97 protein-coding genes, 3 tRNA genes, 1 other RNA gene and 1 pseudogene (1 of these 102 running past the window's edge) are annotated in these 115,343 nt (G+C 43.2%); 52 read left to right on the top strand and 50 right to left on the bottom strand.

Annotation, left to right across the window (positions count from 1 at the left end):
* Nucleotides 1–119 precede the first annotated feature (119 nt).
* The 3 genes from ACTQ9T_RS10445 to ACTQ9T_RS10435 all read left to right on the top strand — a co-directional run bounded on the left by ACTQ9T_RS10445 (nt 120) and on the right by ACTQ9T_RS10435 (nt 3,932).
* Nucleotides 120–1,226 carry an ornithine cyclodeaminase gene (locus tag ACTQ9T_RS10445; RefSeq protein ID WP_440465002.1) on the top strand — a complete coding sequence of 369 codons (1,107 nt, stop codon included), beginning with the start codon at nt 120–122 and terminating at the stop codon, nt 1,224–1,226.
* 247 nt (nt 1,227–1,473) lie between these two features.
* Nucleotides 1,474–2,433 carry an arginase gene (locus ACTQ9T_RS10440; RefSeq protein ID WP_194620237.1) on the top strand — a complete coding sequence of 320 codons (960 nt, stop codon included), beginning with the start codon at nt 1,474–1,476 and terminating at the stop codon, nt 2,431–2,433.
* 95 nt (nt 2,434–2,528) lie between these two features.
* Entirely contained in the window at nt 2,529–3,932 is a 1,404-nt protein-coding gene (locus ACTQ9T_RS10435) for a YjiH family protein (RefSeq protein ID WP_440465001.1), read from the top strand.
* A gap of 364 nt (nt 3,933–4,296) precedes the next feature.
* Here the strand turns inward: ACTQ9T_RS10435 and ACTQ9T_RS10430 are convergent, their stop codons facing one another.
* Nucleotides 4,297–5,214, bottom strand: a complete 918-nt coding sequence (locus ACTQ9T_RS10430) for a DMT family transporter (protein ID WP_440465000.1) — start codon at nt 5,212–5,214, stop codon at nt 4,297–4,299.
* A gap of 148 nt (nt 5,215–5,362) precedes the next feature.
* Between ACTQ9T_RS10430 and ACTQ9T_RS10425 the strand changes: the two genes are divergently transcribed.
* Nucleotides 5,363–5,818 (top strand): Lrp/AsnC family transcriptional regulator, encoded by a 456-nt coding sequence (locus tag ACTQ9T_RS10425; RefSeq protein WP_189584166.1) that lies wholly within the window; start codon nt 5,363–5,365, stop codon nt 5,816–5,818.
* Nucleotides 5,819–5,907: 89 nt separating this feature from the next.
* Here ACTQ9T_RS10425 and ACTQ9T_RS10420 read toward each other — a convergent pair whose 3' ends face one another.
* Entirely contained in the window at nt 5,908–6,123 is a 216-nt protein-coding gene (locus ACTQ9T_RS10420) for a hypothetical protein (protein ID WP_440464999.1), read from the bottom strand.
* Between ACTQ9T_RS10420 and ACTQ9T_RS10415 the strand changes: the two genes are divergently transcribed.
* Complete coding sequence (locus ACTQ9T_RS10415; protein WP_440464998.1) at nt 6,122–6,298, top strand: hypothetical protein; 177 nt, start codon at nt 6,122–6,124, stop codon at nt 6,296–6,298. The two genes, ACTQ9T_RS10420 and ACTQ9T_RS10415, sit on opposite strands and share 2 nt — an antisense overlap.
* Nucleotides 6,299–6,373: 75 nt before the next feature.
* Here ACTQ9T_RS10415 and ACTQ9T_RS10410 read toward each other — a convergent pair whose 3' ends face one another.
* The 3 genes and pseudogenes from ACTQ9T_RS10410 to ACTQ9T_RS10400 form a co-directional block, all read right to left on the bottom strand.
* Complete coding sequence (locus ACTQ9T_RS10410) at nt 6,374–7,153, bottom strand: transglutaminase-like domain-containing protein (RefSeq protein WP_440464997.1); 780 nt, start codon at nt 7,151–7,153, stop codon at nt 6,374–6,376.
* Between the two features lie 228 nt (nt 7,154–7,381).
* A pseudogene (locus tag ACTQ9T_RS10405) lies at nt 7,382–7,522 on the bottom strand (IS3 family transposase); the annotation flags it as partial.
* A gap of 221 nt (nt 7,523–7,743) precedes the next feature.
* Nucleotides 7,744–7,820 (bottom strand) — tRNA-Val (locus ACTQ9T_RS10400).
* A gap of 312 nt (nt 7,821–8,132) precedes the next feature.
* Here ACTQ9T_RS10400 and ACTQ9T_RS10395 point away from each other — a divergent pair.
* Nucleotides 8,133–9,110 carry a glutathione S-transferase family protein gene (locus ACTQ9T_RS10395; RefSeq protein WP_440464996.1) on the top strand — a complete coding sequence of 326 codons (978 nt, stop codon included), beginning with the start codon at nt 8,133–8,135 and terminating at the stop codon, nt 9,108–9,110.
* 127 nt (nt 9,111–9,237) lie between these two features.
* Here the strand turns inward: ACTQ9T_RS10395 and hemB are convergent, their stop codons facing one another.
* The 5 genes from hemB to ACTQ9T_RS10370 form a co-directional block, all read right to left on the bottom strand.
* Complete coding sequence (hemB, locus tag ACTQ9T_RS10390) at nt 9,238–10,245, bottom strand: porphobilinogen synthase (RefSeq protein ID WP_240215784.1); 1,008 nt, start codon at nt 10,243–10,245, stop codon at nt 9,238–9,240.
* A gap of 435 nt (nt 10,246–10,680) precedes the next feature.
* Nucleotides 10,681–12,495 carry an efflux transporter outer membrane subunit gene (locus ACTQ9T_RS10385; RefSeq protein ID WP_440464995.1) on the bottom strand — a complete coding sequence of 605 codons (1,815 nt, stop codon included), beginning with the start codon at nt 12,493–12,495 and terminating at the stop codon, nt 10,681–10,683.
* Entirely contained in the window at nt 12,495–15,725 is a 3,231-nt protein-coding gene (locus tag ACTQ9T_RS10380) for an efflux RND transporter permease subunit (protein WP_440464994.1), read from the bottom strand. Before ACTQ9T_RS10380 ends, ACTQ9T_RS10385 begins: the two co-directional genes overlap by 1 nt.
* A 35-nt stretch (nt 15,726–15,760) precedes the next feature.
* Nucleotides 15,761–17,164 (bottom strand): efflux RND transporter periplasmic adaptor subunit, encoded by a 1,404-nt coding sequence (locus ACTQ9T_RS10375; RefSeq protein WP_440464993.1) that lies wholly within the window; start codon nt 17,162–17,164, stop codon nt 15,761–15,763.
* 702 nt (nt 17,165–17,866) lie between these two features.
* Nucleotides 17,867–18,892 (bottom strand): polyprenyl synthetase family protein, encoded by a 1,026-nt coding sequence (locus ACTQ9T_RS10370; protein WP_440464992.1) that lies wholly within the window; start codon nt 18,890–18,892, stop codon nt 17,867–17,869.
* 568 nt (nt 18,893–19,460) lie between these two features.
* On the opposite strand from ACTQ9T_RS10370, the gene rplU reads away from it, so the two are divergent.
* The 3 genes from rplU to lolA all read left to right on the top strand — a co-directional run bounded on the left by rplU (nt 19,461) and on the right by lolA (nt 21,195).
* Entirely contained in the window at nt 19,461–19,772 is a 312-nt protein-coding gene (rplU, locus tag ACTQ9T_RS10365; RefSeq protein ID WP_010199185.1) for a 50S ribosomal protein L21, read from the top strand.
* A 91-nt stretch (nt 19,773–19,863) separates the two neighbouring features.
* Nucleotides 19,864–20,121, top strand: coding sequence for a 50S ribosomal protein L27 (gene rpmA / locus ACTQ9T_RS10360; protein WP_010199200.1), 258 nt, complete (start codon nt 19,864–19,866; stop codon nt 20,119–20,121).
* Between the two features lie 372 nt (nt 20,122–20,493).
* On the top strand, nt 20,494–21,195 hold the full coding sequence (gene lolA, locus ACTQ9T_RS10355; protein WP_440464991.1) for an outer membrane lipoprotein chaperone LolA: 702 nt from the start codon (nt 20,494–20,496) through the stop codon (nt 21,193–21,195).
* Nucleotides 21,196–21,370: 175 nt separating this feature from the next.
* On the opposite strand, the gene scpB is transcribed toward lolA, so the two are convergent.
* The 8 genes from scpB to mrdA all read right to left on the bottom strand — a co-directional run bounded on the left by scpB (nt 21,371) and on the right by mrdA (nt 29,216).
* Nucleotides 21,371–21,916, bottom strand: a complete 546-nt coding sequence (gene scpB / locus ACTQ9T_RS10350; RefSeq protein WP_240215788.1) for an SMC-Scp complex subunit ScpB — start codon at nt 21,914–21,916, stop codon at nt 21,371–21,373.
* A 25-nt stretch (nt 21,917–21,941) separates the two neighbouring features.
* Nucleotides 21,942–22,820 (bottom strand): segregation and condensation protein A, encoded by an 879-nt coding sequence (locus ACTQ9T_RS10345; RefSeq protein WP_440465073.1) that lies wholly within the window; start codon nt 22,818–22,820, stop codon nt 21,942–21,944.
* A gap of 104 nt (nt 22,821–22,924) precedes the next feature.
* On the bottom strand, nt 22,925–24,025 hold the full coding sequence (locus tag ACTQ9T_RS10340; RefSeq protein ID WP_440464990.1) for a tryptophan--tRNA ligase: 1,101 nt from the start codon (nt 24,023–24,025) through the stop codon (nt 22,925–22,927).
* A 121-nt stretch (nt 24,026–24,146) separates the two neighbouring features.
* Nucleotides 24,147–25,238: an LpxL/LpxP family acyltransferase gene (locus tag ACTQ9T_RS10335; RefSeq protein WP_440464989.1), complete on the bottom strand. Its 1,092-nt coding sequence runs from the start codon at nt 25,236–25,238 to the stop codon at nt 24,147–24,149.
* Nucleotides 25,239–25,476: 238 nt separating this feature from the next.
* Nucleotides 25,477–25,863 carry a 30S ribosomal protein S9 gene (gene rpsI / locus ACTQ9T_RS10330; protein ID WP_010199221.1) on the bottom strand — a complete coding sequence of 129 codons (387 nt, stop codon included), beginning with the start codon at nt 25,861–25,863 and terminating at the stop codon, nt 25,477–25,479.
* 10 nt (nt 25,864–25,873) lie between these two features.
* Nucleotides 25,874–26,302, bottom strand: a complete 429-nt coding sequence (gene rplM / locus ACTQ9T_RS10325; protein WP_010199223.1) for a 50S ribosomal protein L13 — start codon at nt 26,300–26,302, stop codon at nt 25,874–25,876.
* A 213-nt stretch (nt 26,303–26,515) separates the two neighbouring features.
* Nucleotides 26,516–27,208, bottom strand: coding sequence for a 16S rRNA (guanine(966)-N(2))-methyltransferase RsmD (gene rsmD, locus ACTQ9T_RS10320; RefSeq protein ID WP_440464988.1), 693 nt, complete (start codon nt 27,206–27,208; stop codon nt 26,516–26,518).
* Nucleotides 27,209–27,236: 28 nt separating this feature from the next.
* Nucleotides 27,237–29,216, bottom strand: a complete 1,980-nt coding sequence (gene mrdA, locus ACTQ9T_RS10315) for a penicillin-binding protein 2 (RefSeq protein WP_440464987.1) — start codon at nt 29,214–29,216, stop codon at nt 27,237–27,239.
* Nucleotides 29,217–29,693: 477 nt separating this feature from the next.
* On the opposite strand from mrdA, the gene ACTQ9T_RS10310 reads away from it, so the two are divergent.
* The 6 genes from ACTQ9T_RS10310 to adk all read left to right on the top strand — a co-directional run bounded on the left by ACTQ9T_RS10310 (nt 29,694) and on the right by adk (nt 36,822).
* Nucleotides 29,694–31,028 carry a membrane protein gene (locus ACTQ9T_RS10310; protein ID WP_010199226.1) on the top strand — a complete coding sequence of 445 codons (1,335 nt, stop codon included), beginning with the start codon at nt 29,694–29,696 and terminating at the stop codon, nt 31,026–31,028.
* Between the two features lie 343 nt (nt 31,029–31,371).
* Complete coding sequence (locus tag ACTQ9T_RS10305) at nt 31,372–33,402, top strand: heme lyase CcmF/NrfE family subunit (protein ID WP_010199227.1); 2,031 nt, start codon at nt 31,372–31,374, stop codon at nt 33,400–33,402.
* 1 nt (nt 33,403) lies between these two features.
* Complete coding sequence (locus tag ACTQ9T_RS10300; RefSeq protein ID WP_010199230.1) at nt 33,404–34,042, top strand: DsbE family thiol:disulfide interchange protein; 639 nt, start codon at nt 33,404–33,406, stop codon at nt 34,040–34,042.
* 113 nt (nt 34,043–34,155) lie between these two features.
* Nucleotides 34,156–34,659 carry a cytochrome c-type biogenesis protein gene (locus ACTQ9T_RS10295; protein ID WP_440464986.1) on the top strand — a complete coding sequence of 168 codons (504 nt, stop codon included), beginning with the start codon at nt 34,156–34,158 and terminating at the stop codon, nt 34,657–34,659.
* Nucleotides 34,656–35,936, top strand: coding sequence for a c-type cytochrome biogenesis protein CcmI (gene ccmI, locus ACTQ9T_RS10290; RefSeq protein ID WP_440464985.1), 1,281 nt, complete (start codon nt 34,656–34,658; stop codon nt 35,934–35,936). The genes ACTQ9T_RS10295 and ccmI overlap by 4 nt, the downstream gene beginning before the upstream one ends.
* A 217-nt stretch (nt 35,937–36,153) precedes the next feature.
* On the top strand, nt 36,154–36,822 hold the full coding sequence (gene adk, locus ACTQ9T_RS10285; RefSeq protein ID WP_189584221.1) for an adenylate kinase: 669 nt from the start codon (nt 36,154–36,156) through the stop codon (nt 36,820–36,822).
* A 201-nt stretch (nt 36,823–37,023) separates the two neighbouring features.
* On the opposite strand, the gene secB is transcribed toward adk, so the two are convergent.
* The 4 genes from secB to rsgA all read right to left on the bottom strand — a co-directional run bounded on the left by secB (nt 37,024) and on the right by rsgA (nt 39,957).
* Nucleotides 37,024–37,476, bottom strand: coding sequence for a protein-export chaperone SecB (gene secB / locus ACTQ9T_RS10280; RefSeq protein ID WP_010199239.1), 453 nt, complete (start codon nt 37,474–37,476; stop codon nt 37,024–37,026).
* A 214-nt stretch (nt 37,477–37,690) separates the two neighbouring features.
* Nucleotides 37,691–37,954, bottom strand: coding sequence for a glutaredoxin 3 (gene grxC, locus ACTQ9T_RS10275; RefSeq protein ID WP_010199242.1), 264 nt, complete (start codon nt 37,952–37,954; stop codon nt 37,691–37,693).
* Nucleotides 37,955–38,256: 302 nt separating this feature from the next.
* Nucleotides 38,257–38,712 carry a rhodanese-like domain-containing protein gene (locus ACTQ9T_RS10270; RefSeq protein WP_010199245.1) on the bottom strand — a complete coding sequence of 152 codons (456 nt, stop codon included), beginning with the start codon at nt 38,710–38,712 and terminating at the stop codon, nt 38,257–38,259.
* Between the two features lie 141 nt (nt 38,713–38,853).
* Nucleotides 38,854–39,957 (bottom strand): ribosome small subunit-dependent GTPase A, encoded by a 1,104-nt coding sequence (gene rsgA / locus ACTQ9T_RS10265; RefSeq protein ID WP_189584224.1) that lies wholly within the window; start codon nt 39,955–39,957, stop codon nt 38,854–38,856.
* Nucleotides 39,958–40,185: 228 nt separating this feature from the next.
* Here rsgA and orn point away from each other — a divergent pair, with 228 nt between their 5' ends.
* Nucleotides 40,186–40,773 (top strand): oligoribonuclease, encoded by a 588-nt coding sequence (gene orn, locus ACTQ9T_RS10260; RefSeq protein ID WP_037033272.1) that lies wholly within the window; start codon nt 40,186–40,188, stop codon nt 40,771–40,773.
* Nucleotides 40,774–40,888: 115 nt separating this feature from the next.
* Here orn and ACTQ9T_RS10255 read toward each other — a convergent pair whose 3' ends face one another.
* Complete coding sequence (locus ACTQ9T_RS10255; RefSeq protein WP_440464984.1) at nt 40,889–41,731, bottom strand: UDP-2,3-diacylglucosamine diphosphatase; 843 nt, start codon at nt 41,729–41,731, stop codon at nt 40,889–40,891.
* Nucleotides 41,732–41,846: 115 nt separating this feature from the next.
* Nucleotides 41,847–42,362, bottom strand: a complete 516-nt coding sequence (locus tag ACTQ9T_RS10250; RefSeq protein ID WP_440464983.1) for a peptidylprolyl isomerase — start codon at nt 42,360–42,362, stop codon at nt 41,847–41,849.
* 354 nt (nt 42,363–42,716) lie between these two features.
* On the opposite strand from ACTQ9T_RS10250, the gene ACTQ9T_RS10245 reads away from it, so the two are divergent.
* From ACTQ9T_RS10245 to ACTQ9T_RS10225, 5 genes are all read left to right on the top strand, one after another.
* Nucleotides 42,717–44,456, top strand: a complete 1,740-nt coding sequence (locus ACTQ9T_RS10245) for a glutamine--tRNA ligase/YqeY domain fusion protein (protein ID WP_440464982.1) — start codon at nt 42,717–42,719, stop codon at nt 44,454–44,456.
* Between the two features lie 183 nt (nt 44,457–44,639).
* The gene (locus tag ACTQ9T_RS10240; protein WP_440464981.1) at nt 44,640–45,191 is read left to right on the top strand and encodes a hypothetical protein; all 552 of its coding nucleotides are present in this window, start codon (nt 44,640–44,642) and stop codon (nt 45,189–45,191) included.
* Between the two features lie 260 nt (nt 45,192–45,451).
* Nucleotides 45,452–46,090, top strand: a complete 639-nt coding sequence (locus ACTQ9T_RS10235; RefSeq protein WP_010199256.1) for a peroxiredoxin — start codon at nt 45,452–45,454, stop codon at nt 46,088–46,090.
* A 230-nt stretch (nt 46,091–46,320) separates the two neighbouring features.
* The gene (locus tag ACTQ9T_RS10230) at nt 46,321–46,983 is read left to right on the top strand and encodes a glutathione S-transferase family protein (RefSeq protein WP_194620197.1); all 663 of its coding nucleotides are present in this window, start codon (nt 46,321–46,323) and stop codon (nt 46,981–46,983) included.
* A 370-nt stretch (nt 46,984–47,353) separates the two neighbouring features.
* Nucleotides 47,354–48,268 carry a DUF4377 domain-containing protein gene (locus ACTQ9T_RS10225; RefSeq protein ID WP_440464980.1) on the top strand — a complete coding sequence of 305 codons (915 nt, stop codon included), beginning with the start codon at nt 47,354–47,356 and terminating at the stop codon, nt 48,266–48,268.
* Nucleotides 48,269–48,345: 77 nt separating this feature from the next.
* On the opposite strand, the gene ruvC is transcribed toward ACTQ9T_RS10225, so the two are convergent.
* Complete coding sequence (gene ruvC / locus ACTQ9T_RS10220) at nt 48,346–48,930, bottom strand: crossover junction endodeoxyribonuclease RuvC (protein ID WP_010199263.1); 585 nt, start codon at nt 48,928–48,930, stop codon at nt 48,346–48,348.
* 259 nt (nt 48,931–49,189) lie between these two features.
* Between ruvC and ACTQ9T_RS10215 the strand changes: the two genes are divergently transcribed.
* Nucleotides 49,190–49,813, top strand: a complete 624-nt coding sequence (locus ACTQ9T_RS10215; RefSeq protein ID WP_201593050.1) for an FxsA family protein — start codon at nt 49,190–49,192, stop codon at nt 49,811–49,813.
* 140 nt (nt 49,814–49,953) lie between these two features.
* On the opposite strand, the gene ssrS is transcribed toward ACTQ9T_RS10215, so the two are convergent.
* Nucleotides 49,954–50,149: non-coding RNA, 6S RNA (ssrS, locus tag ACTQ9T_RS10210), on the bottom strand.
* Nucleotides 50,150–50,397: 248 nt separating this feature from the next.
* On the opposite strand from ssrS, the gene gpmI reads away from it, so the two are divergent.
* Together gpmI and ACTQ9T_RS10200 are read left to right on the top strand one after the other, a co-directional pair.
* Nucleotides 50,398–52,053, top strand: coding sequence for a 2,3-bisphosphoglycerate-independent phosphoglycerate mutase (gpmI, locus tag ACTQ9T_RS10205; RefSeq protein ID WP_440464979.1), 1,656 nt, complete (start codon nt 50,398–50,400; stop codon nt 52,051–52,053).
* 350 nt (nt 52,054–52,403) lie between these two features.
* Entirely contained in the window at nt 52,404–53,930 is a 1,527-nt protein-coding gene (locus ACTQ9T_RS10200) for a S41 family peptidase (RefSeq protein WP_440464978.1), read from the top strand.
* A gap of 97 nt (nt 53,931–54,027) precedes the next feature.
* On the opposite strand, the gene ACTQ9T_RS10195 is transcribed toward ACTQ9T_RS10200, so the two are convergent.
* The 3 genes from ACTQ9T_RS10195 to ACTQ9T_RS10185 all read right to left on the bottom strand — a co-directional run bounded on the left by ACTQ9T_RS10195 (nt 54,028) and on the right by ACTQ9T_RS10185 (nt 58,500).
* A complete protein-coding gene (locus ACTQ9T_RS10195; RefSeq protein ID WP_440464977.1) occupies nt 54,028–55,731 on the bottom strand; it encodes a sigma-54-dependent transcriptional regulator in 1,704 nt (567 codons plus the stop codon).
* A 288-nt stretch (nt 55,732–56,019) separates the two neighbouring features.
* Nucleotides 56,020–57,831 carry a sensor histidine kinase gene (locus ACTQ9T_RS10190; RefSeq protein WP_440464976.1) on the bottom strand — a complete coding sequence of 604 codons (1,812 nt, stop codon included), beginning with the start codon at nt 57,829–57,831 and terminating at the stop codon, nt 56,020–56,022.
* Nucleotides 57,832–57,864: 33 nt separating this feature from the next.
* On the bottom strand, nt 57,865–58,500 hold the full coding sequence (locus tag ACTQ9T_RS10185) for a response regulator (protein WP_010199282.1): 636 nt from the start codon (nt 58,498–58,500) through the stop codon (nt 57,865–57,867).
* A 401-nt stretch (nt 58,501–58,901) separates the two neighbouring features.
* Here ACTQ9T_RS10185 and ACTQ9T_RS10180 point away from each other — a divergent pair, with 401 nt between their 5' ends.
* Together ACTQ9T_RS10180 and ACTQ9T_RS10175 are read left to right on the top strand one after the other, a co-directional pair.
* The gene (locus ACTQ9T_RS10180) at nt 58,902–59,996 is read left to right on the top strand and encodes a serine hydrolase (protein WP_010199283.1); all 1,095 of its coding nucleotides are present in this window, start codon (nt 58,902–58,904) and stop codon (nt 59,994–59,996) included.
* Between the two features lie 112 nt (nt 59,997–60,108).
* Nucleotides 60,109–60,780 (top strand): thiamine phosphate synthase, encoded by a 672-nt coding sequence (locus ACTQ9T_RS10175; RefSeq protein ID WP_440464975.1) that lies wholly within the window; start codon nt 60,109–60,111, stop codon nt 60,778–60,780.
* Nucleotides 60,781–60,858: 78 nt separating this feature from the next.
* Here the strand turns inward: ACTQ9T_RS10175 and ACTQ9T_RS10170 are convergent, their stop codons facing one another.
* Nucleotides 60,859–61,188 carry a TraR/DksA family transcriptional regulator gene (locus tag ACTQ9T_RS10170; RefSeq protein WP_194620186.1) on the bottom strand — a complete coding sequence of 110 codons (330 nt, stop codon included), beginning with the start codon at nt 61,186–61,188 and terminating at the stop codon, nt 60,859–60,861.
* Nucleotides 61,189–61,591: 403 nt separating this feature from the next.
* On the opposite strand from ACTQ9T_RS10170, the gene ACTQ9T_RS10165 reads away from it, so the two are divergent.
* The 5 genes from ACTQ9T_RS10165 (at nt 61,592) to ruvB (ending at nt 66,750) form a co-directional block, all read left to right on the top strand.
* A complete protein-coding gene (locus ACTQ9T_RS10165; RefSeq protein WP_440464974.1) occupies nt 61,592–62,797 on the top strand; it encodes a phosphoglycerate kinase in 1,206 nt (401 codons plus the stop codon).
* Nucleotides 62,798–63,054: 257 nt separating this feature from the next.
* Complete coding sequence (locus tag ACTQ9T_RS10160; protein WP_240215807.1) at nt 63,055–63,441, top strand: hypothetical protein; 387 nt, start codon at nt 63,055–63,057, stop codon at nt 63,439–63,441.
* Nucleotides 63,442–63,848: 407 nt separating this feature from the next.
* Nucleotides 63,849–64,886: a class II fructose-bisphosphate aldolase gene (gene fba, locus ACTQ9T_RS10155; protein WP_210541427.1), complete on the top strand. Its 1,038-nt coding sequence runs from the start codon at nt 63,849–63,851 to the stop codon at nt 64,884–64,886.
* A gap of 84 nt (nt 64,887–64,970) precedes the next feature.
* On the top strand, nt 64,971–65,594 hold the full coding sequence (ruvA, locus tag ACTQ9T_RS10150; protein WP_210541426.1) for a Holliday junction branch migration protein RuvA: 624 nt from the start codon (nt 64,971–64,973) through the stop codon (nt 65,592–65,594).
* 175 nt (nt 65,595–65,769) lie between these two features.
* Nucleotides 65,770–66,750: a Holliday junction branch migration DNA helicase RuvB gene (ruvB, locus tag ACTQ9T_RS10145; protein ID WP_026037210.1), complete on the top strand. Its 981-nt coding sequence runs from the start codon at nt 65,770–65,772 to the stop codon at nt 66,748–66,750.
* A gap of 177 nt (nt 66,751–66,927) precedes the next feature.
* On the opposite strand, the gene ACTQ9T_RS10140 is transcribed toward ruvB, so the two are convergent.
* Nucleotides 66,928–68,589, bottom strand: coding sequence for an ABC1 kinase family protein (locus tag ACTQ9T_RS10140; RefSeq protein ID WP_189584272.1), 1,662 nt, complete (start codon nt 68,587–68,589; stop codon nt 66,928–66,930).
* A gap of 157 nt (nt 68,590–68,746) precedes the next feature.
* Here ACTQ9T_RS10140 and ACTQ9T_RS10135 point away from each other — a divergent pair, with 157 nt between their 5' ends.
* A complete protein-coding gene (locus tag ACTQ9T_RS10135) occupies nt 68,747–69,670 on the top strand; it encodes a WG repeat-containing protein (RefSeq protein WP_201616648.1) in 924 nt (307 codons plus the stop codon).
* Nucleotides 69,671–69,696: 26 nt separating this feature from the next.
* Here the strand turns inward: ACTQ9T_RS10135 and ACTQ9T_RS10130 are convergent, their stop codons facing one another.
* From ACTQ9T_RS10130 to ACTQ9T_RS10120, 3 genes are all read right to left on the bottom strand, one after another.
* Complete coding sequence (locus ACTQ9T_RS10130) at nt 69,697–70,392, bottom strand: ubiquinone biosynthesis accessory factor UbiJ (RefSeq protein ID WP_440464973.1); 696 nt, start codon at nt 70,390–70,392, stop codon at nt 69,697–69,699.
* A gap of 98 nt (nt 70,393–70,490) precedes the next feature.
* Nucleotides 70,491–71,345, bottom strand: coding sequence for a bifunctional demethylmenaquinone methyltransferase/2-methoxy-6-polyprenyl-1,4-benzoquinol methylase UbiE (gene ubiE, locus ACTQ9T_RS10125; RefSeq protein WP_413191366.1), 855 nt, complete (start codon nt 71,343–71,345; stop codon nt 70,491–70,493).
* A gap of 372 nt (nt 71,346–71,717) precedes the next feature.
* On the bottom strand, nt 71,718–72,431 hold the full coding sequence (locus ACTQ9T_RS10120; RefSeq protein WP_201593032.1) for an FFLEELY motif protein: 714 nt from the start codon (nt 72,429–72,431) through the stop codon (nt 71,718–71,720).
* Between the two features lie 248 nt (nt 72,432–72,679).
* On the opposite strand from ACTQ9T_RS10120, the gene ACTQ9T_RS10115 reads away from it, so the two are divergent.
* A complete protein-coding gene (locus ACTQ9T_RS10115) occupies nt 72,680–74,371 on the top strand; it encodes an ATPase (protein ID WP_440464972.1) in 1,692 nt (563 codons plus the stop codon).
* A gap of 601 nt (nt 74,372–74,972) precedes the next feature.
* Nucleotides 74,973–76,580 carry an inorganic phosphate transporter gene (locus ACTQ9T_RS10110; protein ID WP_189584287.1) on the top strand — a complete coding sequence of 536 codons (1,608 nt, stop codon included), beginning with the start codon at nt 74,973–74,975 and terminating at the stop codon, nt 76,578–76,580.
* A gap of 98 nt (nt 76,581–76,678) precedes the next feature.
* Here ACTQ9T_RS10110 and ACTQ9T_RS10105 read toward each other — a convergent pair whose 3' ends face one another.
* Nucleotides 76,679–78,313 carry an aminotransferase class I/II-fold pyridoxal phosphate-dependent enzyme gene (locus ACTQ9T_RS10105; protein WP_440464971.1) on the bottom strand — a complete coding sequence of 545 codons (1,635 nt, stop codon included), beginning with the start codon at nt 78,311–78,313 and terminating at the stop codon, nt 76,679–76,681.
* 437 nt (nt 78,314–78,750) lie between these two features.
* Here ACTQ9T_RS10105 and msrB point away from each other — a divergent pair, with 437 nt between their 5' ends.
* The 13 genes from msrB to ACTQ9T_RS10040 all read left to right on the top strand — a co-directional run bounded on the left by msrB (nt 78,751) and on the right by ACTQ9T_RS10040 (nt 91,681).
* Complete coding sequence (gene msrB / locus ACTQ9T_RS10100; RefSeq protein WP_010199314.1) at nt 78,751–79,176, top strand: peptide-methionine (R)-S-oxide reductase MsrB; 426 nt, start codon at nt 78,751–78,753, stop codon at nt 79,174–79,176.
* 146 nt (nt 79,177–79,322) lie between these two features.
* Nucleotides 79,323–79,808, top strand: coding sequence for a glutathione peroxidase (locus tag ACTQ9T_RS10095; RefSeq protein ID WP_240215813.1), 486 nt, complete (start codon nt 79,323–79,325; stop codon nt 79,806–79,808).
* Nucleotides 79,809–80,021: 213 nt separating this feature from the next.
* Nucleotides 80,022–80,097, top strand: a tRNA-Val gene (locus ACTQ9T_RS10090).
* A 53-nt stretch (nt 80,098–80,150) separates the two neighbouring features.
* A tRNA-Asp gene (locus tag ACTQ9T_RS10085) sits at nt 80,151–80,227 on the top strand.
* 1,168 nt (nt 80,228–81,395) lie between these two features.
* A complete protein-coding gene (locus tag ACTQ9T_RS10080) occupies nt 81,396–82,010 on the top strand; it encodes a YceI family protein (RefSeq protein WP_440464970.1) in 615 nt (204 codons plus the stop codon).
* Nucleotides 82,011–82,112: 102 nt separating this feature from the next.
* Nucleotides 82,113–83,510 carry a cytochrome c gene (locus ACTQ9T_RS10075; protein ID WP_440464969.1) on the top strand — a complete coding sequence of 466 codons (1,398 nt, stop codon included), beginning with the start codon at nt 82,113–82,115 and terminating at the stop codon, nt 83,508–83,510.
* Nucleotides 83,511–83,874: 364 nt separating this feature from the next.
* Nucleotides 83,875–85,491: a flavin monoamine oxidase family protein gene (locus ACTQ9T_RS10070; protein ID WP_440464968.1), complete on the top strand. Its 1,617-nt coding sequence runs from the start codon at nt 83,875–83,877 to the stop codon at nt 85,489–85,491.
* A gap of 77 nt (nt 85,492–85,568) precedes the next feature.
* Complete coding sequence (locus ACTQ9T_RS10065; RefSeq protein ID WP_440464967.1) at nt 85,569–86,270, top strand: c-type cytochrome; 702 nt, start codon at nt 85,569–85,571, stop codon at nt 86,268–86,270.
* Between the two features lie 143 nt (nt 86,271–86,413).
* Nucleotides 86,414–88,090, top strand: coding sequence for a phosphoethanolamine transferase (locus tag ACTQ9T_RS10060; protein WP_440464966.1), 1,677 nt, complete (start codon nt 86,414–86,416; stop codon nt 88,088–88,090).
* Nucleotides 88,091–88,161: 71 nt separating this feature from the next.
* Nucleotides 88,162–88,851, top strand: coding sequence for a response regulator transcription factor (locus tag ACTQ9T_RS10055; RefSeq protein WP_440464965.1), 690 nt, complete (start codon nt 88,162–88,164; stop codon nt 88,849–88,851).
* A gap of 130 nt (nt 88,852–88,981) precedes the next feature.
* A complete protein-coding gene (locus ACTQ9T_RS10050; protein WP_440464964.1) occupies nt 88,982–90,328 on the top strand; it encodes a sensor histidine kinase in 1,347 nt (448 codons plus the stop codon).
* A gap of 131 nt (nt 90,329–90,459) precedes the next feature.
* Complete coding sequence (locus ACTQ9T_RS10045; RefSeq protein WP_440464963.1) at nt 90,460–90,933, top strand: diacylglycerol kinase; 474 nt, start codon at nt 90,460–90,462, stop codon at nt 90,931–90,933.
* Between the two features lie 22 nt (nt 90,934–90,955).
* On the top strand, nt 90,956–91,681 hold the full coding sequence (locus tag ACTQ9T_RS10040; RefSeq protein WP_440464962.1) for a PAP2 family lipid A phosphatase: 726 nt from the start codon (nt 90,956–90,958) through the stop codon (nt 91,679–91,681).
* A gap of 21 nt (nt 91,682–91,702) precedes the next feature.
* On the opposite strand, the gene ACTQ9T_RS10035 is transcribed toward ACTQ9T_RS10040, so the two are convergent.
* The gene (locus ACTQ9T_RS10035) at nt 91,703–93,307 is read right to left on the bottom strand and encodes a phosphatase PAP2/dual specificity phosphatase family protein (RefSeq protein ID WP_440464961.1); all 1,605 of its coding nucleotides are present in this window, start codon (nt 93,305–93,307) and stop codon (nt 91,703–91,705) included.
* A 247-nt stretch (nt 93,308–93,554) separates the two neighbouring features.
* Here ACTQ9T_RS10035 and ACTQ9T_RS10030 point away from each other — a divergent pair, with 247 nt between their 5' ends.
* Entirely contained in the window at nt 93,555–94,187 is a 633-nt protein-coding gene (locus ACTQ9T_RS10030) for a DedA family protein (RefSeq protein WP_440464960.1), read from the top strand.
* A gap of 344 nt (nt 94,188–94,531) precedes the next feature.
* The gene (locus ACTQ9T_RS10025; protein ID WP_440464959.1) at nt 94,532–95,815 is read left to right on the top strand and encodes an adenylate/guanylate cyclase domain-containing protein; all 1,284 of its coding nucleotides are present in this window, start codon (nt 94,532–94,534) and stop codon (nt 95,813–95,815) included.
* A gap of 93 nt (nt 95,816–95,908) precedes the next feature.
* Here the strand turns inward: ACTQ9T_RS10025 and fdx are convergent, their stop codons facing one another.
* The 8 genes from fdx to ACTQ9T_RS09985 all read right to left on the bottom strand — a co-directional run bounded on the left by fdx (nt 95,909) and on the right by ACTQ9T_RS09985 (nt 103,354).
* Nucleotides 95,909–96,247 carry an ISC system 2Fe-2S type ferredoxin gene (fdx, locus tag ACTQ9T_RS10020; protein WP_010199366.1) on the bottom strand — a complete coding sequence of 113 codons (339 nt, stop codon included), beginning with the start codon at nt 96,245–96,247 and terminating at the stop codon, nt 95,909–95,911.
* Nucleotides 96,248–96,339: 92 nt separating this feature from the next.
* Nucleotides 96,340–98,220: a Fe-S protein assembly chaperone HscA gene (gene hscA / locus ACTQ9T_RS10015; protein WP_440464958.1), complete on the bottom strand. Its 1,881-nt coding sequence runs from the start codon at nt 98,218–98,220 to the stop codon at nt 96,340–96,342.
* A gap of 248 nt (nt 98,221–98,468) precedes the next feature.
* Nucleotides 98,469–99,050: a Fe-S protein assembly co-chaperone HscB gene (gene hscB, locus ACTQ9T_RS10010; RefSeq protein WP_440464957.1), complete on the bottom strand. Its 582-nt coding sequence runs from the start codon at nt 99,048–99,050 to the stop codon at nt 98,469–98,471.
* Between the two features lie 149 nt (nt 99,051–99,199).
* A complete protein-coding gene (gene iscA, locus ACTQ9T_RS10005) occupies nt 99,200–99,520 on the bottom strand; it encodes an iron-sulfur cluster assembly protein IscA (protein ID WP_025653020.1) in 321 nt (106 codons plus the stop codon).
* Nucleotides 99,521–99,915: 395 nt separating this feature from the next.
* Complete coding sequence (iscU, locus tag ACTQ9T_RS10000; protein ID WP_010199375.1) at nt 99,916–100,326, bottom strand: Fe-S cluster assembly scaffold IscU; 411 nt, start codon at nt 100,324–100,326, stop codon at nt 99,916–99,918.
* 169 nt (nt 100,327–100,495) lie between these two features.
* The gene (locus tag ACTQ9T_RS09995) at nt 100,496–101,722 is read right to left on the bottom strand and encodes an IscS subfamily cysteine desulfurase (RefSeq protein ID WP_010199377.1); all 1,227 of its coding nucleotides are present in this window, start codon (nt 101,720–101,722) and stop codon (nt 100,496–100,498) included.
* Nucleotides 101,719–102,228 carry an Rrf2 family transcriptional regulator gene (locus tag ACTQ9T_RS09990; protein WP_010199379.1) on the bottom strand — a complete coding sequence of 170 codons (510 nt, stop codon included), beginning with the start codon at nt 102,226–102,228 and terminating at the stop codon, nt 101,719–101,721. Before ACTQ9T_RS09990 ends, ACTQ9T_RS09995 begins: the two co-directional genes overlap by 4 nt.
* Nucleotides 102,229–102,709: 481 nt before the next feature.
* Nucleotides 102,710–103,354, bottom strand: coding sequence for a hypothetical protein (locus tag ACTQ9T_RS09985; RefSeq protein ID WP_440464956.1), 645 nt, complete (start codon nt 103,352–103,354; stop codon nt 102,710–102,712).
* 510 nt (nt 103,355–103,864) lie between these two features.
* Between ACTQ9T_RS09985 and ACTQ9T_RS09980 the strand changes: the two genes are divergently transcribed.
* Both ACTQ9T_RS09980 and ACTQ9T_RS09975 read left to right on the top strand, forming a co-directional pair.
* Nucleotides 103,865–104,137 carry an HU family DNA-binding protein gene (locus tag ACTQ9T_RS09980; protein ID WP_045445077.1) on the top strand — a complete coding sequence of 91 codons (273 nt, stop codon included), beginning with the start codon at nt 103,865–103,867 and terminating at the stop codon, nt 104,135–104,137.
* Nucleotides 104,138–104,544: 407 nt separating this feature from the next.
* Nucleotides 104,545–106,419, top strand: a complete 1,875-nt coding sequence (locus ACTQ9T_RS09975; RefSeq protein ID WP_440464955.1) for a SurA N-terminal domain-containing protein — start codon at nt 104,545–104,547, stop codon at nt 106,417–106,419.
* Nucleotides 106,420–106,635: 216 nt separating this feature from the next.
* Here the strand turns inward: ACTQ9T_RS09975 and purH are convergent, their stop codons facing one another.
* The 6 genes from purH to mrcB all read right to left on the bottom strand — a co-directional run bounded on the left by purH (nt 106,636) and on the right by mrcB (nt 114,755).
* Nucleotides 106,636–108,216 (bottom strand): bifunctional phosphoribosylaminoimidazolecarboxamide formyltransferase/IMP cyclohydrolase, encoded by a 1,581-nt coding sequence (gene purH / locus ACTQ9T_RS09970; protein ID WP_413190245.1) that lies wholly within the window; start codon nt 108,214–108,216, stop codon nt 106,636–106,638.
* Between the two features lie 152 nt (nt 108,217–108,368).
* Nucleotides 108,369–108,614, bottom strand: a complete 246-nt coding sequence (locus tag ACTQ9T_RS09965; RefSeq protein ID WP_189585244.1) for a helix-turn-helix domain-containing protein — start codon at nt 108,612–108,614, stop codon at nt 108,369–108,371.
* A 303-nt stretch (nt 108,615–108,917) separates the two neighbouring features.
* Nucleotides 108,918–110,066: a DUF3426 domain-containing protein gene (locus ACTQ9T_RS09960; RefSeq protein ID WP_440464954.1), complete on the bottom strand. Its 1,149-nt coding sequence runs from the start codon at nt 110,064–110,066 to the stop codon at nt 108,918–108,920.
* Between the two features lie 197 nt (nt 110,067–110,263).
* Nucleotides 110,264–111,190 (bottom strand): 50S ribosomal protein L11 methyltransferase, encoded by a 927-nt coding sequence (gene prmA / locus ACTQ9T_RS09955; RefSeq protein WP_352310904.1) that lies wholly within the window; start codon nt 111,188–111,190, stop codon nt 110,264–110,266.
* Between the two features lie 202 nt (nt 111,191–111,392).
* The gene (locus tag ACTQ9T_RS09950; RefSeq protein WP_440464953.1) at nt 111,393–112,244 is read right to left on the bottom strand and encodes a tetratricopeptide repeat protein; all 852 of its coding nucleotides are present in this window, start codon (nt 112,242–112,244) and stop codon (nt 111,393–111,395) included.
* Between the two features lie 33 nt (nt 112,245–112,277).
* A complete protein-coding gene (gene mrcB / locus ACTQ9T_RS09945; RefSeq protein ID WP_352310908.1) occupies nt 112,278–114,755 on the bottom strand; it encodes a penicillin-binding protein 1B in 2,478 nt (825 codons plus the stop codon).
* 404 nt (nt 114,756–115,159) lie between these two features.
* Here mrcB and ACTQ9T_RS09940 point away from each other — a divergent pair, with 404 nt between their 5' ends.
* Nucleotides 115,160–115,343 carry the beginning of a heavy metal translocating P-type ATPase gene (locus ACTQ9T_RS09940; RefSeq protein WP_440464952.1) on the top strand. 2,666 nt of this gene lie beyond the right edge of the window, so only the first 184 of its 2,850 coding nucleotides appear in the window; its start codon is at nt 115,160–115,162; the stop codon falls past the right edge of the window.

Raw genomic sequence — 115,343 nt, 5'->3', positions numbered from 1 at the left:
CAATATGTCAAAAATAGGCCCATATTTAATAACTTATTGACATTTTAACTGACAATTATAGTTGGTAGGATATTAATTGTCGGTTCAACAAACAATATTCATGAAAAGGAACAGCATTAATGTCTAAATTTATCGTATCACCCAAGGAAGGCGTGCCATTCGTTAGTGTACAAGCGATGGCTAAAATGATTCATGATTATGGTGTTGAGCAATGTATTACAGATCTAGTGGATGCTTTAGAAAAAGATTATCTTCGTTGGGATCAATTTGAAAAATCTTCTCGCTTTGCTTCGCATTCCAAAGACGGCGTCATCGAGTTGATGCCAGTAAGCGATGGAGAGATGTTTGCTTGCAAATATGTCAATGGTCATCCAATCAATACCAAACGAAACTTGCAGACCGTAGCAGCGATGGGTATCTTGTCTGACGTCGAAAATGGCTATCCTATTTTGCTGACAGAAATGTGTATCCTGACGGCATTACGTACGGCTGCCACATCAGCTATGTTGGCCAAACATTGTGCCCCAAAAGGCGTTACAAAACTGGCGTTAATAGGAAACGGCGCTCAGTCTGAATTTCAAGCATTGGGTATGAAAGCCATAATGGGTATCTCAGAAGTTCGTTTGTATGATGTTGATCCAGCGGCCTCGCAAAAAACGGCTGATAACCTTTCAGACTCAGGTTTGAAAGTGATTATTTGTCGCACGTTAGAGGAAGCTGTTTTGGGTGCAGAGATCATTACTACCTGTACGGCTGACAAAACCAATGCCACTATCTTACGAGACGATATAATCACAAAAGGTGTTTATATCAATGCGATAGGCGGTGATTGTCCTGGGAAGACAGAGCTGGATAGCAACATATTAATGCGAGCAGATCATGTGATTGTGGAGTTTGAGCCTCAGACACGCATTGAGGGAGAGATCCAAAATCTATCAAGCGATTTCCCTGTTACTGAATTTCATCGCATCCTCAAAGGTGAAGTGCAAGCTCGCACGTCAGCTGATGATCTAGTCGTGTTTGATGGTGTTGGTTTCGCATCCGAAGATTTTACGGCGCTGGTATTTTTACGCGACTTGATCAGAAAGCAGGGAGGGTATGAGATTTTAGATATGATACCTCAGCAAGCTGACCCTAAAAATCTATATTCGGTAGTGAAAGAGCATAGCAAAGATCATAGCTTAGTGACGAATGAAGCTGAATCGGTGGCTGCGGCTATGTCGTAAGTGATTAATACAATCGCTATTGATACAACAGTAATTAGTACAAAAAAATGATAAGCACTTCTCATTTTTTGTAGCATTTAAAACCTGCATCATTTTTAAAAGTTTATCTATATTTCGTAGGGCTCTTGGACAGTTATGGATATGTTTATTTTTTAAATCTATCTGCTAATTTTCAAGAGCTTTAATATATAAAAATGAATTTAATTTAAATGATGTGAAAATTATTTTATTTAATAGAGACAAAATCATGACTGATATGATGAAAAATATAAGAATAGTAGAAGTTTATTCAGATATTGCAGGATATAAAAAAGGCGCCTCTCTAGGCATTGATGCATTAAAAGCATCATCAAAAGAGCTTAATGCAGATTATTTTGAAAAATTGCAATTCGACAGTATTGAGGATGATAGTAATAGTGAAGGGGAATCACAATTTGCGCATGCAAAATATGCTGATGTGATTGAACCGATTATCTCTAAGTTAGCACATAAAATAAAAGATATAAGAAATGAGAATAAATTCCCCATTGTTTTAGCTGGAGATCATTCTAGCTGCGCAGGAACGATGCATGGCCTAAAAATGGCGCATCCTGATGCTGAAATTGGTGTGGTCTATATAGACGCACATGCTGACTTTCATTCACCCTATACCAGTGGATCAGGCAACATGCATGGTATGCCTTTGGCCATGGCGTGTGCCATTGACAATCTAGAATGTCAGCGCAATGAGCTTTCTGAAAAAGAAACAGAGTATTGGGAAAGATTGAAATTTATGGCATCAAGCGAACCCTCAATCAAGCCAGAAAATGTGGTCTTTTGTGCCGTCAGAGATTATCAAGAAGAAGAGATGGATTTAATTAGAAGACATAAGATCCCTTTATATAGCGTTGCTGAAATCACTCAAAAAGGTATCAGTTCTACAGTAGAGGAAATCTTTAAGAAACTAGAATACTGCGATCACATTTATGTCTCATTTGATGTTGATAGCGTTGACCCTTTGTATGTACCAGGAACCGGTACGCCTGCAATGAATGGCCTGTCATACGAACAAGCCATGCAACTTAACATAGAGTTAATCAAAAATAAGAAAGTATGCTGTTGGGAAATGGCAGAAATTAATCCTTTGTATAACAATTCAAAAGATGACTCAACCAGAATATTTAAAATTTTAGAAAAAGTGACACAGTCTCTTTTAAAGAATTACTAATATTAAATATTTAAAATAAGTTAAAGCATCTAGCCTAAATATATGTATTGCAAATATTTAGGTTAGTTAAAAAATGGACTGCGAGTAACAATAATATGGACATTATTAAAGCTAGTTCTTCAAGTCAAGATGTTAGCAGTATCAATATCAAACAATTTTTAAAATTCTTTATACCCTCTATAATAGGTTTGATGCTTTTCGTATTTCCAATTCCCTATGTAGATGGTAAGTTTGTATCATATGCAGAAGGATTTACCATTCCTATCTCTGTGTTAAAGGATTATATACAAGGTTACATGGGTGATATTTTACCATTGCTTGTTGTAATCTCAATTATGATTACACTGTGTTGTACGTTGTATACTAAAATCATGAAACCTTCATTGATTTTGAATAATGCATTTTTAAACAACTTACTGAATGTCACAACACCTTGGCTTATTATTAGAATGCTTGGTGCATTTTTTGTGGTCGTTACCTATTTCAAATTTGGGTTTGAGGCAATATATTCAGACAATATTGGCGGCTTAATATTATATGAGTTAATGCCAATACTTTTTATCGTCTTTTTCTTAGCTGGATTATTGCTACCGTTATTGCTCGATTTTGGCTTGTTAGAATTTTTTGGTGTTTTATTAAGTAAAGTGATGAGACCTTTATTTGGTTTGCCCGGTAGGTCCTCTGTAGATTGTCTAACATCATGGTTGGGTGATGGCACGATTGGCGTATTGCTAACTGATAAACAGTTGGAAGGCGGATTTTATACCAAAAAAGAAGCGGCCGTTATTGCTACCAGCTTTTCAGCAGTTTCGATTACATTCTGTTTGGTTGTCATCTCTCAGGTTAAGCTAGAAACTTACTTTCTCAATATGATTGGGGTCGTGGCTTTATGCGGGATCGTTTGTGCTTTAATAGTACCAAGATTACTGCCTTTATCTAGAATTGAAGATACGTATGTAGTAGAAAACAGTGATAGAGATCATGAAACCATCCCTGAAGGAAAAACATTATTTACCCATAGTTTACATAAAGCCGTTCACAAAGCAGAAAAAAGTCCAAGCTTTTATACTTTCTTAAAGGATGGGTTAAAAAATATTTTGGATATGTGGATCGGAATATTACCTGTCGTTATGGCAATCGGGACGATGGGCTTAATCGTTGCAGAAGAAACACCTGTATTTGATTATTTAGGTATGCCGTTTATCCCATTCTTAGAGTTATTGAATATACCTTTTGCAGCAGAAATGTCAAAAACGATCATGGTAGGTTTTGCCGATATGTTTTTACCTGCTATTATCGGTTCTTCAATAGAATCAGAGTTAACTCGATTTGTCATCGCTTGCTTATCAGTTTCTCAATTGATCTATATGTCGGAAGTAGGGGGATTGATTTTAGGAACAAAGATTCCAGTTAGTTTCTTACAGTTATTAGCGATTTTTCTATTAAGAACCATTATCTCATTACCGATTATTGCACTATGTGCTCATATGATTTTTTAATATGTCTCGTTCTAAAATAGATTGATGGTTTTCAATGAGCCAGATGCCTTACGCATCTGGCTTTTTTGTATTAAGCCGAGCATGAATAACTCTCATGTATAGTCAATCCTATATAAATCAGATACGGTGTCAGGCAGCTTAATTCTATTTATTAGGTGTCTTAAGTTTGGGAGGGTTACCTGGGCACTGTAGTACACATATTCGATGAAACTCCTCCCGTATACTTACTTTATACTAAGGCATGTTAGCAATTCGAATAATAGTAATCTAACTGGTATAGAGGTGGCTAAATTCTGCCAAACAGTGTTTGACGGTAGTTTATTTCTTTTTTATCTTCATCTTTAAAATGAGGACATGTCGTTATTTATTTCGCTCGATTAGACAAAATGACGCCAATTGTGCTTAACGCTATGCCGCATATCATTGCGATTGATAAGGCTTCATGAAGTACCAACGCTGCGAGTAATGCGGTTAATCCGGGAGAAAGCGAGCCAAGTAACAAAGAGCGAATCGAACCAAGTTTATTGACCGCATAAGAAAATCCAATGGTTGAAATGACACCAACACCAATGCCTTGTACTAAGATAAAAGGTAGGGCATCGTCAAAAGAAATCACCCCTAGATTTGTCTTCAAAATACCAGATAGTACCATCACCAATGTCACAAAGAATGACGTATAAGAAAGCACGATAGCAACAGCTATTGGACTCAATTTCGTATTTTTTAAGCCTAAAGTGTAACCCGCCCAAACCAGACTCGCTATCAGTAAAAAGGCTGCGCCATATAGAAGACTGTCAGGTATTGACCTTGCATTCCCGACAATCATAGTGGCTATGCCAAAGAGAATAAGAAGAAATGCCAAAAATTTACTCAGCGAGATCCGTTGACGATAAAAAATAAAGGACAAGAGTGCGGCAAAGAATACTGGTGTCCCTGTCAAAATAGTGCCAACGTAAGCTGCAGGAGCAGTGCTCGCGCCAAAAGTGGCTAGCAAGAGAAAAGGAACACCGCCAAGCATAATAAACGTGATGTCAGACCATCTAATATTTTTGATTTCCTTCAAACTGGACAATACCCATGGCGTCAATAAAAGTAGGGGCACGCTAAATCGAATTAACATGACATCAGCAATGCTTAACGACGACGCACCAACAGCCCGAACAGTCAATGCAAAGCCTGACCAGATAAATAACACAATAATCATAGCCACATAGCCTTTCATTAGCGGCGACATGATGAACAAGGGTTTTTTACGTGGTGAGGACTGAAATGCTGTATTCATATTGATTTCTTATGCTTATCTTTAAAAACCAATTATCAATCAAAAGCCACGCCTTTATCTCTGTTTATTGATTGCAATTTCACAGTTATTTGATGGATAATGCTAAATAACTGTGAAATTTTGGCTGAAAACGCTAGAGAGATAATTTATGGACAAAATTGATCGTCATATTTTGGAAGTGCTTCAAAAAGAAGGACGCTTATCAACGGCTGAATTAGCCGAGCGAATAGGGTTGTCACCCTCACCTTGTGCCAGACGCTTGAAACGTTTAGAAGATGAGTTTTATATAGAGGGCTATCAGGCGAACGTAAACAAAGCTAAAGTTGGTATTACGATGAGCTTTTTTGTAGAAGTTAGTCTGAGCAACCATCAAGAAGAATCAATTATAGCCTTTGAAAAAGCGTTATCTGAGATGGATGAGGTGATTAATGGACATGTTGTTTCGGGCTCTTACGATTACTTATTAGAGGTGGTAAGCCCAGATCTCAACGGTTATGAAGAATTTACTCGTAAGCTACATAAGCTTACTAGCGTTAAAGACATACATACCCACTTATCAGTTAGACAAGTGATCCATAAAACGACGTTGCCCACTTTTATGTGATTTTTTTTGAGTGCAATCCAGTTCGCTAAACTACAATGTCAATTGAGCTATTCTGAAGAAATTGTAGAAAATAACATGGGAGGTTTTAATCAGACAGCTCGATCATAATGACTCATGCTGTCGATTTTATAGTCATTAAGTTCATATCTAACACTAGCAGTTTGATACCTGTATAGTGCACCGAACATATACTGATAAATCATTGAACGAATATACCATTTTGAAAATGGGTTTAAAGATTGAATAGGGATCAGTCCTAAAAAGGCAGCAGCCTGAGACGCTTTAGTAAAGTTTTTATCGTGCATGAGAGACAACATCTGTCTTGAGACAATAACACCAACGCCGTTACTCGTTTGTAGCAGATCTTGGTCTCGCTTTATTCTTGGACACGCAACATGGCATGCTTACCTTGTCCTTGATCCGTTGAATGAAAACCTTGATCCGCAAGGTGAAGAACGTGAAGAGCGCGAAAACGATTGAGCAAGACCACTGCCGCCGCCTGTTATGGCAGCGGTCATTGTCTTAAACGCAGGCCGCCTGCCTAGGGTCAGGATTCTAAGCTTGTCTGGTCACGGATACCGATTGGTTGACCAATTCTATGGATCCGAACGAGGTTAAGAACGCGACGCTGGACGCGTCAGATCCAACACCGATGCGTGCCATCGTGTCGGCATCTGCCATGCCAGTCGGATCAATGAGGTGCCAGCTTCCCCCGAGATAGACTTCGGCCACGGCATGAAAGTCCTGTGGCGTCACATCAGGCGCATAAACACTCGCGAACCTAGCGGGTATCGACGACGCACGCGCTAGTGTCACGAGAACATGCGCAAAATCACGGCAGACGCCCTGACGTTGAACAAAGCTGTCGAGCGCGGTGGTTTGTGCGTGGCTCGATCCGGGCACATAGCTAAACGCCGACTCGATCCAATCACGCATCGCGGCAATCCGTGCGCCGCCAGCGAGATCGCCAAACTCGGCATCCACGAAGGCTTGGAACTCGTCTGACGGGCAATAGCGAGATGGCATCAAATGTTTGATCGTCTCTCCGGGCAAAAGGTGGAGTGGCGTTTGGGGCAGTGCCGATATGTCCAAGATAGGACGGTCAACGGCAATTTCTGCGATGTAAGTGCAGCTAAAATCCCCTTCGGCGCGGATCCAAATCCGCTCTCCTATGCCATCATCGGCGGCGACCCGTGAAAAATGCGCAACGTCTGATGTCCAAATCTCGGTCGAACGCACCCGCTGATCCACAAGATCGGCGGCTTCGATCTGAAGCAAAAGGTCCATCGGCGCGGAGAGTCGATAATGGAGTTTGACGTTAAGTTTCAGGATCATGTTCGAATTCCCTAAGGGTAGTGATCTGTCGGGCTATATCGGAGACTGTTTACTTAAGTCAATCAGCAATGCCTGACAGGGCTAAATTATCATAATACCGCTTTTCAAACTCAAAAGGTGAGACATAACCAATTGCACTATGCAGTCGGGCTTTATTAGACCTGAGAAACGTTAAAAATCGATTAACTATCGATTTAGCTTTGCAAGACGAGAGTGTGCTCGAAGTGCCACCCATTCAAGGGTTGCCAGTTCAACATCGTTCACCCCATGCCACTGCTCTTTTAGGTACTCAATCATCTCAGACTTATATAGCCTGTTGATGATTTCAGCCAAGGCATTATCGTATGAATCGCCTGTTGTGCCACTTGAGAGTGTTTTAAATAATTTAGGGTAGAGGTCGAAAGTGCTACTCTGAAAGATAGGCGAAATAGAGAGCAGGCACAATTTAGGCACACATGTTTTTTGATGACGTTTGCTGAAAGTGAGAGAAGAGGAAATTTGAATCGACGTATAGTTTCCTTTCCCCCTACAGTCCATATTTTACGGACAAAAAAAGGCCCCAGTCGTTAGACCGGGGCTTTCTAAATATTTGGTAGGCATAAGCAGACTCGAACTGCTGACCTCTACCATGTCAAGGTAGCGCTCTAACCAACTGAGCTATACGCCTATTTAGGTTGAGCATTTTAGCAAGTTTCACAGACTTTGCAAGTCTTTTTTATCATAATCTTGCCTTATTATTATTATATTTAGAATTGAAGTCTATATTAAGCACTACAAAATATTTTTTTGTGTATATTTACTAAATATATCATTTAATAAGTTTAGTTTTTATTGTTAATTATAAGGCTAATTCTAATAAATAAAAGCCTATAACTGGTATGATATCTCTCTAACTGAAGTGATAGTCATAATAGTAATGACTTAGATTCAGTCATGCCTAACAGCGCCAAATGAAAATTAGAAATAGTCGGAGAATAATATGGGCTTATTGGTAGACGGACAATGGCAAGACAAATGGTACGAGACAGAAGCCAACGGTGGACGTTTTGAGCGCGAAGACGCAGGCTTTAGAAACTGGGTGACCGTGGATGGCAGGGCAGGACCAACAGGTATTGAGGGCTTTAAAGCCGAACCTGACCGTTACCATCTATATGTGTCACTTGCGTGTCCTTGGGCGCATCGTGCTTTGATTTATCGTAAGCTCAAAGGTTTAGAAGACCTCATCCCAATATCCGTGGTTAATCCCTATATGGGTGAGCACGGTTGGACATTTGCAGATGGTGCAGGCGTCGTTGCTGACCCAGTTATCCATGCAGACTATGCGTATGAGCTTTATACCAAAGCAAAGCCAGATTATACAGGCCGTGTCACAGTGCCGATTTTATGGGATAAGAAGACCAATACGATTGTGAGTAATGAATCATCTGAAATCATTCGCATGTTTAATTCAGCTTTCGACGAAGTTGGTGCCTTAGCAGGTAATTTTTTGCCAGCAGATCTGTTGAGCGAAATCGATGATATCAATACCTTTGTTTATTCTACTATCAACAATGGCGTGTATAAAACTGGGTTTTCGACCACACAAGAAGCCTATGAAGAGGCCGTGATTGAGCTGTTTGCGGCACTAGATACACTTGAGGCGCGCTTGGCACACCAGCGTTATCTAACAGGCAGCACTATAACCGAAGCCGATTGGCGACTGTTTACCACCTTGGTGCGTTTTGATGCTGTTTATGTTGGGCATTTTAAATGTAATCTGCATCGCATTGTTGATTATCCAAATCTGTGGGGCTATCTGCGTGATTTATACCAAGTGCCAGGTATTGCAGAGACGGTGAATATGACTCACATCAAGCAGCATTACTACACCAGTCATGCCAATATCAATCCCACTCGTATCATACCTGTTGGTCCTGCTATTGATTTTATGACAGCGCATAATCGTGAGCAGTTATAAATATCGATACTTCGTAAGCACAATAAAAATCTTTTGCCTCAAATAGAGTTGCAGTATAAACAATCGCCCCAGCGACTATGAAGCAGCTGGGGCGATTTTTGCGATATAAAAAGCCATTTAATTGCTATTAAGCATTGTTTAATTGGCGGGCAGCTTCTAATGCAAAGTACGTCAAGATGCCATCAGCCCCAGCACGGCGGAAGCCAATCAAAGATTCTAAGATGACCGCATCACTCAACCAGCCGTTCTGGATAGCAGCCATATGCATAGCATATTCACCAGAGACCTGATAAGCAAAGGTTGGTACGCCAAAGGTATTTTTGACTTCACGAATCAAATCTAAGTATGGCTGACCAGGTTTTATCATGACCATATCAGCGCCTTCGTTAATGTCCATGGCGACTTCATGCAGTGCTTCAGCGCGATTGCCAAAGTCCATCTGATATTGTTTCTTGTGCCCACCTTTTAGATTGCCAGCACTGCCGACCGCATCACGGAATGGACCATAATATGCAGAGGCATACTTGGCTGAGTAGGCCATAATCGCGGTATTCACAAAACCTTCTGCTTCAAACGCATCACGCATGGCTTTGATACGACCATCCATCATGTCACTGGGAGAGATGATATCAGCACCTGCGCGGGCGTGTACTAACGCTTGCTTGACCAATACTTCAATGGTTGCATCGTTGATGACATAGCCACTGTCATCGAGCAGGCCGTCTTGACCGTGTGAAGTGTAAGGATCTAATGCCACATCGGTCATGACGACCATCTCTGGCACAGCGTCTTTGACCGCCTTTATCGTACGTGCAGTCAGGGCATTTTCATCATAGGCTGCTTTGCCATCAGGCGTTTTTAGTGAGTTATCAATGACAGGGAAAATGTCGATAGTGGTGACACCTTCTGCTAATAATTCCTTGGCATAATCAATCAGCAAATCAATTGACAGGCGTTCAACACCCGGCATACTAGCGATGGTTTCGCGCTGATTTTGTCCTTCTAAGACAAATACGGGGGCGATGAAATGCTTAGGATGTAGCTCTACTTCACGAATCATAGCCCGTACATTATCATTATAACGTAGGCGGCGCAGGCGAGTGGCAGGGTATTGGCGGTTAAAGGTATAGGTCATAATCATTCCTTACGATCGTTTTAATGGTTATCGCTTCATATCATTGGAGCATAGGTGCTGATATAGTCAGTTCAATATAAAAAAGACTATAGATTTAATATTTGAAAATGGGCGCTAATAAAATAGCCGTTAGCCTAGGGCGTGTCTTCAATTCACTCGATAGTCATCTGAATGGGCTAAAAATGGCTAAATCTTGCCAAACATCGTCAAATAGCTGGTTAATATCCCGATATTATCTGCACTATTTTTCTTGTTTGACGGCAATTTATCTCATTTTTATCACCATTTTTGAAATGAAGACACGCCTTAGTGATTCTACTATAACCAAAGACAGCTGATAAAAGCAAAAAGCCCTACCAAGTCGGCAGGGCTAATGGTACTTATCAACTGTCAATACAAGGATACTGTGATGTCACGATTTTAAGATCGAACCATTTAAGGCTCAACAATCTGCGTGACCGGCACTTGCTCAACACTATTTTCATTGAAACGCGTCTCTTCGGTAATCACACCCACTGCAGCATCTGTTTTACCATCGCTATTGACATCGACGATAGCAGTCGGCTCAAAGGTAGTGGTTTCTGAAGGCTGAGCTTGTTTGATTGCGATGGCTTCTTGTACAGATGCCACACGTGCTGAGCTCGCCGCATCAATCGCGTTAGCCGCTTTTACTTTGTTGCTATAGGCAGGTAAATTGACGACCTGAACCAAGTTGGTATATTGCGGCACAGGGATGACCGTTGGCACATCAAGGTTAGCACCGCCACCGAGCGCTTGGTACAATTCAATTTGGCTGACAAGTTTTTGTAGTTCTAAATCCAAAATTCCCTGCTGGGTTGAGAATAACGAACGCTGGGCATCGAGGACATCTAGATAGTTGGAGACACCCGCTTTAAAGCGTGCATCGGCAATTTGATAGGTTTGCTCAAAGTTATCTTGTAGGCGATACTGGGATTCTAACTGCTCACCCAAGGTGGCCCGCGTCGCTAGCACATCCGACACTTCGCGGAATGCGGTTTGGATAGAGCGCTCATAACTCGAAAGCGTCTGCTCACGCTCGATTTTGGCCACATTGTATTCAGCATCCAAACGTCCTGCATCAAAGATTGGGACACTAATACTTGGGCCAAAAGACCAGCCGACTGCACCGCTTTTGAACAGATCATCTAAGCTACCGCTACTGACACCAACACTACTTGCTAAGTTAATAGAAGGGAAGTAAGACGCACGTGCCACTTCGATATTGGCACCCGCAGCTTTTAGGTTGTATTCCGCTTGTAAGACATCAGGGCGATAGCGTAACAACTCACTTGGTAAGCCGGCATTAAAGAGTTGCTGGCTAGTAATATTGCTGACTGCCGGTGTTGGAATCAACTCGTTTGGAATAGAAGCGCCAATCAAATATTGCAAGGCATTACGTGAGGTCAAGATACTGCTTTGTGCCCGTAATACGGCAAGCCTAGCATTTTCTAAAGAAGCACTGGCTTGCAATGAAGGCAGTTTAGGATCAATGCCTGCCTCAAAACGTTTGCTCGCAATAAACAATGATCTGTCACGACTCTCAACAGTAGCTTCTGCCAGCTTAAGCTGTGCCAAGCTATAGCTTAAATTGGCATAGCTTTGGGCAATATTACTGATTAGACTAATTTGAGTCGAATCCTTCGCGGCTGTAGTCGCCAAAAAATTCTGCAACGCTTGATCTTTTAGGCTAGAAATCTTACCCCAAAAATCCAGCTCGTAGTTGGCCAATCCTAGGTTGACGTTATAACTACTGTTGGGGTTTTTGTCGGTTCTATTCTGTGCTTGGCGCGTGTAGCCGCCACTACCATTGATGGTTGGGAGGTCGTTAATATCGGTGATTTGATATTGCGCTCGTGCTTTTTCAATGGCTAAACGGGCACTTTCAAAGTCTTTATTGTTCTCAAGTCCTAAAGCAATCAGCCCTTTTAGACGCTCATCGCTGTAGAAGTTTTGCCAGCGTTGACCCGCAATACTTGGCTGTGACGCGTTACTAGCCGTTTCCTTGTCGAACGCCCCGTAGGCTTGTTCAATAGAGATATTGGGCTCAGCAAGTACAGGGCGAGTATCGGCTTTTGGAATGGTGTTACAAGCCGCCATACTCATCGCTAAAGCAGTCAAGCCGATTAAACGACCGCTGTTCTTGCGCATGCGTGATAGAACTGGGCGCGCAAGGGTAGCTGAGGCTACCACCGCTGTAGTATTGGTTGTACATGTTTTTTGAGCACTCATTATGTATTGTCTCCAAGGCTTGCAGGCTGATAACTCTCTGAGGGAGTTGGGTTCTGAGGAGCAGGCGTACCATTGTCGCCATCGCCTTTATCATTTGGCTTGTTGTTGTCATACTTGTGAGGGAACACACTGCGTATCCAAATGTAGAACATTGGGATAAAGAAGATGCCTAAGAGGGTCGCCGTTACAACACCGCCAACCACACTGGTACCAATGGCATTTTGACTGCCTGAACCTGGACCGCTCGCCAAGAATAATGGCACAACACCTAGACCAAAGGCAAGTGAGGTCATGATAATGGGGCGCAGACGTTGGCGTGCGGCTGTCATGACTGCCTCTTTTAGACTATAGCCTTCCTCTTGATGCTCTTTTGCAAACTCGATAATCAAGATGGCGTTTTTGGCCGATAGACCAACCACCGTCAATAGACCTACTTGCAGGTAAATATCGTTGGCGAAACCTCGCAACCACGTAAATATCACTGCCCCTAATACCCCAAGTGGAATGACTAGTAGGACAGAGAAGGGGATAGACCAGCTTTCATAGAGGGCTGCCAAACATAAGAACACGACTAAGATTGAAAGCGCGTAGAGCATCGGTGCTTGAGCGCCTGACTTTTGCTCTTCTAGTGACATACCTGTCCACTCGTAACCGATACCTTCAGGTAGCTTCTCAATCATGGCTTCCATCGAGCTCATGGCTTCACCAGTACTTAGACCGGGCGCAGCACTACCTTGGATGTTCATAGACGGTAAGCTGTTGTAGCGGGTCAGACGTGGTGAGCCTGATTGCCATTCACTGGTCGAAAAAGCATTAAATGAGATCATATCGCCCATTTCATTTCGCACATACCATTTACCAATATCATCAGGATTGGTACGGCTACTCGCTTCACCTTGAACAAAGACGCGTTTAATACGACCACGATCAATGAAGTCATTAACGTAGCTTGAGCCCCAAGCGGTTGAGATAACGCTATTGATATTACCTAGTGACAAGCCATAAGCGGCGGCTTGCTCTTGGTTGATATTCACCTTAAGCTGCGGTGAGTCTTCCTGACCGTTAGGACGTACACCAGCGACTTGATCGTTTTGCGCTGCCATGCCTAGCAGCATGTTTCGTGCTTCAAGTAGCCCATCATGACCAAGATTACCATTATCTTGGAGCATCAAATCAAAACCACTGGCGTTACCAAGTTCGGTAATGGCTGGCGGTACAATCGCAAAAACTTGCGCTTCATTTAATTGAGTAAAGAAGTAACCCATTGCTCGACCAGCAACAGCCTGAGCAGTGTTCTCATCACCCGAACGCGCTTCCCAATCTGACAGGCGAACGAATGCCAGTCCCATATTTTGCCCTTGACCTGCAAAGCTGAAGCCTGCAATGGTAAAGACGGAGGCAATGTTATCGGTTTCTTGAGTGTCGTAATAGTTTCTTACTTTATCGAGCACTTCTTGTGTTTCATCTAACGTCGAACCGGCAGGAAGCTGAACCAAAGTAAACATAATACCTTGATCTTCTTCTGGTAAAAATGAGCCGGGAATACGTAAGAATACCACCACCATGACGCCAATAATGGCCGCATAACCAATCAAATATAGCCATTTGAAGCGAAAGCTTTTACCGACAAAGCCTTCGTATGAACGACTAAGCTTAAAGAATGAGCGGTTAAACCAGCCAAAGAAGCCTTTTTGCTTTTCTTCGTTGCCTTTTTCATGGCTCTTGCCACGTTTTAATAAGGTCACGCATAGCGCAGGGGTGAAAACAAGGGCGACAATGGCTGATAGCACCATAGCAGTAATCAAAGTAATGGAGAACTGACGGTAAATTACGCCCGTTGAACCACCGAAGAAGGCCATCGGTACAAATACTGCTGATAGAATCAAAGCAATACCGATAACAATCTTACTAATCTCACCCATCGATTGAATGGTCGCGTCTTTAATAGAAATATGAGGATCTTCTTCTAAAATACGTTCAACGTTCTCTACCACAACGATCGCATCATCGACCAGTAGACCGATGGATAGTACCATCGCAAACATGGTCAGCACGTTGATACTAAAGCCCGCTACATAAAGCACTGCGAACGTGCCCAATAAAACGACAGGTACGGCAAGCGTCGGAATAATAGTTGCACGCCAGTTCTGTAAGAAAATGAACATGACGATAAATACCAACACAATCGCCTCAATGAGGGTCATGACGACTTGTTCGATAGACAAGCGTACGAATGGCGTGGTGTCATAAGGAACGACTGAGGCTAGACCAATTGGGAAGTTTTTTTCTAGCTCCGCCATACGTGCGCCAACGGCTTCACGAGTCTCAAGCGCGTTAGCACCACCTGCGAGTGAAATACCCAAAGCGGCAGCTTCTTGACCGTTATATAGCGATACTACACTATAGTCTGCACTACCGATTTCGACATCTGCCACATCGCCTAAGCGTACTTGGGCGCCTGAGGTATCTGTTTTTAACAGAATATTTTGGAATTCTTCAGGTGTTTGTAGATAGCTTTGCACTGTAACGGTGGCATTGATAACCTGTTGGTCGGTATCAGCAGGTGCTTGACCTAGCTGACCAGCAGATACTTGCGCGTTCTGCGCTCGTATTGCATTGACGACATCAGACGGTACCATGTTATAGCTGCGTAGGCGTGAAGGGTCAAGCCATACACGCATTGCATAGGTAGAACCGAAGACTTGAACTTCACCCACACCCTCTACACGACTGATCGAATCGACGACATTGGAGTTAATGTAATCAGCAATATCCGCTCGATCCATAGTGCCATCTTCAGAAATAAATGCTTGCACCATCAAAAAGCTGCTAGACGATTTATTGACGTTGACGCCCTGACGCTGAACAGACTCAGGCAAGGAGCTCATCGCCGCTTGCAGTTTGTTCTGTACTTGTACTTGTGCGGTATCAGAATCAGTACCATTCTCAAAGGTAAGCGTCACTGAGGCGCTACCATTTGACGAGCTCGATGACGACATATACATCAGACCATCAAGACCCTTCATACGTTGTTCAATGATCTGTACGACTGAGTTCTCGACAGTTTGTGCGTTAGCACCAGGATAGCTGGCACTGACTGAGATGGTCGGTGGTGCAATACGTGGATACTGTTCGATCGGTAGGTTAATGACCGATATCACCCCGATGAGCATGACTAAAATAGCCATCACCCATGCAAAAATAGGGCGATTAATAAAAAAACGTGACATAGTATATCCCTAAGTCTTCCTATCTTTGAATGGAATTAGTTAGCAGTGGTTTCTGTAGGTTTCTTAGCAGAAGTTCCGTTACCAGCTGGCTTATCCACCGTTTTTGCAGCTTGCTGAGGCGTTTTGGCGTTTGGCGTGCCTTGTCCTTTTGCAGATGGTGCTGGCTTGGTGCTTTCTAATGGCTTAGCGACTACCTCTTGATCAGGTTTGACTTTTGAGCCACCAATAATCACGACCTTATCACCTGCTTTTAGACCGTCAGTAACTACCCATTGTCCGTTATAAGTACCATTAATAGTGACTGGACGTACTTGGATTTTGTTGTTTTCATCGACGATATAGACTTGCGTCTCACTCTTAGGCGTACGTGACACTGCGCTTTGCGGCACTAGCGCGGCATTGGTAATGACGCTTTGGGTCAAGCGTGCAGTGACATACATACCCGGCAGCAAGATGTTATTGCTGTTCGGGAAGATGGCACGCAAGGTCACAGCGCCAGTTGACGCATCAACCTTTGCTTCAGACAACGCAAGCTTGCCACGTACAGGATAGACTGAGCCATCTTCTAGAACCAATTCAACCGAGTTCATACCGGGTTGAGCTTTGCCTTCAGATATTTGCTGGCGTAATTTGAGCAGCTCAGACGATGATTGACTGATATCTACATAGATAGGGTCTAGACGCGAAATCGTCACCAGTGGACTGGCTTGACTGGCGCTGACTAAAGTACCCGCAGTCACATTCGAGCGCTCTGTGCGCCCTGAGATCGGTGCCCGTACAATCGTGCGGTTAAGATCTAACGTGCTGGACTCCAATCCTGCTTGAGCCGTTTGGATACCTGCTTTCGCGCTTTCGATACCTGCTTGTGTCTGACCGACCGCCGCACGCGCACTTTCTAATGAAGCTTGTGCTGTACGGACTTCTGTCTGTGCTTGATCGTATTGTTGTTTAGAGATAGCGTCGATCTCTACAAGACCTTGTAGTCGCTGAAAATCATTGACCGCTTGGGCTAATGAAGCTTGGCGACTGCCCAATTCAGCTTTGGCATTGGCGTTATTGGCCAGTGCAGTCTGATAATTGGCTTGAGACTGAGCAACTGCTGCTTCGCCACTGGTGATAGAAGTGGCATAGTTATCAGTATTGATACGATAGAGAGGCTGGTCTTTTTTGACGTTACCGCCCTCACGGAACAGTACCTCGTCAATGACGCCATTAACTTGTGGACGAACGTCAGCGGTTTGATAGGCCGCAGTGCGTCCAGAGAATGTTTGTACTTGGGGTACAGTATCGAGAGTGACAGTCTGAACGTTGACAACCGCAGGCGGCATCTGCTGCTGTGCGGCATCTGCGCCAGCGGCGTCCTCGTTTTTGTCACAGCCAATCAGTACAGCTCCAGATAGTACAGATGCTATTACAAGCGCAAGAGTAGAGTGCTTCATCAATGTCCTCGGCAATAGGTATAAAATAAATAGTGACAGTATAAAAAATTTATAAGTAAATAAATCTTAACGTATGAAATTTTAAAGGTATTGAATTTTAAAGGTATTAAATATAGGGGCAGTCTTAACGCTAAGTACATGCCATATCTTGCTCAGATCACTTTCGATAACATCAGTTTTAATAGAACCAATTTTAATATCACGTAATGACTAGAATGCCCAGTTCTTACGTTTGTATGATGAATCATGAGGCAAGGTTTTTAGCATCATAGATGTAGGCAAGCCACAGAGTTGATTAGTAAATTTAATCAGTTATTATTTAATCAGTTATTATAAACTAATGGGGTTACCCCACAGTCAAGTACTTTAGGAGAGGGAAGGCGGCAAAAAGCGGCAATATTACGTTTTATGAATAAACGAGGTGCCGCTATAGTAAGCCTCACCTCAGTTAACCGCTAATAGGGCGACTTACAACCTACTATCAAAACATATTGTAAACTTTTGTTATATTTATAAACCACATAATTATTGAGGCTTTTAAACGATGAAAATTTGGGTTTGTAAACAAAAGAACGAATTTATCAACTACTAATTATGACCATAAAAATAGCGCTCAATAGTCTCTACTATGCATAGATCAGTATCACAATAGAAACGTGAATCGAGACTAACAACTATTAAAAAACGATGCTGCTACACTAGCTACACTAAACGTGCGCTAGCAAGCTCGGTCAGTTGATGTAAACCTTGACGATAGCGATTGTCTGGTAGCGTACTCAGTGCTTGTTGCGCCAATTTGGTTTCTTCCAAAGCACGCTGTTTGCAATAATCTAATGAGCCTGAGCGGCGCACCAAATCAATAAGCTGTTCAGCGTTAGGCGTTTTCCCAGTTTGTACGGCAATGCGGAGCTGCTCATAGCCTTCTGTATCGCTGTTTTTTAGCAACTCAAGCGCTTTGATCGTTGGTAAAGTAGGTTTGCCTTCAGCAAGGTCGTCGCCTAGGTTTTTGCCCATCACTTCACTATCGCCACTATAATCAAGCACATCATCGATAATCTGAAAGGCATTGCCAAAGTGTTGACCAAAATCACCCAACGCCGTCATATATTCTGTTTTATCTTGCAAGATAGCGGCACCTTGGGTCGCCATCATAAACAGACGTGAGGTTTTGCCATCGATAATGCGTAGGTAGTCTTCTTCTGTCGCGGCAGGGTTATGCTGATGCTGTAACTGCAACACTTCACCTTCAGCAATATCACAAGTACCATCCGAGAACACTTGCAACAATGGCAAGCTTTGAAAACCGACCAGTAGGTTGAAAGCTCGGGCAATGAGGTAATCACCGACCAATACTGCGGTGGCATTGTCCCATGTGGCATTCGCCGTTGGCTTACCGCGGCGCTGTCCTGACTCATCAATGACATCATCGTGAACGAGGGTAGCAGTATGCAGCATCTCAGTGATGGCAGCTAAATGCATGGCTTTTTCTGATGGATTGTCATTGAACATACGGGCACATAACAAGGTAATCAGTGGACGCATACGTTTGCCACCAGCATTGATTACATGCTGCGAGACGTTCATGACGAGCTGTACTTTTGAGTTGAGACTACCAAATACTTGCTTGTCCATCACCTCAAAATCATCAGCGACGATACTTTGAATATCAGCATAGCTAGGCATGGATTGAGTCATAGAAGAGGTATTAGTTGAAGAGGTAATAGTCATAATAAATAGTCATATTAATAAGAATAAAGAGAGTTTTTATAACCTTGACTTTATCTATCTATAGGTAAGGTATCGTTTTGCTTATAATAGCATAGCTGTACGTTTAAATTGTGGGTTAAAATATATAGCAGAAGTAGATCAAAAATGTTTTATACACGCTTTACTGCGCGGGTTAAGAAGAATAAAAACTGTAAAAACCTCTTATATTTTGAATATATGTTCCCTAGCTTATTTAAAATTCTTTAATCACATAAATGACTCATAAAAGGCTGTAAGTAACTGATTGCATAAGTTATAATAACCGCTGTTGGGCTTAATCGATCATTCGTCATTGCTGTTTTGTATGCTCATATTAGAATTGTTGTCTATGACGCTCTTATAATCAGCAGTAGATATAGCAGGATGAGTGATTGTCATTAGTGTAACCACCTTACAAAAACAAGAGGCGCGGCTTGCTTTTATGAGCAAAAAGCCGTAAAATCTTGCCTTTAATTTTTCCCTGTCGTGTTCGTCGTAAAAGCGTTGGTATAACATCAGCCACGGCACACGGGTTAAACGGAGTCATACAATGTACGCAGTAATCAAAACTGGTGGTAAACAGCACCGTGTAGTCGTCGATGAATTGCTTAAAGTTGAACTACTAAAAGCAGAAACTGGCGCTACAATCAAATTTGAAGACGTATTGATGATTGTTGACGGTGAAACTGTCAAAATCGGTCAGCCTATCGTTGAAGGTGCTAGCGTTGAAGTTGAAGTTGTTGAGCATGGTCGCGGCGAAAAAATTCGTATCGTCAAGCACAACCGTCGTAAGCATTATCACAAAGAGCAAGGTCACCGCCAATGGTATACCTTGTTAAAAATCAAAGCCATTAATGCCTAATTACCCATTTAGCAATTATTGCTAAACAGCGCACTAAATGCTTAAGAGTTGTCGCATTAGCGATAAGTCACATTAACAAGGAGATTTTCTCATGGCACATAAAAAAGCTGCCGGCTCGTCACGTAACGGTCGTGATTCAAACCCAAAAATGCTCGGCGTAAAAATCTTTGGCGGTCAAGCCATCGTCGCTGGTAACATCATCGTTCGTCAACGTGGTACAGAATTCCACGCAGGCGAAGGCGTTGGCATGGGTCGTGATCACACTTTATTTGCACTGAATGACGGTGTTGTAAAGTTTGCGACCAAAGGTAAATTCAACCGTCGTTATGTTATGGTTGAAAGTGCATAATTGCCCATCTGAATTATTTTATTCTCTGTGAATAAAATAATCTGATGACTAGAAAAGCCTCTATTACCGTATGGTAGTGGAGGCTTTTTTATATCCATACTTTATAGTAGGTTTGCGTTCGTGAGCCATCAAAGCCTTTAAAACCCTATCTAAAAACCTTGAATCCTGTGTAACAGAGTTGGTTACAAGCGTGTATGGCAGGCGTAGTAATGATTGCAAATCATGACTAGGCGCGTAATGAAAAAACTGGCACACTGTGCGCATTGCTTAATGACACTGGTTTTATCTGGTGAGTTAAACATTATCGAAAACAAAAAATTTAATAAGAACATTTATTTTTTAGCGATTACGCACTTTAAGAGAGAATTAATAATGACTTTACTAAACAAACAAAAGATTGAACAGACAACGACTCTAAAACAAAAAATAATGAGCGGTGCTTTAGCGGGCGTCTTAATGACTTCGCTTGGTGTTGCAGCTCCAATGATGGCACTGACTCAGTCTGCTACCGCTGCGCCTGCTGACAATCTAACAGCAGCCACGCGTTTGAATAAGCTGTTAACAAACACAAAAAGCATGACAGCCAACTTTAGCCAAACGACAAAAGGCGCTAGCAGCGGTACTTTTTCTGGCTCTATGAGTGTGCAGCGTCCAAACAATTTTCGCTGGGAGACAAAATCACCCTCACAGCAGCTGATCATTGCTAATGGTAGCTCTATGTGGGTCTATGATAAAGATTTAGAGCAAGCGACCAAACAAAACGTCGATAGCCAAGTGGGCAACACCCCAGCACTGTTATTGTCAGGTGATCCAAGCAAAATTGATCAAAGCTTTAAAATCACCCAGCCGTACGATAACAAAAACTATTATGTGCTGTATCCAAAGTCAGATAGTGCCAGTTTTAAAAGCTTATCAATGAGTTTTAGCGGTGGCAAACCAGTGATGATGGTATTAAATGATACCTTGGGTCAAACCACTTCTATCAAATTCAGCGGTATCAAGCTAAACCCAAGCATTAGCAGCAGTCAGTTCAAATTTACTCCACCAAAGGGTGTTGATATTATTAATCAGTAATCAGTAATCAGTAATCAGTAATCAGTAATCAGTAATCAGTAATCAGTAATCAGTAATCAGTAATTAGTACTGCTAATTGATGACAGAATCAAGCTGTATTGGTTTACACCAATCAGCTTCGAAAAAAAGGACAGGCCTCATGAGGTCTGTCCTTTTTTTCGAAGCGATATAAACATTAGGCCATGGTGTTGATGGCTGCCATATCTGGCATTGGTGGTAACTCATATAAATCACTCAGTCCAAATGCATCTAAGAATTGCGCAGTGGTATGTAGCAATGCTGGTCGACCCAAAGTCTCTTTATAGCCCTTCTCTTCAATCCAACCTTTATCAAACAATTGGCGCAATATATTGCTCGATAGTGTTACACCGCGCACGTGCTCGATATCACTGCGGGTCACTGGTTGTTTATAAGCAACCACACTTAAGGTCTCAAGTAGGGCTTGGCTTAGCCGCTCTTGACGTTGCGGGAACACGCGTTGGATTAAAAGGCTGTAGCTATCTGCGATTTGCAAGCGATAACCACTGGCAGTTTCATGTAAGCTAAGGACGCCCGTATCTAAGCGTTGTCTTAGTAGATCTAAAGCTTGTTTTAGCTCTTTACTAGACAACGACAGGTGCTTCTTTAAGGCATTGGCAGGGAGTGGTGCTTCAGATGCATGCAACAGCACTTCGATATGCTTGCTTATCTCTTCAAGATGTTGGCACTGAATATCTGTCATTAGGAAAGCTCTCTTTTGAAAATCATTAAGCCAACCACTGTAAGGTCAATGGTCCCATTTGCTCGTTTATAGCAGATTGATTCGTATCCATTGAGGTCTTATCACCGTCAGGAGCAGAATTTACCACAACACCAACTAGTTGCCGCTTCATCAGCTCGAGCACTGCGACAAAGCTGACCACTACACCTATTTTACCTTGCGCTTTGTCTAGTAGCTCATAAAAGGAGCGTGCGCCATCCGTGCTTAATTGCCTACTAATACTGGCAATGCGATCGGCAAGTGGAACGGTATCGACCTTGATGGAATGCATTTGATAGTCTGGCTGTAGCTGCATTTTGAACAAGCTATCAATCAATAAATTCGGTGAGTAGTTCGGCAGCTCGGCATTCATAATGTCTTGACTGGGCATACTGACCATCGCCAAGAACACATCACGCTCAAGACGTACCAGACTATCCAAGCGCTGACTGGCTACTTTAATTTGCGCATACTCTTCGAGGCGCTCAATCAGCTCAGCTTTTGGGTCGCGCTCATCGGTAGGCGTTTCGGGCTTTGGTAGTAACAGCTCGGTTTTAATCGCAATCAACGTTGATGCCATCAATAGATAATCACCAGCCAACTCAAAATGCTCGGTATCTAATTCGCTGATGTAAGCCAAGTATTGCTCAGTGATAGGCAGTATTGGCATTTGCGTCAGATCGACGTTGTTTTTTTTGACCAGATATAATAAAAAATCTAACGGTCCAGCAAACTGTTCTAACCAAATAGCAAATGCTTGCGGTGGCACGTAAAGATCTTCTGGTAAATGCTGTACTGGCGTTTGATAGATGCGTAACGACGTATCACGAATAGTTGAGCGGTCTGTAGCACTTGTAGCGTCATGACTCGTTAGAGATTCAGACATTTGATAAGCATCTATGGACAAGACAGCTTGCGATACAGCTGTTTGTCCATACTGTAGGTCAGTATCCACGTTTTATATCCGTATTGGTGACCATCATTAAATGACTATTTAAGTTTGGCAAGTGGACGAATACCAATGGCGCGGCGAGTCTTGTCTAACTGTTTACGGCTATGGCGACGGGCTTTTTCTGCACCCATTTGTAAGATTGCTTCCAACTCTTTCGGATTGGCCATTAGCTCTTGGTAACGCTCGCGAAATGGGGCAATCTCAGCATCTATTTTGTCAAATAATGCTTGCTTGGCATCGCCCCAGCCAATACCAGCAGCAAACTGTGCACGCATGTCGGCGATTTCTTGCGGCGTGGCAAAAGCTTTATAAATCTCAAAGATAGCAGAGTCGTCAGGATCTTTCGGCTCTTCAGGAAGCTGCGAGTTAGTGACGATTTTCATGATGGCTTTGTGCATTTGTTTTTCGGCACTGACTTGCGGATTGGACTCACCAAATAGCGGAATGGTATTGCCATAGCTTTTGCTCATTTTGCGCCCATCAAGACCAGTCAATAACGGGATATTGTCGTCAACGACCGCTGAGGGTAGGGTGAAAAGCGGTTTGTAGCGGTGGTTAAATGTACCGGCGATATCACGTGCCATCTCAATATGCTGAATTTGATCACGACCAACAGGCACATGGGTGGCGTTGAACATCAAGATATCTGCTGCCATCAGCACTGGATATCCAAACAGCCCCATATTAATACCTTGATCAGGATCAACGTCTTCTTTTTCCATATTGATATCGACCGCTGCTTTATAAGCATGAGCACGATTCATCAGACCTTTGGCACATGAACAATTTAAAATCCAAGCCAGCTCTGATATTTCTGGTACATCTGATTGACGATAAAAAGTCACACGCTCAGGGTCAAGACCGCAGGCAATCCAAGTCGCGGCAATGGCTTTGGTCGACTCATGGATGACGGCAGGGTCGTAACAGCCAATAATGCCATGATAATCTGCTAAAAAGAAAAATGCTTCATCATCACTGTTTTGAATAGACTGAATTGCTGGACGAATAGCACCAACGTAATTGCCTAAATGTAGCGTACCAGTTGGCTTGATACCAGTTAAAATGCGTTTGGCTTGCGTTGAGCTATTAGATATTTGGCTATCAGAGGTCTGATTATCAGAAGTACGGTTGTTACTCATGGGAAATCCATTATTTGGTTTATCAAATTATTATAAATTTATGGTTAGTTTTGCACAGTTAATGGCAAAAATATTAGCCTCAAAGTATAGCAAATTTTACTTATATTTTTGGGAATAAAGTCTACTTATAGATATTTGTGCGACCATTAGGCCCATGTTTAAAGCGCCGATGAAACCACATCCACTGGGTGGGATCGATACGAATGAGTCCTTCTAAGACTTCATTCACCTGAGTGGCGTCAGCAACCTCGTCATTACTTGGATAATTATGCAGCTCAGGCGTAATCGTCAGATGATAATGCGGGCGTTTGCCACTCGGCAAGTTATCTGGCGTTTGCCGATAGGTATGCAATGCCATGACAGCAGGCGGATGCGCCTTACTGCCCAATTTTGCCATGCGTCTTGAGGCAGTGATAGTGGCTGCAGGCACACCAAAGAACGGTGCCATGACACCTTGCTTAAGACCATAGTCTTGGTCAGGAGAATACCAAATGACATGCCCGGCTTTAATTGAACTCACCAAGCTACGCATGTCTCTGCTAGAGATTTGCTTACCAAATATGTTGGTACGACCATTGTAGATAAACCAGTCGAGTAGCGGGTTATTCTGTGTACGATACATACAATCTAAGGCAAAAAATTGCGCGCAAAACAATCCACCCAAATCAAGCATCGTATAATGTGCACCTAGTAAAATGACCGGACGATTTTCGTTTTGGGCATTAACTAAATGCTGTAGTCCTGAAATAGAAACGGTGCGAGTAAAGACATTCGGGCGGAACCAAGCACACAAGGTTTCAAATATACCAATACCTTGATTGACAAAGACCTGCTTTGCCATCAGCTCACGTTCAACTTCCGGCTTTTCTGGAAAGGCCAGTTTTAAATTAATGAGCGTATCACGTCGCCGCGAGCCTACAACTTTGTAAAACAAGATACCCACTTTACGCCCTAGCCAAAACTGCCAGCGTAGCGGTAGATAAATCATGGGCAACATCATCAAGAACAATAGCCAGATTGCCCAATATTTAGGCGATAAGAACTGCCATTGAAAGGGCTTTTTGTCTGCTCGTGCCGTACGTTTATGAGTTTGGGTAATCGTTGGCGTGCCGACAGGAATGGCGGGTGACTTATCCGACCGCTGCATACTCAGTGGTGGTATGCTATTTTTTGCTGGCGGTTTGCTGGGGTCGTATTGTTCGGGCGCTTTCATAATGTCCTTTTGTAGCACTGTTTATAACGTCGGAGCTAATGACAAAAAGTTATTATAATGATGGGGTAGTCGCTACTGGTTTGCAAGCTGGTTTTCGACACTTAATGAACAGCCATAAAAAAACCTCATAAACTGTGACCAGCTTATGAGGTTTTGCAAATCTATTCTTTTGCTTAATACTGTTAAATCGACTCTGAGAAAAAGGCGATAACCACAAAAAGCAAAGAAGTAGCTTTGATTAACGTTTCGAGAATTGTGGACGTTTACGTGCTTTACGTAGACCCAATTTCTTACGTTCAACTTGACGTGAATCACGAGTCACAAAACCAGCTGCTTTTAGAGCAGGTTTGTTGGCTTCGTCAAGCTCAATCAATGCACGCGTGATGCCGTGACGGATTGCGCCAGCTTGACCACTAATACCGCCGCCTTTTACAGTGATGTAAAGGTCATAAGCAGTAGGGGTGTCAAGTAATTCTAAAGGCTGACGAACAACCATGCGCGACGTTTCGCGACTGAAATACTCATCAAGTGGTTTGCCGTTAACAACAATGCTACCAGTACCTTTCGCTAAAAAGACACGAGCGGTAGAAGTTTTGCGGCGACCAGTTCCGTAATTGCGTTCCATAAGTATATCCTTAGATGTCTAGTGCTTTAGGTTGCTGTGCTTCATGTGGATGTTCAGTACCCGCATAAAGTTTCAGCTTCTTGATCATCGCATAGCCAAGAGGACCTTTTGGAAGCATACCCTTAACCGCTTTGTGTAGAACATCTTCAGGCTTATGTGCAAGCAATTTACTGAAGTTGGTTTCTTTGATACCACCTGGGTAGCCACTGTGACGATAGTACTTTTTATCTTGCGCTTTTTTACCCGTTACCGTGATTTTGTCAGCGTTGATGACAACAATAAAGTCACCAGTGTCAACGTGCGGCGTAAAAGATGGCTTATGCTTGCCACGTAAGCGAGTAGCGATTTGAGTGGCTAAGCGACCAAGGGTTTTGCCGTCAGCATCTACGACATACCAGTCATGGGTCACTTCAGCTGGTTTTGCACTAAGTGTTTTCATGATAAAACCTTAAAATTAGAATTCGTTGAGAGTTTAGCTGGGAAAACGGGGCTCTCAAAAAACAGACTGCACATTATAAGCAGTAGCGCCTACGCTTGCAAGCTGCATTGGGGTTTATTTTCGCCTTATATACATTAAACTGCAGCGTTGGCCAGTTTTTTAGCGGTTTTAAACATTTTTAAAATTTATTAACGGCTTTCATTAACCCGACAATTATGACGATGATAGGCGAAAAAGTCCAGCAACAACTTGTCCAACTTTGGTTTGTTTCAAGCATTCAAAGTTAATTGGTTGCTGAATAACAGATGGCTGAGTCATCATACTATTATTAATAGTCTCTTCTAACTGCTCCAATTGTGTCGCTAAGTCTCTGTCCGCTTCTAAATAAATAAGCGTCTCGGTGTTGATTAATGCTTGGGTAATAAGCGTCGCTAGAATAGGCTGCCATAAATCCTCAGCATAAGGCGGATCGATAAATACGACATCGAAAGGGCGCGGGACGATATGACTTTGCATCAATACTTGCTCTGCTGTGCCATTGATAATTTGATAGGTGTCAGCGTTGAGTCGCAACTGCTCAGCGCTTTGGCCTAGCATTTGACTTTGCCCACGATTCATCTCAATAAAGGTGCAGTGTGCTGCGCCACGAGACAGCGCTTCAAAGCCTAAGACGCCGCTACCTGCACAGCTATCAAGCACGTATGCACCATGGATGTCGGCAAGTAGCCAATTGAATAGTGTCTCCCGCAGGCGATCTGATGTTGGGCGCAGACCTTCAGCATCAATGAAACTGACGCTGCGACGTTTAAATTGCCCACCGATAATACGTACCTGACCGGCCGTCGATGATTTTTCCTGATGAGATGTTTTCCGTTTGGCATTACGCGATGCTGCTGTTTTTTTCATGGCCACTATTCTTTTTCTGTATTGGTTTTTATTCGGTCGCTGTCGTGGTTTCTGCTTGTGCGGCTGCTCGTTCTGCTAGTGCCTCTTCTTTATCACGCAGGGTGTCACGCATGATTTTTTCAAAGGCTTTTTGTCGTTTGATGACTTTTAGCTCATCAGCAGAGGGTGGCAGAATAGGATCGTTTTTGCGTTGTAATACCCAATAGTCAAACAGCGCGCGACCAATAGGTGCTGCCACGGCACTACCGCCGCCGCCGTTTTCGACCAACACGGCAAGGGCGATTTGTGGGTCTTCTACTGGCGCAAAACCATTGAACCACGCATGATCCCAGTGGCGTTTGTCTATCGCAGACTTATCATAACGTTTGCCTTGAGCGATGGATTTTACCTGTGCTGTACCAGTCTTGCCCGCGATACGATAGCGCGGGGTATAGATACCGCGTCCCGTGCCATCTTTAACCACACTTTCCATCGCATCATGCATACGCAGCCAATCAGAGGGTTTGCCGTTATAGTCAATTTTGCCATCGGGTTTGGTGATGACATTGACCGCTGCCGCACCATCGCTGCTTTTTAATAGATGCGGGGTGATATGATAGCCTTTGTTCGCAGTCATCGCTGTCGCATTAGCGATCTGTAGCGGCGTTGCCAAGAAATACCCTTGACCGATACTGACTGAGATGGTTTCACCAGGTAACCAGCCTTTATCGTAAGTGTCTTTTTTCCACTTAGGCGAAGGCATAATGCCTGACTTTTCATTGGGCAAGTCAATGCCTGTCTCTTCGCCAAAGCCAAAGCGTACCATCCAATCATGCAGACGCTGAATGCCCATCTCGTAGGCCAGTTTATAATAGTAGGTATCGACTGACATGACGATAGATTTCTTTAAATCTACCGAGCCATGACCTCCACGTTTCCAATCACGAAAACGATGCGAGTCACCAGGTAAGCTAAAATAACCGGGATCATAAATAGTCGTATTCCAATCTCGCAATCCATAGTGTAGCGCACCTAAACCTTCAAATGGTTTAATGGTAGAGGCAGGCGGGTACATGCCTTGTAGGGCGCGATTATAGAGGGGCTGATCAAGATCATCTTGTAGCGCCCCATAATCTTTAAAGGAAATGCCAGAAATAAAAGGGTTAGGGTCGTAACTTGGATTACTCACGAATGCGAGTACGTCACCGTTTTTTGGATCTATCGCTACAATGGCACCGCGGCGACCGTCAAGCTGCTGCTGAGCGATGGTTTGTAAACCATAGTCCAAGCTCAAGGTAATGTCATTCCCTGCAATCGGTGGCTTGGTGTCTAGTTGGCGGATGATGTTGCCGTGGGCGTCTGTTTCTACCGATTGGTAGCCCGGTTGCCCAAGTAAGATATCTTCATAAAAATCTTCGATGCCGATTTTGCCGATGAGATCCGTGCCCGCATAGCGATCTTTGTCAATGCGCTTGGTTTCTTTATCATTGATACGACCAACATAACCGATGACATGGGCAAACAGCTCGTCATAAGGATATGAGCGTGTCAGCTTACTCTGGATGGTTACGCCACGAAAGAAAGGTTTGCGCTCGCTAAATTGTGCCAGTTGCGCCTCGGTTAAGTCGATTTTGACGGTTACCGGATCGTTTTTGCTTTTGCTCAGACGTGCCAAAATATCCGTGATATCTTTATCAGTAAGCTCAAAAATAGGCGCGAGCAAATTTAAAGTGCGTTCTGGGTTTTCTACTTCATCAGGGCTTAGCATGGCAGTAAACACGGGCTGATTGTCTGCCAAAATCACACCATTACGATCATAAATATAACCACGGCTTGGCGGCGCAGATATTAGCTTAATGCGATTATTGTCTGCCTGTGTGGTGTATTTATCATGAGCATAAACTTGCAAATAACCATAGCGTATTAGCAAACCACTCAGACCCAAAAAGATTAACAGCCCAAAGATAATAATTCGGTGCGCAAAAATACGGTTGACCTGTTCGGTGTCGGAAGCTAGCGGTTTATTCATAGAAAATCAGTACTCAGGCGGTCAGAGAAGCATTGGAAATGGAATAAAAGGGCAGGGAAGTAAGCCAAAACGCGATGGATATAAAAGATAAGATAAAGGATTTCAATCACATACAGTATTATGAGTAAGCATTGGATTGCACGGGGTGGTATGCTAGGTTTCGCTGCAAATTAAGCACAAATTATAACAGAACAAACGCGAGGGCGCAGTACTCAGCCATTTATTTTGTTGTCATAATACGCCAGACAAGCGATAGACCATATTAATATTTTTTCTACCATCAGAATCACATAAAATATGTCACCTTTAGTCACAACTTGCTTCTGGTCTACATGTGCTAATAAACGGCAAGTATGCTAAAATCAGGCGATTTATTTTATAGTAGTTATTTGGGCGGAACGTCTTTTTAAGCGTTCTCAACTTGCTAAGCGTATTTCATTAGCAACGACAACCATCACGTCAGGGACACAGAAAGTCATGGACGCAACTTCATTGTGGCAGACGATAGCTGAGCACCCAGAGTTTTTTGCCATGCTGACCATTCCACCAGTGACGGCATTCGTCACTTGGATACATGTATGGATGGCGCTCAAAATGCTGTTTTATCCGGTCAAGTTTTGGGGTATTCGTATTCCGAACTTTCCATTTTTTGGTCTACCGGGTATCGGTTGGCAAGGTATCGTTCCGCGAAAAGCGGGCAAGATATCTGGGGTGATTGTAGATCAGACGCTCTCCAAATTGGGGTCGCTTAATGAGTTTTTTAAGGCGATGGAACCTGAGCAGATGGCAGTATTCATCACTGATACGGTGGATAAAAACCTTGAGCCACTGATTGATGAGATTATGCTGGATCACTCGCCAGCACTATGGGGCAATTTGCCTTATGCGTTAAAGCGTCGCGTCTATGCTCAAGCGCACAAAGAGCTGCCTAGTATCATGCAGTCGCTCGTGACGGATTTGACTTATCATGTCGAAGACTTGGTCGATATGCGTAAAATGATCGTTAATACGATGGAAAATGATCGACGCTTAATGGTCGATATGTTTTTGAAGGTAGGCCAAAAAGAGATTAACTTTATTTGGCATATCAGTGCGTTGATTGGACTGGTTTTCGGTATTATCCAAATGTTTATATTTTTGGTGGTGCCGCAGCATTGGACGGTGCCTTTCTTTGCCGCTATTTGGGGATTTCTCACCAACTGGATTGCCATTTGGATGGTGTTTAATCCAGTGCAGCCACACTTTATCCCTTATGTGAAGTTTTTTGCGCTGCAAAGTCGCTTCCCGTTTATTAGGCCGCAGCTGCCACATATTGGTCAGTACCGTTTTCAGGGTGGTTTCATGAAACGGCAAGAGGAAGTCTCTGAAGTTTTTGCTGAGATTGTGGTAAAGGATTTGGTCACGCTTGAGAACATCATGAATGAGATGATGTATGGGGATCGTGCTGTGCAAACGCGTGAACTTATGAAGTCGCACCTATATGAAGTGCTAGAATCTCCTGTCATTAGCACAACCTTGCGCGTAGGGCTTGGTCGCCGTGAATATGGACAGTTAAAAAACACTATCATTGACAAATCTATCGTTGCTACTATGGTGCCACTGCGAGATCCTGAGCTGAATGAAAGCCGAGCTAGTAAGATATTTGGGCTGTTTCGGGATCGTATTCGTGCGCTATCGCCAGATGAGTTTCAGAATTTATTACGTCCGGCGTTTCGTGAAGATGAGATGACACTTATCGTCTTGGGCGGATTGACTGGATTTTTGGCAGGTTGGTTGCATTTGGTATTGGTGTTTTTCCCAGCGATGCAGTAGTAGAGCAATGATTCAAAACTTTTAAAAGCTTTCTAAAATAATATAGTTAACAATATTAGGGCATGTTGAACATTCACAAAGCATTTATAAATAGTCACTTCTATTGCCAGTGCTATGGTTGAGTGCTCGACATGCCCTAGTTTAAGCCAGCTTCTTTGTATTAATAATTCGTATTAATACATCACGATAATAGTAGCGGGTTTTATGGGCTTCTATAGCCACTAAAACCTCAGTTTTCAACCGTAAACCATGATCAAATAAAGGATTATTTAGTGTTTGCCAGTGGCTAACCATGCCATCGGTGAACCTTTAATTGTATCCAAGGTAAACAAGGTTAGACCGTATGTTAATCACAGAATTGGGTTATTTTGCCTTGCTGATCGCTTTTATGTTGGCGATTTTGCAAGTAGTATTACCAACCATTGGCGTTATGCGTGATCACGTTGCTTGGCAGCGTCTGGCGCCAAGTTTGGCGTGGGCACAGTTTGCTGCAATGATTATCTCGTTTGGCGCTTTGATGGCAGGCTTTTATTATAATGATTTTAGCCTAGTCTATGTCAGTCAGCACTCTAATACTTTATTGCCTTGGTACTATAAGCTATCAGCGACATGGGGCGGGCATGAAGGGTCATTGTTGCTTTGGATGACCATCATGGCCACTTGGTGTGCCTTGGTCTCTTACTTTAGCCGCGGTCTGCCGCTATCTATGCGCGCGCGCGTACTGGTAATTTTGGCTGGCGTACAGATGATGATGCTGGCGATGCTGATTTTCACCTCGTCGCCGTTTGATCGTACCTTGCCGAATTTACCAGTTGATGGTGCCGATTTAAACCCGGTTCTACAAGATTTCGGTTTGATTATTCACCCACCCATGCTGTATATGGGTTATGTGGGTATGGTGGTGCCATTTGCGTTTTGTATGGCAGCACTGTGGGAAGGGCGCTTGGATGCCGTTTGGACACGTTGGTCGCGTCCATGGGCACTCGCTGCGTGGGGGTTTTTGACCATTGGTATCGCGCTGGGCTCGTGGTGGGCCTATTATGAGCTTGGCTGGGGTGGTTGGTGGTTCTGGGATCCAGTAGAGAACGCCTCACTGATGCCATGGCTTGCTGGTCTTGCTTTATTACATTCGCTAGCAGTAACAGAAAAGCGCGGTGTCTTTAAGGCTTGGACGATTATGCTGGCAATTTTTGCCTTTGCCCTCAGTCTGCTCGGTACTTTCTTAGTTCGCTCTGGGGTCATTACGTCGGTACATTCGTTCGCAGCCGATCCAACGCGTGGTCTGGTTATTTTGGTTATTTTGGGTGTGATCGTTGGCGGTGGTTTACTGATGTTTGCTATCCGCGGCTGGAGCTTGACGGTTGAGAGTCAGTACCAGCTCATCTCGCGTGAGTCATTCTTAGTCATCAATAACGTCATAATTTTGATTTCGACCTTGGTGGTGCTGCTTGGCACGCTATATCCTATCATTGCTGATGCCTTTAATTTAGGTCAAGTGTCCGTTGGTCCTCCTTACTTCAATGCGCTGTTTGTGCCTTTAACGTGGTTGTTGTTAATTGCAATGGGTATGGGCTCCAATATCCGCTGGAAAAAAGACAAGCGTCCATTACTAGGCGTTGGTATGGTCATTGCGGTTAGTAGTCTGGTGCTTGCGGCCATTATTACCTACTTTGTCCATCCCTCTTCTATGCTCAATATTGGCGTTACTTTGGCCGTTAGCTTTTGGGTATTGTTCTGGATGGTGGTCGACTTTAAAGACAAAACCAAAAATGCACCGAGCCTTTTAAAAGGCTTAAGTCAATTACGTTTGAGCTACTGGGGTCAGCAAACGGCACACATTGGCGTCTTAATAGCGGTTATCGGTATTGCCTTTACTAGTAGTCTGAGCATCGAGCGAGATGTGGCGCTGGGACCAAACGATAGCGTTCACGTGCAAGGCTATGACTTTACCGTAAAAGGCTTTAGCGAAGTCAAAGGCAGTAACTTTGATGCGACACAAGCTGAGGTATTAGTAAGCAAAGATGGTCAAGATGTGACCACCTTGTACCCTGAAAAGCGTAACTATATCATTAGTATGATGCCGATGACTGAAGCGGCGATTGATGCCAGCCTCATGCGTGATGTTTATGTGGCACTTGGCGAACCGATTGCTAAAGACAGCAACCAATGGGCGGTACGCATCTATGTGAAGCCGTTGATTCGTTGGATATGGCTTGGTGCTATTATTATGGCTCTAGGTGGGCTGCTAAGTATGTTAGATAAGCGCTATCGCATTAAAAAGCCTAAGACTGTCAGCCAAAATGTGATTAATGCTGCAGGTTTTGCAACAGTAGCAGATGTAGAAGTACCAGCAGCAAAGATGGGGGACAAATAGTATGACTAGGTCAAATAATACCTCTAATCAAAACGGCAACAAAACCATAAATAAAAAGCAGCTAAAGATATGGTTTGTCATTCCGCTCATCGTCTTTGCAGGCTTCGTGGTTATGCTCTACATGCGCTTAGGTCAGCCGACTGAGATCGTTACCAATACCGCGCTTGAGCGTCCAGTACCTGCTTTTGAGCTGCCATTGTTATCCGATACTAGCCGAATTATGACCAATGACAATCTGCCTGATCAACCGTTTTTGCTGAATATTTGGGGTTCTTGGTGTCCCACTTGTATTATCGAGCATCCTTTTTTAATGCAGTTAGAAGAGCGCGGTGTCAATTTGGTTGGCGTCAACTATAAAGATGAGATTGGTGATGCCCTCAGCTACCTCAACCGTGGTGGTGATCCATTCTCGATGTCTATTCAGGATTTATCGGGACAGTTTGCTCTAGACTTAGGTTTGACGGGTGCGCCTGAGACTTTCATCGTCGATGGTGAAGGGGTGATTCGTCAGCATATCATCGGTGAGATTAATGAGAGCAATTGGCAAAGTCGTATCACGCCTTGTCTCATGGTACTCAACGAAGCCAATAAGCGTAATGTCAGTCCTGACGCTACTCAGGTCAAGGAGGCGTGCAAATGATGACGATGTCTATAACGACTATGCTTATAAAACACATGAAGACTCTGAGCACGACATTCGCCAGCTTTATATCTGCCTGTTTGTTAAGTATAAGTCTTGCTATGAGCGTAAGTATGACCGCTTATGCCGCCATTGACGTTTACGACTTTGACTCTATACAACAAGAAGCCCAGTATCGTGGTCTCATCGAAGAGCTGCGCTGTCCCAAATGCCAAAATCAAAACCTTGCAGGTTCTGATGCGCCAATTGCTCAAGACCTAAAGCAAAAAACCTACGATATGGTCAAAGATGGTCGTAGTGATACCGAGATTCGCAGTTATATGCAGGAGCGCTATGGTGACTTTATTAGCTATAAGCCACCTGTCCGTCCTTCGACGTGGATACTATGGTTTTTCCCGCCGTTATTACTGGTGTTTTTAATTGTTGGTTGGTTTTGGCAGAGTAAGCGCCATCAGCGTATTGCCAGTGGTCAAAGTGGAGTGACGATGGACAGTAGCGCGGCTGCGTTGACGGCAGCAGAAAAAGCTGAACTTGATCGCCTGTTATCACGCGCCGATAGCAATAATAGCGTCAATAGAACGGATCATGACACCACCAGCCTCGAGGACAAAAAATGACCCTATTTTCTACCGTTGGCTTATTCATTGCTCTAAGCTTATTTATCGCTTTGATCCTTGGTGTTATCGCCATCATGCCGTGGTTAAGAGCCTCACGCGCACCAGATAAACCCGTGGACAATCAGCTACTCGATATCAATATCGCTGTCTTTCGGGCGCGCCTAGCAGAGCTAAAATCGGATAAGGATGCTGGCACGATTGATGATAGCCATTATCAAACCCAAAAGCTTGAGCTTGAACGTCAGCTTTTAGATGCACAGCGCGTTGTAGCACCGATGGTCGTACCAGGTATCAAAAGCCGATTGATTATTATAGTTTGGGTACCGGTCTTGGCGGTCATGGCATATCTGATGATTGGTGATCGCACGCCTGTTTTTGAATTGTGGGCTGCCGAGGATAAAGTTGGTCAAGTTGCTGATGATTTACTCACAGGTAAGATTGACCAGCCGCCAGCATGGGCCATTGAAGATGGGCAGCAGCTGATTAGCGCTATGCAAACCAATGTCTATCGCCACGCTGATGACTACAATCGCTGGATGCGCTTATCAGAGTTGTTCTTATCATTAGAGGCGACGGACTCGGCACTAGAAGCATTGTCGCGCGCCTATCGATTGTCGCCAGATAACGAAGAGATTGCGACGACGTACGCACAGATTAGCTTCTTTGCCAATAAAGGGCAGTTGGATGGTAATAGTCGTCGTGTTTTGGAGGCGGTTTTAGCCAAAAATCCACAGCATGAGGGTGCGCAAATGCTCATGGCAATGGGTGAGGCACGCAGTAGTAACTTTGATCAAGCACAAGGCTGGATTAAGCGTTTGCGCGCTAGTATTGCGGCCAAGCCTGGGGATCACACACAAGCACTGGCCAGTTTGGACGAGTTGAGTGCTAATGTGACGACTCAGCAGCAACAAGCCTCTGAAGGTATCGATGTCACAATAACGATCAACGCCAGTTTGTTACCGCTGGTCAAAGGCGATGATGTTTTGTTTGTAGCGATACGCGATGTCAAAGGTGGTCCGCCGTTTGCTGCTAAGCGTTTGCCAATTAGCGTGATTAAGCAAGGTGAGGTCAATATCAGTCTAAGCGATCTTGATGCCATGATGCCGACACGAACGCTAAAATCTGCCCGTGCAGACAAAATACAGTTGGCCGTCATTGCCCGCATTAGCCATAGCGGCAATGCCAGTGCAGAGTCAGGTGATTTATCGGGTAATCCTGTGGTGATTAGCGCTGAGCAAAATCAGGTCAACGTTGATATCAATCAACAGGTTCCTTGATATAATTCCCTCACACCATCAGTTTTTAATACCATTGCTGTTGCCCGTCGGAGTCACGCGCAATAGCATTATATGAACAGATAAGTCATGGCAACTTATCACAGTAATAATGAAAATACTTGAGCTTTGCAAAGCCACAAGGTAAGGTAGCTTTGCAATCAACCAATCCCTGATTTTTATTTGTCCCAAAATCCCATTTATTAAGGAGAGTCGTGTAATGATGCGTATTATTTTGCTAGGTCCACCAGGCGCCGGTAAAGGTACCCAAGCCCAGTTTATCTCTAAAGAATATGATATTCCGCAGATCTCAACGGGTGATATGCTGCGTGCAGCAATCAAAGAAGGTAGCGAGCTTGGCAAACAAGCCAAAGACATTATGAATGCTGGTGGTTTGGTTTCTGACGATCTCATCATCAACCTAGTGAAAGAACGTATCGCTAAGCCTGATTGCGCGAATGGTTGTATCTTGGATGGTTTTCCACGTACGATTCCTCAAGCCCAAGCACTTGCTGATGCAGACGTTGCGATTGATCATGTGATTGAAATCAGTGTGCCTGATGATGAAATCGTCAATCGCCTATCTGGTCGTCGCCAGCATCCAGGCTCAGGCCGTGTATATCATGTGGATCATAATCCACCGAAGCAAGAAGGCCTTGATGATGTGACTGGCGAAGCGCTTATCCAGCGTGAAGACGATGAAGAGTCTACCATTCGCGACCGTCTGTCTACTTATCATGAGCAAACATCAGCGCTCGTTGGTTTTTATCAAGATAAAGCCAAAGAAGGCGGCGATGTTGGTAATGCAGCGCCTAACTATGACAAGTTTGATGGTACCCAAGGCATCGATGAGGTTAAGCAACAAATCTTATCAGCCCTAAAAGGCTAGCTATCGATTGTAAATGATAGATGTAGTCAGTAAAAACCCTGTTCATTAGCAGGGTTTTTTTATGTCCAAAAATTGATAGTGATAAAACTGCCTTAAAATTATGGAACCAGCCCATAAAAAAAACCGCTCACTCATCATGAGTAAACGGCTTTTTTATCAAAATATATGACTTATAAAGTCAGTACACTTCTGATTTAAAACTTATGCGTTACCTTCAGCATCTACTTGCGCTTGTTGCTGGCTTTGCGCGTAAGCTTGATCAAAGTTAACAGGTGCTAGCAATAACTGCGGGAAGCTACCACGCGTCACGATGTCGCTGATGACTTCGCGAGCGTATGGGAATAGCACATTAGGGCAGTAAGCACCTAAAATTTGACCGATTTGATCTTCTGGAATATCTTTTAATAAGAAAATACCGGCTTGATGCACTTCAGCGATAAACGCCGCTTCATCTGCGTTTTTAGCCGTGACGCTTACCGTCAAAATCACTTGATAATGATCGTCGTCAAGTTTTTCAGCATTACTTGATAAGTTGATATCTAGCTCAGGGTTCCACTCTTTGGTGAATACGCCAGCGCCTGGTACTTCAAGTGACATGTCTTTGACATAAATGCGTTCTAGTGCCAATTGTGGTTGTGCTTGTTCTTCAGCCATGATAATTCCTCTAAAAGTTAATCAAATGAGTGGGCAAATAATAATTGTAATATAAATCGAGACTATGTTTCGAGGTTATTTCGAAGTTATTTAGACATTATCTCGATGTTTTTTACCAATTTTTTATTCTTACGGTTGTTGATTTTCGAATATCAAATCTTTACAAACGCAAAGATAGCACAGGTAAAGAATGACAGTCAGCAAAGTTAACAGATTAACCTGCTAATAGCTCGTCAAGTTTGCCCTGTTGGTTCATTTGATTGAGCTCATCAAAACCACCAACGAAAGTCTCACCGACGAAAATTTGTGGTACGGTGCGATAGTTATTGGTTTTTTGCATCAAAGCACGGCGCTCATCGCTGCTCATGTCATGCATACCGATTTCTTCATAGTCAACGCCTTTAGATTTTAGCAGTTGTTTGGCGTTTGAGCAGTAAGGGCAGATAGGAGTGGTGTAAACTTTAACAGATACAGTCATGGTAAATCCTTATTTATCAGTTTATGCGGCAACAGTTTTATTATAAACACTCATGTTATAAAAAATATTATAATCCGTCACCAACGAGTAAATTACAAATGTAATTGGTTATGCTCATTATAAAGTGGGGATGGGTAGCATAAATTCAAGCTGGCTAAGCCCAAAAGGTGTGACAGTAGCGTAAATGCCACACAAAAAAAGACACCCAATGAAGAAGTGTCTTTTTTCTAACTTTGCGCTGCTAGCAGTGAGAACGAGCGTGTAGCCTGAGCAAGCTACTTGATTAGGTAGGTTTACGCAAGCTACTTATGCAAGCTCGGTTTTGCCTTACCTTTATTTTTAGATTTGGCATCTTTTACACCGACCAACGGCATGCCAGCACTTTGCCAACCGCCAACACCGCCTTCTAAGCGGTAAACACTGTCTTTACCAATCATTTGGATGGCTGCGCCTGCTTGCACGCCCATATCGCAAATGATGATAACTGGATGCTCAATCGCACGAATCTCTTCGATACGGTCTTTGAGATCAGTAAAAGGTATGTTACGGCTGCCTTGGATATAACCGGTCTCAAACTTCTTTTTGGCTCGAATATCGATAAGCTGCGCGTTTTGCGAGTTCACCATCATCCCAAGGGTATTGGGTGATATTTTCTTACCGCTACGTTTGTTTTCGATGGCAAAGAACAGTACGGCAAGTACGGCTAATATGCCAAATAAAAACGGGTGGTTACCCACAAATTCTAGCGCACGATCCAAAACATACCTCCAAAAATGAGTGTTCTGTTAAGCTGAGAAGACAGCCTAACGATATTGAACAAGGCGCTATTATACCGATAAGGTCATCTATAGTAAACGTGCGATGCTCAACCTAATGTTTAACAGTTAATAAGGCAACGGTTAATAAGGTTTGGTGTCAGCTTCTTCTCTTAGCGTCACCAAATTTTCAACGCGGCGTTGCAGCACTTCACCGTCAGCAACGGCTTGCCATAACGCGCAGCCTTTGCTGTTGTGAGTGTGGCGACAATCACGGAATTGACAGTCACCTGACAGTGGTGCAAGCTCAACGAAGCCTGAGATGATATCATCCGGCGTCAAATGCCAAATACCATATTCGCGAATACCCGGCGTATCAACGATACCGCCTTGGGTTAAATCATCAGGGTTAAAGGGTAACAGACGGCTGGTGGTGGTGGTATGTTGACCAAGCTTTGAGTTCTCAGAGATGATATTGACGATCTGCCCAGAGTCTGGCAATAGCGCATTGATTAAACTGCTTTTACCAACACCCGATTGTCCGGCAAAAATAACCAGCTTTTTATCGATGTAGCGCTTGAGCTCATCCAGCCCTTCTTGCTCATCGCTATCTGCGACGTTTTCTGGGCAATCAACTGAGGTTAATACGCTCTCATAACCAAGGGCAGCATACTGTGCCAACAGCTCACTGGTATCGACGCCGTTTTCTGCTGCTAGTAAATCGGCTTTATTCAGCACCAATAGCGGCTTTACACCAGCATGATGGCAGACGACCAAATAGCGATCGATTAAGGTTGGTGCAGCAGCAGGCAACGGCGCAAACACAATGGCGAGAATATCGACATTAGCAGCAACGGGCTTGAGCTTATGATAGCGATCAGGCCGTGAGACGAGAGACGTGCGCGGCTTGACTGATTCGATACGTCCAAATCCCGTATTAGAATCGGCGCTCCAGCGTACTTGGTCACCAGCGGCCAGCATCGGCAAGTTGGTACGTACATGACAGCGCCAAATATCACCCAATTCAAGCGTTTGCCAAAACGGCTCAGGATCATCAGGGGCAACTTCTGGCTGCGCTGGGATGACCGCTGGCAAGCTGGTGACTTGTACTTCTAATTGTTTACCATAGTGCGCCATGACCACGCCATCCATCAAACTCTCATCGATGCTGTCTTGACTGATCAGCTGTTGTTTGTCGATGCGCCGAATCTGTTGTTTGGTCAGCTTGCGTTGCCGGATTAATGCCATGAGAGTGTGACCTATTAAAAAAATATTGCTAAGTGTAGCGTGAAAATTTGCTAACATACAGCCTAAAGCGCCTGTGCCAGACAGTGGTTTTGTAATGTTTAAGTTTTTTTGGATGTTATGAACCACCAAGCGCACAGCAATGCCATCTGCGCGTTGCCAGCTGGTGATGATTTACGTAAGTAATACTGCGCCAAAGTTGTTCCAAACTTTTTGACCATAGGACAAAATATGAGTACCGATGACCATCCCAATAAGATTAAAATCAGAAACCAAGGCAAAAAAGGGCTGGTATGGATTGACCTAGAAATGACCGGACTTGATACCATCAATGACGAGATTATCGAGATTGCTACCGTGGTGACGGACGAGGATCTCAATGTCCTTGCTGAAGGACCTGTATTCGCTATCAAAGTGTCTGACCGTATTTTAAACGGCATGGATGATTGGAATACCAAGCAGCATGGGCAGTCAGGGTTGGTGGATCGTGTGCGCCGTAGTACCGTGACATTGGCAGAAGCAGAAGCTGAGACGATTAAGTTCCTCAATAAATGGGTCGATAGCGGCAAGTCACCCATGTGTGGCAACTCCATCTGTCAAGATCGTCGCTTTATGGCGCGCCAAATGCCTGAGCTTGAGCGATTCTTTCACTATCGCAACCTTGATGTGTCATCAATCAAAGAGCTGTGTTTCCGCTGGCGTCCTGATATTCTCAGAAACTTTGAAAAAGGTGGCAGTCATTTAGCATTGGATGATATTCGCGATTCTATCCGTGAACTAAAGCATTATCGTCAGCATTTCTTTAAACTTATGCCTTAGTATAATGGTTAGCAGAATAGCGATTCGCAGAATGTGAAATGGTATAAAAAAGGGTCTGTTACTTATGCAACAGACCCTTTTTCTTTTAAATGAAAGGTACTTAATGAGGCGCACCCTACACTAAATAGCTAAACTCAACCAAGCTAAACTCAGCATTATTATGCTCTAAGTGTTCTTCAGATATAACCGCACCAATCACCGCCACAACTTTGGATTGGCGTTTTTCTTCATCGAGCAACCGCCAATCCCCAAGGACATAACGTATCTTGTCATTATCCCTTTGATGAATGGCAGGGCGATGAGTATGTCCATGTAATAGCGCATCATTGTTATTCACAGCCACAGCTACAGCTTTGTCATTAACATCCATAATATGCGCGGCTTTATTGGCATTGTTCTTTTGACTTTTTTTACGCATGTTATCGGCGATAGCCAGACGTTTTTTTAGCGGTTTGTTCAGCAAATACCATTGGGTCATAGGATTGCGCATTACTTTGCGAAAAAACTGATATTTTTTATCATCAGTACACAAGGCATCGCCGTGCTCTAAGCGGTAGTCTTGTTGACCAACTTTTAAGGCGTAAGGCTCAAAAATAAGCTCGCCACCAAATAAATTGCAAAAAGGCTGCCCCAATAAAAAATCACGGTTGCCATGCATGACCAAAATCTCGCAGCCAGCTACGCGTAGTTTTTTCAACTTAGTAATAAGTGGGGTAAGCCAATGACTTTGTCGCTCCTCTTCTGATAAGGACAAATACACATCATCACCTAGCCAAACTTCGAACCAATCGCCCAAAATGAATAGGCGCTTAAGCGCAGGCAAGGCAAGGCAATCATCTAGTAGCGCCAAAAAAGCCTGCACTAAGGCAGGCTCTTCAGGCGATAAATGCAAATCGCTAATCAATACTTGCCGCACCTCATGAGGGCGGGTGGTAATTAGATGGTTAAAACTTTGCATTTATCCTTATCCTCGTGACTTGTCATAAGCTTCTATCAATAATGCTTATATCTTGACTATCACTTAATAACCATTACTTATTAAATGTTACTGAGAAGCCATTTTTTAATAACTATTACTGAGTAATGATGGTCGCTGAGTTGATAACGACTGGCTCTTTTGGTACGTCAGCATGCATGCCGAAACGACCAGTAGGAACGCCGCGCATTTTTTCGATCACATCCATACCGCTTGTTACTTTACCAAATACAGTGTAGCCCCAGCCCTGCATGTTTTTGCCAGAGTGGTTTAGGAAGTCGTTGTCTTTTACGTTAACGAAAAACTGGCTGGTTGCTGAATGCGGATCTTGCGTACGCGCCATCGCAATCGTACCAGCATCATTTTTTAGACCATTGTCTGCTTCGTTTTCAACTGGAGCATTGGTTGGCTTTTCATTCATTTCAGCGTCCATTCCGCCGCCTTGAATCATAAAGCCATCAATAATGCGATGAAAAATCGTGCCGTCATATTGACCAGATTTTACATAGTTTAAAAAGTTTTCTACGGTTTTTGGCGCTTTTTCTTCATTGAGTTCGATAACGATCGCACCCATATTGGTTTCAAGCTCTACTACTGGTGGCATGTCTACCATAAGATATTCCTTTTTGATTGCAGCGCCTAAAATGACGCTGTTAAGTGGTGGATAAAAAGTTGGTGGTTAAAAGTTATGGCTAGTCTAACGGCTTTTTTATCCCGTGTCATGTATCTGGCTGTTAATGCGTTTGCAAAAGCTGATAGAATAACGCAACTTTCCATTTTTAATGATTTTTGAACGCTGATTTTAACAGCGCCAATTTTAACAATTGGGTTTATGATCATCCATTTTTAGTAGCTTAGTTTTAGTAAATTAGTTTTAATAGTCCGGTTTTAATAGTTTGGTTTAAGTTTTCATGAGGCGTGATGGCACGCTGCATGAATGGACAATTTGCGTTAGGAGCAATGCCCGATGAGTGAGCACTCAAGCAACAATGCACAAAAAGATGAACAAAAAAACGACTTTATTCGTAATATCATTCGTGACGATGTCAATGCGCAAAAATACCAGCAGATTGTGACCCGTTTTCCGCCTGAGCCAAATGGCTACTTGCATTTGGGTCACGTAAAGTCCATTTGTCTAAACTTTGGCGTCGCTAAAGAGTTTGGTGGTATCTGTCATTTGCGCTATGACGACACCAACCCAACGGCCGAAAAGCAAGATTACATCGATAATATCAAAAACGATGTGCAATGGTTGGGCTTTGATTGGGCAGGCGAGGCGCTGCATGCTTCTAGCTACTTCGACCAGCTATATGTCTGGGCGGTGCAATTGATCGAGCAGGGCGATGCATACGTTGACCTACAGACCCCTGAGCAAATCAAAGAAAATCGCGGCTCATTCAATGAGGCAGGCAAGCCATCACCGCAGCGTGATGCCAGCGTCGCAGACAATTCAGCATTGTTTGAAGACATGAAAAACGGCAAATATGCAGACGGCACTGCCGTATTACGTGCCAAAATTGACATGACTGATGCCAATATGAATATGCGCGACCCAATTATCTACCGTGTGATGCATCAAGAACATCATCAGACCGGTGATAAATGGTGCATCTATCCTATGTATGATTTTGCCCATCCGTTGTCAGATGCCTTAGAAGGCATTACTCATTCGTTATGTACCCTTGAGTTTGAAGACCATCGTCCGTTTTATGATTGGATTGTCAATAAAATCGGCTTTGAGCAACCGCCGCATCAGTATGAGTTCTCACGCCTCAATGTTGACCATACGTTGACCAGTAAGCGTAAGCTCAAGCAATTGGTCGATGAAGCTATCGTCGATGGCTGGGATGATCCGCGCATGCCAACCGTCGCTGGTATGCGTCGTCGCGGCTATACGCCTGAAGGCTTGCGTGATTTCTGTGATCGCGTTGGTGTCTCTAAAGCGGATGGTGTGACTGATATGCGTTTGCTAGAATTTAGTATTCGTCAGTCGTTAGACAATACGACAGCACGCGGTATGGCGGTGCTTAAGCCATTGAAAGTGACCATTACTAACTTCAGCGATGCGGTCAGTCAGTGGGAAATGCTAAAAGCGGACAGCGTCAATGCGCGCTTTGACGCTGAGGCACAAACCTTATGGTTGACGCAGCCAAACCATCCCAATATCGATATGGGCGAGCGTGAGATTCCGTTTACCGAAACCCTTTATATCGATAAAGGCGATTACGAGATTGAACCGCCAGCAGGCTATAAGCGTCTATCACCTGAAAAGCCAGAAATTCGTTTGCGTAATACTTATGTATTGGCCGTGACCGAGCATATTACCGATGATAGTGGCAACGTCGTGGAGCTAAAAGCGACGATTGATCCGACGACCTTGGGTCAAAATCCTGAAGGCCGCAAGGTTAAAGGCGTGATTCATTGGGTATCGGCGAGCCAAGGGATTCCAGCCACCGTGCGTCTATACGAGCCGCTATTCAGTGTCGAAGATCCGAGTAACGTCAGTGACGTCCATCAAGCATTGAACCCTAACTCATTGACCGAGCTGAATGCCGTGGTTGAGCCATCATTGGTCAATGCTGATGCTGGCACGCGCTTCCAGTTTGAGCGTGAAGGCTACTTTATCTCTGATAGCGAAGAGCACAGTAGTGACAAGCCTGTGTTTAATCAAATTGTCAGCTTGCGTGACAGTTATAAACCAGCTTAATCTGTGTCAGTCATATCCTTATCGATAGCATTTTAATCTAATAATCAACAATAGTAGTTTGCAATGTTGCCCATTTCTAGTACGCTAGGGATGGGTTTTTTTGTGAAAAATGATAAATCTACAGACAGTGCCTATTTGTGAATTATCAAACACGCCCTAAACTTAACCTTAAAAGAGGATGTTATGAGTTTATATTGCTATAAATGTACCAACCAAACCTTATCACCGACTAAGCTTGATGATACCCTGTCAGCTTTGGTTTGCGAAGCCTGCGAAGGGACTTACCTCGATTTACTAAGCTATCGTACTTGGCTTGAGAATCATCCTGCTGTCAATAATGCGAATGAGACCTTAGACTCTTTTAGTGCAGATGAATTAGACAACACAGATAATGCGCTCATCTGTCAACGTTGTCGCAAGTTTATGCTGAAATATCGCATTAACAATGAGCATAAAAACACCATTAACGTTTGCCACACTTGTGATGATGTTTGGTTAGACCGAGGTGAATGGTCATTACTCAAATATCTAAACATGCAGGATAAACTCACCGCGGTAATGAGTGAGCCGTGGCAACAGCAACTAAGAAATCAAGATCGCGATCAGTCTTTTAAAAAACTTTATCAGCAGAAATTAGGCACAGATTTTGATAAAGTTGAAAATTTTGCGACGTGGTTGAGTGATCATCCACAAAAAAGTGATATTCAGCACTATTTGTCACAACATAAACCTTAACAGGGCTATTATAGAACTGACCCAGACTCTACGTTCTCCGATAGTTTAGAGTAGAATAACCGCATTACAATCCGTCACAAGACATTGATAATCAGTTTGTTAAGATAAAGTAAGTTTTTCCTGACGTGTAGCCAGTCCTTTCTTATAGCGGCGCGCGTCAATGATAATAATAGAGCGCGTGATTTTCTTTATATGCTAATGCTTAAACATTGGCTTTTAGAGACCAGCGCTCATCACTAACAATAGCTAAGGAATTAAGCATGGCACATTTACGTTTAGGTGATAGCGCACCGAATTTTGACGCCACTACGACAGACGGCGACATCAACTTTTATGATTGGGCAGGGGATAGCTGGGTGGTTTTCTTTTCACATCCTGCAGACTATACGCCAGTATGTACAACTGAGCTTGGTCGTACCGCGGCATTAGGCGGCGAGTTTCAAAAGCGCAATGTGAAACCAATTGCTTTATCAGTTGATGGCTTAGAAGACCACAAAGGCTGGGTTGGCGATATTGAAGAGACTCAAGGAACTGCTGTCAACTTTCCAATCATTGCTGACTCTGAGCGCACCGTGGCCAATCTTTATGACATGATTCATCCCAATGCGGATAATACAGCGACGGTTAGAAGTGTCTTTATTATTGATCCTAACAAAAAAGTACGTTTGACCTTAACGTATCCAGCCAGCTGTGGTCGCAATTTCGACGAGATTATTCGCGTTATTGACGCTATGCAATTGTCGGACAAATATAACGTTGCCACTCCCGTCGACTGGAAAGACGGTGATGATGTCATCATTCCACCAAGCGTAAAAAATGAAGACATTGCAGCCAATTATCCTAAAGGTCATACAGAAATTAAGCCTTATTTGCGCACCACGCCAGCGCCTAACAAATAAAGTGCGCGTTTTTACAATTGCTTAAAAAATAAAAACCCTATAACTTACTGTTATGGGGTTTTTTACTATTCATATCACAAGCAGCGACAAGGTTTTGCTATGATAAAAAAACCAATAGTCACTGTACTAAGCGAGCAACAATAAACTTCTGTGCTTTGATAATATAACGATAATCATAAAAATTTACCGTTATCGTTCTTTTCGGAAATAACACTTAAAAGGAATTTGCCATGAAAAAACTATATATAACTCGTACTGCACCTAACCCTCGTAAAGCCCTTATTTTGCTTGCATCAAAAGGCATTGATGTCGATGATATGGATGACATCGACGTGATAGACATTGATTTTGCTGCTAACGAGCAGATGTCAGAGGCTTTCACTCAAATGAATCCGATGCAGACGGTACCTGTTTTAACGTTAGATGATGGTACGATGCTCAATGATTCGCAGGCGGTTTGTGAGTATCTTGATCGCGTTTATGGTGAGCGCTCAGTGATGGGTAACGATGTGGTACAGCGTGCCCAAGTCTGTTCTATGCGCCGCATCGCGGAGTTTGAAATACTGTACAACTTGATGCTGGCATTTCAGCACAGTCATCCATTAAAGGCACAACGTGTTGACCAAGTACCAGAATTTGTAGCCCCGTCCATTGCGCGTGCTGTCAAAGCCTTGGCATATTTCGAAACAAGCTTAGAAGGTCATGAGTATCTAGTCGGGGATCAACTGAGCTTTGCAGATATCGTGCTATATCTTGGTTTGGACTTTGGCAAAGCATTAAAAGTAGACCCCAAGGCTCATGGCGCGAATCTTGCGCGGTTTTATGAAAAAATGCATGAGCGTTTTAGTATTAAAAAACTGGCAAAAGCAGAACCTAAAGCGACCAATGAGTAGTGGATAGTAATTAAATCTGACTTTTTCCGTGCAATTAGAACCTGTTACATCGTCAATCGTGCTTTAGGTTTTAGTGGTTTGAAGTGCTAACTACCAACTGTGTAAATAGCTGTATTAAACACCCAAATAGGGATGGTTAACTAGAACTGTTAGCCATCCCTATTTTTTTGGAAACTCACTATGTTTATTTATTAAAAAATCATTAATAAAATGAAACGTTTCATTACATATGATAATAGGATCGAGGTTATAGTGGTTAAATTGTATCGGATTGCTGCTATTGGTTTTGTTTTATGAATAGCTATAAGAATCCTTATAAGTTAATACAGTCATAGCAGGCATCAGATAAGCTTAGTAAGAGAGGCGTAGTATGGTAGACATAAAAAGGCAACCAATCACAAAACTACTGTTATTATCCGGCGTATTGGCAGTCAGTCTGACACTAGGTGCTTGTCAAAAAAGTGCCCCATCTACGGAGAGCGAAGGGACAGATGCTACGGCAAGTGCAGAGATGAGGGCTACGCTAGCAAACACAGAAGCTGAGCCTGATGCTAATGAGACAGTGGCGGCATCTGAAGTAACTGAGCTCAGCGTCGAACAACAGATGATTGGCAATCTTGCGCGCCATCGTTGGACACTAATGACTGCCAAGGATGCGAGCAATCAACCATTAGCACCACTGATAAATATTAAGGATCAGGTGACGCTATTATTTAATCAAGGTCAAGATACCTTAAGTTATAGCGTTGGCTGCAATACGATGAGCGCTGCCTATGAATTACAAGCTCAAAGGTTAACGATAGCAGATAGTATGAGCACTAAGATGTCGTGTGGCAATCTTGATAGCGCAGAGAGTCTTTTAAATACGCTCATGCAAGGTAGTAGCGAGTTAACTGTCACTGAAGGTGAGACGCCACTATTGACGCAAGTGACTAATGATTCGATGACCTTGATTTGGACAGGTAGGCTCACTTCACAAGCCAAATATAATAGCAAAGGCGAGACCGTCTTTTGGGCAGTGAGTAGTGAAAAAATCGCTTGTGGCGATGCTGACTCTAGGATGTGTCTGCAAGTCAAGCCTGTCACTTATGATGATCAAGGCCTGAAAACCAGCGAAGGCAAGTGGGCAGCATTCAAGGGTGACATTGATGGCTATCAACACGACGGCATGCACGAAGAAGTATTACGCCTACAACGCTATCAGATCGACAATAACGAAAATGCAGAAGGCGAAGAATATGCTTATGTGTTAGATGCTGTGATTGAGAGTGCCGTCGCAGAGTAGATGGTTGAAACAAAAAACACGCGCCATTTGGTTGCGTGTTTTTTTTATGGTTGTTTGCTGTATTTTGGCTTCTTATCTTATCGTAAATTACCTAAATCTTCTTCCGTCAAACGCCAGCGACCTTTTTTCTTAGACGCACCGCGTCCACGCATGGCGCTATTTAGGAGCAACTTGTTCATTGAATGGCTTGAGTGCGCATGACAAATAGCGCAGGCAAGACCATCAGCAGCATCTTGTTGTGGCACGACATCTAAAGACAGTATCCGGCAGACCATTTCTTGTACTTGCTCTTTAGCTGCGGCACCATAACCGCACACAGCTTGCTTGATCTGGCGTGCGGTATATTCTGATACTTCCAAATCCAGTGCCACCATCGCGGCGATGGCTGCGCCTCGTGCTTGCCCAAGTTTCAGCGCAGAATCTGGGTTTTCTGCCATAAATACTTGCTCAATTGCGGTATAAATCGGCTCTTCTGCATATTTTAGATGATGCTGGGTGATACGCGTCAAGCCATTAAAGATGCGCTTTAGGCGTTCAGGCATCTCTTTGGTATCCGTACGAATGGTACCCGCATCAATATAGGTTAGCTTATCGCCCGTTTGTTGCACGATACCATAACCCGTCATACGTGAGCCTGGGTCAATCCCGATAATAATTGCCATAGTATTCCGTCTTACTTACATTTTGTTTTATATTCAATCTTATATAAATCGGATACGGTGTCAGACTCGCTTAGCCTACTACTCGTAGTACTTTTACTCATCTTCCTTGTATCCAAATTATATTGCCCCGACTATATGGCTTAAAAATACGCCTTAAGTTTGATAGTATAGCAATCAATCCCCATATACATCATATGTTAGCCATCTTAATTTGTATGGCGCTCAATTTATTGGTTTTTATTTTATAGGATGACACTTTATGGGTCAGATAGTTGGTATTGCCATCGTTTGGTTTATTATCGAGATGCTACTGTGGTATTTAATTGCCCAGTTTATGAGCGGTTGGTGGGTATTCATGTGGTTTATTATCGCCGCAGTTATCGGTATCACCCTTATTCGTAAAGGTATGGCAGCACTCAATCCGATGGCTCAGCAAATGAAAGCGGGCGGCATGATGAACCCAGCGATGCGCCCACAAGAGTCGACCATGCTTAAAAGTGTGGCCATGGCAGCGGCTGGTATTTTGCTACTTATTCCAGGTGTGCTTAGCGATTTGCTTGCACTGCTTGTGGTGTTACCGCCTGTGCAAAAGAAGCTTAAAGACTTTGCTAATAATTACGTCATGAACAACCAGCAAAAAATGATGGAGATGATGGCCAAACAGATGGGCGGCGGTCAAAACCCATTCGGCGGCGCAGGCGGTATGGGTGGACAAAATCCATTTGGTGGCGCTGGCGGTGGTATTAATGGCCAAAACCCGTTCGGTCAACAACAACAAAACCCATTTGGGGATGTGTTCAAGCAGCATACAACCGTTGACGGGACTGCTAAAAACATTCCTAAAGATGTCAAAAAGATTACCAAATCTGCTAATGATGAATAAAAATAGCGAAAAACTGACATAAAAAAAGCCCCTTACGTCATTGACGAGAGGGGCTTTTTGTTGGTTATTATGAATCTCTTATAAACTTATGGGTTATTAATAAACCTAGTGAATATAAATAGAGACATGACTAACCGAATATAACAACCGAAGTGCCGCCGTAAGATGGTGACCCATGAACCGTGAAGTTCAGGGCGGATGCGTCACTGCCTCTGCAGGTTTCCTGATACACCGCAAGCGGTGCAGGCATACACAATGAAGCAATAGGTACCACATCCTGGTAAAGCATTATCGGCTCAGGGAATAAACATCTACTAGCCAACACTTCAGAATAGATTTATCTTAACTAATGGCATAGCTGATTGCAAGCTCGGTTTACAGATTAATACGTCTTTTTAGAAAAGTGCAGCAATAATAGCAACCATTTCCATAAAATAAATAACAGAAAAAAAGGGTCGAAAGCATTGAAATAGCAGGATAAACGCGCAGTTTTTCAGCAATTTCAAGATGTATGCTAATATAGACAACTTTCGACATCCTAATATAGCAGTATAGGCGTTCATTCACTTGAGGAGCGGTAATCTATGACCAGTACCCAGCAACAATCTGAATCTATTGACGACAATCAGGCGCAGCTTGATAGCAAGCAAGATAGCGCACAGCATAAAAAAACACCGCATGTCTTAATGATATTGGACGGCTTTGGTCATCGTGAAGAAGACAAGGATAATGCCATTGCTGCGGCTAATATGCCGAATCTAGATAAGATCTATCAGAAATATCCGCATGGATTAATTTCTGCGTCGGGTGAGGATGTTGGTTTGCCAGATGGTCAGTTTGGTAATTCTGAAGTGGGCCATATGAACCTAGGTGCTGGTCGTGTGCTATATCAAGACTCAACCCGTATCTCAAGTGAGCTTGCCAATCGCGAGTTCTATAAAAACGAAGCCTTGGTCGATGCTGTCAAAGCGGCTAACGAAAAAGGGGGTAATGTTCATATTATGGGCTTGCTCTCTGATGGTGGCGTGCATTCGCATCAAGACCATATCGAAGGAATGTGTCATTCGGCATTGGTTCACGGTGCCAAAAACGTCTTTGTTCATTGTTTTTTAGATGGTCGTGATACGCCGCCTAAATCTGCTGATAAATACATCAATCGTTTGCGTGAATATTTGAATAAACTTAACGCCCATTATGAAGGTCGCGTACAGATTGCCAGTATTATCGGTCGCTATTATGCGATGGATCGTGACAATCGCTGGGATCGAGTACAGAAGGCCTATGAGCTTATTACGGAAGGTAAAGCCGATCGTCTATCTACCCGTGCTGATGGTGCTGTTCAAGCCGCCTACAAAGCCCGCGAAACTGATGAGTTTATCAATCCGACTACCGTGATTGAGAGCGGCGACACGCCCTATACCGTCGATGATAATGATGCACTTATCTTTATGAATTTCCGTGCCGACCGTGCTCGTGAGCTAGCGCAAGCGTTTGTGCTGCCAAATCATGAGTTTTCAGGTTTTGCCCGTCATAAACAGCCAAAACTGGCGGCGTTTGTTATGTTGACCAAGTATTCAGATATTTTAGCGGATAGCCCGAAGACCAGTATTGCTTATTACCCAACGTCTTTGACCAATACGCTGGGTGAATATTTGCAAGCGCAAGGTAAAACGCAACTGCGTATTGCCGAAACTGAAAAATACGCGCACGTGACGTTTTTCTTTAGTGGTGGCCGCGAAGCAGAGTATAAAGGTGAGACACGTATTCTTGTGCCGTCGCCAGATGTCGCCACTTATGACTTGCAGCCAGAAATGAGCGCTCCTGAAGTGACCGATAAGTTGGTGGCTGCTATTGAGTCGGGCAAGTATGATGTGCTAATCGTCAATTATGCCAACGGTGATATGGTAGGGCATACCGGTATCTTTGAAGCAGCCGTGCAAGCGGTAGAGGCTTTAGATGTCTGTGTTGGCCGCATTGAATCGGCAGTACGAGCAGCTGGCGGCGATATGCTCATTACCGCTGATCATGGCAATGTTGAGCAAATGCAAGACTACGAAAGCGGACAGGTACATACCCAACATACGACCGAGCATGTGCCTCTGATTTATATTGGTGAGCAAAAAGTACAAGTGCGTAGTGGCGGTAAGCTTAGCGATATCGCACCGACCATCTTGTCATTGATGAATATCACTGCGCCAGAAGAAATGACGGGTGAAAACCTATTGATTCCAGTATCGTGATTCAGTCATTCTGACACTTTCGCATGCTGGCTATGATAATGTCATAAGCACAGCTGAAGCAGTCAGCGAATGAAAGATAAAGGGAAGAGTATCTATGCTCCTTCCTTTTTTTAGGATAGGTTTTTAACTTATACCATTCACAAAAATTAGAGTAGCAAGGAAAACGAGTATAAGTGCTACGCATTGTAGACAAAACGAGTTTGACACAGCTAATCGTACTTGTTGGGTTTGGTATTACTTGCAATATTACCCTAGTCTTGGCTGTGATCTTGATGCTACTTTACAAGATATTATTCATCAATTGCCATATAATAACTTTGCATGTTTTCTTTTTATCTAGGTGAGTTTTTATGCATCCCATCTGTCTTATACGTTCGTCGGTGTCTAAACGACTAGAAAAACCATCAACGATGACCGCATTGATAACGTCGACCGTATTTAAACCCGTACTCATGGCCAGTCTCATAGGGTTGAATGTTGTTGGCATGCAAGCACAGGCTGCGACAAATAATGAAAGCAGCCCAACGGCCAGCCTACAGCTTATCAGTCTCGATGCTGATGAGATATCGGCAGAAAACGGTGCAGATAATTTGTCTGATATTGCCGATATGTTGGATGCTGCTGACGCGTCTGATGATGCGATAGACAGCGTTGCAGATGAAAGTGCTTTGACCGATGAGGCAGACGATATCAATACGGATATCCCTGCTGAAGTGGGCCAAGTGTCACTGAATGCTATCTCTCCTGAAACTCTAAAAACGTTTGTTGCGGTCATAGATTTGGTACGCCGTGAATATGTAGACACGGTCAATGACGAAGAGTTATTTAATAATGCGATGAGTGGCATGTTGACCAAGCTCGATAGCCACGCTGAATTTTTGGATGCTGAGGCCTACGAAAATCTACGCGCTTTTACCGAAGGGGATGTCGGCGATATTGGTATCAAGGTGGTCTATCGACCAAAAGCTGGCTATTGGGTCGTCACAGAGGTTCTTGATGACTCACCTGCGGATAAAAAAGGCATCGCAGTCGGCGATTATCTGCATCAAGTTGATGAATTCAAATTAGATGACGACAGACAAACTAATGATGTTGAACAGCTTTTAACCGGTATTGCGGGTACACAAGTGGATATTGTGACTTCTAAAGCGGGTCGCCGCAAACATACCACGACTTTACAGCGTAACAATAACCATCCGCAAGTCATTGAGACTCGGCTTGTTGATGGTATGGCGGTGATGAAATTGCCAGCTTTTCAAAACAACAGTCGTGAAAAGCTGCTGCAAGGTCTTATTAGCTTAGAAGCACCGATATCCGGTATTTTGTTAGACATGCGTGATAATCCAGGTGGTGTTTTAACCTCAGCGGTGAGTGTGGCTAGTTTGTTTATGGCGGACACTGATGTGGTACAAGTGAAAGGCCGGAAAGATGACTCTCGTGTTTTATCGACCCAAGGTGCTGCAATACTCAAGCCATTGCCCGTAGTGGTATTGCAAAACCGTTATTCTGCCTCAGCTGCAGAAGTATTAGCAAGCAGCTTGCAAGCGCAAAAACGCGCCACTATCGTCGGTGAGGTGAGCTATGGCAAAGGCTCGGTACAGTCGGTGATACCTGTGAATGACGAACAGGCCGTTAAGTTAACCGTTGCCAATTATGTGACGGCGGCTGGCAATAAGATAGATGGTATCGGGGTTGAGCCTGACGTGGCTCTACTGGGTAATGAGAATACATGGGAGCAGCAGGCGCTTGATTTACTCAGGGCAAAAGCGCTCGCTTCGGGTATTCGCTTTGTGAGAAATTCAGCTGTAGAGGATAATACGCTAGAAGATCAGACAGACGAAGATCAGACAGACGAAAAGCAGATAGACGAAAAGTAAATAGGTAATGATAGCGCTAAGCGTACTCTAATTGCCCAGCACCATTATTATGCTCAAAATTGATGATGTATTATGTTTAAATCTACAGACCTTAAAATCAATCGGCCTGATCTTCAGCAATATCGAGCTTTTTCATACGATAACGTAAAGAGCGAAACGTCGTTCCTAACAGTTCAGCGGCTTGGGTTTTGTTCCAGCCTGTTTGTTTAAGTGCAGTAATAATCAGGTTTTTTTCTTGCTCTTGCAGATAGTGTTCTAGACCTTTGGCAGGCAACAACTGGCTTTGAAAATCCTCTTTTGACCTTGTTTGCTCGTCATGAGTCGTATGACTGGTTGTTAATTCCTGCTCTATAGAAGAGATGGGGCTACGGTCTGGTTCACTGCTATCGGCCATCGACCGCTGAATCGTGGAAGGGTAGTGCTGCGTAATCGTACGATAAGGATGTAGATTGGTCTTTGCTTGCTCAGATTGCTTAACCGTCGAGGTTTGACCAATTTCCTCTTTGTTAATTACGGATGCGATTGCTGGCTGGTTGTCTTCTTTATAATTAGATGGGTTGGGAGTAGGCACTTTATGACTGGTTGCGTTGGTATTTTGACTTTGTTGAGTATTAATCTCTTGATGAGTATCAAGCTCTGCTAGACCCAGATGACTGACGTCAATGGTGTACGTTTCCGCCAATGTCACGGCGCGTTCGAGTAAGTTGCGTAGCTCACGAACATTACCAGCAAAATCGTGATGCTGCAAGCGCTCGCAAGCCGCTGCTGTCAATGAGGGCGGGGTGTCCAACTGCCACTCTTTTTCGATCAGTGCTAAAAAATGCTTTGCTAAGACAGGAATATCATCACGCCGCGCATTAAGCGTGGGCAGTTTTAGTTCAATCACGTTAATGCGGTAATACAAATCTTGCCGAAACAGTCCGCCTTGTACCAATTGGTTCAAGTCTTTGTGGGTCGCGGATAAGATACGGATATCGACAGGCAGCTCTTTGGTATCACCGATAGCACGCACGGTTTTTTCTTGAATGGCGCGTAGTAATTTGACTTGCATTGCCAAGGGCAAATCTGCCACTTCATCCAAAAATAAAGTCCCACCGTTGGCTTGTTGGAACAGACCTTGCTTATCAGCGACCGCTCCCGTAAAGCTGCCTTTTTTATGGCCAAAAAATTCCGACTCCATCAGCTCGGAAGGGATTGCTCCGCAGTTCACCGGTACAAAACTGCCATCTCGACGTGGGCTTAAATCATGAATCAGCTTGGCAACCACCTCTTTACCTGTTCCGGACGCACCCGATAAAAAAACTGGCGCTTGTGAGCGTGCCAATTTTAAAATGGTGTTTTTAAGGGGATGCATGACGGCAGAATCACCGATTAAACGGCTATCCAACATCTGCTGCTCAGGTGAACATTCAGGCGCGGCTTCTGCTTCGTTATTTTGGTGAATAACCTTTAGTGCATTTTCGACTAATTGGCGTAAGCGTGGCAACTCAAGCGGTTTATTAACGAAGTCAAAAGCACCCAGCTTTAACGCTTCGATAGCCAAATCCATACTACCATGGGCAGTAATCACGGCGATCGGTGTACTAGAGCTGTTGCTGATGTCTTTGACCAACTCTAGACCTGAGCCATCGGGTAATTTAAGATCTGTCAGACAAAAGTCATAGTCGTTTTGCTGCCAGTAGGCGCGTGCTTGCGATAATGTATAAGCCACATCGCTTTTGATGCCCATCTTGGTTAGGGTGATTTGCATCAAGCGGCACAAATCTACTTCATCATCAACGACTAGCGCGGTTACTGTCATACGTTATCTCATTGTGTTCAATGGCTGAAAATTTAAAAATAGGGTTCAATCTGTCTTATCTAGGGCGTGTCATCATTTAGATTGTGAGGCTTAAAATGAGGAAAATTGCAGCCAAACAAGGAAGAAATTGCCGTAAATATGAACATATTGACAAGATTTCTGACGATTTTTGGCAAAATTTAGCCATTTTAAGACCACTAAATGTATCCATGTGCTAATTGAGGACACGCCCTAGTAAGGGTGATAATCAACATGCTTTTATCAAACAACCCTTCTCTTTTATAGAAGCTACTGGTCTTCAGTAAGCCGTTTATCAGCATCGTGACCATCGGTGTCGATAGCAGGGGCAATCAAGCGAAAGCAAGTCTTTTGGTGTTCAGGAATATAGAGTAAACGGGCTTGATTGGCTTCACAGAACGCCTGCGATAAATACAATCCTAAACCCGTTCCAGCTTCGTCGGTGGTAAAGAATGGATTGAATAAATGCTGTAAATCATTGCTACTAACGCCCAATCCATCATCTAAAATATCAATTATAACATCGTTATCAGCACAGTAAATCTCAATTTCCACAAAAGCATGAGGGTGAGCGTAGCTACTATGACGCAGACCATTATTGATCAAATTAATTAATACTTGTTCCAATTGGTGCATGTCGAACGAGATGGTGGGATTGGTGTATATACGCAAAAAAATGTCATGGTCTCGAAAATAATTGTCCAAAAACAGTGGTAGCCAATCAGCCAATAGAATTGATTGCTGACGGGCTACCTGCTGGCGCGATAGTTTTAAGATATCTTCAATAATACGGTTTACGCGTTTGGTTTGCGAAAATATCATTTCATACAGTTCGTGATTGCCCGTCATATAAGTATTTGCAGGCTCTGTCATCGCTGTTGTATGGTCGGCAGTAGAACTGATAGTACTGTGCTCTGCTGCTTTGTTCCTCTCACTTTCTACGACATCCTCCATCAATAGTTGACTGGCCTGTGAGATAGCCGCAAGCGGATTTCTGATTTCATGGGCAATACTTGCGGTCAATTGCCCAAGCGATGCCAGTTTTAACTGTTGAGCGCTGGCTTGCTCACGGCGCAAATCTTCTAGCATGATCAGTTTGCTATTATCTTTTAAGGGGATAATTTGTACCCGCAGCTTACCAACGACAGAGGCATTTGCTACCGCAGGTAATTCATAAACAAAACTGCGTGACAGCCCTTCAGAGACGGACAAACAGGCATCAATAAGTTGCAGATGTTGTTCTTTGAGCTGCTGCTGAAAGTCGGCGAGAAGGGTAGCTTCGGGGTTGTTTTTCTCATATCTTAAATGACTGGATGTATCAAGCATGGACGCTAGCGGAGGGTGGGGAATACTGAGTAGCTGATGAGCCGCTAGGTTTGCTAACACAATATGCTGTCTGTCAATCACGATGACCCCATTGACCATTTGGGTGATGACTTCTTGATTGATCACGTTCAGTCGTTCGACTTCTTTGGCTTGATTTGCAGCGACTTGCTCGACTTGTACCAAGCGCTGGGAAATGGACCAGCTCAAAACCCCTACCGCCAAAAAGCTTGCTGACATCAGCAGGGCATCGCCTAAATTGGCTAAACTCATGCTATTGGCGATGGCATAAAAAAACTGCTGATAGATCACGAAAATAATAGCAAGCAAAGTGATGATAAGTGCTTGCGAGCCGTACAGTAGCATGAAACTGGCCGCGACGACGACCATATAAAGCATGGTGAGCTGTAAGTCAGGGGCACCATTGGTATAAAGCAAAAGGCTCAAGATAATGACGTCTAATGCCAATCCGAAAGCCAGCTGGCGCCGCAGATTCTTAGTCACCACATAAAACAAGCCAAGCAAAATTAAACTGATGATGACGTAGAAACTAAGCGCTGTTTGCTGCAATAAGCTTGGTAATAATGAGCCACTATCAGATTTGACGGTCACATATACCATCAACATAAAAAATACGCTGACGATAAATCGATAACTGCTATAGATCAGTCCCAACCGCCGTAACTGTGGTAGAGGCAGCGTCTCATCTTGCTGTAGGTAATTGGTGATGGCAGAGACGGCTCTGAGCGCAAGTTTCATAAATTGACCGTAATAAAAAAGGTATGAAGGGGGTTACGGTTGAATGAGACCATGACGGATAGCCAGATGAGTCAATTTCACGTCACTATCGACGCCGACTTTTTCATAAATGCGATAGCGATAAGTGTTGATGGTTTTGACACTTACGAACAATTGATCAGCAATTTGCTGCGGGCTTTGGCAGTTGACCACCATCATGGCTACTTGCTTTTCGCGGTCACTTAATAGGTCAAAAGGTGAGTTGGCGTTATCTGACAAGAGAACATCAGCCAACTGCTCAGCGACATCTTGGCTAAAGTAACGACCGCCTTGATAGATTTTTTTGACCGCTCGTATCATCTCATCAAGCGGTGTACCTTTAGTAATATAACCATTGACGCCCGCTTTGATCAGCATGGATGGATACGGTTGCGCCGACATGCTACTGACGGCCAAAATTTTAATACCCAGATCAAGCTGAATCAAGCGCTTGGTTGCTTCAAGCCCACCGATATTGGGCATATTAACGTCCAGTAAAATCACATCAGGGCGCAGCTGTTTGGCCAGTTTAATCGCCATGTCGCCGCTGTCAGCTTCACCGATGACTTCGATATCAGCACTGTCTGCCAACATACGGCTGATACCCATCCGCACCAAATCATGATCATCTACTACCAATACTCGAATCATAGTTGTACTCTTTGCTGTCTATCAAAATGAAGGTTGCATTGTGAACGTTAAACTATCTGAACCAATCTGTATATCTATTAACCACAACAATGATTTTTATTATTTTATAATAGGATGATATCGCATTGATTTGATGACTACTACTCTCATCATATATTGCTATAGTGTTAATTAATATTGCTAAAATCTAATTTAAATGTAGCAAAATTTGAAGCAGGTTAAAAAATGCCCATCTAACTGATTTAGTACATTAAACTTAAATGCAAACCATGATACACTAAAAATACAAAAACTCTATGTGAGTACCTACAAACACAACCACAAACGCTACGTACGTTGTTGCTATTAATTAGTATGTAACTGATTCGCTAATTAACAGCATCGCGACAGCAGGGGGAAGAATGAAGCACTTACCATTAACCAAACAGCAGTTAGTTGCTGCCATGATTTCATTGAGTTTAGGCAGTATTGCACAAGCTGCACTTACAATTAATGGTAGCGCTGATGCTGGATCGAGTGCTCGTATGAGTTGGGGCGGTGCCGATAGCTTGTCCGAAGCGCGCAATATCATGTACAAGTCTAACGGCTCGGCCATCAAAAAAGTCGATAATGGGTATGGCACTACCAATATTACTAACAGCAACACCAGTAGTTTTGGTAGTAGTAATAACAGCTTCAATAACACCAACAGCTATAACACTACTTATCGTGGGAGCTTTGGCAGCAGTAGCATGATTCCGATCAGCACCGACTCTCGTAGTGTGGCGGTGATCGATGCCGAAACTGGTGAATCTATTTATGAGAAAAACGCTGATGTCGCCCGTCCTATGGCGAGTATTACTAAGGTAATGACGGCAATGGTGGTGTTGGATGCAGGTCTCGATATGAGAGAAGAGATCACCCTCGATCCTGAAGATTTCGTCGGTCCTAAGCGTGCAAGTTCGCGATTAAAATCAGGCGATCGTCTGAACCGTGCTGAAATGCTGTTAATGGCATTAATGAAATCTGAAAACCCTGCTGCCAAAAGCCTAGCGCGTAACTATCCAGGTGGCTATGATGCCTTTATACGAGCGATGAACCGTAAGTCACAAGAGCTTGGTATGACGACAGCTTATTTCGGTGATCCAACGGGTCTCGATAAACGTAACGTTGCTTCATCAAATGACTTGGTAAAAATGGTCCGTGCTGCTGGTAACTACGATGTGATTCGTCGTTTCTCCACGACTAAGAGCTATGACTTTTACGTGGCCAATTATTCAGCCGGTAACCGTACCTATAAAGCCAACAACACCAGTAGTCTAGTACGTTCAGGTGATTATCCAATCGGCATCTCAAAAACCGGTTTTATTAATGAAGCAGGTCGTTGTGTGGTAATGGAAACGCGTGTGAATAACCGTCCTGCGATTATTGTCATCTTAGGGGCGAACAGCTCAGCCACGCGTTGGGGTGATGCTAAAAATATTTTAAACAGTTTGGCAACTCGCCGTACAGTGTAAGCGGATGGGTTTAGTAGGTATAAAAAAGCTGTTATGTGATATAACGGCTTTTTTATTGTGTTGAATTTTTATTTGCATTTTTAAACTGAGAACACGCCCTAGGAAAAACCATATGACTCAAGCATCGACTACTACACTAGCCCCAAAGTTATATTTGCTGACCAATGATGATGAATTCGCGCTGCTATACCGCAAATTAGAGACAGCGTTTGCCACAGGTTTTATTGCCTTACTGCAAATCCGCCGTAAGCAAACATTGACGTTAAGCAATGGCGCATCCAAGCTCTATGACGAAGCTCTACAAATAGTTCGTTTGGCAAAGACATACAATGTCCCAGTCGTCATCAATGATGATATTCAGCTGGCCGCAAAGCTTGGTGTTGGGGTTCATTTGGGGCAAGAAGATGGCGATATCAGAGAGGCCAAGCAATGTCTATTATCGAATCAGATTATTGGCCGCACTTGTCATGGTGATGTGGCGCTGGTGAAAGAAGCGCAGGATGATGGCGCCAGTTATGCCGCGATGGGCGCAGTATTTGCGTCTACAACCAAGCCTAATGCGGATGTCATCTCGCGTCGAGAGCTTGTCGATGGGTGTCAGCAAGGTATTGAGTTATGTGTGATAGGCGGTCTAACGGCAGAAAACGTTATTGAGCTGGCAGGTTTGCCGATTGCTTATGTAGCAGTAGTTGGGGATATTATGGATTTGCCAGAACACCAAATAGCCGAGCGTTGTGAGCAATGGCAGCAGGCGCTTGGTACGTGGCAGACGCCTGCTTTATAACTTATTTCTAAATTTGAAATCGATGTTTCAAAATAAAATCGATATTTCAAAATATAAGTGCATTGTATAAATGAATCGTTATTCTGCATGTTCCATACATAAGGTGGCGTAGGGCAGTGCTTCCAAGCGTTTTTCTTCAATCAGTTTGCCACATACCTCACATTCACCATAAGTTCCATTTTCGATACGGCTCAAGGCATTTTCGACATAGATTAGGCTTTGTCGTGCTTCACCCATGAGATTTTTACGCATATCGTTTTGACGATAAGAGATGGCTTGATCTTCCCAATGCTCATTGAGGTCATCTTGTGGATTTTGGATATGATCTTCGATTTTATCGATTCGAGTTTCATACTCGTCTTTCAGCTTCAATAAAGTCTGTTTAGCAGTGGCTAGATCGATACTCATGGTATTCTCCTAATGGGTTATTTTTATTGTTGAACTTAATTATTATCATTAATAGGCGCTGTATCGTAAAGCTCATATTTACGATAAACATCAATGCCATCATAAACAGCCTGACTGCTGAGTACCACCACGAAATGTTACTGATTTTTATAAAAATTAAATAAGTTTGTCTTATTTTTAACCTGCTTAGTAAAATTTAATCATAGGTTCTTTATGAGCGCTTGTTAGAAAACTGCTAGAATACACCGCCTCAGATTCTTGCTAGATTAGTCTCATGAGACCATTAGTAAGAATAAGCGGTTAAATAGTTTGATAACTGTCATTCAGTGATATTTAGCATTGAGTGATATTTAGTAAAAAGCCACACCGTAGATTAACAATAGATGATGCATAGGAGCAGGTAATGAATTTTTTGCGTATGAGTGAGCTAAACTTAACGGACAAAGTGGTATTGATTCGAGAAGACTTGAACGTACCTATTAGAGACGGTAAGGTCACGAGTGATGCGCGCCTGCAGGCCAGCTTGCCTACCATCAAAATGGCACTAGAGAAAGGCGCTGCCGTTATTGTGTGTTCACACTTGGGACGTCCAACTGAAGGTAACCCTGAAACCATATACTCTCTAGCACCTGTCGCTGACTATTTAAGCGACAAATTGGCAGCGCCAGTTAGTTTAAACAATGACTATCTGACTGAAGGCGTTGCAATTAAAGCAGGTGAAGTGGTACTACTAGAAAATGTGCGCTTTAATACGGGTGAGAAGAAAAATAATGCAGACTTAGCACAGAAATATGCATCGCTATGTGATGTGTTTGTGATGGACGCCTTTGGCACTGCGCACCGTGCGCAAGCCTCAACTGAGGGTGTCACTCAAGCAATGCGTCAAGCAGATAAAACAGTGTGCGCAGGGCCGCTATTAGCCGCTGAGCTTGATGCCTTGAGCCTCGCGCTTGAGACCCCAGAGCAGCCCATGCTCGCTATTGTTGGTGGCTCAAAAGTCTCTACAAAATTGCAAGTTTTGCACAGCTTGGCAGAAGTATGCACGCAAATAATCGTTGGTGGCGGTATCGCGAATACCTTCCTAGCCGCGCAAGGTCACAGTGTCGGCGCTTCGTTATATGAAGCGGACTTGGTTGAGACCGCTCGTGAGATTATGACTAAAACTGAGATTTTACTGCCTGAGTATGTGGTGGTTGCCGATAAGAATGAGATCGATTTCGCTGACTTTACAGGTTCATTACAAAAAGCCACTGCGACTACGAAGTCGGTTGATGCGATTGGTGATAATGACATGATATTGGACATCGCTCCAGAAAGCGCCAAGCAACTGGCTGATGCTATTACCAATGCAAAGACTATTTTGTGGAATGGGCCAGTGGGTGTTTTTGAAGTGGATGCTTTCGGTCAAGGCACTCAAATCGTGGCAAATGCGGTCAAAAACAGTCAAGGTTTTTCGATTGCTGGTGGTGGCGATACTTTAGCAGCAATCGATAAATATCAAGTTGCAGATGGCGTGAGCTACATGTCAACAGGTGGCGGTGCATTTTTAGAGTTTGTAGAAGGCAAAGTGCTGCCAGCTGTTGCCGCACTGCAAATAGAAGCGCGATAATTTAACCAACTTTCAGCAGTTCAGTAACATTAGGCGTACAACTTACCGCAATCATCTAAGGTAGGCTATAAAAATAATATGGTGACTGGCTCTCTTACCTTGTTAATTTGACAGCTATGAGTGCAATTGGTCATCAATTATTATCAAGTAGTAATTATTTGTTTTTATACTGAAAATTATTATTGCATGTCTTATTTACTGCCTATAGAATAGCGCAACCATGTATTTTGACATGCTTTATTTACGAGAGGTTTATTATGTTAAAACGTCATTTGTTACTTGCTAGCGTACTTGCTGGTACTTTTGCAATCACTGCATGTAGCCAAGAAACACAAGATAAAACTGAAGCTGCTGCTGATTCTGCTGCTGAAGACACTGCTGCTAACGCTGACGCTGCTGCTGTTGAAACAGAAGCTGCTGCTGCTGAAGCTGAAGTTGCCGCACAAAACGCTGGTACTGAAGTTGCTGAAGGCGCTGACACTGCTGGTGTTGCCGCTACAAATGCACTAGAAAACACGGGTGAAGCGGTTGTGGTCGGCGCAAATGAAGCCGTTGCCAATACTGCTGAAGTGGTTGCCGATGGCGCATCTGCTGTTGAAAATAAAGCCAGTGAAAACGCAGTAGAAGCAGAGCAACAGTACTAATAATCGTACTGAGCAAGTCAGTTATTGATTCGGTGACGTGCTATCGATTGATAGGACGAGGCACTGAATGAGTAGCGAGCATTGATAATTGCTTTAATTGATAGTTGCTTTATAAGCCCTCAAAATACTAGAAAAGCCTTGGTGATTACCAAGGCTTTTTGCGTTGTGTGTCAGTGTTATAGTTGATAATAATCAAACTCACGTGAAGGGACGTGTAGACTGACAAATAGTCGGGCAACTGCTACGAAGACGGAACAATTTTTGCTATAATCACCGCGTAGCGTTCACACCCAAAATATTTTGGGCTTTTATTACTTTCTATACCGTTAGTATGGTCTTCTGCACATTGGGATGATCGTTATAAAGCTTTTTTAAATACTATTCAAAATCTAATCAGAGAGCGTCTTATGGCCCTAATATCCTTACGTCAACTTCTAGATCATGCCGCTGAACACAGCTATGGTGTTCCTGCTTATAACGTCAATAATTTAGAGCAAATGCGTGCAATCATGATGGCTGCGGATGCTTGTGACTCACCTGTCATCGTACAAGCCAGCGCAGGCGCACGTAACTATGCAGGGTCAGCGTTTTTGCGTCATTTGATCATTGCCGCTATCGAAGAGTGGCCACATATTCCAGTAGTTATGCATCAAGATCATGGTATGTCACCAGCGATTTGCCAGCGTTCAATTCAGCTTGGTTTTTCATCAGTGATGATGGACGGCTCGCTTGGTGAAGATGGCAAAACGCCAATGGATTACGATTACAATGCTAGCGTTACTCGTGAAGTCGTCAAAATGGCACATGCTTGCGGTGTTTCTGTAGAAGGCGAAATCGGTTGTTTAGGTAGTCTTGAGACTGGTATGGCAGGCGAAGAAGATGGCTCTGGCGCTGAAGGCGTATTGGATCATGAGCAACTATTGACCAGTGCTGACGAAGCCGAACAATTTGTAAAAGACACCAATGTCGACGCGCTAGCCATTGCTATTGGTACTAGCCATGGCGCTTATAAATTTACGCGTCCACCTACAGGTGACATCTTATCTATTGAGCGCGTAAAAGAGATTCATGCTCGTATTCCTAACACGCATTTGGTGATGCATGGTTCATCATCAGTGCCACAAGAATGGCTAAAAATCATCAATGAGAATGGTGGTGATATCGGCGAAACTTATGGTGTGCCAGTTGAGCAGATCGTCGAAGCGATCAAGCACGGAGTACGTAAAGTCAATATCGATACCGATTTACGCTTGGCCTCAACAGGTGCTATCCGCAAATTTCTTGCAGAAAATCCGAGTGAGTTTGATCCACGTAAATACTTTAAAGCGTCTATGGTCGCAATGTCAGACATCTGCACCAATCGTTTTGAAGCTTTTGGCTCTGCAGGTCAAGCGCATAAAATTCGTCCAACCAGCCTCGAAGGTATGGTGAGTTTTTACCAGTAATGCTATTTTTTTGAACAAGCGTCGCAGACAGAAAGTGGTAGCTGATGTTATTTATATAATAGCCCATATAAGAGGTAGTAAGTGATGATTGGATTGATTACCGGACAAGTGCAATACTTAATGGCACCAACCGCCTGTATCATGACGACCTCTGGTGTGGGTTATGATATTGAGCTGCCATTGCCTTCATTTTGTCAGCTACATCTCAATGAGCAGGCAAGCATTTGGACGCATTTCCATGTGCGTGAAGATGCGCAGCTGCTCTATGGTTTCATTGACCGTAAAGAGCGTGATGTCTTTCGTCAGTTGATTAAAATCAACGGTGTTGGGGCAAAAATGGCACTAGCGATGCTGTCTGCAATGTCAGCAGCTGAGCTAAAAATGCACGTCGAGCAAGACTCTGAAACCGCATTAACTCGTATTCCAGGTATTGGCAAAAAGACTGCGCAACGGTTATTAATTGAGCTAAAAGATAAGCTAAAAAATATCGAAGTGGATAATAGTAATTTAGAGTTTGCTATGCAGCCAGCTGAGATTTCTGCCGAAGACAATATCATCGCCGAAGTAGAAGGCGCTCTGATTAGTTTGGGTTATAAAGAAAAAGAAGCTCAGCAAGCCATCAAAGCTGCCAAAAGTAACGGTAACATTTTTGCAGATACACAAGGATTGTTAAAAGCCACATTACAGCAGCTATCAACGTTTAAGTAGTTTTTACTCCTACTGCTATTAATGGTTACATCAGTCAGTATCAAACAAATAAGCGACATTAATTGTCGCTTATTTTCGTTTTGGTATATAACTGTTGATGTTTTGCATGACTTATAGGTGGCGTTTGGTTATGCTATTTATTACCTAATTTTTTAATATAATGATAAAAACTATGATGCAAGATCGTTTGATTAATCCGTTAGAAGGCGCAGGGGATGCGCCTGATTCCAATATTCGACCAGCACTGTTGGCTGAATATATCGGTCAGCCGGTGGTGCGTGAGCAGATGGAAGTCTTTATTGGCGCGGCACGCGGTCGTGGCGAGCCATTGGATCATACGCTAATTTTTGGTCCACCAGGGTTGGGTAAAACAACGCTTGCCAATATCATTGCTCGTGAAATGGGCGGTAACTTACGCTCGACCTCAGGGCCTGTCCTCGAGCGTCCAGGTGATTTGGCAGCCATGCTGACCAATTTGGAGGAGGGTGATGTCCTGTTTATTGATGAGATTCACCGTCTGAGTTCAGTCATTGAAGAAATACTTTACCCAGCCATGGAAGATTTTCAGCTAGATATCATGATCGGTGAAGGGCCAGCTGCACGTTCTATCAAGCTTGATTTACCACCGTTTACCTTGGTTGCGGCAACGACCAGAGCAGGATTATTGACCTCACCACTACGTGATCGCTTTGGCATTGTACAGCGGCTAGAGTTTTATAATATCGCCGATCTGACCACGATTGTTAGCCGTGCCGCCCGCTTGATGCGTGTGCCTATGAGTGAGGATGGTGCGGTGGAGATTGCGCGCCGTGCCCGAGGCACACCAAGGATTGCCAATCGGTTACTACGCCGTGTACGCGATTATGCGGAGGTCAGAGGCGATGGCAGTATCAATGGTGCGATTGCGGGTAGTGCGCTAGATATGCTAGCTGTTGATAGACGTGGTCTCGATCATTTAGACAGACGTTATATTGAGATACTACATGAGCGTTTTGACGGGGGTCCTGCAGGGGTTGAAGCGGTAGCAGCTGCTATGGCAGAGGATCGCGGTACACTTGAGGACGTGATTGAGCCATACTTAATTCAGCAAGGCTATGTGTTGCGTACCGCACGTGGTCGTGTATTGACTCAAATGGCGATTGACCAAATGTTATAGTATTCAGTATTCAGTATTCAGTATTCAGTATTCAGTATTCAGTATTCAGTATTCAGTATTCAGTATTTAGCATAAAAAATGCGCCTGCTTCTCATTAAAAGCAGGCGCATTTTTTTGTTTGAGTCTCGAGTTACGAGGCTCTTTCTGAACTAAGTAAGTAAAAGATAAAGTTGGTCTCTAGGCTAAAATTCGCCAAACAACTACCAAAATAGCCAGTATATAAAATATAGGTGATAGCCAACCAATGACTTGCGTTGCAATGGCAATGAAAATAGCAAAGCCTGCAAGTGCTAGCCAATCACGGCGGCGATCATTAAGCATGTCCGCGCGAATTTGCTGTATTTCACGTAGTTGGCTGTCTTGACGTGAGCCTTGCGAGGCAAGACTTTGTAAGCCTTGATCTAGTAACTTGGGAATATCAGTGGTAGACAGTAACATCTCAGGCAATTGCTGGCGTAGTTGCTGTAGATTACGCATCGGATCTAGCTGTTCTTTGATCCAGCTGCTTAAAATGGGCTTGGCAAGTGACCAAATATCAAGATCAGGATATAAATCGCGACCGAGGCCTTCAACGTGTACTAATGTCTTCAGCAATAGCATCAGCTGCGGCGGGATACTCATATGATGGCGACGTGCGATATCCAAAATCTGCATCAATACGCCAGCAAAGTCGATGTCATTAATGGATTTTTGTAGCATAGGGCCGACGGTACGTTTCATATCACGCATCAACGCATGCTTATCTGCATTTGGTGGTATCCAACCAGCTCGGCTGACGATATCAACCATTGCGGTAAAGTTGTTATTCATGACTGCCAATAACATCCTCGCGACAATGAGCTGATCGTCTTTTGATAAGGTGCCCATGATGGCGCAATCAAGTCCGATATAACGTGGCTCATGACCCAAGTCGACCGCTGCCATACCTGCATGTAGTGTTTGCACAGGCGGGGTCTCTACGAATACATTGCCTGGATGCATATCAGCATGAAAGAAATTATCACGAAAGACTTGGGTGAAAAATATTGTTAGACCTTTTTTTGCCAGTGCTGCACGGTCATAGCCAAGCTGATCGAACATCTCAACTTGCGAAATAGGGACGCCTTGAATACGTTCCATCACCATCACATTTTTGGCAGCATCGTAGACTTCAGGCACATACATTAACGCTGAACCCAAGAAGTTATTGCGCATTTGGGTGGTATTGTCTGCCTCTAACGTCAGATCTAGCTCGTTAAGCATGACTTGCCGATAATCCTCGACAATATCGATAATATGTACGGCACGCGCCGCTTCAATACGAGCGGATGCCCAGCTTGCCAATTCACGTAGTAGCTCAAAGTCAGAAACAATCGTGGTGCGGATATCGGGACGAACCACCTTTATGACGACTTCACGACCATCATGCAGGGCGGCAGTGTGTACTTGGGCGATAGAGGCGGCCGCCAGCGGTTTGACATCAAAGCGTGCGAACAATGTGCCAATAGACTGCCCAAGACCATGCTTAGGGTCTTGGATTTGGGTAATGGCCACATCAGAGTTAAATGGTTTAACCTTGTCTTGTAGCTGAACCAGTTGAGCAATAATCTCAGGCGGTACCAAATCACGACGTGTTGACAGTAGTTGGCCTAATTTTAAAAACAGCGTACCCATGTCCTCAAGTGCGTATTTAATAGCGTTTGGCTGATGTTTTTTACCCCAAGCGGCTGGATGCAAGCGAATTAAACGTGCTAAAGGTTGCAGCTGTGGCGCCTCTTCAATAGAAAAGTGCGTATCAATGCGATATATTGCGGCGATACGCCAAAGCTCAAGCAGTCGAGCACGGTGAGATAATAACATGGGCAAAATTACTCTAAGTAAATTTAAAAGATATGATCAAACTAGATAAATTTTAGAAGTAATACTATCATGGTAAAGATATTTTAAGAATGGCTGAGCCTTATATTATTCATTTAGGACAGATTGGGTTTGTCAAAAATTTCTATAAGGATTTAAAATGAAAATAAATAAACTATGGTTTCCACTCTTGTCAATGATTTTCATTAATCACGCTGCTTTTGCGTTTGAGTGCGATTCACCTGAAAAAGAGATTTTTGAGACTACAGATTGTCTATATTCTGGGCGTGCCATAGTTATGGATGATAAAACGCAAAAAGTTGGATTTGTAGATGAAAAGGGAGAGGTGGCGATCCCGCTTATTTACGATGATGGACATAGGTTTTCAGAAGGCTTAGCCTCTGTTTATCTGAAAGGAAGAGTTGGTGTAATCAATACTTTAGGAGAAGTCGTTGTCCCATTTAAGTATGATCGTATCCCTCTTTTTTCAGAAGGGTTTGCATCCATTTATCTTAAAGGGAAAGCTGGTGTAATCAATAATTTGGGAGAGATCGTTGTTCCCTTTAAGTATGATTATATTGCTCCTTTTTCAGAAGGATTAGCTGGGGCGAAAAAGGGTAAGAAAATGGGGTATATTGATTCAACGAATAATATAGTAGTCCCTTTTACTTATGACCAAACAGATAAGTTCTCAGAAGGCTTTGGGTCAGTCAAGCTGAATGATAAGTGGGGCTTTATTGATAGAGTAGGCAAAGTTGTAATCCCCACAAAATTTGAAGGACTAGGTGACTTCCAAGAAGGTTATGCCGCTTTATTAACTAACAACAAGTTTGGGTTTGTTGATACAAAAGGAGACGTTGTAATCTCTCCAAAATATCAATATGCTTTCAGATTTTCAGAGAGCTTAGCGAGAGCAAGTATAGACGATAAATGGGGTTATATTAATAAGTTAGACGACATAATAATATCTTTTAAGTATGATTATGCCACCGACTTCAAAAATGGATTAGCTACGGTTACTATAGATGAACAAAAATTTATAATTGATAAAATGGGCAATATTATAGAAAAAGATAACAAGTAGTAAATTCGTTATAAAATAATAAAAGACTACTCATTGCTCTTAAACTTTGCCTGCTCTATTTTAATAGCAGCAAGTTTGGCCTCTTCACGTTCGACATCAGCACGCAGCTTTAACAGTTGCTGCTTAAGATCATTTACTTCTTCCAGTTCAATGGGATCAGGCACACTGTTGCCTGCGACATCATTCGCCCAGTCGCTGACATCATTAAAAGCACGTTTGGCACTATGACGCCAACTGCCTTTCAGCTGTGATATGAGTAGATGCAACTGACTCGCCATGGGTTTGCCAATGAAGGGTTCTAACTGACCAGCGACATCTGGGTCAAAACCTGCCACCAACTGTTTCAGTTGCATCAGCACTTTATAGTCACCAGCGATAGGCAAGTTACCTTCAGTGCCTCGCATCAGGTTGAGCAGCTGGGCTGGGTTGTCTACGGTAATGACACAATCGGGTCGACTGTGACCGATACGTGCGCGCTCCATACTCGCTTTTTGGCGTTCACTCATGCGGCCACTTGGCTCAAACACACTGTCAGTCGTGACGGGCTCAAAACGCAAACGTTCATGGGTGAATAACACATCCAAATCAATCTCAGGCGACTTCATATTCAGCCGTAACACTTTGCCAGCCAATGGTGCTAGACCTGATTTGGTGATTTCATCGCTAGCAATGGCAAGGTTAATCAGCTTTTCGGCACCAGCCAAAAGTAACACAGTCAGCATAAGGCTCTCGCATATTTAATTGAGCGCCTTTAGAAAAGCGCATGGTTTATCAGGGTCAGTGGTTACGACTATTGGGTGTTAGTATTTTTCTTTTATCGTTATGCTTTAAAGCCACGATGCACGGCGACGATACCAGCAGTAAGGTTATGATAATCACAATTTTCAAAGCCCGCTTGTTGCATCATTTGCTTCAGCGTTTGCTGATCAGGATGCATACGAATCGATTCAGCCAAATATTGGTAACTTTCAGCATCATTAGCAATCAGCTTACCCATAATCGGTAAGGCGGTAAATGAATATAAATCGTAGGCTTTAGACAATGGCTCAAACACAGGTTTTGAGAACTCTAGAATCAATAAGCGACCACCTGGTTTCAGCACGCGATACATAGATTTTAGAGCAGCATCTTTGTCCGTGACATTACGCAAACCAAAGCTAATGGTAAGCAAATCAAAGCTATTGTCATCAAATGGTGCTAATGTTTCCGCATTGGCAAGTACAAAATCGACATTATTGCAGCCAGCATTAATCAAGCGCTCACGACCAACTTCTAACATTGCCGCATTGATATCAGATAACACGACTTTACCGTTGCGACCGACTTCACGGCTAAAGACTTTGGCCAAGTCACCCGTACCGCCAGCGATATCGAGCACATGCTGACCCGCACGTACGCCTGATAAGCTAATCGCATAACGCTTCCATAGGCGATGAATACCAAAAGACATCAAGTCATTCATAATGTCATATTTTTTGGCGACTGAGGTAAAAACGTCGGCAACACGTGCTTGTTTTTCTGATTTATTGACTGTTTTATAACCGAAATGCGTTTGCTCATTACCGTCAGTGTCGAGTGTGTGCGGGTTATTAATGTCATCACGCTGGTTAAAAAGCGTTTGCTTAGCGGTCTGCTCTTGTGCAGCGGCGCTATTGTTTGTAGGGTTGTTTGACATAGTGGTTTGTTGGCCTTGTGGCGTTCCGGTTGGCAAGTCTTGGACTTGCGTAAAATCATTACTTTTTTTGACGTTAGCATCACTACCAGTATTAGTCATCGCATTAGGCACAGGACTTTGACGCGCTTTTACTTGTGCAGTGATATTTTGACTGTGAGTGATACTGTCTCTGACCAATTTATCTTGTAAATGACCATTAGTCGTGGTGTTGAGCGCTGGCTTTTGGTCAGAGTGAGCAGTGTTATTATTGGTAATATCGGTCATTGCATTATCCTATTGTTCACTTTTATGATTATTTATTTGAGATATTTTTTGAGTATATATTGTGTTCGTTAACGAGTTTTGGCCAGTTAACGCAGTCTCTCATCAATCCTATGATACATCAAATGACAAGGGCTTACTGCCATTATCCGTGTCATGAACTTCGTCAATAATCTCAAGCTCACGTTCACAAAACGGCTCGATAAAATTGCTCACACTTTTGAGGGGTTTCATGGCCTTAAAACCAGTATCGATGAAGTCGTACAGTGGTTGAAAGTTATAGCGATAGGCGGTGCCTTTTGCTAGGGCAAACGCTTTTTTGAGCATAAATGAGTTCAGATGTTTGTCAGTGCGGTAGCAAACGTCTTTAAGAGTACCAATCTGGACACGGCGTTCATCCTCTTCATCGACAGTACGATAGGCGGCTAGCATATTGTCTTCGGTGACTGGTAAGTCTTGAGCAAGTAGCCATTGGGCCAAATGCAAGTCTAGTTCAATCGCTAAAATGGCTGCTTGGATGCCCATGCTGCCAGCTTCTAAAGCGGACTCTTTAGCAAGACGCTCAAGCTTTTTTGCTTTTGGCAAAATGCGTTCTAACTGTTCGGCCAATAACTTGAACTCATCGCCACCATATAACTGTGTCAGAAAATAGTCTGCCATCAGCTGGTTTTTTGGCTGTTCAAACAGCTCACTATGCGTACGTTGGAGTCGCGCTTGTTGCCATGCTTGCACTTCGTTGAGTTTGATATTCAATTCGGCGTCTTGATGATGTGGCAGCGCCCAAAAATTTGTTAAGTGCTGTTGTAAGTCGGTTAAAGCAGACATGGCGTAAAATCCTATATAAAAATAAAGATCATGATTAAGTTGAGAATAAAATGGTCAAAGTTATGCCGTTTTTGGTGCTTATTATAATTTTAAGACTCTTTTAAAACATGCTCTCAAGATTGTGTTCACCTTAAAAGAAAATAAAGCAGAATACAAATGTCAAACTGTTACACAGCAGCGTTATTTACTGAATTGGTCGAATGCTATGATTAAGCTGACACGCTTTCAATCATAGGACGATACCAGTTATGAGCAAAAATAATAATACGACTGAACTTACAGCACCACAAGCGGTCAGTGCGCAATTTAGTGAGCAAGTGATCGAGGAGCGCTTAACGCCCAATCCACTGAGTCAGTTTTCGATGGATAAAGATGACCTTAGATTGGCACTGGTTACTGCCCAATATGCTCTGCGCGCGACACGGCAACAAACGCCGCCACCTGCCAATCAGCCAACTGGGCTGTTGGTACTGGTTAATGGTATGGAGCAGGCGGGCAAGGGGACTGCTGTCAAACAGTTGCGCCAGTGGGTAGATCCTCGGCTGCTTAAGGTGGAGGCAACTATTGGTTATTGTCCCTTAGCGTATCAGCCGATGTGGCAAGCACACGCTAAAGCGCTGCCACGTCATGGTGATGTCATGGTTTATTTTGGCAACTGGTATGCTGATTTGCTTTACAACGTCATGCGTATGGCAGCAGACAACAAAAACGATGATAAGTCGTCAAAAAATAGTCAATCAGAAGACAAAAAATCCGATAATGACAAAGCGCTACCGATTGCGAAATGGCAAGCGTATCTACAGCAGCAACTTATTAAACTGCAAGCATTTGAGCAAGACCTCGTTGCCAATCAAACCAGACTACTAAAATGCTGGTTTCATGTTGATATTGAAACGTTGCAAGAGCGATTAAATGACGATGAAGCCGATCCGCAGTTTTTGTATCAAATTGATTGGAATAATGCAGAGATTGTCGCGCAGTTTAACAAAGTAGCCGTGACATTGTTACGGCAACAGGATGACTGGATCATCATCGATGGTGAGGATAAATCACAAGCTGCCGATCATTTTTGCCATGAAGTATTGCATGCGATGCAAACTGCACTTGTAAGTAGTCGAACAGACAATAAGGAAACAACAAAAAGTCAGTCCGAGTCCAAGGCGCAAAAACTTGAGTCAAAAGTTGATCAGGAAATGTTTGAACCTGTAAAAATACCCAAGTTATTAACCGATATTGATGGCTCAGACGTCAGTAAATCTGACTATCAAGAGGCATTGACAGAAAAACAAGCTCGTCTTGCCGAATTACTACGTGCGCGCAAAGGTCGTCATATTGTTTTTGCCTTTGAAGGAATGGACGCTGCTGGCAAAGGCGGGGCTATCAAAAGACTGGTGGCAGCGCTCGATCCGCGTGAATACCAAATTTATAATATTGGTGCGCCGATGCTATACGAGTCGCAGCATCCTTATCTCTGGCGTTTTTGGACAAGGCTGCCTGACGAGCAAACAAATCGTATTAGCCGTATTGCCATCTTTGATCGTACTTGGTATGGGCGCGTGTTGGTTGAGCGTATTGAGCAGTTTGCGACTGATGCTGCATGGCAACGTGCTTATGATGAAATCAACCGCTTCGAGGCGGATTTGAGCGCAGCAGGGACGTTGGTTATTAAATATTGGCTGGCGATTGATAAGAAAGAACAGCTTAAGCGCTTTGAAGCGCGAGAAGAAACACCTCACAAGCAGTTTAAGCTCACTGATGACGATTGGCGTAACCGTGATAAGTGGTCAGATTACGTACAATCCGCCGCTGATATGCTGGCACGTACTGATACTGAATACGCACCATGGTGTGTCATAGCCACCAACGAGAAACGTCAGGCGCGTTTGGATGTTTTAGATCATGCTATTAAACAGTTGTCAGTAGCATCTAAAAGCCAGTAGCTCTTTATTAAAATCGAAGGTTAATGGCGGTCTATATTGTTAGCCGTCTTTTCCAAGTGAAGTTTAGTGAAACACACTCGATCTAATCTGTCACTGATAAAGAGTGACATTGAAAGTACACAGTCACAGTTACAAATCTTGCAATATCATTATGCATTATGTGATTATATTTAATATAATAGGGGCACAATTGTCTCTGTTATATCATATATTGCCTTAATAAGTGTGTATTGTATGATTTGTACAGATATTTAAAAGATATTGTTGCCGTATCAGATATCGGTAAAAACAGTAACATCGCCACAAATATAAGCCGCAAGATGCTGTAATCAGATGATTTAGCAATACCACTTGCGGCTTTGTGACATGTGGAGTGATGGGTTTTTGATAATATATTAATAATTTGAATCAAACGTTAAACAGCAACAATCGATTCTAAGATACGGCAGCAAAACAAACGTAAAGAGTTCATTGTTTAGAGAGCACGTTGCGCCTTTATATAATGCTATTTTAGTGCGGGATATTAAAACCTGCCTGTATAGCTGCGCAATATTACTAATCGCATATAATTCCAATCAGCTTACGCAGGACGCATCAACGTATGGGTATTAGCAACAGTTCTACAGAGTCAGCTAAATCAGTTGGCTCCATGAGAATAAATCTATTTTTTGCCATTTTATTGGTTGCGATGACCAGCTACTTTTTGTGGTGGGGTCTAGATTACACGATGCGTCAGCAAACGACGCTATTTATTGTGGCGACCGCTTTTGGTGTCTTTATGGCATTCAATATCGGTGGTAACGATGTCGCCAACTCCTTTGGTACTTCAGTAGGTGCAGGGACGTTGACTATCCCGCAAGCATTGGGTATCGCAGCGATATTTGAAGTGTCAGGCGCTGTGCTGGCAGGTGGTGAAGTAACCGATACTATCCGAAGCGGCATTGTCGATCTAGATGGCCTCGCAGTCGAACCCAACCAGTTTATTTATGTCATGCTTTCAGCGCTCATTGCTGCCGCCTTTTGGCTGTTATTTGCCACCAAAAAAGGCTTACCTGTTTCGACCACACATGCGATTATTGGCGGCGTGGTTGGTAGCTCCATCGTATTAGGTATCACGTTAGGTGGTACCGAGATGGCATTATCAACCGTGAATTGGGGCAAGATTGGTACTATCGCCATCTCTTGGGTCCTATCACCGCTACTAGGCGGTGTTTTGTCTTATTTATTATATGGGCAAATTAAGAAAAATATCATCGAGTATAATGATAAAACAGAGGCGCATATTGGCGAGTTAAAAGCTGATAAAAAAACCTTAAAACAAAACCACAAAGAATTTTTGGACGGTCTAACAGAATCAGAACAGCTGGCTTATACCTCAGCGATGTTACGTGACCAAGAAATCTACAAAGATGATGATTGCGTCGTTGAAGATTTAGAGACCGATTATTACAAACAGCTTTATGAGATTGAAAACGAGCGAAGTAACCTCGATACCCTAAAGGCATTGAAGCAATGGGTACCTATGATTGCGGCTATGGGCGGTGCAGTCATGGCCTCTCTGGTTGTCTTTAAAGGTCTAAAGAACGTCAATAATGGTATGACGACGCTGCAGGGCTTTTTGATCATGGGGATGATCTCAGCGCTAGTATGGCTTGCGACCTATATTTATACCAAGAGTATCCGTGGTAAGCACAAAGAAGATCTGACCAAAGCCACATTCATTATGTTCAGCTGGATGCAGGTCTTTACTGCCTCTGCATTTGCCTTTAGTCATGGTTCAAACGATATTGCCAATGCAGTTGGTCCTTTTGCGGCGATTATGGATGTCATCCGTACCAACAGCATCTCTACCGAAGCGGCTGTACCCCCTGCTGTAATGCTAACCTTTGGTGTTGCTCTTATCGTTGGTCTTTGGTTTATTGGTAAAGAAGTGATTCAGACCGTCGGTACCAATCTAGCGAAGATGCATCCAGCTTCTGGATTCTCAGCTGAATTGGCTGCTGCTGCCGTTGTGATGGGCGCATCGACGATGGGTCTGCCAGTCTCCAGTACACATACCTTGGTCGGTGCGGTACTTGGCATTGGTATCGTCAATAGAGATACTAACTGGAAGCTTATGAAACCAATTGGTCTGGCATGGGTGATTACCCTTCCGGCTGCAGCTTCAATGTCTGCTATTAGTTATCTCATATTGATAAATATCTTTTAAGAGTAATGCTATAGAGCCCATTAATAAGGCTTGGATTAGAACCAAAAAATGCTTATCAGCGTGATGCTGATAAGCATTTTTTTATGTTGGATGCAGATTTACTCAGTGCCAAACTGCTGGCGTTTTTTGGCAAAAAAGCGGTCCAAGCGATCCATCGCATTTTCTAAATCAAGCAAGTTTGGCAAGAACACCAAGCGAAAATGATCTGGTTTGTCCCAGTTGAATCCTGTCCCTTGCACCATCAATACGTTTTCTTCGACAAGTAAGTCCATCATAAAATCCATATCATCTTCGATAGGGTAAACTTCAGGATCCATCTTTGGAAAACAATAAAACGCGCCTTGGGGCATAGTACAAGAAATACCTTTAATCGCATTAAGACGTGAAACGGCCATGTCGCGCTGCTTATATAGACGACCAGTCTTAGAGGTTAAGTCCTTCATACTTTGGTGACCGCCCATGGCTGTCTGAATCGCATACTGTCCTTGAACGTTAGAGCAAAGGCGCATGGATGCGAGCATATCTAAGCCTTCGATAAAGTCCGCTGCATGTTGCTTGCGACCGGATACCATCATCCAACCTGAACGAAACCCTGCAATACGATGCGACTTCGATAAGCCATTGTATGAAAGAACCAGAACGTCGTCAGTTAAAGTGCTCATTGGGGTATGCACATTATCATCATAGAGAATGCGATCGTAAATCTCATCGGCCATGATGATTAGGTCATGCTCCTTAGCGACTTCAATGATCTGCTTTAGTAGTTCATCACTATAAAGGGAACCTGTCGGATTATTGGGGTTAATAACCACAATGCCTTTGGTTTTGCTGGTGATTTTAGATTTGATGTCCTCGATATCAGGGTGCCAGTTGTCTTCTTCATTGCAGCGATAGTGTACAGCAGTGCCGCCAGCGAGGTTGGCCGCAGCCGTCCATAATGGATAGTCTGGCATAGGAATGAGCACTTCATCGCCATCATTCATCAACGCCTGCATGGTCATGACAATCAGCTCAGAGACCCCATTGCCCAAATATACGTCACGGACATCAACTGCCGAGAGCAGACCTTTAGATTGGTAATACTGCAAAATAGCTTTGCGTGCCGAAAAAATCCCTTGCGAATCCGAATACCCCGTGGCTTCAGATAGATTCATCGCGACGTCGCGTAAAATCTCATGCGGCGCTTCTAGGCCGAACGGCGCTGGATTGCCCACATTTAACTTCAATATGCGTTTGCCTTCTGCTTCCATTTTATTGGCAGTCTGTAACAGGGGACCACGAATGTCATAGCAAACGTTTTGTAATTTATCGGATTTTTTTATCGGATTCATAGCATGACCATTTGTCAGATTGTTTGGTAAGTTTTTATTAGTATCAATGAAAGCGGTTGATGGCGTCTTGGTCTGATTTCTTTGTGTTTTCTGTGGTGTTATTGCGTCTTGCATTTTTTCATCTTGAGGTGGGCTATTACTGTTAGGCGATGTGTCATCAGAGTTTTCATCTTGAAGCTCACCACGTAACAGATACCCTTCGCTACATCCCAAAATACGTGCGAGGGTAGGGAGCTTGGATGAGACGATACCGTTGGTACCACGCTCCCAGTTCGAGATAGCACCGCGACTCACCTTGGCACCAGCAGCGGTCATCGCTTGTGCTAGCTGCTCAGCGGTGAATCCTTTCTTACGGCGTAATTGTACCAATCGTGCTGCTTGGGTGCTGTTGTCATCCGACATGGTTGTTTAGGCCTTTATTAACTGATAGTTTTTCAATAAGTAGATGAATTGAGGATTTTAATTAGACGCCAATGCAAGATATTATTGCATTGTTAATCTTAATGCAAGAGGTTTTCAAATCACTTACACTTATAAATGCAAGTTTTACTTGCATTATTCCCTTTGTGTATGACGCGCCCGACGATGACAGTCAACTAAATACATGTTTACCTATCAAAATTACATCTTTACTCACTCTAGTTTTAGAGTAATTTGATATATTTTAAGCTGGATAAAATTCTATTTAACGACATACTTATTCCAAAATACAGGCATTGCGACTCTAATATTCATCTTGAATAGTGAGTCGATAAGCAACAGATAGGGCACATCGTTTTCATAATAATATGGCGATAAAATAGTGACAGAGATAACAGATACTCTAATAAGGACAAATCATGCAAGACAATCAATTAAGTAAAGAAGAAATTAGCCAATTGACTGAAGCTGACTGGAAAGAGCGTTTGAGTGCTGACGAATATCATGTACTGCGTGAGAAAGGCACAGAGCGCCCATTTACTGGTGTTTATAATGACGCGACTGATGACGGTGTTTACCGTTGTAAAGGCTGCGGTGCCAGCTTATTTGATTCAACCAATAAGTTTGATGCAAGCTGCGGTTGGCCAAGTTTTGATCAAGGCATTGATAATAGCGCAATTGAAGAGCACGTCGATAATTCGCTAGGTATGACTCGTACAGAAGTAACTTGTAGCAACTGCGGCGCACATTTGGGTCATGTATTCCCTGATGGACCGAGTGAGACGACAGGTATGCGCTATTGCATCAACTCAGTATCTATCGATTTAGATAAGTCTGAGAAGTAAGTATTCAGATAATAGTAGTAATAGTAATGTGGAAAGGAAGTACAAAGTGCTTCCTTTTCAATAACATTTGCCGCTTATATGACTGATAAAGTAAAAGTGTCAAATGAATACCCAAAACAACAAAAACCTCAATTTAAGGATAAATAATGAGTACTATTTATGATTTTACGGCTGAGCGTATGGATGGTAGCCCGCAAGCGTTTTCTGATTATCAAGACAAGGTATTGTTAATCGTTAATACCGCGAGTAAATGTGGCTTTACGCCCCAGTTTGAAGGGCTGGAGGCGCTATATGAGCAATACAAAGATCAAGGATTGGTCGTCGTTGGCTTTCCTTGTAATCAATTCGGTAGCCAAGATCCAGGCAGTAATGACGAAATTGGCGCGTTTTGTCAAAAGAATTATGGCGTCAGCTTTCCGATGATGGCAAAGATTGATGTCAACGGAGCAGAGGCTCATCCCATTTATGCATGGCTCAAAGAGCAAAAAGGCGGATTGCTTACCGATGGTATTAAATGGAATTTTACCAAATTTTTAATCGATGGTAAGGGTCAAGTGATTGATCGTTATGCACCAACGACCAAGCCTGAGGCGATAAAAAGCGATATCGAACAAGCACTAGCTAATAAATAAGTATCAAGTCTGAAAATATTGAATATTTATAAAAATATAAAATCAATAAAAACATATGCTTGTCATAATAGTGAATAAAATATCTCAAAAAGTGGTAAATACTGTTTGACACGCACATGTAAATCTATATAATACACACCCACAGCAGCAGAGCTTAGTGACAAACTAAAGAGCTCGGTTGATGTTGAATAAATTGCATAGCAATTGTTCGATGGGTGATTAGCTCAGTTGGTAGAGCGTCTGCCTTACACGCAGAATGTCGGCGGTTCGAATCCGTCATCACCCACCACTTATTTAGCGAAGTGGGCCTCTTCATAAAGGTAAAATGCTAAAGAGACCTAAGCAGCGGTAGTTCAGTTGGTTAGAATGCCGGCCTGTCACGCCGGAGGTCGCGGGTTCGAGTCCCGTCCGCTGCGCCATATTTAAAACGAATTTAAACTTTCGAGTTTAAGCAAGTTTCGCCTCAAGTATTAGTTTACTTGAGGTTTTTTTGTGTCTAAATTTTAGCTCAAGCTCTTTAATAATATGGACTTGTCATTTTCTCATTTCAGTAGCAATAGCTAGCTCTTTATTAATGAACCAGATATGAATCTGCATGCAGGTATCGTCAGAGCACTTTTAAACCGCTACGGTGTTACCCGTCCTAGATGTACTCAGTATACTATCTGCGGTCGGTCGTCTTGTAGCGATTCTAACATTCCTTGACTATAGTTTTCGTTTCAAAATCACTGACTATTTGCTCGGTGACCAAACAATGACCTTTTCATCGATGGTATCCTCGCTTGGCAAAATCAGCTTCTCAATAGCATCTATCTCATTGTCTATTTGGACTGTATTGTCACTAAAGTGCGAGAAGATAAGCAAATCATCAACAGCGTTGCGCGTATCAAAACGAACAGCACTGGTATCTTCAGAGATTCAATACGTTGAGAGAGTACGACAGTAAAAACGCGCAACTACCTGTCCTAAATTTCTAATGTAATTATCCTTCCTAAACCAAGTTACCGTCTTGACGTTTTAGCATCTTAACGTTTTCTTAACGGTGCACTATTTATGATAATAGGGTCTGTTGAACATTCAAATATTAGGACTGCTGATCGCTAAAATCGCATCAAACCTTTTATCAAATCAGGCGTAAACTGACGATAATGTCGAGACCTTAGCTAGGTTTACAACAACGTTTGGAGTGATTTTAGCAGCAGCCCCAAGTATACAAGCAGGGGCAGGACTATTTTTTGCCAATACATGGCGAAATTGTCTACCCTAGAATGACTAGGCGTCAAAAATTTCACTGCGTATTGTCTAAAAAATAGCCACTGCCAGTGCCATATTTCAACGTTCAACAGACCCTAGATATATAGCGAAAATTTAGCCTAAGCAGATATTGCCACCTTCGCTAAAATAATACTCCTAAATCTTTGATAAATAGGGTATAAGTCATTAGGGCGTGTTATCACCTAACAGAGTTATCTATTTAGCAGTCTTAAAATGGCTAAATTTTTATTAAGTACAAGCATGGATTGCGTCCATCAATAAAAAAGTCAGTAGTATCAATAAGGCTTACAATGCTTACGAAGGAATGTGGCTATGGGCGCTTCAGACAGCGGTCAAAAAAAATCATATCTTTTTGCCTTTTTAGCACTGCCACTACTAATAATAAGTAACATAACGGGCAGTTATGCCGCTAGCTATGTCATCAATCCCGCCAGTACAAATGTAAGCTTCGCTATCGAACGCTTCAAAACCTCGACCACTACTGGCGGCTTTTATGATGTCAAAGGTAATTTGCAATATAATCCAAGCTCACAGACAGGTGATATCTCATTAGTTATTCCTATTAGCTCTTTGAATACTGGCAATAAGACATTTAATCATACTTTGACAGGTCCTAAGTTTTTTGATGTGCAGCGCTTTCCGTTGGCGCGTTTTGACTCTACCAAATGGTACTTTAATCAGAATAAATCGTTCCCTAAGATTCTAAAAGTGGATGGTGATTTAACCCTGCATGGCGAAACCCATCCTATAAGCTTGACAGCGACTAAGTTTGACTGTTATTTGCATCCCGCACTTAAAAAAGATATTTGCAATGGTAATTTTACGGCTACCGTTGACCGAACCAAATGGAATATCGATAAATATGCATGGTTTGGAGTCACTAAAAACCTCAACTTGGAGATTCAAATTGAGGCCATTAAACAGTAGCTATTACCGATAAATAGTTTTATTTTAGTAGTACCTATTAACTAATAGCAGACAGCTTTTGAAAAGTGATCAAGGATGATTGACTGGTATGATAAGGATATTATGAAGCCACTTTCTATGATGATATCAACACTCGCTCTCAGCGTGCTGAGCATAGCCTCTAACGTTGCCATTGCTGACGGCACAGGCATCGGCAATAGCAATCTGACACCATCCAGCTTACCTCCCAGCATAAGCCTGCCTAATGTTAGCCCAATCAATAACGATTTGGCCAATCGCGGGGCTTATATTGCACGTACAGCCGACTGTATGGCCTGTCATCGTGAGGACTATAGTGGTGGTGTTCCTATCGAAACGCCTATCGGTAATATCTATTCGACCAATATCACGCCTTCTACGCAGTATGGTATCGGTAATTATACGGAAGCTGACTTTACCAAAGCATTACGTAAAGGTCGCGCGCCAAACCATCAACTTTATCCGGCGATGCCGTATCCGTCCTATCATGGAATGACAGACGATGATATTAGCGCTTTATTTGCTTACTTCCAAACGGTTCCTGTCGTCGATAAACCACCTGAAAAAACAACGCAACTGCCTTTTCCTCTAAATATTCGTAGCTTAATGCTCGCGTGGAATGTCATCAATGTGCCGTCTACTAAAAACCGTACTGGTCTGACACCAACGCAGCAGCGCGGTGAATATCTGGTGAATAATTTAGAGCACTGTGGCACTTGTCATACGCCGCGCAACCTCACCCAAGGTCTCGATAAAGACCGTTACCTCTCTGGTGCGCCGCTTGGTAAATGGTTTGCGCCTAACATTACTCCGGATAACGACACTGGTATTGGACGTTGGAGTGAGCGTGATATTGTGACTTATTTGCGTACTGGAAAACTTGATAAACGAGCATATGCAGGCGGACCTATGGCAGAAGCAGTAGGACATAGTACGCGTTATCTCACCGATGAAGATTTGAGCGCGATGGCTAACTATCTAAAAGTCATTCCTGCGATCAAGACTGATGATTATCTGCTGCCAGTTAATGTTGCACGTCTACCAAATCCCATCAGCTCCTCTATTACTTATAATTTACTAGAGCAAAAGGACTATCTAGCACAGGTTAAAACGAATACTTCTAAGACTAGTAGCAGCGATTCGTCTATATCCTCAGCTGAAACCTCATCTAAAGCCCTGTATCTTGCTCATTGCGGGAGTTGCCATGGCGTTGATGGGTATGCCCAACCGGATGCCCGCTATGCTGCTATTGTCGGTCTTAGCAGTATTCGTCGCGCCAAACCTGATGCGTTGATTGGCGTTATCGCTTTTGGGGCAAAAGGTGCGTTCAATACTGCGCCGAAGATGCCAGGTTTTGAGAAAGACTTAAGCCTTGCACAAATCGCTAGTATTACTAACTACGTGCGAGTCAATTTCGGTGGTCTGCCAAGTAGCGAAGTCAGTGCGGCGGATGTCAAACGCGTCATCAAAGAAAAAAGTTAAATCTCACCTCCATAAATTTAAAGAATTGAATCTGAAAATTTGCTTGTTTGATTAGGGTCTGTTGAACATTCAAATATTAGGACTGCTGATCGCTAAAATCTTCCCAAACTAGGCGTAAACCGACGATAATGTCGAGACCTTAGCTAGGTTTACAACAACGTTTGGGGTGATTTTAGTATCAGCCCCAAGTATACAAGCAGGGGCAGGGCTATTTTTTGCCAATACATGGCGAAATTGTCTAACCTAGAATGACTAGGCGTCAAAAATTTCACTGCGTATTGTCTAAAAAATAGCCACTGCCAGTACCACATTTGAATGTTCAACAGACCCTACTATAAAAACGAAGTGTGCCAAGGATAATTAAATGAACGATTTACTGCATTCCCCTACACGGCGACAATTGCTTTCAATGATCGGTAAGACTGCTGGCGCGACTGCCATGTATCAGGCGATGACCACATTGGGGTTTGCATCCGAGTCGAGTTTTAAGCAAGAAATAGATCTCAAGGGTGCTCCTGCTGGCGCGAGCATCGTTATTTTGGGAGCAGGGTTGAGCGGGCTTACAGCAGCTTATGAGTTACGTAAAGCGGGCTATAAAATCACTGTGCTTGAATACCAAAATCGCGGTGGTGGGCGCAGTTGGACGCTAAATAGTGGCGATAAATATACTGAGCTTGGCGGTGAGGAGGTGACTTGCGACTTTGAAAAAGGCAATTATTTTAATGGTGGACCGTGGCGATTGCCCGTACATCACTATGCGGTATTTCATTATTGCAAAAAATTTAATGTCGCATTGCAGCCCTTTATCCAAACCAATGATCGTGCTTATCTACATCGTACTAACCATTTCAATGGTGCACCGCAGCGCTTAGGCGAAGTACAAAGCGATATCCGTGGCTACGTGTCAGAGTTATTATCTAAAGCAGTTAATAAAGGTAGCTTAGATGATACGGTCACCAAAGAAGATAAAGAAAAGTTACTAGAAGGTTTGAAAGGTTGGGGCGTTCTTGATAATAGCTATCGCTATGTCAAAAGCCATGAAACCAGCAAACATCGCGGCTATAGTGTCTATCCGGGTGGCGGTCTGATGCCTGACGACAAGCCATCGACACCAATCCCAATGAAAAAATTATTAGACTCAGGGATGTGGTCTGATCTCTATGCTAATTACACCGTTTACGTGCATCAACCAGCAATGTTTCAACCTGTCGGAGGTATGGGCAAAATAGGCGATGCCTTCACTCGCGAATGCCGCGATATGATCAAGTTTAATGCCAAAGTTACTAAAATCAATCAAGATGAGACAGGGGTAACCGTTGATTATATTGATAGCACCAATTCTGAAAGCAATAACCCAGAGGGTAGCGTCAAAAGCGTTCGTGCCGATTGGTGTATCTGCACTATTCCTCTGTCAGTATTGACCCAAATCGACATCAATGTCTCAGAACCAATGAAGCAAGCGATGGCAGCCGTTCCTTATGACAGCTCTTATAAAGTTGGTTTGGAGTTCAAACGGCGGTTTTGGGAGGAGGATGAATGGATCTATGGCGGCATCACTTATACGGATCTACCTATTACCCAGATCTCCTACCCTTCACAAGATTTATTTACCTCAGGTTCAGGCGTGTTATTAGGTGCTTATGGCTTTGGAGAAACCTCTTATAAGTTCAATTCCTTAACGCCAAAAGAGCGCATCAAGGCGGCATTAGAATACGGCAAGCGTATCCATCCGCAATATCCCAAAGAGTTTCGTTCAGGTACGTCAGTCGCTTGGCATCGTATCCCGTGGTCGCTTGGTTGTTATGGTATTTGGAGTGAATCGAGCCGTGAGCAATACTACGATACGCTTTGCAGCATTGATCATCGGATTGTACTAGCAGGCGAGCATTGCTCACACATTCCGGCTTGGCAAGAAGGGGCCATATTATCGGGGATGGACGCGGCCAAACGCTTACACCAAAAGGCCAAAAAACTTGGCTAGTAGGCCTATTTTGGCCAGCATAGTAACGATCGTATAGTAACAACTATATAGTAACGATTATAAAGGCGATCATAAACATGATAAAACCACGCTCTTTTAACGGTCTTAAACCGTTTATTTTATATAAGACAGTCATATTATTAACGTTGGTAGGCACATTTACCGTGTCAGGCTGTAGTCAATATAGTAACGATAATGCGGTCACTATTGCCAGTCAACAATCCAGCCCCATGATATTTGACGATCAAGCCAGCCGCAATAACGGGGCGTGGGGCGCGGTTTATATGTCCAAAGAAGCGCTGACCAGACCCTCCACGAATATCGTTGATGTCAATTTGATACTGAAAATAAGCGAAGATGCTGGCTTGCAGAAATGGCTCACCAAATTTGAAGGCAGCTCACAAGGCAAAAGCGGTTTTTTTTCTACTGATGGTAAAAAGCTTTATGAGGATTCTTGTGCAGGTTGCCATATGCAAAAAGGCGAGGGTGCACAAGGAGCAGGCTACCATATGCAAAAAGGCGAGGGTGCACAAGGAGCAGGCTACTACCCACCGCTAGCTAACAACACTAAGATGGAGTCAAAGTATTATATTATTAGCGTCGTCATGAATGGTCTACGTGGTATGCCTTCTTTTCATAGCATGATGACCGATCAGCAAATAGCTGCCGTCACTCAGTATGTGCATAGCGATTTGAACAACTATACGGACACGGTGACCACTGCTAATGTCACGCAGCTGCGCCATGACTTTCCACCCGGCGCTGATCCCAGTGAATAGCGCATGACTCATTTTCTAACATCCTAAATTTCTCATTGTCATTTAAAGTATTTTTTTAATTTAAGCAGCTTAACGCCTTCTTAACAAGGTACTTGTTACTTTAATGAATTGGGTCTTCACTCATTCTGTTGAGAAGTATTTGTATGTCAATATCTCAAGCGCTTAGTGCTAGCTTTACCAAAGTTCATGATAGAAAATATGCTATTAGCAAACGCTATCATTTTGAGCTGAATGTTAATGTACTTATCGTCATTACTGCACTATATTTAGTCACTACCGCTAATATTAGTTTTTTTGCGCAAGTCCTAAATATCTACCCACTTGATACAAATGCGGGGTTCATTCTTTCACTGGTGGGCTTGTTGTTTGGTTTGCTGTGGCTGATACTTCAGCTGCTTTGTTATCGTTCAACGGCAAAAGCAGTGTTGATTACCATGGTGCTGGTGGCAGCGGTTTGTGGTTATTTTACCGATGCTTACGGCACGATTTTTGATCGTAATATGCTTATCAATAGCTTACAAACCGATCAAGCTGAGGCTATGGATCTAATGGCACCAAGCTTTGCGATTAGAGTGGTATTATTAGGCATCATTCCAGCATTTATTATTAGCAAAATTCGTTTAAAGCGCCTCTCTTGGCAACGCGCAATACTTCAAAAGACCGCAACCTTAGTTGCCTCTATTGCGCTGATTGCGCTTTGCCTGATACCTTTTGGCGATCAGTACGCCAGCTTTTTTCGTCAGCATAAAGAAGTCCGTTATTATAGCAACCCAATCACGCCCATTTATTCTGTCGTAAAACTAGGAACGGATTATATAGCTGAACGGCAACGCCCTGATACGCTGATACTTCATGCAGCAGATGCCAAGCGTAGCGCAGCTGTGAATAGCACTGCAAAACCTAAGCTGATGGTCTTTGTGGTCGGAGAGACTGTGCGTGCTGACCACATTGGCTTGAATGGCTATACACGCAACACCACGCCATTGCTTGCCAAGCAAGCGGATATCTATAGCTTTAAGAATGTAACGGCCTGTGGCACCTCTACCGCTTATTCAGTGCCTTGTATGTTCAGCTATGCAAACCAAAGTGACTACGATGTAGATACCGCTGCCTACAATGAAAATGTGTTGGATACGCTAAACAAACAAGGCGTCAAGGTCATTTGGCGAGACAATAACTCTAGCTCTAAAGGCGTGGCAGATCGAGTGGTGTTTGAGGATTACAAAACGCCGGATAAGAATCCTAATTGTGATAGCGAATGCCGAGATATTGGCATGTTGGATGGCTTTGATAAAATGGTTAAGTCGGACTCTAGCCAAAAAGACACCTTAGTTATACTGCATCAAATGGGCAATCATGGCCCCGCTTATTACAAACGTTATCCTAAAACCTTTGAAAAATTTCAGCCAGTTTGTATGACCAATGAGCTGTCCAAATGTGATGCACAGTCGGTCATCAACGGTTACGACAATGCGATTGGCTATACTGATTATTTCTTAAATAGTGTTATTGAAACATTGAAGCCTTATCAACAAGACTATGAGGTGGTGATGGTATATATTAGCGATCATGGAGAAAGTCTGGGTGAGAACAATATCTACTTACATGGACTGCCGTACAGCATTGCGCCGAATGCGCAAAAGCAAGTGCCGTTGATTGTTTGGTCACCTGCGGGTAACCGTATCAGTAGCGAGAGTCTGACGAGTATGAGCACTCAGCCAGTATCACATGACTTTATCACGCCAACTTTACTAAGCTTTTTTGATATCACCACCGACGAGGTAGCCTCAGCGCCTACTTTTTTTAAGGTCGCCAATTAAATGCTTATTTATGATAGATAAGCGTTTTTAGGCAGTCATATTTAGGCAATCATCTTTAGGTAGTCAGAGCCATGTACAAGATACTTATTATTGAAGACAATCCCGATATCGTTGCTAATATCTATGCGTTTTTCGAGCCAAAAGGTTTTGAGCTCGACAACGCTCACAATGGTTATAGCGGTTTGACTTTGGCATCAACCAATCGTTATGACGTTATATTATTGGATGTGATGCTCCCTGGTATGGATGGCACTCAATTGTGCAAGAAGCTCAGAGAAGAGTTGCATGATAAGACGCCGGTATTGATGCTGACGGCTCGCGATACGGTCTTGGATAAAGTCGCAGGATTCGATAGTGGTGCTGATGATTATCTGGTCAAACCCTTCTCACTGGTGGAGCTCGAAGCCCGTATCAAAGCGCTCATACGCCGCCATCAAGATGAGCATTTTCGGCATAGTATAGAGGTCGGTAAACTGTCTCTAAATACAGATGAGCACACTATTCAGCGCGAGGGTATCTTTTTAAAACTGACCCCAACTGGGTTCAAGATACTCGCCACACTGATGAGCGCTGCCCCTCGAGTGGTCAGCAAAACGGAGCTTGAGGAAAAAGTTTGGGGACGAGATATCCCAAGTAGTGATGCTTTGCGCACTCATCTTCATAGCGTAAGGGCACAGGTCGATAAACCATTTGCTCAACCGATGATAATGACCATACCAGGCGTTGGCTATCAGATCGTCGACCCTGATAATTTGTCATAATTTGTTTCGCAGATCATTTTTTTAGCACCTCGTGAGCCATTTAACGGTCAATAACGATAAACTGGTTGGGGGTATTTATACCCCTGATAACCTATACTTATTTTCTGCTACTATCAAGTAAGCCCATGCCATGTTTAATATAGATTCTATAGCCAATAAGTTTCGTGTGTCCTACCTCTTATTTGCCTTGTTACTATGCGCCACTTTTGTCAGTATTTTTTTGTATGCCGAAATGCGAATAGAGCAGGATTTGGTTAAAGCTCGTCTGTTACAGCAGCTAGAGCTCAGTCAGAAAGAGTATGGTGAGCAGACGGTTTATACGGCAGAACCAGGGATTAAAATTTATCGTTATGATAGTGCACCTGAGAATTTAAAAGCCATAGCGACTGAAACGGTGCAAGAGATTTCTGTCACTGTTGATACGGACGCAGACAAAACGAACACTGAACTGCATTTCTTTCACTATCACCGCGACCAACAAAATTACATTCTAACCTACCTAGAAAACACCGATATGGTGATGGAAAATTATCCTGTTTTGGCAATCTTTGAGCATTTAGAGGACATATTTGCGGCTGCCTTAAAAGCTGCTGTCATTTTAAGTTTATTGATTGCTATTGTCTTTTCTCAATTGTCTTCCAAGCAAATCATCAAGCCTTTACTGGCTCTAAAGCGGGCAGTGGAAACAGACCATCGTAACTTGACAGAGTTGACCCATTTGCCGTCGGAAGTCGGAGTGTTGGCTCGAGCGATTGATGAAAAAAACCATAAACTGGAGCAGTATCTAAAACGCGAGCAGCTGTTTACAGGTGATGTCAGCCACGAGCTACGCACACCATTGACAATTATTATGGGCGCGTCTGAAGTGTTGGCCTCACAGTTAGAACATGACAGCCGCTTGAGCGAATTTACCAATCGTATCAGCAATACTGCCAAAGAGACCTCTGAAATTATCACGGCTTTATTATTGCTTTCGCGTGCGCCTGAAAAATTGGATGCGCCGCTAACGTCCATTAATAGCATTGCAGCCAATGAAATTGAACGTTTGAAGTATCTGCTGCGTTATAAAACAGTGACCTGCACAGTGGTAGCAGAACAAGAATACACTGCCTATGTGCGACCTGAGTTACTTAAGATGGCGTTGGGTAATTTGATCAAAAATGCGTTTCAGTATACGGATGATGGAGAAGTCATTGTCACTATCGATGCTAAAAAAATAACGGTGACGGACACTGGTCTGGGTATTCCTGAAGTTATGATGCCTCTACTTTATGAAAGATTTGAGCGTCTAAATCACAGTGATACCGACAATCAAATGGATAAAGATCTATCACCTAACTTTCATTCTGTTTATAAAGTAGAAGGTACGGGGTTAGGGCTTAGTATCGTGCAGCGTATTATGACTCATATGGGCTGGCAGTTAACCCATCATCCCAATGAGAGTGGTGGTAGTACGTTTAGTATTTATTATCAATAGCACTCATCAATGCGAAGCATTAAAAAATGCTCATAATTTTTTAATGCTTTCTTAACGTTGTCTTAACCTTTGCTATCTTATACTCAACACTTGCAGGATATCCTACTATTCATGAGTATAAAGAGTTCAATATGAGCAAAGTCACACCCTCTCACTTTGACTATAAAAAGCCCGATTTTGAGCCTACTGGACAACCGGTTCCTATCCCATTACTTGCAATTGATAGTTATGCCAGTAACGCGAAAGGTAAAAAAGGTCTTGCCCGTATCGTCAAAGCCACCAGTTACTCTATAGATGGCTTTAAGGCAGCTTACCAATTTGAGGCGGCCTTTAGACAGGTTTTGTGGCTCAACTTGGCCTTACTCATGGCACTCATCTTCATGCCTTTTGACCTCAGCATAAAAATGCTGCTGACAGTCGCCTCTTTCTTATCATTGATCGTTGAGCTATTTAATACGGGTATCGAAGCCAGTGTTGACCATGCTTCGACAGAGCAGCATCCACTGGCCAAAATAGCCAAAGATGTCGGTTCTGCTGCACAATTTTTGGCATTACTGCTTTTGACCCTGCTATGGCTGATAGCGCTATCTAGCACTTTCTTGTGAATCCTATCTTTTGGGTGTATCAATGACTGTAAAAACCAATTCCGCTGATTGGGCTTGGCTCAAACTCTTGTGCCTCACCCTCATTGCGACACTGACATTTGAGCATAGCCAATTGGACCTTCGTATCAGTGAGCTTTTCTATGCAAATGGTCGGTGGCTGATAGATAAAGGTACGCAGCCTTACGCGTTTATATTTTATGATTTACCTAAATTATTGCTGATTTTGCTCGGCGTTTACTTAATAACCGTGCTAATCATCAAGTATAGACAGCCCTTGATTAAAACCTCTCTGCCCAGTAAATCAAAATTTGATAGATTCCTTACTCCCTTATCGGTGCGTGAGATAAGTTATCTTTTGAGCGTATTGATTATGGTGCCGTCTACCATTGCTATGCTCAAAGGCATGACCCATGTCAGTTGCCCCAATCACTTGATGGTTTTTAACGGTGACTTACCATACCTTAATCTTTGGCAAGACATAGTGGCTATGACACCCGCCAAGTGTTTTCCAGCAGCGCATGCTAGCGCAGGATTTTCTTTATATGGCTTGGCGTTTTTACCGACGCTACGACAATATCGCTATAGAATCTTTGAGACAGTCACTGTCTTAGGGTGGACGATGGGAGGGTACAAAATGCTCTTTGGCGACCATTTTTTTAGTCATACCTTGGTATCGATGCTGCTGTCACTGACAATTGCTTGCGCACTTGCAACAGTATGCTTCAAAAAAAGAGAGCTCATATATTGATGATATTTTCTTAATGCTTGTTCAAGTATTTTTAGCCAAGACCCTAACCTTGTCAACGAGGGACTTGGGTAGATAATCGTCATTGACATGCGCTTTTGGATACTGCTCGTTGATCCAAGCAACGTAATTATCGGTAGTCAGATGTCCTCGATATATCAGATATAAAGCGTGCAGGGCGACGCTACGGGATAGTCCCATTACGCATTGGGAGTTGATCAGGATTGTTTTGCTAGGCAGCTGTTTTTTCGTGATATTAGTCGCTATATCAATGGCTGCTAATGTGTCTATCTGTTTAAATAAATGGATAAAGTCCTGAGTATCAATCTCTCCTAACGACTGTAAGTCTAATAGTGGAAAGTAAAGATATCTCATCTGAAAAGCAGCAAATGATGGATGAAAATCGCAGGATAATGAGCTGTCATAATTAACGTCTAAATTACTGACATTCAAATGACCAGCGCCTAATCTTTGTGCTTGCGCGTAAGTATGATGGGTATGCAATGCTTGTTTTAAACTCAAACTATGACTGTTGGTCTCTACAGCCGAGTCAACCACAATAATCATCGCAAAGTTAGAAAAGTATGAATAATGCTCATCGCTCATTTTAGATAAGCCAAATAATTTTGGGGTAGCAACTGCATATATAGAGTCTGCTATTTTATGTGGTGGACATCTATCAGTATGGTTCAATGAGCTACAATCTGATTTTGTATGTTGAGTGAGCTGATACCGTTGCCCGACATACCACATCAGCCGGTAGCCTAATAGTAAGGGTGCAAACTTCAGCCAAGTAGATAGGAGCAAGCGCCCTTGCTCATCCTTTGCAAACCAACGTTTGTCGCGAGGTTGATTGGGATATTGATAAGCCCAAGCTAAGACAAAAAAACTTAACATCCAGTACGTGGCGACTAAATAATATAACCCTGCAAAAGTGATAGAGGTCATGCTTCTATTGAGCATAAACCCTGCTATCGATAGGATTAAAAATCCTGATATCGCCACTGTCAGATACTTTAAAACCAAATTGTTTCGCAGCTTATTGGTTATTACCAGTATCAACGTTGCCAGTAACAACCCACCAGCAATATCTAGTAGATGATGCTGATAAGTCAGAACGGTGGATATGATGATGAGACTACAGATACAGCAGAGCGTCAGGCGATAGAGCGCAGATTTTGAAAGTTGCCATAATGACGTCCCTAGTAATACAGCATATGTCACATGCAAGGAAGGAAACTGATTAAAAGGTTTGTCTGTTATATGCAAAAACTGATAGCCATAGTGTGTCCAGCCCAAAACTGTAGGGCGCTCAAAAGTAAATTTGGCGGGAAACACATAAAAGATAAAACAAGCAAAAAGGGTAGCTAGGATCAACTTGCGCGTTAATGAGGAGAGTTGTGCTGGCGTTTTTACCATGAAGAAACTGGCGCAAAACAGCATGATGGACCAGCTATAAGGCACAATCATTAGCGCAATAAAGGGAATCGCTGTGTCAATCGGTATGGCTAGTATATGAACTTTCTTAGGCCATACAGGGTTTATGCTACTTAGCTTAGAAAGCTGAGTAGCATAAAACTGAGTATCATAAAAAAGTGTTTGCGCATAGATATTAGTCAATGAGTACAAAAGAGCAAAGACCCCTAACGCGCACGCTAAGGAGATCCATCTGGATGTCATTGAAATAGGCGAATTACTGGTCATAGGATTTGTCTAATCGTTGCCATAGTGCAAGTGCTATAGATAGCATAAAACAGAGAATTTTGACATAAATGAGGTTAAGACGAATAGCAATGTTTGGATAGTTACATTTTTAGGTTTACTCAAAATTAGAAAAATAAATCGTCTATAGTTTTAATAAGGGGAGGCAGTCATTATGAATCAAATCAGCGAATGGGGACTCAGTATTATGGCAAAGTTTGGCTACTTTGGTATTGTGTTTGCCATGTTTGCCGAAAACGTCTTCCCGCCGATACCCTCTGAAGTCATTATGCCAGCGGCTGGTTTTGCCGTGTCAAAAGGCGACTTAAATTTAATGCTGGTTATTGTTGCCGGTACACTAGGTGCCTCACTTGGCGCGTTGCCCTTATATTATTTAGGTCGTGTATTTGATAAAGAACGTTTGGTCGCGTTTACCCAAAAATATGGCAAATACGTTTTCGTTAAACCCGATGACGTTACCTCTGCGAATGACTGGTTCGATAAACACGGCAAAACAGCCGTGTTCTTTGGGCGTATGGTGCCCGGCGTTCGCTCGCTCATCTCTATACCTGCTGGCATGAACAAGATGCCGCTATTGCCTTTTTTAGTATTGACAGCGTTAGGTGCCAGTATTTGGACTACCGTATTAACGTTAGCGGGATATTATCTCGGACAGAACTATGAGGTCATCGAAGGCGTATTGGCCCCTTATTCTAAAGGGTTTGGCATATTGGCTGTGATAATTATCATCGGTTGGCTGATCAAGCATCGTCGGCAAAATAAGTACCGTAATTCCGATTTAAAATAGATTCAAGGTAAAATAAGTGATAGGTGGTATACTTTTGGTTATATATGACATAGTTTTTAACATACTTAAAAAGTATAATATCAATTATAATATAGTGATAACTGATTAATATCCGACTTGATAGTAGAGGTAGTTGATGCACCTGTGCTATCTTCGTAGCCTTTTAGTCTTTCCAACCATCTGTTTTGCTTAAGCGAACACTTTATATGCCTTTTTTAGACACGCTGAGACCAAATCGCCCTTCAAAAAATGAAGGGGTATATCGATTTGACTATCCAGAAGTCTTCGTCTTAATTCTCACGGTCATACTCCTCGCGTTACATTTTGATTTTAGATCTACCTCAATGGCACTTCTTGTTATTGTTTGTCTGCCAAGCTTAATGATACTAATCTACAATTATCGTCGCCCAAAAAGTTTTTGGACGTCTAATATTGTCATTATTTTATTGTCTGCGGTCATCGGATCAGTACAGTTTTGCATCATTATTTCGCTGAGTTTAGCTGCGCTTATAGGTCTTAGGATTATCATTAGTGGCTCTGAAAATAATTTAAAGCTGATCGCCAGCTCAATTATAACGGTCATTGTTTTTTATTATGTTAGCGTCACTTTGGCGGTAGCTGAGATAGATTGCTATGAAGGCTGGACAACACCAATCGTGTTATTGGCAAGTATGGCGGTTATTCTGTGTCAGTTTCAGTATATGTATCAAGAATATCTCGGTTATGAAACGCGTGCTAATCAGGCAGTCGGGCGTCTAAGCAGGATGGTCTCCGTTATTAATAAGTTAACACGCTTCATACCGCCGCAAATTTGGGAACCCATCGTCAAATCTGACAGCCCAGTCATCGTTTCTAATAAGCGTGCTAAGCTGACGATTATGTTCTCAGACATCGTTGGTTTTACCGAATTGTCCGATAGTTTGAGCGCTGATAATTTGGCTGACATTTTAAATACCTATATGCACTGTATGACTTTAATAGCCAATAAACATGGCGCCGTGCTTGATAAGTTCATTGGCGATGGCATGCTGTGTTTTTTTGGTGAACCAAAGAGCCGCGGTGCTCGCCAAGACGCGCTAGACTGTATCGCAATGGCGATAGATATGCGTCGTGAGATGCGCACTTTAAGACAAAAATGGCGGCTCATGGGTTTTGAAGGACTGTACATACGCATTGGAATTACGACAGGTTACTGCCATGTTGGTAATTTTGGCAGCAACAATCGTCTCAGCTATACCTTGATCGGTAAAGAGGCCAATTTAGCAGCAAGACTTGAAGCGAGTGCTGGTAAAGATGAAATATTAGTTAGTGAGAGTACCTACGACTACGTCTGCCATAATTATGAGTGTCAGCACGCTGGTGCATTTCAGCTAAAAGGCTTTGATGATCAAGTAAATGCTTGGCAAGTGCTTGATCCTGATGCTGATAAGGGTCATCTCTCTAAATGGGTTGATCACACGCTGCCAGGTTTCAACTTGCATTTGAACTTTAAAGATATGAAAGATAATGATTATCAAGATATCAGGGCACGCTTGAATTTTGCGCTTGAGCGGGTTGAACAAGAAGAAGAAAAGTTGGCAACTGATATAGCAGCAGAATGCAAACGTGACAACAATGGTCATAAATAATCGTCTAAAAGCAATATCTATAATATTGAGCACAAAAAAGCCAGCTATCATGACGATAGCTGGCTTTTTTAACATAAGAGTAAGATAGGTTGTTTAATGGTTTTCTTTGGCATGGTTGAGCGTATATTTAGGAACCTCGATGGTTAAATCCTCATCATCGAGCATAACCTGACAAGATAGGCGTGAGTCAGGCTCTAAGCCCCAAGCACGATCTAATAAATCGGCCTCAATGTCGTCCATCTCATCTAAACTATTAAAGCCTTTGCGAACGACCACATGACACGTAGTGCAAGCTTTTGACATCTCACATGCATGTTCAATTTTAATGCCTTTTTCTATTAGCGCCTTACATAGGTTGCTACCAGCTTCTAGCTCGACTTCGGCGCCTTCAGGGCAAATTTCATGATGCGGTAATACGGTAATTTTTGGCATAAATCGTCTTTCCAGTGCTAATCAATTAAAAAAATAAAAATATAAGAGATGAGCTTAGTATGGTCGCTAAGCCACATTCTTAAACGTATCTGCTACCAATCTTGGGCATTCGTACCTGCCATGCTGGCTTTGACGCTTTGATTCATAATACGGGCAGCAAAGGCATCGCTATGAGGCTTGAGCTGAGCCTGCTTAGTTTCGATAAAGCTCAAGTCATTAGTGTCGAGCGCGGCTGCTAGAGCTTTGATTTGCTCTGCTAAAATGCTTTGTTCTTCAGAGGATAGTAATGCTGAAAATTCATTGAGTGCAGATTGTAGAGCGAGTACTTCACGCTCTGCTTCTACTTTTGTTTCGATTAAAGAGCGTGCGTTCTTATCTTCTTCAGCGTACTTAAATCCAGCCACCAGTAATTGCTCTTTTTGCTCGTCAGATAAACCATAAGAAGGCACAATCTCAATCTTACTTTCTGTTTTGGTGGTGGTCTCTTGCGCACTGACAGTTAGCTGACCATTGGCATCAATACTAAAGGTCACTTCGATACGGGCAAACCCAGCTTTCATCGATGGAATGCCATATAACTCAAAACGTCCCAATGAGCGGCAGTTGTCCACCGTCTCGCGCTCACCTTGTACCACGTGAATCACCATGCCTGTTTGACCATCTTGGTACGTGGTAAATACTTGGCGTTTCTTGACGGGGATAGGCGTATTACGTGGAATCAGTACTTCAACTAAGCCGCCCATGGTCTCAAGACCGAGCGATAATGGCGTTACGTCTAACAGTAATAAGTTATTGTCACTATCGCCGTTGACTAACTGATGCGCTGTCTGTGCTGCGCCCAAAGCAACCACTTCATCTGGATTCAGACGACACAGCGGCTGCTTGGCAAAAAATTCAGTGACAACTTGCTGCACAGCAGGCATACGAGTAGAGCCACCGACTAAGATAACTTCATCTAGGTCTGAGGTAGATAGTTTGGCATCACGTAGCACTTGTTCGCAGACGCTTATCGTGCGGCGGCTAACAGGTTCTGTAATAGCCAGCAAGTCTTCACGGCGCAATACACCTTGATAAGCCTGCTCATTCACAGTGATATCGATATCAACTTGTTGATCGTCAGTCAATGCCTGCTTATAAGCTTTGGCTTGTTGCGCCAGTATTGACTTGTCATGACGACTCACATCTTTAGGATCGATGTTTAATTGTTTGATAAGCCAATTGGTTATCAGACGATCGATATCATCACCACCTAATGCACTGTTACCGCCAGTTGCCAATACTTCAAAAACACCATCATTTAGCTTCAAGATAGAAACGTCAAAAGTACCACCACCCAAATCATAAATTAAGTAGTAGCTTTCTTTATCACCATTTTGCGTAGCTTGGTCGAGACCATAGGCGACTGCCGCAGCGGTAGGCTCATTTAATAGACGCAGCACATTGATACCGGCTGCTTGGGCGGCATCTTTGGTCGCTTGACGCTGAGCTTCATCGAAGTAAGCGGGAACGGTAATCACCGCACCTTCAATACTGTCTGCAGGCAATGCAGTGGCTGCACGTTGTTCAAGCGTTGCCAATATCCGCGCTGATACCTCAACAGGCGATACTTCGCCTTGAGCAGTCACGAATGCTGGCATATCGTCTTTGCTGCCACTTAATTCATAAGGATGAGAGAACTTTATATCAGCTTGGCTACGACCCATAAAGCGCTTAGCCGAGACGATCGTATTTTTTGGATCATCCGCCAAGTGGGCTAGGGCATCGTAGCCGACAAGCGGGTTGCCTGTGCTTGGATAATAGACCACAGAGGGTAATAGAGTATCGTTAGCTGCGCCTGCTTCTAACACTTGCGCCTTGCCTGAGCGCACCACAGCGACCAATGAGCGCGTGGTACCAAGATCAATCCCTAGGCCAAAACGATGCTGATGGGGTTGGGCACTTTGATTAGGTTCGGCAATTTGCAATAAAGACATAAGATAACTCAAAGATAAAATGAATAAGTGAAATGTGGCAAATACAACATAGGTGCTATGACAGTCAACGGCTGCGATTCTTCTCTAACATAGAAGAGAGTAGCGTTAAATAGCGCTTAAAATAAGGGATTATACGGTATCGTTGGGACTATTTTAACCATCGTTTTAAATATAGCTTTAAATAAGAACAATAAATTAGAAAAGCGTGTATACATTATTAATAATACAAGCGTTTAAATATTCATTATCTAAACGTATAAATCATCATCATCTGAATGTTCAGACGTCGCAACCTCATCAAGCCCTGTCGTCACGTCAGCATTTAACTTGACCAAGAATTTCAGTTTTTGCGTCGCATCAATCGCCGTTTGCCAGTCCTTGCTTTGGTACGCGTCACTAAAACGCTTAGACTGTTTCGTCAAACGTTCGGTAATCTGCGGATGTAATTGCTGTAAGGTTGGGCGATCTTTGTCTTCAATCGCTTCATCTAATTCGATACGCATCTGCATCGCATCTTCTAAAAAGTCTAAATCTGCGATTGAGTGTTCTAGGTTCTGTGCTTGTCCTGCCATATCTAACAGATAGCTCGCACGGCTATCAGGCGCACTCAACGCTTGATAAGCTTGGTTAATCAATGCTGACGCTTGCTCAGACTGCTGTTGCGCTTGTGCAGCGTCTGTCAAGTTCTTGGCGACATTGTCAGGGTGGTAACGTTTTTGTAGCAGACGTAGATGTTGATCGAGACTACTTTGATTGACGTCAAATTGTACAGGCTGCTCAAATAGGGCAAAAAAGTTATCAAACTGTGCTTCTTGAGTAATATCTGTCATATCATACGCCTTGCTTTTTCTATTTATTTCTAAAGTGTTGTCAATATCAGAATAGGTTTGCTATTTGGTCGACCACACTGACTTAATTGTGGCAGCATTCTTTTATCATCGCTTAAGAGCAAAGTCAGCAACCTTAAGCCATTGAATCATTAAACGGTAAATGACTCACCACAACCACATTCGCCTTTTTGGTTGGGGTTAGTGAACTTAAAGCCTTCGTTCAATCCTTCTTTTTCATAGTCCATCAATAAACCATCTAAATAGACCAAGCTTTTAGGATCAATAAAAATACTGACATCACGGCTTTCATAACGCGTGTCATTTTCGTCAGGGGTATCTACGAACTCTAAAACGTAAGCCAAACCTGAGCAACCCGCTGTGCGGATACCCACTCGAATGCCTTCACCTTTACCGCGATTGTCCAAAAAATCCCGAACATGTTGAGCGGCGCGTTCTGTCATTTCAATCATGCCAACTCCCATTGACTATTAATTATAAGTATCAATAAAAAATCTGTATAGACTGGCAACTGGAATCACAAGTTTGCCAAAATAATATGATAGGGCGTGTCATCAATTAGCACATTAATACATTTAGTGGCCTTAAAATGGCTAAATTTTGCTAAACATCGTCAGAAATATTGTCAATATGTTCATATTAACGGCAATTTCTTCCTTGTTTATCTACAATTTTTCTCATTTTAAGACTCACAATCTAATTAATGACACGCCCTAGCGGCTATTAGAAAATAAAAGGTGACAATTACATAAGTGTCATTGTCACCTTTTTAGCATCAGTAGCTGTTTAACGTGTTGCTACTTAGCACTGCTAATTCTATGCAGCGCATAGGCCAGTAGGTTTAGCCTTAGATAACAGCTTCTTCGGTTACTGCTGCTGCGCCGTGCTTATCTTTATAGTCGCTAATAGCAGCTTTGATAGCATCTTCTGCAAGTACAGAGCAATGCACTTTTACTGGTGGTAATGCCAATTCTTCAGCAATGTGACTGTTCTTAATTTCACCAGCTTGATCCAAGCTCTTACCTTTTAGCCACTCAGTAACGAGCGAGCTTGAGGCAATTGCTGAACCACAGCCGTAAGTTTTGAAGCGTGCATCTTCGATGATACCGTTATCATCGACTTGGATTTGTAGACGCATCACATCGCCACAAGCTGGGGCACCAACCATACCAGTACCAACGTTTTTGGCATTTTTGTCAAGATTGCCGACGTTGCGTGGGTTTTCGTAATGATCAATAACTTGGTCACTATAGGCCATGGGGTTTTCTCCTAGTTAGATGATGAGCAGTGGCTTCTAAAAGTTGAAACACTACCCACTCATCGATAATTGGGGTCAAACATTTAGTTAATAAAAATGGTATTTATAACTGTCTGATCAATCGTTTAATAAATTTATTTGATGTTTATATCGCTATATATACTTAAATTTAGTGCTCAGCCCATTCGACTGAATCTAAATCAACACCTTCTTGGTACATGTCCCAAAGTGGTGATAGGGCACGTAGTTTATCAACGGCTTCGTGCATTTGCTTAATAATCGTATCGACGTTTTCTTCAGTGGTGTAGCGACCGAAGCTAAAGCGAATAGAGCTGTGTGCCAATTCGTCTGGACGACCGATAGCACGTAGTACATATGACGGCTCAAGTGTCGCTGACGTACAGGCTGAGCCTGATGATACAGCCAAGTCTTTAAGGGACATCATTAGTGATTCACCTTCGACGAAGTTAAAGCTGATGTTCACAATGTTAGGAACGCTATGCTCTAAATCACCGTTTAGGTAGATCTCTTCAATATCTTGTAGACCATCCCACAGTTTTTGGCGCAGTTTGGCTGCATGGGCATTGTCTTCTTTGTAGCTATCATTGGCTAAGGCAAATGCTGCGCCAAGACCAACGATTTGATGCGTTGGTAGTGTACCTGAACGCATTCCGCGCTCGTGACCACCGCCATGTTGCTCAGCTTTTAGGCGAACACGTGGCTTACGACTAACAAACAAGGCACCGATGCCTTTAGGACCATATGCTTTATGACCTGAAAAACTCATTAAGTCGATTTTCATCTCTTGAGTGTCGATAAGAACTTTACCAACAGATTGTGCACCATCAACATGAAATATAACACCAGCTTCACGAGTGATTTCGCCAATAGCGGCTACATCAGTAATAGTACCAAGCTCGTTGTTTACCATCATCAGTGACACTAAGATAGTATCATCGCGTAGCGCTTCTTTGACTTGTTCTGGAAAAATAAGACCAGTACTTGGCTGCGGCTCAAGATACGTAATCTCGAAGCCTTCTTGCTCAAGCTCGCGGCAAGTATCTAATACAGCTTTGTGTTCGATTTTACTGGTAATGATATGTTTACCGCGAGACTGATAGAAGTGAGCGGCACCTTTAATTGCTAGGTTGTCAGACTCAGTCGCACCAGAAGTAAAGACGATTTCGCGTGGATCAGCGTTGATGACTTCTGCCACTTGCTGACGCGCTGTTTCTACTGCTTCTTCTGCTTGCCAGCCGTAGCCATGCGAGCGCGAGGCAGGATTACCAAAGATGCCATCTACCGTCAGATATTCGCTCATCTTAGCTGCAACTGACTTAGCAACTGGGGTGGTGGCGGCATAATCTAAGTATATAAGGTTGTTATGTTGGCTCATGCTGGGTTTGCCTCGCTGGTCGATAGGGTAATAGTATTGATGTCTTTTATTGAAATATCTTTGGTAACGGTCTGCTGACGGTCTGAGACTGACTGCACGTTTTCCATGTCTAATAATTGCGCTAATGTTATATTTTTCAAGTACTGTTCGATATGATTGGACAATGCACACCATAAATCATGGGTTAAGCACATTGTACCACCTTGGCAATCACCGCGTCCTTCGCACTGCATCGCATTCACAGATTCATCGACAGCGGAAATAATGCTCATCACATCAATTTCGTGCAATGGCTTGGCCAAGTGATAGCCACCTGCTGCACCGCGGATGCTCGTGACTAAGCCACGTTTACGAAGCTTAGAAAATAACTGTTCGAGATAAGAGATAGATATGGATTGCCGCTTAGCAATATCGGATAGCGATACCGCTGTCTCTTGTTGGCTAGTCTGTAACGCCAGATCTAATAACGCAGTAACGGCATATCTGCCTCGAGTAGTCAAACGCATATGTTATCTCCCAACTTCTCAGTTATAAGTGTATTTAACAACGATCTTAGTAAAGTAGTTTTGGTAAAAGCAAACTTTTGCCTCTGTTAATTATCTATCAACTAAGTGTGTCTTATCGCTATTAAACAACAGATGGTGAACCCGATGTGTGCAACGATAGAGTAATTATACTTAATCCCGAGTAATTTAGTCAAGATTAAAGTGTGGTTGAATGGTTAATCCAATTGATTACTATGATTGATAAAAACAATGGTGGTTGAGATGCGGCGTAGAAGGGCTTCAGAGCGCATATCGTAAAATATCTGCATCCATTTTAGATTTGTTTCGAATTCACAATGAGTAAATTAAAGCGATAAAAAAGCGTTTGGTAGCTTATTAAAGCTATCAAACGCTTAATGGTCATTAAAGTAATCGCCTAAAGGTGCATTATTATTTATGAATAAGTATGTTTATCAATAAACATCACCATCATTAACAAAAACTAGTTCATCAATAGTGCTATGACTGAGCCAATCATAATGACAAGCGCCATAATAGTCACAATCATCAATGTCTTCTGTTTGCTCTGCAACTCTTTTACCGTGGTTTCAAGCTCACGGTTTTTAGTCGTCAATGTACTGATTTGTGTCTGTTGCTCCTTGATACGGAACTTATAGTTGTCTTTCTTTTCGGCCATTTCCGCGTCAGTAGGCTTAGACTTACCTTTGCCGCCTTTTATCTTTTTGATAAGACCCTGAATCAAGTTACCGAGACCGAGCTGCATGATAAATTGCTTAACCAATTGCACTTGTACTGACTCACCGCGCATTTGTAATTTTTCGGTTGTTTCGCTATCGTGTGTGGTGATCGCATTGATGACTTGGATACTGTAAGCATTGATAACCACATCTGGCTCACTACGGCCAATAGGTAGCTGAGCATCTAATAGCACGCCTTTGGTACTAAAGGTGGCAAAAATTTCTACATGTGGTAAGTATAGGCGAAGTGCGACGACAGTGCCTTGCTTGGCAAGCGGATAAGCGGCTTTACGTAGCTCGGGATCTAAACGTAACAGTAGTGTCAGAGCCGACTCAATGAACACCAGAATAATATTAAGAAAAGAGTGAGACAACGTAGAACGCTTCATGTAAATAATCCGTTTTTTATTTAGCAAATTAAAATTAAAGTTATCGAATCAACTCAAGTTGATTTTTACTAAAAATTTGCAGTGATATTTTGCTTATAGTAACGCCTTTATAATAAAAAGTAACGCTAGTTTCTGTCAGTAGCAAAATTATTACAGTACAATTTAGCAGTCGATAAAGACACCACTATTTATGACTGGCAATGCACAGACACCAACTGACCACGGTTTTCAAAGCTTAGAGAGACATGCAGACAGTGTTTTTAGCTAAAGTAGCTGGCTTGTATAGACGTTGCAGATGTTTTGCGTAACATTGGGTGTCAAATACGTAGTACATGGCACAAAAATATGTAAAATCGCTTGCGCTCCTTATGCTGCCTTGATATAAAGACGATAACAAAGCGAAACCTGTTAATACGCCAGTCAGGTAGTTTTTATTGCGTAAGTGCTATGAGAGCGTTACAATGCTTGGCGTGAGCGTTTATTACCCCCCTTAAACTTGAAGGAAATTTTATGAATAAGTCAGAATTGATTGATAGCATCGCAGACAAAAGTGGTCTAAATAAGACTCAAGCTGGTGATGCCTTGAATGCCGTTATGGAAAGTGTTGGCGAGGCTTTAGAAGCTGGCGATAGCATCTCACTAGTTGGCTTTGGTACTTTTAGCGTAAAAGATCGTAAAGCCCGCACTGGCCGTAACCCTAAGACTGGTGAAGAACTTAGCATCCCAGCAAGCAAAGTACCAAGCTTCAAAGCCGGTAAAAACTTAAAAGAGCGCTTAAACTAAGCCGTTATCTTTAAGTTACTCTATTATAGACAAGCGCTGCATAATGACTCGCAAGACGAATAAAAACAGCGTTTGATGGCAGTTAAGTAATAGATGGTCGCTGATAGTTTAGCGCACATTCTAAGCGCTAGGCGAAGCAGCAAAAAAGCACCTAAATATTAGGTGCTTTTTTTGTAGCCATAGTTTGTATCGTACCACGTGAATATTTTGAGTCTACCGTAAAAATCACGTATCATAGGGCGCGCGATAGATGTGTTGTTTGAGTAAGGCTTTTTCACTCAGCCCTATACTCCTCTATAAAATGCACATGTTCTTCTTCTTACCATTGCCGGCTTAGATAGCATTGATATTAATAATAGTATTACAATGGTTTTTCATCAATATAGGTTAATAAAGCAGAGATAACTATGGATAAATTGCGCGATTTCTTAAAAAGCTGGCCAGGTCGCATTTTATTGATTTTATGCCTATCGCCGCTCGCTCTCTTGGGTGTCGAAAGCTACTTTGGTGGTGGCGTTGATCCCAACCAAATTGCACAGGTAGGTGAGGCAAGTGTCGGATTATCAGAGTATCAGACTGCTGTCAATAACCGGCGTACTGAGACATTAGAGCAAATTGATGATGCCAGCTTATTGAATGAAGATGTGTTGCATGAGCAGGTGCTAAAGGGTTTGATCGATCGGACTTTGTTAGAGCAACAGGCTGGTAAGCTTGGTATGACAGTGTCTGATGACACGATCAATCGTCTGCTGCGTCAAGAAGAAGTTTTTCAGGATGCTGATGGTAACTTTTCAAATGACCAGTTTTCAAACTTTTTGCGTCAGCGCGGCATGACCAAAGACCAGCTATTTACAGAATTTCGTAACCAGTTAAGTCTCGATCAGCTCAATGCCAGTATCGTTGGTACGGCAGTGTATCCGATGCAAGCGGTCAGTCAGTTGATCGATCTGCAGCTAGAGTCGCGCAATATTTGGTTGCATCGCTTTAATTGGCAGGATTACCAAGAGCAAGTGAAGCTGAGCAAAAACGACATACAAGCTTACTATGATGCCAATAAAGACACGCTAAAAAGCGCGGCAATGGTAGACTTGGCTTATCTGCAATTGAGTCCTCAGACCGTTCCAGTGACTGATGTCACAACAAAAGATTTGCAGCAGCAATATGAAGCCTATAAGCAGCAGCTGGCTGTAGTCGATGAGCGCAAAATCAGTCAAATTTTATTGACAGGTAAAGATGCAAAAGCTCGCGCAGACAAAGTGAAAGCCCGTTTGGACAAAGGCGAGGCTTTTGGTAAGCTTGCTAAAACACAGTCAGATGACCCATCAGGAGAGACGGGTGGCGATATCGGCCGCTTTAACCCTTCTGTGTTTGGTAATGATGCAGCAGCAGTTGAGAAAGCTCTGGAGGGGCTGAGTGTCGGCGATGTGAGCGCCCCAGTTAAGACCAGCTTTGGTTATCAGATATTTACTGTCACTGAAGACAATGGCAAGAAGATTCCAAGCTTAGAGAGTATGCGTGATGAGCTGACCGCTAAAGCAAAAGAGTATAAGCGTCAGGAGATGTATGCCGATAAAGTGACTGCGATTAACGACTTGGCAGCAGATGGTTTTAGTATCGAAGATATCGCTCAGCAAGAGAATGTGACGCTAAAACGTCTCAAGGATTATCGTAAAGAAAACAATCAGTCAGCATTGTCGCAACCGGCAGTTATTAAGCAATCCTTTGATGAGTTTACGATTCAAGACCAAGCGGTTACCGCCGGTATTGAAGTTGGTAATGGCACGGTATGGGTACAGCCAAGCAATTATCGTCCTACTAAAACACTTGCTTTAGCAGCGGCTACGCCACGAATCACACAGATATTACGTCAGCAAAAAGCCACGGCATTGGCATTAAAAGATGCTAAGAAACTGTCAGCAGGCATTAAAACAACGGCAGATATTGCTAAACAACCAGTCAGTTTTCAAGCCTTAGGTGAAATAAACCGTCAAACCACACGATTGACAGAAAAAGAGCGAGGTTTGGCGTTTAGTCAGCAAGCGGCCAATAATGGTGTCGTTGCGATTGCGAGCGAAACAGAAATGGGTGCGACGTTATTGGTCGGTGATCGTATCAAGACCGAGCAACAGTCACCACTGTCTGATATGCAACGCGCGCAAACTGCCTCGATTATCCGTGATAACTTGGGTCAAGATCAGCTACAAGATTACCTAGAGTATCTACGTCTAGTGTACAAAGTCGAGATCAATGAGACTAATATGGCCAATGCGCAAGGGCGCTAGAGATAAAGGTGTTGAAATAAGAGTATTAAGGGAAATATGACCTAATTGCTAAATCGTTTTTTCTAAATACTTTTATTAAATTTGACGTATAAAAAAGCCACTATTTATAGTGGCTTTTTTAATGGATATTGCTTTTATCATAAGAATGTAGCATTAACAGCGATATACAATTCAATACGGCTATTAATGCCAGTTTTCAAAGTGATAAGACACAGTTTAATGGCGGAAATGGCGCATACCTGTAAATACCATTGCGATACCATGCTCATTCGCCGCAGCAATGGTTTCGTCATCACGCATAGAGCCGCCTGGTTGGATAATCGCTGAGATACCTACTTCAGCAGCATTATCAATGCCATCACGGAACGGGAAGAAGGCATCTGAGGCCATAACAGCGCCTTCTGTGGCCAAGCCAGCATGTTCAGCTTTGATAGCGGCAATACGTGCTGAGTTGACGCGGCTCATTTGACCAGCGCCAACACCAATAGTACGCTGGCCTTTAGCATAAACGATGGCATTAGATTTGACGTATTTTGCGACGTTCCAGCTGAATAGTAAATCCGCAATCTGCGCTTCCGTTGGTTGCACGTCCGTGACGATTCTTAGGTCGTTGGCAGTAATCAAACCCAGATCTTGCTCTTGTACGAGCAGCCCACCGTTAACACGCTTATAGTCGAGCTGGCTTTCGCGCTGCTCAGGCGTTGGTAGCTCGCCACATACCAATACACGCACGTTTTTCTTAGCAGCAGTCGCCTCAAGCACACCATCTTCGATACTAGGTGCAATAATCACTTCCACAAACTGATTGTCGATAATCGCTTTTGCAGCAGCAACGGTCAATGGGCGGTTAAAGGCAATGATGCCACCAAAAGAAGATTCAGGATCCGTGCTAAAAGCAGTATTATAAGCCGCTACTTGGTCGGTATTGACCGCGACACCGCAAGGATTGGCGTGCTTAACGATGACACAGGCAGAGGCGCTGAACGCTTTGACACACTCAAGCGCCGCATCAGTATCGGCGATGTTGTTATAAGACAGTGCTTTACCTTGTAATTGCTTCGCCGTGGCAATAGAGGCTTGCTGACTTTTGAGTGGATGGTTTTCGGTATAAAAAGCCGCGTTTTGATGTGGGTTTTCGCCATATCGCAGGTCTTGGGCTTTTTCTAGCTGCACGTTAAAGGTACGTGAAAAGTTCTCTGGCTCTTGAGTCTCATTGACTCGGCTACCTAAGAAGTTGGCAATCATACCGTCGTATTGTGCAGTATGTTCAAAGGCTTTCACCGCTAAGTCGTAGCGTAAGGCAGCGGTCAGTTTAGTGCCATCACCCAAAGCAGTAAGCACGCGATCATAATCTACTGGGTCAGTAATAATACCAACGTGAGCATGGTTTTTGGCAGCAGAACGTACCATTGTAGGACCACCGATATCGATATTTTCGATCGCATCGTTCATCGTTACATCAGCACGAGCGATGGTTTCTGCGAATGGGTAAAGGTTTACCACGACTAGATCAATACGATCAATTTGATGATCGCTCATAACAGCATCATCAGTGCCACGGCGCCCTAGAATACCGCCATGAATTTTAGGATGCAGCGTCTTAACACGGCCATCCATCATTTCAGGAAAACCGGTGTAATCTGATACTTCGGTCACCGCAACGTTATGCTCTGTCAGTAGTCGATAAGTGCCGCCAGTCGATAGCAAAGCAAAACCTGCTTTAATGAGGCCTTGAGCAAATTCAACGATGTTAGACTTATCGGAGACCGACAGTAGGGCAAGTGGGGCTGTACTCATAAGAACTTTCCATAAAAAAAGCCTGACGTAAACGTCTGGCAAGGTGATAATGGCATTCGCTGTAGACGTTATCACTATGGATAAGGTCATGAACGATACATTGCCATACATAATGAGGGTTAATGACGATCGATAAGCTCATATAGGTGAGGCTACATCAAGTTATAAGTTTTGAGTTTTTTGCGTAACGTACCACGATTGAGACCTAAAATTTGCGCGCATTTGGTCTGATTGCCTCGCGTTTGTTCAAGAACGACGGACAGTAGTGGCTCTTCGATTTGTTTTAAGATGAGCTCATACAAGTCGGTAGGTATCTCATCACCCAACATCACAAAATACTGACGTACCACGCGTTCTACATTCACACGTAAAGGTTCATGAGTCTGGATATGGCTCATACGGTTATCTGAAGGCTCTAAATTGTGAATTGAATGCTGATAGTTGTCGTCATTATAATCGGCAAGATGCTCAGAGCTTTGGGCAAACCGATTGGCATTATGCTGTGCATGAGGTGCCATAAGATAATGTCCTTGGGATTAAAAAGAGTCAAACTATAGGGGTTAGAGGAATATTATAACAAATTAATATCGGCTAGCACTGACAGATTAGACGTTATCTTAGTGATACCATGAAACTAATGTCATCACTAAGATCATTTAATCTAAAATCATCTTATGAAGTCCTATTTGTTAAAGTTTTGCTTAATAAACGGGATTGACACTGACTTCACGAATTTGAGCATTGGCAATGGGTATCGTAAACAGTAACTGTCTGCGACTGTCAGCGGCTATTTGGCTTTGGGTGCTCAATAGATAATCATCTGGCGCTGCAATGAACTCTCCGAGGAGGGCATTTGCACCGTAAACGCTGACCTTAACACTAGGGTAGAGCTGTGCTTGTACGCTTTGGTTGTTTAACGTCGCACTTACTTCACTAAAAGTACCCGTTGTTTTAATTTGGCTGGGTTTGTGACTGAGTTCAGTGACTGTCAAGGCAGCCAAGTCGGCACTAGGTAGGCTGCAAGCAGCGATCGTACAGAGGGTTTGTAATCGTTCCGCATGAGCAGGATTTTTTACCAAGGTTTCCAAATTAAAAATAACGTACTGGGCAAAAAGCAGTAGCCCCAAGACCAAGCAGCCTAATGTCCACAATAACGAGGCAATCGAACGTCGCGCTGGTGTCGGAGTGAATTTTGCTTGTGCCTCCATTTTTTTGACCCGCTCTTCATGCGTGCGGTCTTCGTCTTTGAAGGGCACACCCATGCTGAGCAATAGCTGTGATAAGTCCGTATCTTCTTGGACGGTATTATCATTTTTGTTTTGCTCTTTGAGCAAATCTTCAAGCCATGCGTTGTCAGTCGTATCATCAATATTTGCATGAATATTATTAGCTTCGGCTGAACTAAGTGCAACCTGAGCTGCTGATTCGTCACTTTTATCAAGATTATTGTGCTGCTTACTGGTTATCGAAGTGGTATGACTGCTGTTATCTGCTTTGCTTAGCCAAGCATCCATACTGGCTAACGAGTCATATTCCAAATTGTTTTCATCCGACTCTTCAATATCCATATCGTCATAAATTAAGCCGTCATGAATTAAAGTATTAGAGAATACTGTTGAAGATGGCTTGTTACTGGATGGTTTGGCATTGCTTTTATTATTAGGATTGGTTGTCGTGCTATCTGTAGGATTTGGTGGCGTATCGGTGGTGACGATAAGATGTCTATTGACCAAAAAACTCTGCTGACACTGATCGCAGCAGACGGCTGCATTCACTTTATTTAACTGCGTCTGTTTTAACTTGAAGCAAGCTTGGCAATGAGGGCACTGAGTTTTTATTGGCGTGGTCATAGGGTCGAATCCAAAAAAGTATGGTTATCAATACCGCGTAGCCACTCACCAATAGTTGCCTGCAACGCTCAGGCTTCCACAGTAAACACTCATCGTTAAATGCTTGATACATATATGAGTGATAGATCAGGACAGAGTGGCGTCAAACACATAACATTTGACTGCCTCTCTATCGTAACAGATGTAATTACATGTTGCTAGCCTGTAAATGTACCAGACAAGCGCTGCCAATGTTGGTCTTCTTGCGCTGTAAAAGCGTGCTTCGGATCGAGCGCAAAGTAAGGTTGATAAGCAGCAGTCACTTCTTCAGTTTGTGACTCGATTAAGCCGGCTAACACGATACGACTTTTTGGTGCCATTAAGGTGACAAAGTAAGGTGCTAAGCCAATCAGTGGCTTGGCTAAAATATTGGCGACCATCACTTCTACAGGTTTAATGTCGTTTTGTTTCCAATAATCAGTAAACTCCTCTGGTAAAAATGCTTGCAAGCGATCATCGACATGATTGCGTACGGCATTTTGGTTGGTCGCCAGCACGGCTTGTGGGTCGATATCGACAGCATAAACGTGACGTGCCCCCAACAACAACGCCCCAATGCCCAAAATACCCGAGCCGCAACCATAATCAATCACGATTTTATCGGTCAGATCTTGCTCTGTTAACCAGTCGAGACAGAGGCGAGTGGTGGCATGATAACCAGTACCAAAAGCCAAACCAGGGTCCATAATGATATTGGTCGCCTCAGGATTAGGCGGTGTTATCCAGTTAGGCACAATCCATAAATTGTTGGCACATGGTATAGGATGGTAATTGCTCATCCATTCGCGTTCCCAGTCTTTATCATCTACCGCACTTAACCAAATACGACTGGCGTGTACCTGTGCGCCAATTTCGTGACTTAACTGTTCGACCGCATGACGACTACCAATGTCTGTTGTGGCATCGAACAATCCTGTCAGAATGACCTCATCCCACAAGGGTGATTCGCCAGGTAATGGCTCAAAGAGGGGTTGATCCCCTGCGTCGTCTAAGGCGATTGATAATGCACCTGCTTCTAGTAACAATGCCTCGGCGAGATCGACGTTTGCTTTTTCACATTGTAAGTGCAGTTGTTGCCATGCCATAACGATAACCTTAATCTAGAGTAAAAATGAATGGGTGTTTTGGATAAATCCCAGCTTGGAGTAAATAGCGAATGAGCAGCCTACTTAAAGTTAACCGTTTGCATACCTTGCTTGGCTCTTTTAACTTTTATAAGTGTTTAACAGCCATGAACTTTTAACGCTTGCGAATGCAGTCCTGCTCATTTAGATGCTAACTAATTAACTAACGCAATGCTCGCTTTGCTTCGCTGACTACGCGTGAATTGCCTTGAGCTTGTCCTGATTGCAAAATAACTTGCCAGAGTGCCCGTCTACGATTGGCATTTTGCGAGACGGCAAGACCACGGCGCGCCATCGCTTCTGCCTTGCGCGGCTGGTTCTTTTTGAGGGCAACTTGTGCCAAATAAAAGTATACTGCCGAGGATTTTGGTGCAAGTCGCTGGGCACGGGTAAAGCTACTCTCAGCACTGGTCAATTTTCCTGATTTTAACTGACCGATTCCCGTTTGCATGAGATTACGAAATGCTGGCAAATCACTGTTATTAGTGGCCACTTGCTGACTTCGTTGCTGCGAATTTTGGCGCGCGCGCTCCAACAGTTCATTATGTGACGGCACTGAGAGTTCGGATATCATATAGTCATCAGGAGAAGGCGTAATAATCGCGGCGTCGGGCGTTGTAAATACGGGACTAGGCGGTATATTAGGTTCTGTAAATACTGGGGTCTGCTGCGTCAATGGGTTTGTCGCTGCAGATGATTCGGACGGCGTATAAGGGTCAACAGGATAGTTGTTCTTATTTTCGTCATCATTTTCGTAACCCCTGCTATCAATGATTGGTGCTTGAGTCGCAGGCGTTATATTGGTAACCGATGAGGGTGCTTTTGGATTTTGCGTTGCGGGCACCGTTTGAACAGGCGTTGTGTTCGTCGCATTAGGCACCGTCTGACAGGCGCTCAAGCTCATCATGCTGACGAGCGCACTGACAGCAAGGGCAGAGTTCACTAGCGTGGTTTTTTTAGCCGCGCGCATAAAGTATTGCTTGACGGATACGCTCTGCTGTATAGATGACACCATGTTAGAACCCTCTTTTAAGTTTTAAAAACAATTTTAGAACCATTCAACCGCACGGTCGTACCAAGTGTCAGCACCGTTCTGCGCATCACTATCATTTTGGTTGTCAGTATCAACGGCTTCGCCATTTGGAATGTCTAAGCCTTCGCGGCGGCGTTGCTGATTGATAGCGCCTTGCTCACTCTGTTCTCGAGCGCTATCTTGTTGATACAACCCAATGGCGCAACTGCTGGCTTCTTCGGGTAAATGCGCAGACATCACTGGTAGATAGCGTGCATCAGCACAGCGCTCATTCGACAGCTTGCCAGAATTGTTTTCAAGCCATAACCACTCAATACCTTCAGGCTCAGGTAGTGATACCGGTGTCAACTTTAAGCGACTCATATAGTCGACCCATACTGGTAATGCACCCGTACCGCCGCTCAGACCAATTGGTTTGTTATCATCACGACCGACCCAAACCACGCTGACATAGTTACCACTGTAACCAGCAAACCAAGCATCGCGGTAATCGTTTGTGGTGCCTGTTTTACCCGCGAGATTTAGGTTACTACCAAGTGATTGTGCTCGTTTAGCCGTTCCGCTGGCGACCACTTGCTGTAGCGCGTAATTGGTCAAAAAGTTAGTCTCAGGTGGAATGCTACGCTGCGTATTAAGTCCTGTACGCTGTAAAATACGACCGCGATCATCAATGACACTACGAATGCTGTGAATGGGCGTCCGAAAGCCACCCGTAGCAAATACTTGATAGATACCAAGCATATCCATGGGGCTAAGATTGACAGAACCTAGCAAAGCAGAAGGATAGGGTGATATTTTCTCTTTAATACCCATACGCTGTAGCTGCTTGGCAAAAGTATTGATCCCAAATTCCATGCCTAAGCGTACCGCTGCTTGGTTATAAGACTGAGACAGAGCGGTGGTAAAGGGGACATAACCATGATCGCGATTGTCATAGTTTTTTGGATTCCATTTCGTACCATCATTTAGATTGACCGTAATCGGTGAATCATCGACGGAACTCGCCAAATTATAGCGACCACTTTCGAGCGCTGTCATATAAATGATTGGCTTTAACAAAGAACCGACTTGACGTTTGGCATCGACAGCACGGTTAAAACCGGTAAATTCACTGCCGCTACCGACTACGGAGACCAGCTCGCCAGTCTCTGGATTCGCACTGACCAAAGCCCCTTGTAAGTCTTTGGTTTTGCTGCTACTACGACGTAGCTCGCCCAGTTTTTTATCGACTGCTTTATCAGCAGCTAGTTGGGCAATAGGATCGAGCGTACTGATAATCGTCAGACCTTCGTTTTTGAGGTCATCAGAATAATAGACGGTATTCAATTCACGTTTGACGATATCGAGAAAATCAGGAAACTGGCTTTTGCCTTCAACGGGCTTATCAACGATACCCAGCGATCTCTCTATGGCTTTATCATAGTCTGCTTGACTGAGCGTACCCATCTCTAGCATGTTGCTAAGAACAATGTTACGACGTGCTTTTGAATCGTTTGGATGGCGACGTGGATTATAGACACTTGGGCCTTTTGCCATACCGACAAGTAAGGCTTGCTGATCTAAACGCAGCTCGTTCAAGGGTTGGTTAAAATAAAACTGTGCTGCCAAACCAAAACCATTGATAGAGCGGTTGCCGTTTTGTCCTAAGTAAATTTCGTTCAGATACGTTTGCAGAATTTCATCTTTGCTATAATGGAGCTCAAGTAGCACAGCCATTAAGGCTTCATTGGCTTTGCGTTTTAGGGTGCGATCTGAATTCAGATAGAAGTTTTTAATCAGCTGCTGGGTGATGGTTGAACCACCTTGTCTAGAGCCACCAGAGAAGTTATTGATGACCGCACGAGCGATACCGCGTATCGATACCCCTTTATGCTCATAAAACCCGCGATCTTCTGTGGCTATTAACGCATCAATCAATGGCTGTGGCACCTCATCTAAAGAGACGACCATACGATCTTCATTGCTGTCTGGGTAAATGCCACCGATACTAACTGGCTCAAGGCGAATAATGCCGCTCTTAGCTGGTAAAGTGCTTTGAATCGACTCAATTTTATTACCGGCAATCGTCATTTTGATGACTTGCTCAGTGTCTATATCGCTAGAGCTATAGGTAAAACCGCGGGTATGGATAAAATAAGTATTGCCGGACTTACGATAAGTACCAGTGCGATCATACGCCTTATTGCTTTGATAATTAAGCAGCTCAAGCCATGTCTTAATCGTGCTGTTATCGACATTGGCACCTTGGTAAAGCTCAAGCGGCTGCGAGTATACCTTGGCAGGAATATCCCAACGCTTACCTTCGAACTTGTGGGTAATGGTGCGATCGAGCTTGATCAAATACAGCGCCAGTAGCACCATGCCAGCAATAATGACAATTAATAAAATACTACTAAACACCAAGCCGCGCTGCTGAGAGGGTAGCGTGCTGACAGAAGGCGTAGATGGCGAAGAGAGCTTGGCGTTTGGTAGCTTAGAATTATATTTTTGCACGGATGATGCACCATTTAGGGATAAAAAACTGCCTCATAATGACGCAAATTGACAAATTTTTCAATCTATCATCATCAACGCAGGCATTCATTGGGATTACACTGTGAGGGGTTATACTACTCACAGCACTGGCTTATAGTATAATCGATCTGTTGACGGCTATGTTTATACGAAAACACAGCGCGCTTTTAATTTGCTCTGTGGATGCCATATAAGATAACAATTTACGATTATTCTAACGATGTTTTTTGTATGAATTAGCGGTTGATTCTCCCTCTGTGCTAGCAGTGCCGAACCTATTTAAAATAGCTGTTTTAAGTAAAAGTAAGCACGTTTGATGATAGCAAGTTTACTCAAAGCGAATTGGGTTCGAGCAAACCTGTCTAAAGGAAGTAAGCGCGATTATGTCTAGTGCCCCCTCACCAATGCCAACCTCCAGCCATCATTATGAAGACAACTCTATCACAGAAGGGTTGGTGCTGCCCCTTGCTGGTCATTGTTTTCACTGCGGTGATCCAGTGCCGCAGCCGCCATTTTATGCCGATATATTGGGTAAATCCCGTGAGATGTGCTGCATGGGTTGTCAGT

The sequence above is a fragment of the Psychrobacter sp. ASPA161_6 genome (assembly GCF_051970285.1).
Classification (GTDB): Bacteria; Pseudomonadota; Gammaproteobacteria; order Pseudomonadales; family Moraxellaceae; genus Psychrobacter; species Psychrobacter glaciei.
The sequence above is the reverse complement of the archived record's forward strand: the minus strand, read 5'-3'. Positions and strand labels throughout refer to the sequence as shown.

Coding starts and splice junctions, on each gene's coding strand:
- ACTQ9T_RS10445 (WP_440465002.1), top strand. CDS start 120: ATGTCTAAATTTATCGTATCACCCAAGGAAGGCGTGCCATTCGTTAGT.
- ACTQ9T_RS10440 (WP_194620237.1), top strand. CDS start 1,474: ATGACTGATATGATGAAAAATATAAGAATAGTAGAAGTTTATTCAGAT.
- ACTQ9T_RS10435 (WP_440465001.1), top strand. CDS start 2,529: ATGGACATTATTAAAGCTAGTTCTTCAAGTCAAGATGTTAGCAGTATC.
- ACTQ9T_RS10430 (WP_440465000.1), bottom strand. CDS start 5,214: ATGAATACAGCATTTCAGTCCTCACCACGTAAAAAACCCTTGTTCATC.
- ACTQ9T_RS10425 (WP_189584166.1), top strand. CDS start 5,363: ATGGACAAAATTGATCGTCATATTTTGGAAGTGCTTCAAAAAGAAGGA.
- ACTQ9T_RS10415 (WP_440464998.1), top strand. CDS start 6,122: ATGAGAGACAACATCTGTCTTGAGACAATAACACCAACGCCGTTACTC.
- ACTQ9T_RS10420 (WP_440464999.1), bottom strand. CDS start 6,123: ATGCACGATAAAAACTTTACTAAAGCGTCTCAGGCTGCTGCCTTTTTA.
- ACTQ9T_RS10410 (WP_440464997.1), bottom strand. CDS start 7,153: ATGATCCTGAAACTTAACGTCAAACTCCATTATCGACTCTCCGCGCCG.
- ACTQ9T_RS10395 (WP_440464996.1), top strand. CDS start 8,133: ATGGGCTTATTGGTAGACGGACAATGGCAAGACAAATGGTACGAGACA.
- hemB (WP_240215784.1), bottom strand. CDS start 10,245: ATGACCTATACCTTTAACCGCCAATACCCTGCCACTCGCCTGCGCCGC.
- ACTQ9T_RS10385 (WP_440464995.1), bottom strand. CDS start 12,495: ATGAGTGCTCAAAAAACATGTACAACCAATACTACAGCGGTGGTAGCC.
- ACTQ9T_RS10380 (WP_440464994.1), bottom strand. CDS start 15,725: ATGTCACGTTTTTTTATTAATCGCCCTATTTTTGCATGGGTGATGGCT.
- ACTQ9T_RS10375 (WP_440464993.1), bottom strand. CDS start 17,164: ATGAAGCACTCTACTCTTGCGCTTGTAATAGCATCTGTACTATCTGGA.
- ACTQ9T_RS10370 (WP_440464992.1), bottom strand. CDS start 18,892: ATGACTATTACCTCTTCAACTAATACCTCTTCTATGACTCAATCCATG.
- rplU (WP_010199185.1), top strand. CDS start 19,461: ATGTACGCAGTAATCAAAACTGGTGGTAAACAGCACCGTGTAGTCGTC.
- rpmA (WP_010199200.1), top strand. CDS start 19,864: ATGGCACATAAAAAAGCTGCCGGCTCGTCACGTAACGGTCGTGATTCA.
- lolA (WP_440464991.1), top strand. CDS start 20,494: ATGACTTTACTAAACAAACAAAAGATTGAACAGACAACGACTCTAAAA.
- scpB (WP_240215788.1), bottom strand. CDS start 21,916: ATGACAGATATTCAGTGCCAACATCTTGAAGAGATAAGCAAGCATATC.
- ACTQ9T_RS10345 (WP_440465073.1), bottom strand. CDS start 22,820: ATGTCTGAATCTCTAACGAGTCATGACGCTACAAGTGCTACAGACCGC.
- ACTQ9T_RS10340 (WP_440464990.1), bottom strand. CDS start 24,025: ATGAGTAACAACCGTACTTCTGATAATCAGACCTCTGATAGCCAAATA.
- ACTQ9T_RS10335 (WP_440464989.1), bottom strand. CDS start 25,238: ATGAAAGCGCCCGAACAATACGACCCCAGCAAACCGCCAGCAAAAAAT.
- rpsI (WP_010199221.1), bottom strand. CDS start 25,863: ATGGAACGCAATTACGGAACTGGTCGCCGCAAAACTTCTACCGCTCGT.
- rplM (WP_010199223.1), bottom strand. CDS start 26,302: ATGAAAACACTTAGTGCAAAACCAGCTGAAGTGACCCATGACTGGTAT.
- rsmD (WP_440464988.1), bottom strand. CDS start 27,208: ATGAAAAAAACAGCAGCATCGCGTAATGCCAAACGGAAAACATCTCAT.
- mrdA (WP_440464987.1), bottom strand. CDS start 29,216: ATGAATAAACCGCTAGCTTCCGACACCGAACAGGTCAACCGTATTTTT.
- ACTQ9T_RS10310 (WP_010199226.1), top strand. CDS start 29,694: ATGGACGCAACTTCATTGTGGCAGACGATAGCTGAGCACCCAGAGTTT.
- ACTQ9T_RS10305 (WP_010199227.1), top strand. CDS start 31,372: ATGTTAATCACAGAATTGGGTTATTTTGCCTTGCTGATCGCTTTTATG.
- ACTQ9T_RS10300 (WP_010199230.1), top strand. CDS start 33,404: ATGACTAGGTCAAATAATACCTCTAATCAAAACGGCAACAAAACCATA.
- ACTQ9T_RS10295 (WP_440464986.1), top strand. CDS start 34,156: ATGACCGCTTATGCCGCCATTGACGTTTACGACTTTGACTCTATACAA.
- ccmI (WP_440464985.1), top strand. CDS start 34,656: ATGACCCTATTTTCTACCGTTGGCTTATTCATTGCTCTAAGCTTATTT.
- adk (WP_189584221.1), top strand. CDS start 36,154: ATGATGCGTATTATTTTGCTAGGTCCACCAGGCGCCGGTAAAGGTACC.
- secB (WP_010199239.1), bottom strand. CDS start 37,476: ATGGCTGAAGAACAAGCACAACCACAATTGGCACTAGAACGCATTTAT.
- grxC (WP_010199242.1), bottom strand. CDS start 37,954: ATGACTGTATCTGTTAAAGTTTACACCACTCCTATCTGCCCTTACTGC.
- rsgA (WP_189584224.1), bottom strand. CDS start 39,957: ATGGCATTAATCCGGCAACGCAAGCTGACCAAACAACAGATTCGGCGC.
- orn (WP_037033272.1), top strand. CDS start 40,186: ATGAGTACCGATGACCATCCCAATAAGATTAAAATCAGAAACCAAGGC.
- ACTQ9T_RS10255 (WP_440464984.1), bottom strand. CDS start 41,731: ATGCAAAGTTTTAACCATCTAATTACCACCCGCCCTCATGAGGTGCGG.
- ACTQ9T_RS10250 (WP_440464983.1), bottom strand. CDS start 42,362: ATGGTAGACATGCCACCAGTAGTAGAGCTTGAAACCAATATGGGTGCG.
- ACTQ9T_RS10245 (WP_440464982.1), top strand. CDS start 42,717: ATGAGTGAGCACTCAAGCAACAATGCACAAAAAGATGAACAAAAAAAC.
- ACTQ9T_RS10240 (WP_440464981.1), top strand. CDS start 44,640: ATGAGTTTATATTGCTATAAATGTACCAACCAAACCTTATCACCGACT.
- ACTQ9T_RS10235 (WP_010199256.1), top strand. CDS start 45,452: ATGGCACATTTACGTTTAGGTGATAGCGCACCGAATTTTGACGCCACT.
- ACTQ9T_RS10230 (WP_194620197.1), top strand. CDS start 46,321: ATGAAAAAACTATATATAACTCGTACTGCACCTAACCCTCGTAAAGCC.
- ACTQ9T_RS10225 (WP_440464980.1), top strand. CDS start 47,354: ATGGTAGACATAAAAAGGCAACCAATCACAAAACTACTGTTATTATCC.
- ruvC (WP_010199263.1), bottom strand. CDS start 48,930: ATGGCAATTATTATCGGGATTGACCCAGGCTCACGTATGACGGGTTAT.
- ACTQ9T_RS10215 (WP_201593050.1), top strand. CDS start 49,190: ATGGGTCAGATAGTTGGTATTGCCATCGTTTGGTTTATTATCGAGATG.
- gpmI (WP_440464979.1), top strand. CDS start 50,398: ATGACCAGTACCCAGCAACAATCTGAATCTATTGACGACAATCAGGCG.
- ACTQ9T_RS10200 (WP_440464978.1), top strand. CDS start 52,404: ATGCATCCCATCTGTCTTATACGTTCGTCGGTGTCTAAACGACTAGAA.
- ACTQ9T_RS10195 (WP_440464977.1), bottom strand. CDS start 55,731: ATGACAGTAACCGCGCTAGTCGTTGATGATGAAGTAGATTTGTGCCGC.
- ACTQ9T_RS10190 (WP_440464976.1), bottom strand. CDS start 57,831: ATGAAACTTGCGCTCAGAGCCGTCTCTGCCATCACCAATTACCTACAG.
- ACTQ9T_RS10185 (WP_010199282.1), bottom strand. CDS start 58,500: ATGATTCGAGTATTGGTAGTAGATGATCATGATTTGGTGCGGATGGGT.
- ACTQ9T_RS10180 (WP_010199283.1), top strand. CDS start 58,902: ATGAAGCACTTACCATTAACCAAACAGCAGTTAGTTGCTGCCATGATT.
- ACTQ9T_RS10175 (WP_440464975.1), top strand. CDS start 60,109: ATGACTCAAGCATCGACTACTACACTAGCCCCAAAGTTATATTTGCTG.
- ACTQ9T_RS10170 (WP_194620186.1), bottom strand. CDS start 61,188: ATGAGTATCGATCTAGCCACTGCTAAACAGACTTTATTGAAGCTGAAA.
- ACTQ9T_RS10165 (WP_440464974.1), top strand. CDS start 61,592: ATGAATTTTTTGCGTATGAGTGAGCTAAACTTAACGGACAAAGTGGTA.
- ACTQ9T_RS10160 (WP_240215807.1), top strand. CDS start 63,055: ATGTTAAAACGTCATTTGTTACTTGCTAGCGTACTTGCTGGTACTTTT.
- fba (WP_210541427.1), top strand. CDS start 63,849: ATGGCCCTAATATCCTTACGTCAACTTCTAGATCATGCCGCTGAACAC.
- ruvA (WP_210541426.1), top strand. CDS start 64,971: ATGATTGGATTGATTACCGGACAAGTGCAATACTTAATGGCACCAACC.
- ruvB (WP_026037210.1), top strand. CDS start 65,770: ATGCAAGATCGTTTGATTAATCCGTTAGAAGGCGCAGGGGATGCGCCT.
- ACTQ9T_RS10140 (WP_189584272.1), bottom strand. CDS start 68,589: ATGTTATTATCTCACCGTGCTCGACTGCTTGAGCTTTGGCGTATCGCC.
- ACTQ9T_RS10135 (WP_201616648.1), top strand. CDS start 68,747: ATGAAAATAAATAAACTATGGTTTCCACTCTTGTCAATGATTTTCATT.
- ACTQ9T_RS10130 (WP_440464973.1), bottom strand. CDS start 70,392: ATGCTGACTGTGTTACTTTTGGCTGGTGCCGAAAAGCTGATTAACCTT.
- ubiE (WP_413191366.1), bottom strand. CDS start 71,345: ATGTCAAACAACCCTACAAACAATAGCGCCGCTGCACAAGAGCAGACC.
- ACTQ9T_RS10120 (WP_201593032.1), bottom strand. CDS start 72,431: ATGTCTGCTTTAACCGACTTACAACAGCACTTAACAAATTTTTGGGCG.
- ACTQ9T_RS10115 (WP_440464972.1), top strand. CDS start 72,680: ATGAGCAAAAATAATAATACGACTGAACTTACAGCACCACAAGCGGTC.
- ACTQ9T_RS10110 (WP_189584287.1), top strand. CDS start 74,973: ATGGGTATTAGCAACAGTTCTACAGAGTCAGCTAAATCAGTTGGCTCC.
- ACTQ9T_RS10105 (WP_440464971.1), bottom strand. CDS start 78,313: ATGTCGGATGACAACAGCACCCAAGCAGCACGATTGGTACAATTACGC.
- msrB (WP_010199314.1), top strand. CDS start 78,751: ATGCAAGACAATCAATTAAGTAAAGAAGAAATTAGCCAATTGACTGAA.
- ACTQ9T_RS10095 (WP_240215813.1), top strand. CDS start 79,323: ATGAGTACTATTTATGATTTTACGGCTGAGCGTATGGATGGTAGCCCG.
- ACTQ9T_RS10080 (WP_440464970.1), top strand. CDS start 81,396: ATGGGCGCTTCAGACAGCGGTCAAAAAAAATCATATCTTTTTGCCTTT.
- ACTQ9T_RS10075 (WP_440464969.1), top strand. CDS start 82,113: ATGAAGCCACTTTCTATGATGATATCAACACTCGCTCTCAGCGTGCTG.
- ACTQ9T_RS10070 (WP_440464968.1), top strand. CDS start 83,875: ATGAACGATTTACTGCATTCCCCTACACGGCGACAATTGCTTTCAATG.
- ACTQ9T_RS10065 (WP_440464967.1), top strand. CDS start 85,569: ATGATAAAACCACGCTCTTTTAACGGTCTTAAACCGTTTATTTTATAT.
- ACTQ9T_RS10060 (WP_440464966.1), top strand. CDS start 86,414: ATGTCAATATCTCAAGCGCTTAGTGCTAGCTTTACCAAAGTTCATGAT.
- ACTQ9T_RS10055 (WP_440464965.1), top strand. CDS start 88,162: ATGTACAAGATACTTATTATTGAAGACAATCCCGATATCGTTGCTAAT.
- ACTQ9T_RS10050 (WP_440464964.1), top strand. CDS start 88,982: ATGTTTAATATAGATTCTATAGCCAATAAGTTTCGTGTGTCCTACCTC.
- ACTQ9T_RS10045 (WP_440464963.1), top strand. CDS start 90,460: ATGAGCAAAGTCACACCCTCTCACTTTGACTATAAAAAGCCCGATTTT.
- ACTQ9T_RS10040 (WP_440464962.1), top strand. CDS start 90,956: ATGACTGTAAAAACCAATTCCGCTGATTGGGCTTGGCTCAAACTCTTG.
- ACTQ9T_RS10030 (WP_440464960.1), top strand. CDS start 93,555: ATGAATCAAATCAGCGAATGGGGACTCAGTATTATGGCAAAGTTTGGC.
- ACTQ9T_RS10025 (WP_440464959.1), top strand. CDS start 94,532: ATGGCACTTCTTGTTATTGTTTGTCTGCCAAGCTTAATGATACTAATC.
- fdx (WP_010199366.1), bottom strand. CDS start 96,247: ATGCCAAAAATTACCGTATTACCGCATCATGAAATTTGCCCTGAAGGC.
- hscA (WP_440464958.1), bottom strand. CDS start 98,220: ATGTCTTTATTGCAAATTGCCGAACCTAATCAAAGTGCCCAACCCCAT.
- hscB (WP_440464957.1), bottom strand. CDS start 99,050: ATGACAGATATTACTCAAGAAGCACAGTTTGATAACTTTTTTGCCCTA.
- iscA (WP_025653020.1), bottom strand. CDS start 99,520: ATGATTGAAATGACAGAACGCGCCGCTCAACATGTTCGGGATTTTTTG.
- iscU (WP_010199375.1), bottom strand. CDS start 100,326: ATGGCCTATAGTGACCAAGTTATTGATCATTACGAAAACCCACGCAAC.
- ACTQ9T_RS09995 (WP_010199377.1), bottom strand. CDS start 101,722: ATGAGCCAACATAACAACCTTATATACTTAGATTATGCCGCCACCACC.
- ACTQ9T_RS09990 (WP_010199379.1), bottom strand. CDS start 102,228: ATGCGTTTGACTACTCGAGGCAGATATGCCGTTACTGCGTTATTAGAT.
- ACTQ9T_RS09985 (WP_440464956.1), bottom strand. CDS start 103,354: ATGAAGCGTTCTACGTTGTCTCACTCTTTTCTTAATATTATTCTGGTG.
- ACTQ9T_RS09980 (WP_045445077.1), top strand. CDS start 103,865: ATGAATAAGTCAGAATTGATTGATAGCATCGCAGACAAAAGTGGTCTA.
- ACTQ9T_RS09975 (WP_440464955.1), top strand. CDS start 104,545: ATGGATAAATTGCGCGATTTCTTAAAAAGCTGGCCAGGTCGCATTTTA.
- purH (WP_413190245.1), bottom strand. CDS start 108,216: ATGAGTACAGCCCCACTTGCCCTACTGTCGGTCTCCGATAAGTCTAAC.
- ACTQ9T_RS09965 (WP_189585244.1), bottom strand. CDS start 108,614: ATGAGCCATATCCAGACTCATGAACCTTTACGTGTGAATGTAGAACGC.
- ACTQ9T_RS09960 (WP_440464954.1), bottom strand. CDS start 110,066: ATGACCACGCCAATAAAAACTCAGTGCCCTCATTGCCAAGCTTGCTTC.
- prmA (WP_352310904.1), bottom strand. CDS start 111,190: ATGGCATGGCAACAACTGCACTTACAATGTGAAAAAGCAAACGTCGAT.
- ACTQ9T_RS09950 (WP_440464953.1), bottom strand. CDS start 112,244: ATGGTGTCATCTATACAGCAGAGCGTATCCGTCAAGCAATACTTTATG.